Source organism: Oceanicaulis sp. (genome assembly GCF_965284345.1).
GTDB classification, from domain to species: Bacteria; Pseudomonadota; Alphaproteobacteria; order Caulobacterales; family Maricaulaceae; genus Oceanicaulis; species Oceanicaulis alexandrii_A.
The window spans coordinates 1,614,327-1,729,669 of the sequence record NZ_OZ260073.1 but is presented as its reverse complement, the minus strand read 5'-3'; the positions used below and the strand labels follow the sequence as shown (position 1 = coordinate 1,729,669).

91 protein-coding genes, 1 tRNA gene and 1 pseudogene (2 of these 93 cut by a window edge) are annotated in these 115,343 nt (G+C 63.0%); 54 read left to right on the top strand and 39 right to left on the bottom strand.

What is annotated here, in order from left to right:
• The 3 genes from ACQ66J_RS08525 to ACQ66J_RS08515 form a co-directional block, all read left to right on the top strand.
• Window positions 1–1,153, top strand: the 3' portion of a protein-coding gene (locus tag ACQ66J_RS08525) for a SulP family inorganic anion transporter (RefSeq protein ID WP_430431271.1). 584 nt of this gene lie to the left of the window's left edge; the window shows 1,153 of its 1,737 coding nt (coding positions 585–1,737); its start codon lies off the left edge, out of view; it ends in the stop codon at window positions 1,151–1,153.
• Between the two features lie 141 nt (window positions 1,154–1,294).
• Window positions 1,295–3,418: a sugar phosphate nucleotidyltransferase gene (locus tag ACQ66J_RS08520; protein WP_430431270.1), complete on the top strand. Its 2,124-nt coding sequence runs from the start codon at window positions 1,295–1,297 to the stop codon at window positions 3,416–3,418.
• A gap of 10 nt (window positions 3,419–3,428) precedes the next feature.
• A complete protein-coding gene (locus ACQ66J_RS08515) occupies window positions 3,429–4,361 on the top strand; it encodes an ABC transporter substrate-binding protein (RefSeq protein WP_430431269.1) in 933 nt (310 codons plus the stop codon).
• Here the strand turns inward: ACQ66J_RS08515 and ACQ66J_RS08510 are convergent, their stop codons facing one another.
• Window positions 4,362–5,228 (bottom strand): LysR family transcriptional regulator, encoded by an 867-nt coding sequence (locus ACQ66J_RS08510; RefSeq protein ID WP_430431268.1) that lies wholly within the window; start codon window positions 5,226–5,228, stop codon window positions 4,362–4,364. It lies immediately after the preceding gene.
• A gap of 107 nt (window positions 5,229–5,335) precedes the next feature.
• Here ACQ66J_RS08510 and cysG point away from each other — a divergent pair, with 107 nt between their 5' ends.
• The 12 genes from cysG to ACQ66J_RS08450 all read left to right on the top strand — a co-directional run bounded on the left by cysG (window position 5,336) and on the right by ACQ66J_RS08450 (window position 16,816).
• Window positions 5,336–6,736 (top strand): siroheme synthase CysG, encoded by a 1,401-nt coding sequence (gene cysG, locus ACQ66J_RS08505; RefSeq protein ID WP_430431267.1) that lies wholly within the window; start codon window positions 5,336–5,338, stop codon window positions 6,734–6,736.
• Window positions 6,733–7,035, top strand: a complete 303-nt coding sequence (locus ACQ66J_RS08500; protein WP_430431266.1) for a DUF2849 domain-containing protein — start codon at window positions 6,733–6,735, stop codon at window positions 7,033–7,035. The genes cysG and ACQ66J_RS08500 overlap by 4 nt, the downstream gene beginning before the upstream one ends.
• Window positions 7,028–8,659 (top strand): nitrite/sulfite reductase, encoded by a 1,632-nt coding sequence (locus tag ACQ66J_RS08495; RefSeq protein ID WP_430431265.1) that lies wholly within the window; start codon window positions 7,028–7,030, stop codon window positions 8,657–8,659. Before ACQ66J_RS08500 ends, ACQ66J_RS08495 begins: the two co-directional genes overlap by 8 nt.
• Window positions 8,649–9,749, top strand: coding sequence for a phosphoadenylyl-sulfate reductase (locus ACQ66J_RS08490; protein ID WP_430431264.1), 1,101 nt, complete (start codon window positions 8,649–8,651; stop codon window positions 9,747–9,749). The genes ACQ66J_RS08495 and ACQ66J_RS08490 overlap by 11 nt, the downstream gene beginning before the upstream one ends.
• A 25-nt stretch (window positions 9,750–9,774) precedes the next feature.
• Complete coding sequence (locus tag ACQ66J_RS08485) at window positions 9,775–10,782, top strand: cysteine synthase A (protein ID WP_430431263.1); 1,008 nt, start codon at window positions 9,775–9,777, stop codon at window positions 10,780–10,782.
• Window positions 10,783–10,793: 11 nt separating this feature from the next.
• A complete protein-coding gene (locus ACQ66J_RS08480) occupies window positions 10,794–11,609 on the top strand; it encodes a ferredoxin--NADP reductase (protein WP_430431262.1) in 816 nt (271 codons plus the stop codon).
• Between the two features lie 214 nt (window positions 11,610–11,823).
• Entirely contained in the window at window positions 11,824–12,804 is a 981-nt protein-coding gene (locus ACQ66J_RS08475; protein WP_430431261.1) for an NAD-dependent epimerase/dehydratase family protein, read from the top strand.
• A 112-nt stretch (window positions 12,805–12,916) separates the two neighbouring features.
• The gene (locus ACQ66J_RS08470; protein ID WP_375547556.1) at window positions 12,917–13,201 is read left to right on the top strand and encodes a hypothetical protein; all 285 of its coding nucleotides are present in this window, start codon (window positions 12,917–12,919) and stop codon (window positions 13,199–13,201) included.
• 110 nt (window positions 13,202–13,311) lie between these two features.
• Window positions 13,312–14,226, top strand: a complete 915-nt coding sequence (locus ACQ66J_RS08465) for an ABC transporter ATP-binding protein (protein WP_430431260.1) — start codon at window positions 13,312–13,314, stop codon at window positions 14,224–14,226.
• Window positions 14,227–14,230: 4 nt separating this feature from the next.
• Window positions 14,231–14,959, top strand: coding sequence for an ABC transporter permease (locus ACQ66J_RS08460; protein WP_430431259.1), 729 nt, complete (start codon window positions 14,231–14,233; stop codon window positions 14,957–14,959).
• A 79-nt stretch (window positions 14,960–15,038) separates the two neighbouring features.
• Entirely contained in the window at window positions 15,039–16,217 is a 1,179-nt protein-coding gene (locus ACQ66J_RS08455; RefSeq protein WP_430431258.1) for a sensor histidine kinase, read from the top strand.
• Window positions 16,214–16,816, top strand: a complete 603-nt coding sequence (locus ACQ66J_RS08450) for a response regulator transcription factor (protein WP_430431257.1) — start codon at window positions 16,214–16,216, stop codon at window positions 16,814–16,816. Before ACQ66J_RS08455 ends, ACQ66J_RS08450 begins: the two co-directional genes overlap by 4 nt.
• 15 nt (window positions 16,817–16,831) lie before the next feature.
• On the opposite strand, the gene ACQ66J_RS08445 is transcribed toward ACQ66J_RS08450, so the two are convergent.
• Window positions 16,832–21,739: an NAD-glutamate dehydrogenase gene (locus ACQ66J_RS08445; RefSeq protein ID WP_430431256.1), complete on the bottom strand. Its 4,908-nt coding sequence runs from the start codon at window positions 21,737–21,739 to the stop codon at window positions 16,832–16,834.
• A 189-nt stretch (window positions 21,740–21,928) separates the two neighbouring features.
• Between ACQ66J_RS08445 and ACQ66J_RS08440 the strand changes: the two genes are divergently transcribed.
• Window positions 21,929–22,618 (top strand): SDR family oxidoreductase, encoded by a 690-nt coding sequence (locus ACQ66J_RS08440; RefSeq protein WP_430431255.1) that lies wholly within the window; start codon window positions 21,929–21,931, stop codon window positions 22,616–22,618.
• A gap of 777 nt (window positions 22,619–23,395) precedes the next feature.
• Here the strand turns inward: ACQ66J_RS08440 and ACQ66J_RS08435 are convergent.
• Window positions 23,396–23,470: transfer RNA gene (locus ACQ66J_RS08435), tRNA-Gly, on the bottom strand.
• A 141-nt stretch (window positions 23,471–23,611) separates the two neighbouring features.
• Between ACQ66J_RS08435 and ACQ66J_RS08430 the strand changes: the two genes are divergently transcribed.
• From ACQ66J_RS08430 to ACQ66J_RS08410, 5 genes are all read left to right on the top strand, one after another.
• Window positions 23,612–24,133 (top strand): prolyl-tRNA synthetase associated domain-containing protein, encoded by a 522-nt coding sequence (locus tag ACQ66J_RS08430; RefSeq protein ID WP_430431254.1) that lies wholly within the window; start codon window positions 23,612–23,614, stop codon window positions 24,131–24,133.
• A gap of 77 nt (window positions 24,134–24,210) precedes the next feature.
• Window positions 24,211–25,119, top strand: a complete 909-nt coding sequence (gene trxA / locus ACQ66J_RS08425; RefSeq protein WP_430431253.1) for a thioredoxin — start codon at window positions 24,211–24,213, stop codon at window positions 25,117–25,119.
• Window positions 25,120–25,201: 82 nt separating this feature from the next.
• Window positions 25,202–25,840, top strand: coding sequence for an LON peptidase substrate-binding domain-containing protein (locus ACQ66J_RS08420; protein WP_430431252.1), 639 nt, complete (start codon window positions 25,202–25,204; stop codon window positions 25,838–25,840).
• A gap of 34 nt (window positions 25,841–25,874) precedes the next feature.
• Window positions 25,875–26,072: a Trm112 family protein gene (locus ACQ66J_RS08415; RefSeq protein ID WP_107711749.1), complete on the top strand. Its 198-nt coding sequence runs from the start codon at window positions 25,875–25,877 to the stop codon at window positions 26,070–26,072.
• Between the two features lie 3 nt (window positions 26,073–26,075).
• A complete protein-coding gene (locus ACQ66J_RS08410) occupies window positions 26,076–26,432 on the top strand; it encodes a gamma-butyrobetaine hydroxylase-like domain-containing protein (RefSeq protein ID WP_375547567.1) in 357 nt (118 codons plus the stop codon).
• Here the strand turns inward: ACQ66J_RS08410 and ACQ66J_RS08405 are convergent.
• Entirely contained in the window at window positions 26,429–28,165 is a 1,737-nt protein-coding gene (locus ACQ66J_RS08405) for a hypothetical protein (RefSeq protein WP_430431251.1), read from the bottom strand. The two genes, ACQ66J_RS08410 and ACQ66J_RS08405, sit on opposite strands and share 4 nt — an antisense overlap.
• Window positions 28,166–28,310: 145 nt before the next feature.
• Between ACQ66J_RS08405 and ACQ66J_RS08400 the strand changes: the two genes are divergently transcribed.
• From ACQ66J_RS08400 to ACQ66J_RS08385, 4 genes are all read left to right on the top strand, one after another.
• A complete protein-coding gene (locus tag ACQ66J_RS08400) occupies window positions 28,311–29,015 on the top strand; it encodes a response regulator transcription factor (RefSeq protein WP_375547569.1) in 705 nt (234 codons plus the stop codon).
• The gene (locus ACQ66J_RS08395; RefSeq protein WP_430431250.1) at window positions 28,984–30,636 is read left to right on the top strand and encodes a stimulus-sensing domain-containing protein; all 1,653 of its coding nucleotides are present in this window, start codon (window positions 28,984–28,986) and stop codon (window positions 30,634–30,636) included. Before ACQ66J_RS08400 ends, ACQ66J_RS08395 begins: the two co-directional genes overlap by 32 nt.
• A 138-nt stretch (window positions 30,637–30,774) precedes the next feature.
• Window positions 30,775–31,179, top strand: a complete 405-nt coding sequence (locus ACQ66J_RS08390; protein WP_107711753.1) for a PTS sugar transporter subunit IIA — start codon at window positions 30,775–30,777, stop codon at window positions 31,177–31,179.
• Window positions 31,176–31,448, top strand: a complete 273-nt coding sequence (locus ACQ66J_RS08385) for an HPr family phosphocarrier protein (RefSeq protein ID WP_022701092.1) — start codon at window positions 31,176–31,178, stop codon at window positions 31,446–31,448. The genes ACQ66J_RS08390 and ACQ66J_RS08385 overlap by 4 nt, the downstream gene beginning before the upstream one ends.
• A gap of 78 nt (window positions 31,449–31,526) precedes the next feature.
• Here ACQ66J_RS08385 and ACQ66J_RS08380 read toward each other — a convergent pair whose 3' ends face one another.
• Window positions 31,527–33,443: a hypothetical protein gene (locus ACQ66J_RS08380; protein ID WP_430431249.1), complete on the bottom strand. Its 1,917-nt coding sequence runs from the start codon at window positions 33,441–33,443 to the stop codon at window positions 31,527–31,529.
• Window positions 33,444–33,720: 277 nt separating this feature from the next.
• Between ACQ66J_RS08380 and ahcY the strand changes: the two genes are divergently transcribed.
• The 3 genes from ahcY (at window position 33,721) to ACQ66J_RS08365 (ending at window position 38,353) form a co-directional block, all read left to right on the top strand.
• Window positions 33,721–35,139: an adenosylhomocysteinase gene (gene ahcY / locus ACQ66J_RS08375; protein WP_430431248.1), complete on the top strand. Its 1,419-nt coding sequence runs from the start codon at window positions 33,721–33,723 to the stop codon at window positions 35,137–35,139.
• Window positions 35,140–35,249: 110 nt separating this feature from the next.
• Window positions 35,250–35,702 (top strand): energy transducer TonB, encoded by a 453-nt coding sequence (locus ACQ66J_RS08370; protein WP_430431247.1) that lies wholly within the window; start codon window positions 35,250–35,252, stop codon window positions 35,700–35,702.
• A 188-nt stretch (window positions 35,703–35,890) separates the two neighbouring features.
• On the top strand, window positions 35,891–38,353 hold the full coding sequence (locus ACQ66J_RS08365; RefSeq protein WP_430431246.1) for an ATP-binding protein: 2,463 nt from the start codon (window positions 35,891–35,893) through the stop codon (window positions 38,351–38,353).
• Between the two features lie 12 nt (window positions 38,354–38,365).
• Here the strand turns inward: ACQ66J_RS08365 and bioB are convergent, their stop codons facing one another.
• A complete protein-coding gene (gene bioB / locus ACQ66J_RS08360) occupies window positions 38,366–39,367 on the bottom strand; it encodes a biotin synthase BioB (RefSeq protein WP_430431245.1) in 1,002 nt (333 codons plus the stop codon).
• On the opposite strand from bioB, the gene ACQ66J_RS08355 reads away from it, so the two are divergent.
• On the top strand, window positions 39,366–39,809 hold the full coding sequence (locus tag ACQ66J_RS08355) for a VanZ family protein (RefSeq protein WP_430431244.1): 444 nt from the start codon (window positions 39,366–39,368) through the stop codon (window positions 39,807–39,809). The two genes, bioB and ACQ66J_RS08355, sit on opposite strands and share 2 nt — an antisense overlap.
• A gap of 50 nt (window positions 39,810–39,859) precedes the next feature.
• On the opposite strand, the gene ACQ66J_RS08350 is transcribed toward ACQ66J_RS08355, so the two are convergent.
• The 8 genes from ACQ66J_RS08350 to ACQ66J_RS08315 all read right to left on the bottom strand — a co-directional run bounded on the left by ACQ66J_RS08350 (window position 39,860) and on the right by ACQ66J_RS08315 (window position 49,686).
• A complete protein-coding gene (locus ACQ66J_RS08350) occupies window positions 39,860–41,470 on the bottom strand; it encodes an alanine/glycine:cation symporter family protein (protein WP_430431243.1) in 1,611 nt (536 codons plus the stop codon).
• A gap of 118 nt (window positions 41,471–41,588) precedes the next feature.
• Complete coding sequence (locus ACQ66J_RS08345; RefSeq protein WP_430431242.1) at window positions 41,589–42,482, bottom strand: dienelactone hydrolase family protein; 894 nt, start codon at window positions 42,480–42,482, stop codon at window positions 41,589–41,591.
• A 79-nt stretch (window positions 42,483–42,561) separates the two neighbouring features.
• On the bottom strand, window positions 42,562–44,157 hold the full coding sequence (purH, locus tag ACQ66J_RS08340; RefSeq protein WP_430431241.1) for a bifunctional phosphoribosylaminoimidazolecarboxamide formyltransferase/IMP cyclohydrolase: 1,596 nt from the start codon (window positions 44,155–44,157) through the stop codon (window positions 42,562–42,564).
• A 60-nt stretch (window positions 44,158–44,217) separates the two neighbouring features.
• Entirely contained in the window at window positions 44,218–46,167 is a 1,950-nt protein-coding gene (locus ACQ66J_RS08335; RefSeq protein WP_375547580.1) for a polysaccharide biosynthesis protein, read from the bottom strand.
• Between the two features lie 54 nt (window positions 46,168–46,221).
• A complete protein-coding gene (locus ACQ66J_RS08330; protein ID WP_430431240.1) occupies window positions 46,222–47,970 on the bottom strand; it encodes a heparinase II/III family protein in 1,749 nt (582 codons plus the stop codon).
• 7 nt (window positions 47,971–47,977) lie between these two features.
• Complete coding sequence (rpe, locus tag ACQ66J_RS08325) at window positions 47,978–48,640, bottom strand: ribulose-phosphate 3-epimerase (RefSeq protein WP_430431239.1); 663 nt, start codon at window positions 48,638–48,640, stop codon at window positions 47,978–47,980.
• A gap of 138 nt (window positions 48,641–48,778) precedes the next feature.
• A complete protein-coding gene (locus tag ACQ66J_RS08320) occupies window positions 48,779–49,201 on the bottom strand; it encodes a glycine zipper family protein (protein WP_375547583.1) in 423 nt (140 codons plus the stop codon).
• 41 nt (window positions 49,202–49,242) lie between these two features.
• The gene (locus tag ACQ66J_RS08315; RefSeq protein WP_430431238.1) at window positions 49,243–49,686 is read right to left on the bottom strand and encodes a hypothetical protein; all 444 of its coding nucleotides are present in this window, start codon (window positions 49,684–49,686) and stop codon (window positions 49,243–49,245) included.
• Between the two features lie 187 nt (window positions 49,687–49,873).
• Here ACQ66J_RS08315 and ACQ66J_RS08310 point away from each other — a divergent pair, with 187 nt between their 5' ends.
• Window positions 49,874–50,194, top strand: a complete 321-nt coding sequence (locus ACQ66J_RS08310; RefSeq protein WP_273143845.1) for a winged helix-turn-helix transcriptional regulator — start codon at window positions 49,874–49,876, stop codon at window positions 50,192–50,194.
• 7 nt (window positions 50,195–50,201) lie between these two features.
• On the opposite strand, the gene ACQ66J_RS08305 is transcribed toward ACQ66J_RS08310, so the two are convergent.
• From ACQ66J_RS08305 to ACQ66J_RS08270, 8 genes are all read right to left on the bottom strand, one after another.
• Complete coding sequence (locus ACQ66J_RS08305; protein WP_430431237.1) at window positions 50,202–51,230, bottom strand: GlxA family transcriptional regulator; 1,029 nt, start codon at window positions 51,228–51,230, stop codon at window positions 50,202–50,204.
• A 69-nt stretch (window positions 51,231–51,299) separates the two neighbouring features.
• Window positions 51,300–52,742: an amidohydrolase family protein gene (locus ACQ66J_RS08300; RefSeq protein ID WP_430431236.1), complete on the bottom strand. Its 1,443-nt coding sequence runs from the start codon at window positions 52,740–52,742 to the stop codon at window positions 51,300–51,302.
• A 103-nt stretch (window positions 52,743–52,845) separates the two neighbouring features.
• Window positions 52,846–53,712 carry an EamA family transporter gene (locus ACQ66J_RS08295; protein WP_430431235.1) on the bottom strand — a complete coding sequence of 289 codons (867 nt, stop codon included), beginning with the start codon at window positions 53,710–53,712 and terminating at the stop codon, window positions 52,846–52,848.
• 14 nt (window positions 53,713–53,726) lie between these two features.
• The gene (locus ACQ66J_RS08290; RefSeq protein ID WP_430431234.1) at window positions 53,727–54,716 is read right to left on the bottom strand and encodes a cyclase family protein; all 990 of its coding nucleotides are present in this window, start codon (window positions 54,714–54,716) and stop codon (window positions 53,727–53,729) included.
• Between the two features lie 38 nt (window positions 54,717–54,754).
• A complete protein-coding gene (locus tag ACQ66J_RS08285) occupies window positions 54,755–55,354 on the bottom strand; it encodes a flavodoxin family protein (RefSeq protein ID WP_430431233.1) in 600 nt (199 codons plus the stop codon).
• Window positions 55,355–55,457: 103 nt separating this feature from the next.
• Complete coding sequence (locus ACQ66J_RS08280) at window positions 55,458–56,351, bottom strand: LysR family transcriptional regulator (protein ID WP_430431232.1); 894 nt, start codon at window positions 56,349–56,351, stop codon at window positions 55,458–55,460.
• Window positions 56,352–56,417: 66 nt separating this feature from the next.
• Window positions 56,418–56,888: a DUF1772 domain-containing protein gene (locus ACQ66J_RS08275; RefSeq protein WP_430431231.1), complete on the bottom strand. Its 471-nt coding sequence runs from the start codon at window positions 56,886–56,888 to the stop codon at window positions 56,418–56,420.
• A gap of 19 nt (window positions 56,889–56,907) precedes the next feature.
• Window positions 56,908–57,777, bottom strand: coding sequence for an NmrA family NAD(P)-binding protein (locus ACQ66J_RS08270; protein ID WP_430431230.1), 870 nt, complete (start codon window positions 57,775–57,777; stop codon window positions 56,908–56,910).
• A gap of 122 nt (window positions 57,778–57,899) precedes the next feature.
• On the opposite strand from ACQ66J_RS08270, the gene ACQ66J_RS08265 reads away from it, so the two are divergent.
• Window positions 57,900–58,496, top strand: coding sequence for a TetR/AcrR family transcriptional regulator (locus ACQ66J_RS08265; RefSeq protein WP_430431229.1), 597 nt, complete (start codon window positions 57,900–57,902; stop codon window positions 58,494–58,496).
• Window positions 58,493–58,957 (top strand): N-acetyltransferase family protein, encoded by a 465-nt coding sequence (locus ACQ66J_RS08260; RefSeq protein WP_430431228.1) that lies wholly within the window; start codon window positions 58,493–58,495, stop codon window positions 58,955–58,957. The genes ACQ66J_RS08265 and ACQ66J_RS08260 overlap by 4 nt, the downstream gene beginning before the upstream one ends.
• Here the strand turns inward: ACQ66J_RS08260 and ACQ66J_RS08255 are convergent.
• Entirely contained in the window at window positions 58,952–60,316 is a 1,365-nt protein-coding gene (locus ACQ66J_RS08255) for a dicarboxylate/amino acid:cation symporter (protein ID WP_430431227.1), read from the bottom strand. The two genes, ACQ66J_RS08260 and ACQ66J_RS08255, sit on opposite strands and share 6 nt — an antisense overlap.
• Before the next feature lie 90 nt (window positions 60,317–60,406).
• Here ACQ66J_RS08255 and ACQ66J_RS08250 point away from each other — a divergent pair, with 90 nt between their 5' ends.
• Window positions 60,407–62,449 carry an ATP-binding protein gene (locus ACQ66J_RS08250; protein ID WP_430431226.1) on the top strand — a complete coding sequence of 681 codons (2,043 nt, stop codon included), beginning with the start codon at window positions 60,407–60,409 and terminating at the stop codon, window positions 62,447–62,449.
• Here the strand turns inward: ACQ66J_RS08250 and hutG are convergent.
• From hutG to hutI, 4 genes are read right to left on the bottom strand one after another with little or no spacing between them, the layout of a single operon-like run.
• Window positions 62,435–63,358 carry a formimidoylglutamase gene (gene hutG / locus ACQ66J_RS08245; protein WP_430431225.1) on the bottom strand — a complete coding sequence of 308 codons (924 nt, stop codon included), beginning with the start codon at window positions 63,356–63,358 and terminating at the stop codon, window positions 62,435–62,437. The two genes, ACQ66J_RS08250 and hutG, sit on opposite strands and share 15 nt — an antisense overlap.
• A 9-nt stretch (window positions 63,359–63,367) precedes the next feature.
• Complete coding sequence (gene hutU / locus ACQ66J_RS08240; RefSeq protein WP_430431224.1) at window positions 63,368–65,035, bottom strand: urocanate hydratase; 1,668 nt, start codon at window positions 65,033–65,035, stop codon at window positions 63,368–63,370.
• Window positions 65,035–66,564, bottom strand: a complete 1,530-nt coding sequence (hutH, locus tag ACQ66J_RS08235) for a histidine ammonia-lyase (protein WP_430431223.1) — start codon at window positions 66,562–66,564, stop codon at window positions 65,035–65,037. The genes hutU and hutH overlap by 1 nt, the downstream gene beginning before the upstream one ends.
• The gene (gene hutI, locus ACQ66J_RS08230; protein ID WP_430431222.1) at window positions 66,558–67,751 is read right to left on the bottom strand and encodes an imidazolonepropionase; all 1,194 of its coding nucleotides are present in this window, start codon (window positions 67,749–67,751) and stop codon (window positions 66,558–66,560) included. The genes hutH and hutI overlap by 7 nt, the downstream gene beginning before the upstream one ends.
• A gap of 96 nt (window positions 67,752–67,847) precedes the next feature.
• Between hutI and ACQ66J_RS08225 the strand changes: the two genes are divergently transcribed.
• Window positions 67,848–68,540 carry a GntR family transcriptional regulator gene (locus ACQ66J_RS08225; protein ID WP_375547601.1) on the top strand — a complete coding sequence of 231 codons (693 nt, stop codon included), beginning with the start codon at window positions 67,848–67,850 and terminating at the stop codon, window positions 68,538–68,540.
• Window positions 68,541–68,550: 10 nt separating this feature from the next.
• On the opposite strand, the gene ACQ66J_RS08220 is transcribed toward ACQ66J_RS08225, so the two are convergent.
• From ACQ66J_RS08220 to ACQ66J_RS08205, 4 genes are all read right to left on the bottom strand, one after another.
• Window positions 68,551–70,497 carry a BCCT family transporter gene (locus ACQ66J_RS08220; RefSeq protein WP_430431221.1) on the bottom strand — a complete coding sequence of 649 codons (1,947 nt, stop codon included), beginning with the start codon at window positions 70,495–70,497 and terminating at the stop codon, window positions 68,551–68,553.
• A gap of 17 nt (window positions 70,498–70,514) precedes the next feature.
• Window positions 70,515–72,539: a tetratricopeptide repeat-containing sulfotransferase family protein gene (locus tag ACQ66J_RS08215; protein WP_430431220.1), complete on the bottom strand. Its 2,025-nt coding sequence runs from the start codon at window positions 72,537–72,539 to the stop codon at window positions 70,515–70,517.
• A gap of 95 nt (window positions 72,540–72,634) precedes the next feature.
• A complete protein-coding gene (locus ACQ66J_RS08210; protein ID WP_430431219.1) occupies window positions 72,635–75,220 on the bottom strand; it encodes a TonB-dependent receptor in 2,586 nt (861 codons plus the stop codon).
• Between the two features lie 715 nt (window positions 75,221–75,935).
• Window positions 75,936–76,859, bottom strand: coding sequence for a LysR substrate-binding domain-containing protein (locus ACQ66J_RS08205; RefSeq protein ID WP_430431218.1), 924 nt, complete (start codon window positions 76,857–76,859; stop codon window positions 75,936–75,938).
• 85 nt (window positions 76,860–76,944) lie between these two features.
• On the opposite strand from ACQ66J_RS08205, the gene ACQ66J_RS08200 reads away from it, so the two are divergent.
• The 15 genes and pseudogenes from ACQ66J_RS08200 (at window position 76,945) to ACQ66J_RS08130 (ending at window position 97,801) form a co-directional block, all read left to right on the top strand.
• Entirely contained in the window at window positions 76,945–78,963 is a 2,019-nt protein-coding gene (locus ACQ66J_RS08200) for a sulfotransferase (RefSeq protein WP_430431217.1), read from the top strand.
• A gap of 115 nt (window positions 78,964–79,078) precedes the next feature.
• A complete protein-coding gene (locus ACQ66J_RS08195; RefSeq protein WP_430431216.1) occupies window positions 79,079–81,391 on the top strand; it encodes a TonB-dependent receptor in 2,313 nt (770 codons plus the stop codon).
• Between the two features lie 35 nt (window positions 81,392–81,426).
• Window positions 81,427–82,236 (top strand): SDR family oxidoreductase, encoded by an 810-nt coding sequence (locus ACQ66J_RS08190; protein ID WP_375547608.1) that lies wholly within the window; start codon window positions 81,427–81,429, stop codon window positions 82,234–82,236.
• Between the two features lie 7 nt (window positions 82,237–82,243).
• On the top strand, window positions 82,244–83,242 hold the full coding sequence (locus ACQ66J_RS08185) for an NADPH:quinone reductase (protein ID WP_430431215.1): 999 nt from the start codon (window positions 82,244–82,246) through the stop codon (window positions 83,240–83,242).
• Window positions 83,243–83,246: 4 nt separating this feature from the next.
• The gene (locus tag ACQ66J_RS08180) at window positions 83,247–84,782 is read left to right on the top strand and encodes a carboxylesterase/lipase family protein (protein ID WP_430431214.1); all 1,536 of its coding nucleotides are present in this window, start codon (window positions 83,247–83,249) and stop codon (window positions 84,780–84,782) included.
• Window positions 84,779–86,332, top strand: a complete 1,554-nt coding sequence (locus ACQ66J_RS08175) for a BCCT family transporter (RefSeq protein ID WP_430431213.1) — start codon at window positions 84,779–84,781, stop codon at window positions 86,330–86,332. Before ACQ66J_RS08180 ends, ACQ66J_RS08175 begins: the two co-directional genes overlap by 4 nt.
• 25 nt (window positions 86,333–86,357) lie before the next feature.
• Window positions 86,358–87,278 carry a 3-keto-5-aminohexanoate cleavage protein gene (locus ACQ66J_RS08170; RefSeq protein WP_375550175.1) on the top strand — a complete coding sequence of 307 codons (921 nt, stop codon included), beginning with the start codon at window positions 86,358–86,360 and terminating at the stop codon, window positions 87,276–87,278.
• The gene (locus tag ACQ66J_RS08165) at window positions 87,275–87,700 is read left to right on the top strand and encodes an acyl-CoA thioesterase (RefSeq protein WP_375547612.1); all 426 of its coding nucleotides are present in this window, start codon (window positions 87,275–87,277) and stop codon (window positions 87,698–87,700) included. Before ACQ66J_RS08170 ends, ACQ66J_RS08165 begins: the two co-directional genes overlap by 4 nt.
• Window positions 87,701–87,794: 94 nt before the next feature.
• Window positions 87,795–89,081: an MFS transporter gene (locus tag ACQ66J_RS08160; protein WP_430431212.1), complete on the top strand. Its 1,287-nt coding sequence runs from the start codon at window positions 87,795–87,797 to the stop codon at window positions 89,079–89,081.
• A 55-nt stretch (window positions 89,082–89,136) separates the two neighbouring features.
• Window positions 89,137–90,252 carry an efflux RND transporter periplasmic adaptor subunit gene (locus tag ACQ66J_RS08155; RefSeq protein ID WP_430431211.1) on the top strand — a complete coding sequence of 372 codons (1,116 nt, stop codon included), beginning with the start codon at window positions 89,137–89,139 and terminating at the stop codon, window positions 90,250–90,252.
• Window positions 90,249–93,362, top strand: a complete 3,114-nt coding sequence (locus ACQ66J_RS08150; RefSeq protein ID WP_430431210.1) for an efflux RND transporter permease subunit — start codon at window positions 90,249–90,251, stop codon at window positions 93,360–93,362. Before ACQ66J_RS08155 ends, ACQ66J_RS08150 begins: the two co-directional genes overlap by 4 nt.
• Entirely contained in the window at window positions 93,359–94,726 is a 1,368-nt protein-coding gene (locus tag ACQ66J_RS08145; protein ID WP_430431209.1) for an efflux transporter outer membrane subunit, read from the top strand. Before ACQ66J_RS08150 ends, ACQ66J_RS08145 begins: the two co-directional genes overlap by 4 nt.
• A 609-nt stretch (window positions 94,727–95,335) precedes the next feature.
• Window positions 95,336–95,461, top strand: a pseudogene (locus ACQ66J_RS08140) (acetyl-CoA C-acyltransferase); the annotation flags it as partial.
• Between the two features lie 45 nt (window positions 95,462–95,506).
• Window positions 95,507–96,703 (top strand): acyl-CoA dehydrogenase family protein, encoded by a 1,197-nt coding sequence (locus ACQ66J_RS08135; RefSeq protein ID WP_430431208.1) that lies wholly within the window; start codon window positions 95,507–95,509, stop codon window positions 96,701–96,703.
• Between the two features lie 3 nt (window positions 96,704–96,706).
• Entirely contained in the window at window positions 96,707–97,801 is a 1,095-nt protein-coding gene (locus ACQ66J_RS08130) for an acyl-CoA dehydrogenase family protein (protein WP_430431207.1), read from the top strand.
• Between the two features lie 63 nt (window positions 97,802–97,864).
• Here the strand turns inward: ACQ66J_RS08130 and ACQ66J_RS08125 are convergent, their stop codons facing one another.
• Window positions 97,865–99,091 carry a TetR/AcrR family transcriptional regulator gene (locus ACQ66J_RS08125; protein ID WP_430431206.1) on the bottom strand — a complete coding sequence of 409 codons (1,227 nt, stop codon included), beginning with the start codon at window positions 99,089–99,091 and terminating at the stop codon, window positions 97,865–97,867.
• 345 nt (window positions 99,092–99,436) lie between these two features.
• Between ACQ66J_RS08125 and ACQ66J_RS08120 the strand changes: the two genes are divergently transcribed.
• Window positions 99,437–101,479, top strand: a complete 2,043-nt coding sequence (locus ACQ66J_RS08120; protein ID WP_430431205.1) for a 3-hydroxyacyl-CoA dehydrogenase NAD-binding domain-containing protein — start codon at window positions 99,437–99,439, stop codon at window positions 101,477–101,479.
• 15 nt (window positions 101,480–101,494) lie between these two features.
• On the opposite strand, the gene ACQ66J_RS08115 is transcribed toward ACQ66J_RS08120, so the two are convergent.
• On the bottom strand, window positions 101,495–102,976 hold the full coding sequence (locus tag ACQ66J_RS08115) for a spinster family MFS transporter (RefSeq protein WP_430431204.1): 1,482 nt from the start codon (window positions 102,974–102,976) through the stop codon (window positions 101,495–101,497).
• Between the two features lie 230 nt (window positions 102,977–103,206).
• On the opposite strand from ACQ66J_RS08115, the gene ACQ66J_RS08110 reads away from it, so the two are divergent.
• Entirely contained in the window at window positions 103,207–104,565 is a 1,359-nt protein-coding gene (locus ACQ66J_RS08110) for an MBL fold metallo-hydrolase RNA specificity domain-containing protein (RefSeq protein ID WP_430431203.1), read from the top strand.
• A gap of 78 nt (window positions 104,566–104,643) precedes the next feature.
• Here ACQ66J_RS08110 and ACQ66J_RS08105 read toward each other — a convergent pair whose 3' ends face one another.
• A complete protein-coding gene (locus ACQ66J_RS08105) occupies window positions 104,644–105,081 on the bottom strand; it encodes an FKBP-type peptidyl-prolyl cis-trans isomerase (RefSeq protein WP_375547623.1) in 438 nt (145 codons plus the stop codon).
• A 292-nt stretch (window positions 105,082–105,373) separates the two neighbouring features.
• On the opposite strand from ACQ66J_RS08105, the gene ACQ66J_RS08100 reads away from it, so the two are divergent.
• From ACQ66J_RS08100 to ACQ66J_RS08090, 3 genes are read left to right on the top strand one after another with little or no spacing between them, the layout of a single operon-like run.
• On the top strand, window positions 105,374–106,030 hold the full coding sequence (locus ACQ66J_RS08100) for an ABC transporter ATP-binding protein (protein ID WP_430431202.1): 657 nt from the start codon (window positions 105,374–105,376) through the stop codon (window positions 106,028–106,030).
• Complete coding sequence (locus tag ACQ66J_RS08095; RefSeq protein WP_430432244.1) at window positions 106,030–108,441, top strand: FtsX-like permease family protein; 2,412 nt, start codon at window positions 106,030–106,032, stop codon at window positions 108,439–108,441. Before ACQ66J_RS08100 ends, ACQ66J_RS08095 begins: the two co-directional genes overlap by 1 nt.
• A 57-nt stretch (window positions 108,442–108,498) precedes the next feature.
• Window positions 108,499–109,566, top strand: coding sequence for a lipocalin-like domain-containing protein (locus ACQ66J_RS08090; protein ID WP_430432243.1), 1,068 nt, complete (start codon window positions 108,499–108,501; stop codon window positions 109,564–109,566).
• Between the two features lie 45 nt (window positions 109,567–109,611).
• On the opposite strand, the gene ACQ66J_RS08085 is transcribed toward ACQ66J_RS08090, so the two are convergent.
• The 5 genes from ACQ66J_RS08085 to ACQ66J_RS08065 all read right to left on the bottom strand — a co-directional run.
• Window positions 109,612–110,811 (bottom strand): acetyl-CoA C-acyltransferase, encoded by a 1,200-nt coding sequence (locus tag ACQ66J_RS08085; RefSeq protein ID WP_430431201.1) that lies wholly within the window; start codon window positions 110,809–110,811, stop codon window positions 109,612–109,614.
• A 13-nt stretch (window positions 110,812–110,824) separates the two neighbouring features.
• Window positions 110,825–112,051 carry an acetyl-CoA acetyltransferase gene (locus ACQ66J_RS08080; RefSeq protein WP_430431200.1) on the bottom strand — a complete coding sequence of 409 codons (1,227 nt, stop codon included), beginning with the start codon at window positions 112,049–112,051 and terminating at the stop codon, window positions 110,825–110,827.
• Window positions 112,048–113,757 carry a class I adenylate-forming enzyme family protein gene (locus ACQ66J_RS08075; protein ID WP_430431199.1) on the bottom strand — a complete coding sequence of 570 codons (1,710 nt, stop codon included), beginning with the start codon at window positions 113,755–113,757 and terminating at the stop codon, window positions 112,048–112,050. Before ACQ66J_RS08075 ends, ACQ66J_RS08080 begins: the two co-directional genes overlap by 4 nt.
• A gap of 85 nt (window positions 113,758–113,842) precedes the next feature.
• Window positions 113,843–115,330 carry a carotenoid oxygenase family protein gene (locus tag ACQ66J_RS08070; RefSeq protein ID WP_375547633.1) on the bottom strand — a complete coding sequence of 496 codons (1,488 nt, stop codon included), beginning with the start codon at window positions 115,328–115,330 and terminating at the stop codon, window positions 113,843–113,845.
• Window positions 115,311–115,343, bottom strand: partial view of an NAD(P)H-dependent flavin oxidoreductase gene (locus ACQ66J_RS08065; protein ID WP_430431198.1) — the 3' end only. It continues 942 nt past the right edge of the window; 33 of the gene's 975 nt are visible here — the last part of the coding sequence; its start codon lies off the right edge, out of view; the stop codon is at window positions 115,311–115,313. The genes ACQ66J_RS08070 and ACQ66J_RS08065 overlap by 20 nt, the downstream gene beginning before the upstream one ends.

Here is a 115,343-nt window from a genome sequence, read left to right as displayed (position 1 = left end):
CGGGGTGCGCTCAGGCTTGAAGCCTCTACTGACCCGGCTCGGACTGAATACGCGACTGGCCGATTTCATATCCAAGGCCGGGCCTGTGGTGGCGGTGGCCGCGACCACCGCCCTCGCCTGGGGGTTTGATCTGGAAGCGCGCGGCGTCGCGCTGGTGGGCGCCGTGCCCCAGAGCCTGCCGCCCCTGACGGCGCCAGATTTTTCACCGGAGCTGATGCGCGCTCTGTTCATTCCCGCCGTGCTGATCTCGATCATCGGTTTTGTGGAATCGGTCTCTGTGGCCAAAACCCTCGCCGCGAAAAAGCGCCAGCGCATTGATCACGATCAGGAGCTGATCGGATTGGGCGCCGCCAATCTGGGCGCAGCGTTCACCGGCGGGTATCCCGTCACGGGCGGGTTTGCACGGTCAGTGGTCAATTTCGACGCCGGGGCGCAAACGCCCGCCGCCGGGGCCTTCACCGCCATCGGCCTGGCGCTCGCCGCCATCTCGCTGACCCCGCTGATCTATTTCCTACCCAAGGCGACCCTGGCGGCGACCATTATCGTCGCGGTGCTCAGCCTGGTGAACTTCTCGATCCTGAAATCGACCTGGCGCTATTCCACCTCCGATTTCATCGCCGTGTTCGCCACCATCTTGCTGACCTTGTCACTGGGCGTGGAGGTGGGCGTGGCGTCTGGCGTGGTGTTGTCGGTCCTGTTGCACATCACCAAGACCTTCAAACCTCATATCGCTGAAGTGGGACGCGTGCCGGGCACCCAGCATTTTCGCAACATCCATCGCCACAATGTGGAGACCACACCCTCTCTCTTGACGCTGCGCATTGATGAGAGCCTGTACTTCGCCAACGCCAACTTCCTTGAGGACATGATCCTCAACCGGCTCAGCCGAGACGCCAACACGATCCGGGATGTGGTGCTGATGTGCTCGGCGGTGAACGAGGTGGATTATTCGGCGCTGGAGACGCTGGAAACGCTCAACACGCAACTGTCGGAGATGGGTGTTCGCCTACATTTGTCAGAGGTTAAGGGCCCTGTGATGGACAAGCTCAAGGGCACGCATTTTCTCGACAGCCTGACGGGTGAGGTTTTCCTGTCCCAGCACGATGCCTGGGCAGCGCTCAGCGATGACTTATCCGAGCACGAGCCCGACTGAGCGACGGCGCCCTTACACCTGAGCCTGGCTGCAGATGATTGCTGACAAAGCTCTGCAAACAAATGATTGCAAGGCGTGTGTCCAACTGCGATAGCTGGGCTGCGTTCAGGCGCGGGATTGACCATCCGGGGGAGAGCGAACATGACCAAAGTCACGCCCGTCATATTGTGCGGCGGCGGCGGCACTCGTCTTTGGCCCCTGTCCACGCCCCGCACCCCCAAGCAATTCCTGCCTTTGACCGGCCCGCAATCCATGGTCGCGGAAACCCTGGCGCGGGTCAGCAATGACGGCCTGTTCGGCCCGGCCATGGCGATTGGCTCCAGCCGCCACCGTGATGCGTTGCAGCAAGAACTGCCCGGCGTTCGCCTTGTGCTCGAACCCATGGGCCGCAATTCCGCCCCCGCCATCGCCGCGGCGACCTTGCTGGCCGATCCTGACGAAATCCTGCTCATCCTGCCGGCGGACCACCACATCAAGGATGTGGCTGCGTTTCATCGCACCATCCGCAACGCTCAGCCCGCCGCCTGCGAAGGACAGATCGTCACCTTCGGGATCAAGCCTGACTTTCCCGCCACCGGCTATGGCTATATCGAGGCCTTGCCCGCTGACAGCGCCGCCAAGCCCGTGGCGCGCTTCGTTGAGAAGCCTGATGTCGAGACCGCGCGCACCTATATCGAAACCGGGCGCTTTTACTGGAACGCCGGCATCTTCATGTTCACCGCGCGGGTGATGCGCGAGGCGCTGGCCGCTCATGCGCCCGACATTCTGGAAAGCGTGCAGGCCGCCCTGACCGAGGACGGCCAGCTGGATCGCACCGCGTTTTCCAGATGCCGCTCTGAATCCATCGACTATGCGGTCATGGAGACCGCCAACAATATCTCCGTCCTGCCTGTCTCCATGGGGTGGAGCGATGTGGGTGATTTTCGCGCCGTGCACGCCCTGCACGCCGAAGCGAGCCATGACCCGGTGGTGTTGCGCGGCGCCGTGGTGGCGCCCGGCGCCGAGCGGGTGTTCATCCAGTCCTCTGGCCCCAAAGTGGCCGTGCACGGCCTGGACGCCATATCCGTGATCGCCACACGCGACGCCGTGCTAGTGTCGAGCCTGGACGGCGCCGCCGGGATCAAACCGGCCGTGTCCGCCATCCAGACTCTGGGTCAAACCCTTTTGCGCGCCGACCAACGCCAGCGCCTGGGCGATTGGCTGTGGAACACCGTCATGCCGGGCTGGGCCGCGCGGGCGATCGACCCAAAAACCGGCGGCTTTGTTGAAGGCCTCGACATGGCCGGTGAGGCCGCAAGCGGCATGCCTCGTCGCGGACGGGTCGCGCCCCGGCAATTATTCAGCTTCGCACGTGCCAAGCAATTGGGCTGGAACCCTGACGGTTCCGCCGACGCCGTCATCGAAGCGGCCATCGAGTTTCTGAACGGCCCGGCGCGCGCGCCTCAGGGCGGTTGGGCCCATGGCTTTGACGGGCAAGGTCAGATCAATGATCCCCGCCGTGACTTTTACGATCATGCCTTTGTGGCGCTGGCGGGCGCGGAACTGGCCGCTTTGGGCGATGCGCGCGGGCAGGCGCTGGCGGAAGAAGCCTTCGCCCTCATCGACGACTTGTTCGCTGACGACATTTATGGCGGCTGGGTGGATCACGAGACAGGCGGCGGCGGCAAACTGTCCAATCCGCACATGCACCTTCTGGAAGCCAGCCTGCGCTATTACGAAGTCATGGGCGATCAAGCTTCCGCTGACCGCATCCAGACCATCGCCACTCTGTTCGAGCGCTTCATGTTCGCGCCTGAAACCGGCGCTGTTCTCGAGCGTTTCGGTCCGGACTGGACGCGCATTCGCGATGACCGGATCGAACCGGGCCATTGCTATGAATGGATCTATCTGTTGAGCGAGACCGACCGCCTTGTGGGCCGCGATTGCGGCAGCTGGGTGCGCCGGATTCACGCCTTCACTGAAAGCCATGGCATCCGAGACGGCATGGCGCTGAACGTGCTGGGAAATGGCGACGCCGGCTATCGGTTGTGGCCGCAGCTTGAACGCCTCCGCACCTATATCACCCTGGGTTCACCCCAGGCGCCGGTGAAAGCGATGATCGACGAGATTCATGACCGTTTCCTCAACCCAGGCCCCGCCCATGGCTGGGTGGATCGGTTGGATCAGGATTTCGAACCCGCGGTCACACATGTGCCCGCCAGCATGATCTATCATCTGATGACCGGCATCGCGCCCTTCGTCGCACGCCCGACCTCTGACCGTTAGACTCTGCTGAATGCGTATCGCCTCCCTGCTCGCCAGCTCGACCGAGATCGTCGCCGCCCTGGGTCTGACCGAGGATCTGGTCGCGGTCTCCCATTGCTGCGACTGGCCGCCTCAAGTTCAAGACTTGCCGTCCTTGACCAGCGCGCTGTTCGAAGCGCAAACCGCGCGTGAGATTGACGATGCCGTGCGCGCCAAGCTCAAGGGCCAGGACGCAATCTATGCCCTGGACGCGCAAGCGCTGGCCGCGCTCAAGCCAGATCTTGTGATCAGTCAGGCGCTGTGTGATGTCTGCGCGGTCTCGGGCGCCGAGGTCAGCACGGTTCTGAGCCAGCTCAGCCCGCAGCCGACACTCGTCAATCTCGAGCCCTATTCGCTGGGCGACATCCTTGAAACGATTACGATGATCGGTGAGGCGGCCGGGGTGAGTGATCGCGCCACAACCCTTCGAACAAGTCTCCAGGCCCGGATTGATGCTGTCGCCGAGCGTACAAACGCCCTGCCCGGCCCACGGCCGCGCACCGTGCTTCTGGACTGGACCAGCCCGCCTTTCATTGGCGGCCACTGGATGCATGAGCTGATCACGCTGGCGGGTGGCGAGGATGCGGGCAATACCGCTGATCGCCCGAGCTGGACCACCAGCTGGGCGGAGGTTCTGACGCTTAATCCTGAGCGGCTGGTGATTGCGCCCTGCGGCTTCCCCACCTCGCGTACTCTGGAAGACATGGCAGGCGATCCGGACGCCATTACGGCATTGCGCCAGCTGGAGGCTCAGGGCTGTCAGTTGACCGTATTTGACGGCAACCGCCTGTTCAGCCGCTCCAGCCCGCGCATCGTCGACAGCCTGGAAGCGCTGGCCCATTGGCTATGGCCTGACGTTCATCCCGCATCCGATATCGAGCCGGAAATGGGACCCGTTCACCCGCTGTCCGTTCTGGCAAGCTGATCACAGCTCGCCAGCGAGATCCTGACGCGCCGCCGCGCAGGCCTTGAGATGCTGAGCGATGCGCGTTGCCGCGGCGGACGGCGATCGCCCGGCGGCATAGTGAAGGAAATACGCCTGATCGCTGGGCTGGTCCCCATTGGCGAACACTGGCGCCAGACGACCGTCCCGGATGGCGTCATAAGCCAAAGGCTTGCGCCCCAGCACAATCCCCCCACCCTGTTCCGCCAACGCCAGCGCGGTCTGAGACTCGCTGACTTTCAAACGCGCTTGCGCCTCAAGCCCATACCCGCCCCGCACACTCAGCCAGTCCGCCCAGCTCAGCCCGCTACGGCTATCTTCGATCAGCGGCAAGGTTTCGAGCACGCCCAATCCGGCATCCGGCGGCATCAGCCCTGGTCGCGCCAACGGAGTTAGCACGTCATCCATGACACGTTGGGCGCCCGCAGGCGCTGCGGCGACGCTGGAGCGTGTGAAAGTCAGGTCTGCGTCCTCGCCTGACGCCACCAAACGGATCGCGACGTCGACGCCTGGCAAATCCCGGCTGAGCCAGGCGGTCATGATATCGTGATCCGCCGCCAGCGTGAGGGTTGGCGTCGCCTGGGCGGCCCGCAAGGCCGCGCTCGCCTCCCCCATCAGCTCGAACCCGCGCCGTAAAGGCTCCAGCGCCGCCGCTCCGCGCTCGGTCAGAACGAGCTTGCGGCCTTCGCGCTCAAACAAGGGCGCGCCTATCAGCGCTTCCAGCTGGCGCACTTGCTGGCCGACGGCGGCGGGCGTGACGTTCAGTTCTTCCGCGGCGCCGACAAACCCGCCCTGACGGGCGGCGGCTTCAAAAGCGCGCAGGGCGTTGAGAGGAGCGAGACCGGCCACACATCACCATTACAAAGAATTTCTTTCTATATGACGCAAAAATACTGATTTGTAAAAAGCTCTCATGATGGCGACAGTCGGGGCCGATTGATAAGAGGCCTCTGTCTATGGACCAGTTCCTGCCCGCCATCCCCCTTTCCGGCGCCCGTGTGGTGGTGCTGGGTTCCGGCGAACCCGCGCTGAACAAGCTGCGCCTGTTTCGCACGGCGCCGTGCGAGCTGATCTGGTGCACGCTGGGCGTGTCACCGGCCCTGCCGTCGGATCTAAACCCGAACACCCGCATCGACACGCGGGCGCGGCCTCATGACGTCTTCAAGGGCGCCCGGCTTGTCTTCATCGGAGTCGAGGACGAGAAGCGCGCGGTGAAGTTGGCGAATAAAGCTCGCAAGGCCGGCGCCCTCGTCAATGTGGTCGACAATCTGCCGCTGTGCGATTTCTACACCCCCGCCCTGATTGATCGCGGCGCCATCACCATCGCCTTGTCTTCAGGCGGCGCCGGGCCTGTTCTGGTCCGCGATCTGCGCAGCGCGCTGGAAAGCGTGATCGCGCCGGGCGTGGGCCTGCTGGCGCAAACCGCCAAGGGGCTGCGCCAACGCGTTTCAGACGTTTTCCCGAGCGTGGACGCCCGCCGCAAATACTGGGAGCGCGCCTTGCGAGGCCCGGCGGCCCAGCTCGCCGATGCGGGGGATGAAGACGGCGTGCGCCATGCGCTTCTGGACGCCCTGAGAGATGATGCGCCCACCCCCAAAGGCGTGGTGCATCTGGTGGGCGCTGGTCCCGGCGATCCTGAACTTCTCACCGTGAAGGCCGCGCGTCTGATCCGGGACGCCGATGTGATCGTCCATGATCGGCTGGTATCGCCTGAGATCATCGACCGCGCGCGCCGCGACGCCCATCGCATTGATGTGGGCAAGCGCCAGGGCGACCATCCGGTGCCGCAGGAGCGCATTTGCGAAATCCTGATCGAGCAGGCCAGGCTGGGCCGCCGGGTCGTGCGCCTGAAAGGCGGGGACAGCTTCATTTTCGGGCGCGGCGGCGAGGAAGTTGACGCCGTCCGCGGCGCGGGCATCGAAGTCCATGTGACGCCGGGCATCTCCGCGGCCCTGGCCGCAGGCGCGCAAGCGCAGATCCCGCTGACCCATCGCGACGCCGCCCAGGCTGTGACCTTTGTGACGGGACGACCGAAGCTTGGCGGACCCGATCTTGATTACACCGCGCTCGCCGCCGCCACTCACACCCTCGTCGTCTATATGGGCGTCGCGGTGGCCGCGACCTTGTCGCGCCGTCTGGTGGAGGCCGGCCGCTCACCCGCGACGCCTGTGGGGATCATCGAGAACGCCAGCCTGAACACCGAACGCCGGGTTTTCACCACGCTCGACGCGCTGGCGCACACCATCTCGCATGAAAAGCTCAGCGGTCCCGCGGTCCTCGTGATCGGTGACGTGGTCGCCTATGCGCCTGAGCATCTCGCAAGCCTGAGCCAGAAAGCGCTGGAGCACGCCGCATGAAAACCATCACAGCAAACCGCCTCACCGATGGCCGTGTGGTCTATCTCACGCCTGAAAACCACTGGACCGAAAACGCCGATGAGGCCACCCGTCTGAAAGATGATGAGGTCGAAGCCGCGCTTAATGTCGCCCTGCGCGATATCCTGCTCGTGGTCGGCCCCTACGCCATCGACATTGATGCTGAGGTGGACGGCTTTGCGCCAGCAGGCCGCAAGCATGTGCGCGAGACCATTCGCCTGTCCGGCCCCAGCGCGGGCTCCACCAAGCTGGCCTCGAGCACGGGAGGCCAGCTTGTATAAATATGACGAGATTGACCGCGCCGTCCTTGATGCGCGCACCGCAGAGTTTCGCGAGCAGGTTCATGCCCGCCTGTCGGGCGCGCTGAGCGAAGACGAGTTCAAACCGCTGCGCCTGATGAACGGCGTCTATCTGCAGCTGCACGCTTACATGCTGCGGGTCGCCATCCCCTATGGCGTTCTGTCGTCAGAGCAATTGCGCTCGCTCGCCTATGTGGCGCGCACTTATGACCGCGGCTATGGCCATTTCACCACCCGGCAAAACATCCAGTATAACTGGCCCGCTCTGGTCGATATTCCTGACGTGCTCGATCATCTGGCGGGGGTGCAGATGCACGCCATCCAGACCTCGGGCAACACCATCCGCAACACCACCACCGACCCGTTCGCGGGCGCTGCCGCGGATGAAATCGCTGATCCGCGCCCCTGGTGCGAGCTGATCCGGCAATGGTCCACCACTCACCCTGAATTCACCTGGCTGCCGCGCAAGTTCAAGATCGCGGTCACTGGCTCCCCCGAGGATCGCGCCGCCATCGGCGTGCACGATATCGGCTTGCGCCTGGTGCTCAACGAGGCTGGCGAGACAGGCTTTGAAGTGCATGTGGGCGGCGGTCAGGGCCGCACGCCTGTAGTGGCGAAAATCATCCGTGATTTCTTGCCCCAGCGCGAACTGCTCGCCTATCTGACCTCGATCCTGCGCGTTTATAATCTCGAAGGCCGCCGAGACAATATGTACAAGGCGCGCATCAAGATCCTGGTGGACGCCATGGGCCCGGACGCCTTCCGCGAGGCGGTGGAGGCTGAATACGCCGCGAGCCGCGGCCGCGCCCTGACCCTGCCGGTGGAAGAGATCGAGCGCGTCAGCGGATATTTCGCCCCGCCCACTGAAGGCGACGCGCTGACCAACACCCCCACAGGCTCCGCCTTCGCCCGCTGGCGCGCGGTGAATGTGAAGTCGCACAAGGTGAAAAACCGCGCCATCGTGGTCATCCCGCTCAAGGCGCCAGGCGCCACGCCCGGCGACGCCAGCGCGGATCAGATGGACCTGATCGCCGACATCGCCGACCGCTTCGCCCTGAGCGAGATCCGGGTCAGCAAGGAGCAGAATCTGGTTCTGCCCCATGTGGACAAGGCGGCGCTGGGCAGTGTCTTCGCCTTGCTGGACGAAGCCGGGCTCGCCACGCCGAATGCGGGCCGCGCCAGCGACATTGTCGCCTGCCCGGGGCTTGATTACTGCAATCTCGCCAACGCCCGCTCCATTCCTATCGCGCAAGCCATCTCGACCGGTTTGCACGCCGCGGGACTGGATGACGCCACCGGCGATCTGACCATCAAGATTTCAGGCTGCATCAATGCCTGCGGCCATCACCACGTGGCCAATATCGGCCTTCTGGGCGTCGATAAGGCGGGCGTGGAGGTCTATCAGCTGACCCTTGGGGGCGTCGGCGACGGTCAGGCCGCTATCGGCAAGATCCTCGGCCCGGGCCTGTCGGCGGACGACGCCGTCACCGCCGTCATCGCCTGCGTGCGCGTCTATGCCGAGCACGCCCAAGCCCAGGAAACCTTCATCCAGACCCTCAACCGGCTGGGAACAGAACCCTTCAAGGAGGCCGTTTATGGCGCGTGATGCTCTCGCCCGGGTCGAAACCCAACCCGTGGAACTTGCAGGCGACACGTCGCTGGCTGAAGCTCAAACCGTCATTTCAGGCGCCGAGCGCGTCGTGATCCGGTTCCCGAGCTTCAAGGATGGGCGCGGCTTTTCGCTCGCCGCTCTGCTGCGTCGCTCAGGATTTGAGGGCGAGCTGCGGGCAACGGGACCTGTTCTACCCGATCAGGTGGACGATTTGTTGCGGATGGGCTTTGACGCAGTAGATATCGAACGTCCCGACGGCCCGACGCGGAACCGCAATACGGGCGGCGCCCCCTATATCTACCAACCTGACCCCGGCGCTGTGACGGCGCGCCCGACCGCTCTGCACATCCGGGCTTTGGCCGCGCGCAAGGCGCAGGCTGAAGCCCTGGCGCAAGAGTTGGACGGCGCCTCGCCTGAGACCATTCTGACGCGCGCCGCCGAGATTTATGGCGGACGCATGGCCATGCTGTCCTCGTTTGGCGCTGAGGCCGCGCTGGGGCTGGCGCTGGTGGCGCAGATCGCCTCAGGCACGCCGATCCTGTTTCTGGACACCGGCCTGCACTTTCCCCAGACGCTGCGCTATCGCGACCGTCTGGTCGAGCATCTGGGATTGTCCAATCTGCATGTGCTGACGCCCGATGAAGACGAGGTGCGCGCCCAGGACCCTGACGAGACGCTGTATGACCGTGACGGACAGGCCTGTTGTGATCTGCGCAAAGTGCGGCCGCTGGGCCGGGCGCTCGACCCGTATGACGCCCTGATCACGGGCCGCAAGCGCTATCATGGCGGCCAGCGCGGCGACATTCCGGCGGTGGAATTTGACGGCGAGCGGGTGAAGATCAACCCCTTCGCTTTCCTGAGCCCCGAAGCGGTTTCGGCTCGCTACAAGGCGCTCGACCTGCCGCGCCACCCGCTGGCGGAAGACGGTTACGCGTCCATCGGGTGCTGGCCCTGCACCGCGCCCTCTGACGCGCCCGGCTCTCGTGATGGCCGCTGGGCTGGCCAGGACCGCGAAGAGTGCGGCATCTTTGATCCCGTTCGCGCCGAGCGCGCCAAACGCGCCGGCGCCGTCCGCCTGATCTGAGGCGGCTGATCAAAGAGGACCCATCATGACCGCACCGATTGTGGAGCTGATCGGCGACACCCCGCTGATCCGCCTGAAAGCGGCGTCCGACGCCACGGGCTGCGAGATTTTCGGCAAGGCCGAGTTTCTCAACCCCGGCGGCTCGGTGAAGGATCGCACAGCGCTTGGGCTGATCCGCGCGGCGGAAGCGGACGGATCGCTCAGGCCCGGCGGCGTCATCGTCGAAGGCACAGCGGGCAATACCGGCATCGGTCTGGCGCTGGTCGCTGGCGCGCTGGGTTACAAGGCGCTGATCGTGATGCCGCGCGGGCAAAGCGCCGGCAAACGCGAAGCCCTGGTCGCAGCCGGCGCGCAGATCATTGAAGTCGATCCCGCCCCCTATTCCAGCGAGCACCATTTCGTCCATACCTCGCGGCGGATCGCCGCCAGCCTGCCCAATGCTGTCTGGGCGAACCAGTTCGATAATCCTGCCAACAAGGCCTTCCATGCCGCCACCACCGGCCGCGAAATCCTTGAACAGACAGGCGGTCAGGTGGATGGCTTTATTTGCGCCGCCGGCACCGGCGGATCGCTGGCCGGGATCGCACATGCCCTGCGCGCGGCCAAGCCCGACGTGTCAATCGGCCTCGCCGATCCTGCGGGCGGCGCACTCTATTCGTGGTTCACTCAAGGCGAACTGAAATCTGAAGGCGGCTCGATCACCGAAGGCATTGGCGTGGGCCGGATCACCGGCCAACTGGAAGGCCTGGAAGTCGACCACGCCTATCGTATCGAAGACGTTGACTTCCTGCCCCTGCTGTTTGATCTCATCCAGACTGAGGGCTTGTCGCTGGGCGGGTCCGCCGGGGTGAATATCGCGGGCGCGATGAAACTCGCGACAGACCTCGGACCAGGCAAGACCATCGTCACGCTCTTGTGTGATTCCGGCGCGCGCTACGCCGGCAAACTCTTCAACCCTGACTTCCTGCGCGCCCGCGGGCTGCCGGTTCCGCCCTGGACGGAACCGGACGCCAGCGCAAACCTCAGCGCCTGACGGAGACTGATATGCTTGATACCGCCCAAGACGCTGACGTGATTGACCAAGGCGCCTTCTTCGCCTGCAAAGTCACAGAGGTGGAGCATTTCACCGATGATCTGTTTCGCTTTCGCACGGCGCGGCCCGCGACCTTGAGATTCCGGCCAGGCGAGTTCCTGATGATCGGTCTGGAAGGCGACAAGAAACCGGTTCTGCGCGCCTATTCCGTCGCCAGCCCGAGCTGGGACGACACCTTGGAATTTTACTCCATCAAGGTGGAGAACGGCGCGCTGACTTCGCGCCTGCGCCATATCCAGCCCGGAGACCGGGTGCTGGTCGGCCGCAAGCCCACCGGCACGCTGGTGACTGACGCGCTCAAGCCCGGAAAGCGGCTCTATATGCTGTCCACCGGCACCGGCGCCGCACCGTTTGCGAGCCTGATCCGAGAGCCTGGCGTCTATGAGCAGTTTGACGAGGTGGTCTTCACCCATACCTGCCGCACCAGCGCCGAGCTGACTTATTCGCGCGGCCTTGTGGAAGCGCTCAAGAGCGATCCGCTGGTGGGCGAGGCCGCGGCGGGGCGGCTAATCTATTTTGACAGCGTCACCCGCGAGGACGGGCCGCGCACAGGGCGCATCACCACGCTGATCGAGACCGGCGAACTGTTTGAGCGGATCGATCGTCCCGCCCTCAATCCCGAAACGGACCGCGTCATGATCTGCGGCTCCATGGCCATGCTGGACGAGCTCAAAACCATGCTGGAAGCACGCGGCTTTGAAGAAGGCTCGAACGCCAAGCCGGGCGATTTCGTCGTCGAGAAAGCGTTCGCCGGCGAGGGCGTTTAAGCAACGCCTGCGCGCGCAGCGACCAGATATGGACGCTGGGGACGGCTTGGGGCATGGTCGAGCCAGGAATCAGTCGTCTTTTCGAACGGCTGATCATCTCTGCGCAACTTGATCGGCTTCGGTCGTCCAGGTTCTGACCTGACGCAGACGATGAGGTTCATAACGCCGTTCGCGCGCCCCTCGGCGTCCCGCGACGGGGAGGGAGACTGCAGGCATGACCTCGCCTGTGATCGTCACCGGCGCCGCCGGTTTCATTGGCATGCATACGGCGGAGCGTCTGCTGGCGCGTGGTGAAACTGTCATCGGAATTGACGGGTTCAACACTTATTACGACCCCGCCCTGAAAGAGGCGCGCGCTGCCCGGCTGAGCGCGCACAAGGGTTTTGAGCTGGTCCGCGCCGACATTGCAGACCACGACGCGCTCAATGCGCTGGTCGCGCGCTCCGGCGCCAAGCGGATCGTCCATCTCGCCGCCCAGGCCGGAGTCCGGTATTCCATCGACAATCCCTTCGCCTATGAGCGCTCAAACCTCGCCGGACACCTGTCCGTGCTGGAGGCGGCGCGCCATAACGAAGTCGAGCATCTGGTCTACGCCTCATCCAGCTCGGTTTATGGCGACCGGCCCCTGACCGGCGAAGGCTTCAAGGAAAGCGATCCCACCATCTCACCGGTTTCGCTCTATGCCGCGACCAAGCAGTCCTGCGAGCTGATCAGCCAGAGCTACGCCCATCTTTACGGCTTTCCGCAAACGGGCTTGCGGTTTTTCACCGTTTACGGCCCCTGGGGCCGCCCGGACATGGCCTATTACAAATTCACCGAGATGATCGCCCGCGGCGAACCGATCGAGGTCTATGGCCAGGGCCAGATGGCCCGAGATTTCACCTATATTGATGATATCATTGACGGCGTGATCGGCGTTCTGGATGAGCCGCCCACGCGCGGCGCGCACGAAATCTACAATATCGGCGACAGCCAGCCCGTGGGATTGATGGATATGATCGCCTCCCTTGAGGAGGCTCTGGGCATGAGAGCGGACAAAATCATGCGCCCCATGCAACCAGGCGACGTGACAGCCACCTATGCCGACATCAGCCGGCTGAACGCGAAAATCGGCTATAAACCCAAGATCATGCTCACCGAAGGCTTGCAACGGTATGTGGCCTGGTGGCGGTCCTATAAAGGGCGCTCAGCCTAATCTTGCTTAATTAAGCGTTCATGATTTAGAGCTTGTTAATACTTTGTTTACAACGCTGGTTGGGGCTTTGTTCAGCTTTTTCGACTACCTTCGATAATCATGGAGGAACGTCATGCAGGCACACCGCAAGACTGAATCGCACGCCGGACCCGCCCCTGCCGAATCTTCGGAGAGCGTTGTTCAGGGCGTTGTTCCTCCGTTTCCGAAAGCTGATCCGTCTGCGGCTTACGCCATCCCCTCTCCGGCGCACGCCCTGCAGGAACGCCTGGAAACCGCGTTCGCTGACCCCGTGGTTGAAAACCGTTGGAGCCCGCGACGCACCCTCGCTTTTCTGGTCTTCACTTGCGGCGCCTTCTGGGGCGCGATGGTGGGCGGCGCGATCCATCTTTTTGGTTGAGCCCCGAAAAAGGTGACATCTGTCACCTGCGTCGAATGACGCGCGTCACTCCTATCTCTTGCCTTGGCCTGACAGAGTTTGGTTTCAACTGAACCGAGCTGTGAGAGCCTATGACTTCATCCTCTGACATTGCGCCTGTCATACAGGCGAGCGCGCTGACCCGGCGCTATGGCCGCAAGACGGCGCTTGATGCGGTGGACATGAGCGTATCCGGCGCCGGCGTTCTGGCGCTGTTGGGGCCAAACGGCGCCGGCAAGACCACGTTTGTGCAAACCGCGCTTGGCCTGGTTCGCCCCAGCTCGGGCGCCCTGCACGTGTTTGGCGCCAAGCCCGGGGATCACGCCATCAAGACGCGGATCGGCGTTATGATGCAGGACACAGACCTGGCGCACACTCTGACCGGGCGTGAATTGCTAGAGCTGTTCGCCAGCTATTACCCGAACCCGGCGAATCTCGACGCCCTGATCGAGCGCTGCGCGCTGACCGATTTCATCAAGCGGCGCTACGGCCAGCTGTCTGGCGGTCAGAAACGACGCATCCAGTTTGCGCTGTCTCTGGTGGGCCAACCGGACCTGTTGTTTCTGGACGAACCCACCACAGGGCTCGACATCGAGGCCCGCCGCGCCCTGTGGGCCATCGTGCGCGACGTGGCGGCGCAGGGAACCCTGGTGGTGCTGACCACGCATTATCTGGAAGAAGCGGACGCTTTGGCTGACCGGGTGGTTGTTTTGCAAAGCGGACGCATCATCGCTGACGACACGGCGGATGGTCTGCGCACCCGCATGGGCGGCGCGGTGATCAGCTGCGTCACCAGCCTGTCGGATGAGGCGCTCAACGCCTTGCCCGGGCTCATCGCGATGACCCGATCAGGACGAAAGGTCCGCCTGCAAGTGAGCGAGTCGGTCGCCTTCCTCAAAGCGCTGTTGAACGCGGATCCGGCGCTGAGTGATCTCAGCGTCGCTCAACCCACCCTGGAAGACGCCTTCGAAGCGCTGACGGGCCAATCTGAACCAGAGGGAGCCTGATCTGATGGCGAATGCATATCTGGCTGAAATCAAGGCTGAAGTCCTCAAACTCTCGCGCATGCCCGAGTTTGCGATCCCCACGCTGATCCTGCCGGTGATGTTCTTCACCCTGTTTGGCGTGATCATCCCCGGCAGTCGCGACAACGCGCCCTACCTGCTCTCGACCTTTGGCGTCTTTGCGGTGATGGGGCCGGCTCTGTTCGGCTTTGGCGCCGGCGTGGCGCAGGAGCGCGAGCGGGGCTGGCTGACGCTGAAGCGCGCAGTGCCGGCGCCGGCATCCGCTTTGCTGGTGGCGAAAACCACCGCAACCATCCTGATCGCCAGCGTATCGCTGGCTGCGATCTACACCGTGGCCGCGTTCGCCGCCGATGTCAGCCTGCCCCCTGCGGTCTGGCTCGGCCTGTTGCTGGTTCATGTGCTCTCCGCCATTCCCTTTGTCCTGATAGGGCTGGCTTTGGGCTTCGTGTTCGGGGCCAACGCCGCCGTCGCGGTCGCCAACATCCTCTATCTGGGGATGGCGGTGCTTGGGGGTTTGTGGATGCCGGTCAGCATCTTCCCGCGCATCATGGGGCAGATCGCCCAAGTCCTGCCGAGCTTTCACCTCGCTGAAATTGCGCTGGCGATCAGCGGAGCCGCCGGAGACAAAGACATGCTGGGCCATATCCTCGCAACGCTGGTGATCACCGTCATCGCAGCGGGCCTGGCGCTTCTGGCCTGGGCGCGCCAACGCTAAAGACTGGCTCTGAGGAGCGAAGCTGGGCAGGGTGAACCTGATCCGGCTCCGCCGCTTGCTGACAGGAAACGCGTTTATCATGGCGTCAGAACCGACTTGCAAACCCGATAAAGCGTCCGCTGGCGCGGCATCCCGTGATGGACGGCCCAAATGGACGGGCCGCGTGCGCGGCTTGTCTGAAAGCCCGGCCTTCTATCTGATCTATCTGGTTTTCTATTTCACACCCTGGTTTTTCCAGCTGCCGGGTCTGCGCGATGCTCTGATCAGTTTTGCGGCCGTGGGCAGTTTCATTCCTGTCTATTTGTACGCCAATGCCGGCGATCCCTATCGCAATGGCGTCAAACCCCACCGCATTCTACTGGCCGCCGGCTACGCGTCCTTCCTGTCGCTGGCGCTGATCCCTGTGGTCGGGATGAGCGGCAATTTTCATATTTTCGCCATCACCCTTCTGGCCGGTCTGAGACCGCAGAGAACCGCCCTGTTGGTCATGGCCGGCGCGAGCGCCTTCTATCTGTGCGCCTCCTGGCTCCTGGACGTCACGATCTTTGAGATGGTGCTGTCGCAATTCATCGCCGTAATGGCGGGCATGGCGACGCTGGCCGGCTATGAATCGGCCGCACGGGTCTCCACACGCGAGCGCAATCTGCGCATGGAGGCCGAACTGGCGGCGCTGCGTGAACGCGAACGGATTGCACAGGATCTGCACGATCTGTTGGGCCACACGCTGACGACAATCGCCGTCAAATCGGAATTGGCCGCGCGCCTTCTGGATGCTGATGCCGACCGGGCGAAAACCGAGATCATCGAAATCCGCGACGCCGCCCGCATCACCCTCAAGGACGTGCGCGCTGCGGTGGCGGGCATGCATGTCACCACCGTTCATCAAGAACTGGCGCGCGCCCGATCCGCGCTCGCCGCCGCCGAGATCCGGTTAAGCGTCGAGGGCGAGCCGCCCGAACTTGACCAGGCCGCCCATTCCACGCTGGGCCTGGCTTTGCGTGAGGCGATCACCAACATCATTCGCCATTCCGGCGCCCGGAGCGCCCGTATTCGTTTTGCGCCGGAAGGCGCGCTGATCATTGAGGATGACGGCTGTGGCGGCGAGCTTCATGCCGGAACCGGTCTGGACGGCATGCGCCGGCGTATTGAATCTCTGGGAGGAGAGATGGCGATCGAAAGCCGGGAAACAGGCGTGCGCGTCACCCTCAGCCTGCCCCCCGCCAAACCCGGCCAACAGAGCCTGGAGCAAGTCTCATGATTTCCATTGTCATTGCTGAAGACCAGTCGCTGCTGCGGGGCGCGCTGGCCGCCCTTCTGACGCTCGAACCTGATATCGAGCTGCTGGCGCAGGCCCAGGATGGCGAGGAGGCTGTGCGCCTTGTGAAGGACCTCAAACCCGATGTTCTGGTCACCGATATTGAAATGCCGGGCCTGACCGGGATCGAGGCGTCCGAAGCCTTGCGCCAGACGGGCAGCGAGACCCGTGTCCTGATCGTCACGACCTTCGCCCGCCCCGGCTATCTTCAGCGGGCGCTGCAGGCGGGCGTGCTGGGCTATGTGCTCAAAGACGCCCCCAGCGAGGAATTGGCGAACGCCGTGCGCCGGGTGGCGCAGGGTCAACGCGCCATCGCTGCGGAGCTGGCGGAAAGCGCCTGGAGCGCGCCGGTCATGCTGACCGCGCGTGAGCGCGACATTCTCAAACTGGTGGAAGAGGGCAAGTCCAACAAGGAGATCGCCCGCACGCTCAGCCTGTCGCCTGGCACGGTGCGGAACTATCTCGCCGACGCCACTCAAAAGCTGGGAGCAGCCAACCGCATCGAGGCGTTTCAGGTCGCCCGCGAAAACGGTTGGCTCTAACCCTCAGCGCTCTGGCTAGCTCTTGTCCACGGTCGCCGCGAGCTCGCGCAATTGCGTCGAGCAAATCGCGACTTTCGACAGCGTCCAGCCACCCGTAGCGGTGATTTCCTCCAGCGCCCGGTCGGCGCGCGCCACCATCAGCTTCTGGGATTCAGCCCACGCGCTGACGACCTCTGACGCCCAATTCGCATCCGGCGCGCTGAGATCCTTGACCAGATCCGGCCGCTCCGCCTTGGCGTAGGCCATCATGCCCTCGCAGATCGCCTGCTGGCTGCCATACAGATCCTCGATCAGACGACGCATGGCCAAGCGGTCCCAGTGCAGATTGGAGGAGAGCTGATTGCCCGCCGCCCGCAACTGATCAAACAGGAAGCGGGCGCCCACAGCGTGATAGAGCCGCCCTGCCGCCGCCAACGGCCAATCGGCCGACTTGCCCAGATCAATCACATCCGAGGACGAGGTCAGCGGACGCAGCCGCGCCACATCGCGGGCGATATCTTCAGGGGCGCCAGCCGCTACATAAGACTGGAACCGGCTCTCCAATGCTTCGCAATCAAACGGGCTGGCGATCTCGGTCACCAGCGGTTTCAACGCGTCCACGCCAGGCTGATAGGCCGCGATCACGTCCGCAATCGGCAAAGCGTCCTGCCCCAAAGTTCGACGCGACAGCCAATAGGTCTGACGGCGCAGCAGACGGATCACCTCATCATGAAGCGCGATCTGGACTTCGGCCGGGGCCTTGTTGTCCAGCGCATTGATCCGGTCGCTATAATCCTTGAAGCGGAAAATGCTCCGCCCCGCCTCAAACGCGCGCGCGATCGCCGCAATATCCGCGCTGGTGCTTTCGATGGCGCGGTTCACAAAAGTCGGCCCGCCCAGATTGACCATGTCGTTGGCCAGGCGCGTGGCGATAATCTCGCGCTTCAGCCTGTGGCCCTGCATGGCGTCGGAGAATTTCTCCAGCTTGTCAGGGAAGTAGGTCACCAAAGAGCGGTTGAAATGCGCGTCATCGGGTACATCGGATTCCACCAATGCATCAAACAGCGCGATCTTGGCGTAGCTGATCAGGACCGCGATTTCAGGCCGCGTCAGGCCCTGGCCCTGATCCTTGAGCTCACGGATCTGGTCAGGCGCCGGCAGACCTTCAACTTTCCGGTCCAGACGCCCCGCCTGCTCCAGCCGCTCCATCATCCGCTCATGGGCATCCAGGTCTTCAACCGCATGTTCCTTGGCGATGGTGATCGCCAGGGTCTGATCATAGTTGTGCTCCAGCACATGATCGGCGACCGTATCGGTCATGGATTCAAGCAAGGTGTTGCGGTCTTCGAGCTTCATCGAGCCCTCACGCATCATCGGGTTGAGCAAGATCTTGATATTGACCTCATGGTCGGAGCTGTCGACGCCCGCTGAATTGTCCACGAAGTCCGCATTCACCCGACCGCCATTGCGCGCGTATTCAATGCGAGCCGCTTGGGTGACGCCCAGATTGGCGCCCTCGCCGATGACTTTTGTGTTCAGCTCCCTGCCGTCGATGCGCAAGGCGTCATTGGCCTTGTCGCCGACCTGGTAGTTCTGCTCGGAGGACGCCTTGATGTACGTGCCGATGCCGCCGAACCACAACAGCTCCACATCCGCTTTCAGAAGTGCGCGGATCAGATTGGCGGCCGAAGCGGTGTTGCCGGCCAGCCCGGTCAGTTCGCGGATCTCGTCGGACAATTTGATGGATTTGGCCGAACGCGGGAAAATACCGCCGCCCTTGGAGATCAAGGATTTGTCATAGTCCTGCCAGCTTGACCGACCCAGCTCGAACAAGCGCTTGCGCTCTTGCCAGGTTTTCTCGGTATCAGTCGGATTCGGGTCGATAAAGATGTCGCGATGGTCAAACGCGGCGATCAACCGGATTGTTCTGGACAAGAGCATGCCGTTGCCGAACACGTCGCCGGACATGTCGCCCACGCCGATGACGCTGAACGGTTCAGTCTGGATGTCCTTGCCCATTTCACGGAAATGGCGCTGAACGCTGACCCAGCCGCCCCGCGCTGTGATGCCCATTTTCTTGTGGTCATAGCCGGCTGATCCGCCCGAAGCGAAGGCGTCGCCGAGCCAGAAATCATACTCGTCCTGGGCCACGCCATTGGCCATGTCGGAGAAGGTGGCCGTGCCCTTGTCGGCGGCGACGACCAGATACGGGTCCTCGTCATCCCAGCACACCACATTGTCGGGGCGTTTGACAGCGTCGTCGACAAGGTTGTCTGTGATGTCGAGCAGGCCGCGCAAGAAGGTCTTGTACGCTTCCTGGCCTTCCGCCAGCCAGGCGTCGCGATCGCTGCGATCTGGCAATTGCTTGGGATAGAAGCCGCCCTTGGAGCCCACCGGCACAATGACCGCGTTCTTCACCTGCTGGGCCTTCACCAGACCCAACACCTCGGTCCGGAAGTCTTCGCGACGGTCCGACCAGCGCAAGCCGCCGCGCGCGACGGGGCCGAAGCGGATATGCACGCCTTCAACGCGCGGGCTCCAGACGAAAATCTCACGATAAGGCTTGGGATCGGGCAGTTCGCGTACATCCCGGCTGGAAATCTTCATCGAGATCCAGGGCTTGGACCGCCCCTGGTCGTCGGTCTGGAAGAAGTTGGTGCGCAAGACCGCTTCGATCAGGCGCAGCATCCGGCGCAGCGCCCGGTCATGATCAAGACTCTCCACCCGCTCCAGCAGGATGCGGATGGCCTTGCTGACATCCTTGGCGTGGCTTTCGCGGCTCTCACCCCCAAAGTCGAGATCAGGATTGAACTTGGTGTTCACCAGCTCCATAAGGCCGCGCGCAATCTCGGAGTTTTCCGCCAGCGCCTCTTCCTGAATGGACTGTGACGGGTCCAGTCCAGTCTGCTGGCGATACCGCGCCACAGTGCGCAGGAAGGCCGCTTCACGCCAGCTCACACCGATGCCGAGCACCAGCTTGTTAAAGCCGTCATCCTCGGTCCGGCCTTCCAGCACGGCCAGCAGCGCGTCTTCAAACGCCACCGCTTCCGTTTCAACCTTCTCGGCGCTCTCACCGTTCAGCGACGCTTCAAATTCGTGCACCCATACAGCGTCATCACCTGCTTCCGAGTGGCGGTGCACCGAATAGCCCGCCTCGGCCAGCACATGCAGACCCAGATTCTCAAGCACTGGCATGACGCCCGACAGCGCAACCGGCTCGCCGCAGCGATAGAGTTTCACGCGTAGCCGGTCATCCGCGTCGCCCTCGACACGATAGGCGCGCGCGGCGGTCTCCCCGCGCTCTGTCACGCGCTCCATCCGGCCGATATCGGCCAGCGCCTCTTCGGGGTTGAACCGCTCGCGATAGCCGGCGGAATACCCGTCGAGATAGCGTGTCACGGCGCGGCGCAAATCCGCCTCACCTGAAGCGCGCGCCACCTGGTGCAGCTCGTCTTCCCAGGTCCGCGCCAGAGCGGCGATCTCACGGTCCAGTTCGGACGGGTCGGGTTCGGGATGGTTGAACGGATCAAGCCCGATGATGAAGTGCACCCGCGCCAGCGGCGCATCGCCGAACTGCGGATAGAACGCCGACAGGCGTCCATTGAACGCCGCCCGGATGGTTTCGCCCGCCAATTCACGGACTTTCGAATTATAGCGATCACGCGGCACAAACAGCAGGCAGGAGACAAAGCGGTCAAACTGGTCGCGTCGCATGAACAGCTTGGTGCGCGGGCGGTCGTGCAGGTGCAAGATGCCCAGCGAGATATCCAGCAAATCCTGTTCGTCGGTCTGAAACAGCTCGTCGCGCGGATAGTTCTCGACGATGTTCTGCAGCTTTTTCGCCGAGTGCGAGCCCGGCGCTTTGGCCGCCTTGTCGAGCACGCGGCGGACCTTGCGGCGGATCAGCGGCACTTCACGCGCCATCTGGTCATAAGCCTCGGCGGTGAACAGGCCGACAAAGCGCGTTTCGCCCACCACATTGCCGTCGGCGTCATACCGTTTGACGCCGATATAATCCATGTAGACCCGGCGATGCACGCGGCTCTTCATGTTCGCCTTGGCCACGATCACCGGCGACGGCGCGCGCATATAGGCCTCGATCGCCGGGGTCAGCATCATCGGTTCTGCGCTTTTGCGCAGCACCTTGCGGTCGGGATCACGCAGAACGCCGCGCCCGGATTCCGACTTCACTTCCGGCTTGTGCGAGGTCTCGCTGTCAGCGTTGAAATCGAACTGATAGGTGCGGCTGCCCAGAAAGGCGAAATGGTTGTCGCGCAGCCAACGCAGGAAAGCGACGGCTTCTTCTTGTTCTTCCTTGGACGCTGACGTGTTGGCGTTCGTCAGATGGTCGATTGCATCGTCCATCTCCGCGCGCATGTCGTTCCAGTCCTCGACCGCATCGCGCACATCGTCGAGCGTGGCGCGGACGCCCGCTTCCAGACGCTCGCGCACATCGTCGCTGAGCAGGTCGAGATGCACCTGGATCATGGATTCGTTCAGGCAACGACCGCCTGATTGCACCCGCGCGCCGTCTTCACCGCGACGCACCCGCACCACCGGGTGGAACATCGCCATGACGTCCAAGCCCTGGCTTGCGATCTCACCCATCACCGAATCCACCAGGAACGGCCGGTCCTGACCAATCACTTCAAGAATATCGCGATCCAGGCTGCGTCCGTCCGCGCCATGGGCGGTGCGCACACGAATCAGAATCTTGTCCGCGTTGCGCTCTGCGCCATAGCGCCAGAATTCCTCGGCCAGCGAAATCGCATCCTGATCGCTCACGCTCGCCAGGTCATCGGCCAGCGCATCGCCCCAGAGCTGGTCCAGGAAACTGTCTGAATCCGGTCCGTTCTCGCCAAACGCCGCTTCAAACCGGCTGCGTGCGGCCTTTAAAAAGGCCTCTCTGTCATAAGCGTGCCTGACGCTGACCACGGCGTTCATAATCGAGGGCTCCTGAAACGGAAAAGAGGTGGACGGTGGACAATGTTCATCGAAAAAGGCTGAACATATGCTTCGCAGCCTACTCCCGCAGGCGCTGGGTTCAAGCGGTACTGAGCGGCTAGACCTGCAATCATGGCTGTGCTTGATTCCAGGCTAGAAAAACAACAGATTTCCGTATCGGAGACGACCATGCCCCACGCTCTCATCACCGGCGCCAATCGCGGCCTGGGCCTTGAGCATGTCAGCCAACTTCTTAAGCGTGAATGGACCATCAGCGCCGCCGTGCGCGACCCCGAAAGCGCCGATGCGCTCAAGGCGCTTGATCCCGGCGATGGCCGACTGAACATCCTGGCCTATGACGCAAGCGATCTGAACGCCGCCAAGGCGCTCAAGGATCAAGTCAAGGGTCCGATCGACATTCTGTTCGCCAATGCCGGCGTCATGGGGCCGAAAGAACAATCTTTCGGCGAGGCCGCCAATGACGGCTTTCTGGACACGTTTCGCGTCAATACGCTGGCGCCGCTGGCGCTGGCGGAAGCGTTCGCCGATCAGGTGGCCCAAAGCCAGCTCAAGGTGATCGCCCTGCAATCGAGCCGCATGGGCTCCATCGCGGACAATGACAGCGGCGGCCGATACGCCTATCGCGCCTCCAAGGCGGCGCTGAATGCGGTGGGCAAATCGCTCAGCATCGACCTCAAGGACAAGGGTGTCGTCGTGTTGACCCTGCATCCGGGCTGGGTGCGCACCGATATGGGCGGGCCGAACGGCCTTTTGACGCCCACCGAAGCGGTCAGCGCACAGCTTGACCTGATCGCTCGCGCCAATCCGGCGATGAGCGGCCGCTTCTTCCATGTCAGCGGCGAAGATCTGCCCTGGTAGGACGTTCGCTCTTTTTGGACATGAAAAACCCCGCAGCTCGAGGCTGCGGGGTTTTTTTATTTTAAGCGGCGCCGCCGGACGGGGACAGGCATGTCCGGCGGCGCCTGCAGGCCTCATCGGGCAGGCTGGGGGGACGCACTCTGAGGCCTGTAACGCTCACTGACAGGTTTCAGCGAATCTCGTTCATCAAGAGCTGATGTAGAGACCATTGCCCGAAGCGCAAGCGGCGACGAGGCTGACAGTCAGAAAAATTCCAGTTGCGATCACCAGTGATACGGCGCGGGCCATGGTTGAACCTTCTTTCTTTTCTTGTTTTCGGCGTGTGGCCAATTGGCCAAGAACGGCGCGGGGAGGCGATGAAACGCAGTAACGTTCCGGAGCCTTCCGGTTGGGGAGGAGACCGTTGGGCCCCGATCCGTCCTTGGCGTATTCACATATGGGACGCGGCAGCCGCGTTTGCCACACACCTGAGCTCACGCTTGCGTGAAATGTGTCTTTCCACTGGAGAAACACTGTGCGCAGGGATGGGGCGGGGCGGATCAAGCCGTAGGCGGTCCAGAGGGATTGGGTGCCGTTTGACGCCTCGGGGGAAGGCTGACGATTGATCCGCCCCGCAAAGTCCATCCTGATACGCGGTCTGCATCCATCCTTGCTTGGAGGCAAGGACAGCAGACGCAGCCTCAAACGCGTTTCGCCGGCCCACGGGCCGGCGACTGGGGGCTTGTCCGGGCATGATGCCCGGCTGCAGGTACAAGCCTTATGGTCGTCTGAAGAAAATGGAGCGGGCGATGCGATTCGAACGCACGACCCTCACCTTGGCAAGGTGATGCTCTACCCCTGAGCTACGCCCGCTCACTACCTGCGTACAGGGTCCGGCTTGCGCCGAGGCCGGGTATATCGCTTATCGAAGTTCGTTTTGCAAGCCTGTCCTGTACAGCTTTTGCAGTATATGCGCAGCTTGCCTCATCAAACGTGTCCTGTTGAGCTGACGCCATGACCCAAACGCCCCCGCTTCCCGTCCGCCCCGCCACGCGCCACGCCTTGTTTGAGTATCTGGACGCACTCGGCATCCGGCATGAAACACACGAGCATGCGCCCATCTTCACCGTCGATGAAGGCGAAGCCCTCAAGGCCCAAATGCCGGGCGGCCACACGAAAAACCTGTTTCTGAAGGACAAGAAGGGCGCGCTGATCCTGATCTCGGCCCTGCAATCCACCCAAATCGCGCTCAAACAGCTGCACAAGACGCTGGATTGCGGACGGTTATCCTTCGGCAAGGCTGAATTGCTGGAAGAAGCTCTGGGTGTGACGCCGGGCTCCGTAACCGCCTTCGCCTTGATCAATGACCCTGAACACACGGTGCGCTTCGTTCTCGATCAGGCGCTCATGAGTCACGACATCGTCAATTTCCATCCGCTGAAGAACGACGCCACTACCGCCATTCGCTCGAGCGATCTTGTGCGGTTTCTCACAGCGCTGGGCCGCGTTCCGGAAATTGTGACCTTGGAGGAGTGAGTGGATGCGCTTGCATCGCGGCGCTGGAGCGGCCACCTAAGAGAAAACATTTTCGCTCCCTGCAGGAGACTCCAGTCATGGAAAATTTTGGAACGAACAGTCATCAAGCGCCCGCTGGCGCGGACCTGATCAAGGACGGCGCCGATCAGACCTTCATGACCGATGTGATCGAACCGTCCAAGGACGTGCCGGTTCTGGTGGATTTCTGGGCGCCCTGGTGTGGACCGTGCCGTCAGCTGGGACCGACGATCGAACGCGCCGTCAGCAAGGCAGGCGGCAAGGTGAAACTCGTCAAGGTCAATATCGACGAGAATCCCGGCATTGCGGGCCAATTACGCATCCAGTCCATTCCCGCCGTCATCGCCTTCAAGGATGGTCAGCCGGTCGACGGGTTCATGGGCGCCCTCCCCGAAAGCCAGGTTAATGACTTCATCAACCGCATGACGGGCGAAGTGTCCGAAGAAGAAGTGACCGCCCTTGTGGAGCGCGCGCAGGAGGCTCTGGACCAAGGCGATCTGGGCGGCGCGGCGCAAGACTTCGCCACCGCCCTTCAGATGGACAAGGAAAACGCCGAAGCCCTCGCCGGCATGGCGCGCGTGCATCTGGCGGGCGGCGATCCGGTTCAGGCCAAGGCCATTTTGGACAATGCCCCCGAAACGCTGAAATCCGCCCCCGCCATCGCCGCCGTGCGCGCCTCCATGGAGCTCGCCGGCGAAGCTCAGGACGCGCCAGAGGTCAGCGAGGCTGAAGCAGCGGTTCAGCGCACGCCCGACGCCGGGACCTGGCACGCTCTGGGCCGCGCGCGTCTGGGCGCAGGCGACATGGACGGCGCAGCGGAGGCGCTTCTTGAGTCGATTGCGATGGATCGCGACTATGATGACGCCGCCGCGCGTCAATTATTGCTGCGCGTGTTTGAATCCGCTGGCGCCGGGTCCGAGCTGGCCAAGAACGGCCGCCGCCGTCTCTCATCCATCCTGTTTTCCTGAACCCATCTCGGGGCTGCAGCGCTCGACTGCGGTCCCGATCGGGCTATCTGGGTAAACTCGACAGCATGAAGAGCGACCTTCCATGTCCCAGATCATCAATCCGCCGAGCGAGATCAAACTCTTCCCCATTCGCGGCTGCATCCTGCCGCCGGGGGAGCATCTGCCGCTGAACGTCTTCGAGCCGCGTTATCTGAACATGGTCGATGACGCCCTGGCGGGCGACAGTTTCATCGGCGTCATCCAGCCTTCGCCAAGCGGCCCGTCCGACAAGCCCGCTCTTGAAAAGGTCGGCGGCGCAGGACGCATCGTCAGTCATCAGGAAACTTCCGACGGGCGCTATTTGATGGTGCTGGAAGGCGTGATGCGCTTCGCTGTGGATGAAGAGCTGGATGTGCGCAAACCCTATCGCGTCGCGCGCGCCGATTACCGTCCCTTCACTCAAGACCTGGTCGAAGCCCATCTCACGCCGATGATCGAAGTGGCGGGCCTTCTGGATCGGCTTCACGCCTATTTCAACCTGGTCGGGATCGAAACCGACTGGCCGGCGCTGGAACAGGCGCCGTTGTCTCTGGTGATCAACAAAACGGCCATGGCGGCGCCCTTTGATCCTGCCGCCAAGCAACGCCTGCTGGAAGCAAGTTCCATCCCCCAGCGGGCCGAACTGCTCGATAATCTGATGCAGGACAGCCTCAGCCAAGCCTCAAGCGGCTCGGCAGGCTAGACGCCCGCCAGAGGCCCGCGTAAGAAGTTGTGCCATGAGTGATGTGAAATCTGAACATGCCGTTCTGGATCCCAAATTGCTGGAGATCCTGGTTTGCCCGGTCAGCCGCGGCCCGCTCGAGTATGATCGCGAGGCCAATGAGCTGGTCTCAAAACAGGCCCGCCTCGCCTATCCGATCCGCGAAGGCGTGCCGATCATGTTGCCTGAAGAAGCCCGCAATCTGGACGATTGATCCATGAGTGATCGCCCCTGGCCGACCCGTCTCAGCTTCAAAGCCTCAGACAGCGTGCTGGACATCGCATATGACGATGGGGCGCGCTACGTCATCCCGTTCGAACTGCTACGCGTGGAAAGCCCGTCCGCTGAAGTGCAAGGGCACAGCCCCGATCAGAAGAAGCTGGTGCCTGGTAAGTCAAATGTCCGGGTCACAGCCGCCGATACGGTGGGCCGCTATGCTGTGCGGCTAAGCTTTGACGACGGCCATGACAGCGGCATTTTCTCCTGGGACTATCTGCGCGAGTTAGGCGAGAACAGCGACGCATTGCTGAGCGCCTATAAAGACCGGCTGAAAACAGCAGGCCTGGCGCGCTAGGCGGCTGTGCCCTCTTCAGGCGCGCCCTGTTCGGGAGCACATTGGGTTTCAGGCGGCGCCAGCTGCGCCAGCAATTGCTGCACCGCCAGCATTTTCTGTTCTCCGCCCGGCGACGCCGCCGCGACCCGACCCTCATCGCTTTCCATCATGCGCACTGCACGCGCTTGTGCATCGTACCGGCACCGCCCTTCGGGCAGCACCCCTGTGGCTGCGAGCTTGAGCAGCGCCGCCGCCCGGTCGAGCACTGGGGCGTTCGATCCCGCCACCCGGTCCATGACTTTTGTCGCGTCCAGAATCGCCAGTCCCAGCGTATCAAACGCCTCAACCAGTTCGCGCTTGTCCGCTTTGGGAAAGCCGCCCTTCATGGCGCGCGCCTGAAGATGGGTCACTTGTGACAGGCGTTCGAGCGGCTGGCCCGCGCCGCGCAGGAAGAAATTGACGGTGGTGTTCGCCTGAACCTTGCCGCGGATATAGCTGGCGAGCTTCTTCTTGTTCTCCTCGCCCACCAGATGGTCTTCCATCGCGAACAGGCGCTCGATCTGGTCCACCGGCGTATGGGCGCCCGACAGAGCTTCCTCGATGGCGTCTGGCTGCAACAACCGCGCCGATCGGTGGGTGAAGGCGTCCACAAGCGCATCGGGATTGAGATTGAGGTTTTGCCCGGCCGAAACGATCAAGCGTTGGGCGAGCTTCCGGGCCAGCTCGATCTCCGCCATCACCGAGCGCGGGCGGAACCGCTTGGGCGCGCGCAGTTTTTCCAGAATTTGCTGAGCCAGTTCATCATGCGCAGCCGGCAAAGACGATTGCTTGATCTGGCTGGCGAGCCTGCGCGCTGTGTCCGGCGCCCGGCTGAGATCGGGACTGTCAGGCGCGCCTTCGTAAATCCCTGTGAGGCGCAAAACTTCGTCGCCCAGATCCACCGTATCGCCCAGAACCCGGCGCAGGGCGGAATCAAAGGACAGGATTTCAGCCATGAAGGCGTCCGTATGCGTCGCCGCCAGTGCGCGCGCCTGCTCGTCTTCTGGCAGGTCGTCATGCATGTCGAGCAAACGCCGGACTTTCTCGCCCATGTCGTAGGATTGAGACAGTTGATCCGCGATGGCGCGGCGCATCTGTTTTTCCGGCGCAGACTTTCCGGCCACCAGGCTGGCGGTTTCCGCAAAAGATTTGCCGCGAGGCGGCTTGCCGCCCGCCTTGGCTTCCTTGCGAGATTGCTCGATACCGCGCTGGACCAGTTCGGTGATCAGACGCACATAGGCGTGCACCGAGGCATCGCTGTTCTGCGCCCGCGCGATCGCCACTTTTTGAATAGCGTGCTGCAAGTCCGTATCAGACCCGTCCAGCTGTTCGATAAGGTCAGGCCGATGCAGCAACTCCATCGGGCAGACCTGGGAGCGCTCAAGCCAGTCTGACAAGGCCCGGCGCAATGTGTCGCGCGCCGCAGGCCCTGATAGGTCATCCGGCGTCAGACATGGAATGCTCGCTTCGGCGGGTTTCTCTTCGCCCGCATATTTTTCCGGGCCGACTTCAAAAATCGATCCGCCCCGAAAGCCGCCCGATTCCGCATCCCAGACCTCGCGCACGACACGGATCGACCCGCTGGAATGGTTGGTTTGCAGCTTCTTGGCCAGCCCCATGGCCGCATTACGATCCTTCAGCGCCTCGACCAAGGTCCAGGACGCTTTCACGTTTTTCTTCAGAAAGACCTCGTAATGGACGTCTTCGTGCGCCATTTCCGCCTCATTCCCCAGCAGTTTCGGACAGTAATGCACTACCGGCCTTAACCCTAGGTAACCATGTCTTTGCTTGATCTTGCGCAACAAATAGTATGAAGCGCTATAGACATCGGTTTGACCGAGAGAAGACAGGATACGAACGATGGCGACCATCGCCCTTGTGGACGACGACGAAAACATCCTCACCTCCGTTTCCATGTTTCTGGAGAACGAGGGTTATGACGTGCGCACTTTCACGGACGGCGCCGAGGCGCTGCCGCATCTAACTGAAACGCCGCCCGATCTGGCGATCTTCGACATCAAGATGCCGCGCATGGATGGTCTGGAGCTACTGCGCCGCGTGCGTCAGTCCTCCAACCTGCCCGTGATATTCCTGACGTCCAAGGATGGCGAGTTCGATGAAGCGCTGGGTCTTGACCTGGGCGCGGACGATTACATCGCCAAACCCTTCTCCCACCAGCTGTTGGCGCGCCGGATCAAGGCCGTGCTGCGCCGCGCCCAGGCTGACCCGGCGGGCTCGGCGGACGGTGAGACCGGAGAGCATAAGGTGATTGAGCGCGGTCAATTGCTGCTCGATCCCAATCGGCACACCTGCACCTGGGCCGGAAAGCCGGTGCGTCTGACGGTGACGGAATTTCTGATCCTGCATGCGCTGGCCAATCGTCCGGGCTTCGTGAAAAGCCGCGACAGTCTGATGGATGCGGCCTATGACGATCAGGTCTATGTGGACGATCGCACCATCGACAGCCACATCAAGCGCATCCGCAAGAAGTTCCGCGACGTGGACGACACATTCGACAGCATCGAGACCCTGTATGGCGTCGGCTACCGTTATAAGGAGGCTTAAGGTCGCGCGCCGCGCCGCCCTGCGCCTCTCAGCCCAGCTCAAACCGCTCCTGCTGTCGCGCCTGGGCGCCACCATCATCCTGACCAATCTGGTGGCGCTCAGCGTTGTGATCGGCGGCATGTTCGCCATCACCGAAAACAGGCGCGGCCTGGTGGACGCCAAGGTGGATTCGCTCTCCGCCCAAGCTGAAATCATCGCCAACATCATCACCGAGACCGCAGTCTACGGCGATGCGCCCGGCCCGGAAATGGACCGCGATGCGGCGCGCGAAGTGCTCCGGCGCTTGTCAGGTCTCTATGTGCCGGACGAAACGCGCGCCCTCTTGCATGCGCCCGGACCCGTCAGGATTGCGGATTCAGACCTGATCGCCGGAGATGTGGATCAAATCGAGCTGCCGCCGCTTGACGACCAGCCCGACACCCCGATCTCGAAACTGCAGGACCTATCCCGCGGGCTCATGGAACGGATCGGCCAGCTCTTTCTCTCGGCTCAGGATCGCGAAGCGCTGGATCGCACTCTGGCCGATGAGGTGCGCGAGGCCTTCCAGACTGGCGAGGCGCAATCGGGCGTGCGCCGCGATCCTGATGGCGGGCGCGTGGTGTCGGTGACCATTCCCATCCAGCTTATTCAGGCGGTCGTCGGCACCGTCACCTATGAATCCTACGACCTGGACGCTCTGATCGCCCAAGAGCGCGCCGCCATTCTGCCCTATGTGCTGGTGGCGGCGGCCGTGTCCCTGGTGATGGCGCTGGTGCTGACCATACAGATCGCCTGGCCTGTGCGGCGCCTGGCGGAGGCGGCGCGCGAAGTGCGTCTGGCCGGCGGACGGCGCGTGCCGCTGCCTGACATGAAAGGCCGCCGCGATGAAATCGGGGATATGGGGCGCGCGTTCACCCAGATGACCAATGCGCTCTATGACCGGCTGGACGCGATCGAAGCCTTCGCAGCGGATGTCTCGCATGAAATCAAAAACCCGCTGACCTCGATCCGCTCCGCCTCCGAAATCCTGCCGCTCGCCAAGGATGACGCCAAACGCGCCCGGCTGATCGACGTGATCCAGCACGATGTGAAACGTCTCGACCGGCTGATCACTGACATTTCCAACGCGTCACGACTGGACGCCGAGCTGGCGCGGGAAGATCTCGAGACGATTGATCTCGTGGTCTTGCTCAATGATCTCGCCAGCTTGCAGAACGATCCGGACGCCGATGCGCCGCGCGTGAGCGTCAGTCACGATAATGAACGACACTGGGTGCGCGGGCATGAACATCCGCTCAGCCGCGTCTTCATCAATCTGATCGAAAACGCCGTCACGTTCTCACCCGCCCAGAGCGTCGTGAAAATCACCATCGAGCGCGGTCCGGGGCAAACCCATCAGGTTCGGGTCGAGGATGACGGCCCTGGCATTCCCGAAGACAATCATGAAGCCATTTTTGATCGGTTCTACACCCAGCGCCCCAAAGGCGCGGCCTTTGGGGCCCATTCCGGGCTGGGCCTCGCCATCGCTCGGCAGATCGTCACCGCGCATGGCGGACAGATCGAAGCTGCAAACCGGCTCGATGATCAGGGCACGGTTCTGGGCGCCTGTTTCACGGTGACCCTGCCCGCCTATATTCGATAAGCATGTGTGGCGCGAAAACGGCGCCTGTCATCCACGTGCAGCCCACTGTTGCACGCACGTCGCACAGGGCTTTCGCCCAACGCAAAACCGGGTTTACATGGGCGGGGTATATTTACGTCTGAGGACCAGTCTCACACCATGATCGGCATTGTCGTCGTCACTCACGGCCGTCTCGCTGACGAACTTGTCGCCGCCACTGAACATGTGGTCGGCCCGCTTGAAGCCTGCAGCGCCATATCCATCGGTCCCGATGATGATATGGAGCGCCGCCGCGATGACATCCGCGAAGCGGTGGAGAAAGCGGATCAGGGCGATGGCGTGATCATCCTCACCGACATGTTTGGCGGCACGCCGTCAAACCTCTCCATCTCGCTCCTGGAAAAGGGACGGGTCGAAGTCATCGCCGGCGCCAATCTGCCCATGCTGATCAAGCTGGCCGAGGCGCGCTCCCGGCTGGGCATGAACGCGCTCGCGGAAAGCGCCAGTGAAGCGGGCAAACGCTATATCGCCGTCGCCTCCCAGATCCTGGACGGCGCGGCGTGACCACAGAGCGTACGGTCACGATTTGCAATCAACGTGGCCTGCATGCGCGCGCCTCCGCCAAATTCGTCGCTGAAGCCGCCCGCTATGACGCCGATATCAGCGTTTCGCGCGACCATGAACAGGTGAGCGCGGATTCCATCATGGAATTGCTGATGCTCGCCGCCGGGCCGGGCGTACAAATCACCATCAAGGCCGACGGGGATGACGCCGCAGAGGCGGTCGACGCGCTCAGCGCTCTGGTCGAATGCGGCTTTGACGAAAACGACTAGGTCGATCATGCCCGCATGAAAAACGCCGCCGGGATTTTCCGGCGGCGTTATTGTGTATGGGTCAGAGGCTGCGCCCAATCAGGCGTCTTCATCCTCTTGCGACCGGCTCGGGGCGGGCGGCGCCGGCGGCGCGGGCGGCACGACCGGATTGGAAAACAACGACAGCACCCGGGTGGTCAGCGGCTCGCTTGGACGCAGCTCGCGCGTTTCGCGTGTGGTGGGCTGCGCGGGCGCAAGTCCGTCGCCTTCGCTGTCTTCAGCCGAAGGCATGGGCGGCGGCGAAGGCAACACAATGGCGCGCGCGGCATAGCGCGGATCATTTTTCATCCGCTCGGCTTCTTCAGCCTCCAGCCCGGCGAGCTCAGGCTCAGCGTCCGGCGCGTCACCGGCTTCATCGACGGCGGGGGCTTCTGCGGAGACTGACAGCGCAGGTTCGACGTCTTCAGCCGCCTGAGTGGTTACGGCGTCAGCCTCAGCATCATTGTCGCTGGGCGTTTCAAGTTCGGCTTCGACGTCATCCGCTTCTTCTGGCGCAGCATCGCCTGTTTCTGCGTCCGGCTTCCCAACGGCGACAGAAGCATCGGCAGTGGCGTCGACAGCGATCTCTTGGTCGACCGTTCCCGCCTCTTCTTCGGTGGGCGTCTCAGCCTCCACAAGTGCGGGGGCGGTCTCATCCTGATCCGAGCTGATGGCTTCAGCCTCGGCTTCGGCGGGACCTTCAGGGTCAGCGACGCCTTCAGCCTCGACCTCAGCGCCTACGGAGACGGTCGAGACGTCCTCCACGCTTTCGCCGTTAGCATCCTGCTCAGACGGCTCTGAAGGCGCCGCGGCTTCTGCGTCTGTTGGCGTTTCCTCGACAGGCAATACGTCAGCCGACGCGTCCGCTTCGGCGACGGCGATATCCGTGTCATCAGACAGATCCGCCGCCGCCTCGTCAGCCGTCTCCATTTGGGGGTCGTCAGCTTGGGTTTCGTCAGTCTGGAGTTCGTCAGTCTGGGTCTCGTCAGGGCTTTCGCTGAGCGCGGCGCTGACCGGCGCCGCGACGGCCGCCATCGACGCAACATCTTCAGTCGTCTCTTCGGCGGTGTCTTCTAGCGTGTCAGCTTCAGTGTCAGGTGCATCGGTGCGCGCGATGGTCTCCTCAGGCGCATGACGCTGGAGGTGATCAGCGAGCAGGGCGATGCGTCGTTCCAGACGCGCTGCATCGCGAATACGATTGATCAGCCCGCCGACAACAAAGATCACAGCAGAGAGACCATAAGCGATGACGGCGTAGCCCGGCGCGTCGGTGACGCCGCCAAGCCCCAATGCGGCGGCGGCGACCAATCCCACAAACAAGGGCGCCCACAGCAAACGCCAGGACCGCGTCGCGAACACCACCAGCGCGGCCAGGCCGGACAGGGCGTAAAAGACAATCTGATCCGCTTGCTCCGCCATGGATGGGACGCTTTGCGCAATCAATGCGCTGACCGGGCTGACAGTTTGCGAAAAGCTCCAATTGCCCAGATCGGGCAAAGCGCTGAGCGCCAGAGCGAAAATGTTGAAGGACGGCGCAGCGCCGAACAGGGACGGGTCCACTTCGACGAGGAAGGTGCGCAGATACGGCCACACCATCACCAGAGAGGCGAGCGCGAACAGAAGAACGGTGAGGAACCAGTTGACGTTGCGGGCGACGCCGGCGCGCGACAGCATTGCGCTGGCGCCGGGATGGGTGCGCGACCAGCCCTGACGGGTGTGATTGACCACGGCCACAGGCCGGGACCGGCGGGACGGTCCCGTCTGCATGCGCAGGACAGAGGCCTGGTCGCCGGCTTCGAGCGCGAAATCACGGTCCATCACGCGCACGGTATGCTTGGCGCCGTCATAATCGGTCAGGCTGTGCTCATCGGCGCGCGCGCGCGGATCCGCCCCGCTCACCTCGCCGGCGGCGGCGTAGAAATCCAGCGTCTTGCGTCCAAAATCCTGGCTTGCATAAGCGGTAGGCAAGTTCGCCATTTCAACAGTCCCCTCAGTCCGTCGCTCAGGTCCGCCGCCCCTCGGCGTCTCCTGCGGCCATGCCGCAAGAGCCCATATCACAGGTCCCGAGCAAAAATCTTACCACAAAGTTTATACAGATTTAGGACCTTTTTAAGAAGTGACGCGTTTTTCCACCCATTCACGATGAGTACGACAGATGGTTTGCCCGTTTTGGGACGCGTGTTAAGAGGTGCGCTGTCTCATATGGAACCATCAGGCTCTGACCTGATCGAAGTCAAAAACAAGGCCCCTTCCCATGACCCTGCTCAATGCCGCCAACACTGGCGACGACCGCTATGTCAAAGACCTTTCGCTGGCTCGCTGGGGCCGGCTGGAAATTGAGATGGCCGAAATTGAAATGCCTGGCCTGATGGCCCTGCGCGAAGAGTACAAAGGCAAAAAGCCTTTGGCGGGCGCGCGCATCGCAGGGTCGCTGCACATGACGATCCAGACCGCGGTGCTGATTGAAACTCTGGTCGAGCTGGGCGCAGATGTGCGCTGGGCGTCGTGCAACATCTTCTCCACCCAGGACCACGCCGCCGCCGCCATCGCCGAGCGCGGCATTCCGGTCTTCGCCTATAAGGGCGAAACGCTGGAAGAATACTGGGAATACGCCGACGCCATCTTCCATTGGCCGAACGGCGAAACCGCCAACATGATTCTCGATGATGGCGGCGACGCCACCATGTATCTCCAGCTGGGCGAGAAAGCGGAAGCGGACCCGAACTTCCTGGGCGAGCCGAAGTCTGAAGAGGAATCCTTCCTGTTCCAGACCATCCGCAACCGCATCAAGCTGTCGCCGGGCTGGTTCGCCAAAGCCAAGGCCGCCATCAAGGGCGTGTCTGAAGAGACCACCACCGGCGTGATGCGCCTGTACCAACTCGCCAAGAAAGGCGAGCTGGCCTTCCCTGCGATCAACGTCAACGACTCCGTGACCAAGTCCAAGTTCGACAACCGGTATGGCTGCCGTGAAAGCCTGGTGGACGCAATCCGCCGCGGCACCGATTTGATGATGGCCGGCAAGACCGCCGTCGTTTGCGGGTATGGCGATGTGGGCAAAGGCTCCGCTGAATCCCTGCGCAATGCCGGCGCCCGCGTCTCGGTCACCGAGATTGACCCGATCTGCGCCCTGCAAGCGTCCATGGACGGCTTCGCCGTGGTGCGTCTGGAAGACGTGATCGAAGATATCGACATCGTCGTCACCGCCACCGGCAACAAGGACGTCGTCACCGTCGACCATATGCGCACCATGAAGCACATGGCGATCGTGTGTAATATCGGTCACTTCGACAATGAGATTCAGGTCGAGGCGCTGAAGAACTTCCAATGGACCAACGTCAAGCCGCAGGTCGATCTGGTTGAATTCCCCGACGGCAACAAGATCATCCTGCTGTCCGAAGGCCGCCTGGTGAATCTGGGCAACGCCAACGGCCACCCCAGCTTCGTGATGTCCGCCAGCTTCACCAACCAGGTGCTGGCCCAGATCGAGCTGTGGACCCGCGGCGATCAGTACGAGAACCAGGTCTACATCCTGCCCAAGCATCTCGATGAAAAAGTCGCTGCCCTGCACCTTGAAAAGCTGGGCGCCAATCTCAGCGAGCTCTCCACCGAGCAGGCCGAGTATATCGGCGTCGAGCAGCAAGGCCCGTTCAAGGCCGAGCACTATCGCTACTAGGCGCTAGAGTCTCACAGTCGACTGAATCTGAAACCCCGCCGGAGCGATCCGGCGGGGTTTTTCACGCCTGCGTCTTGCCCTTCCCGCCGTCCCGTCACACTGTGCGCGGCATGCGCCAAATCTTGCCTCCGATCTGTCTCGCCTTGCCGCTTGTGCTGGCCGCCTGCGTCTCTCCCGAAGCGCTGAACCCGATCGCTGATCCACGGTCCCAGCCCTTCATCGCCACCTCCGACATGCCGGTTCCGCCCAATGTGGAGCGGGCTGCGAGCTCGGATCAGTGCGCGGGCGAGCCCTTGCGCGCCATCGACGCCAACCTGCCCGACTATCCGGCGCGGGGCTGGTCACGCGGGCTGCAAGGCTGGTCGATTGTGCAGTTTGACGTGGCGCAAGCGGGCGAGACCGAAAACGTCACTGTCGCGCGCGGCGTGCCCGGCGGCAGCTTTGACCGCGAAGCCCGACGCGCGGTGGAGGCCTGGCGGTTTGCGCCCCTTAGCGAGGGCGCGCATTTGGTCGGATGCGTGGTCTTGTTTGAATTCACCCAAGGCGAAGTGCGGATTCGCTGAATCAGAATAGTTTAGCAAACGCTGAATTTTAAGCCTTTATTGACCTTGTCCACAACGCAACCCTTACAAAGCCCGTTCGGGATTCCACCCCCCATCGCGTCTCAATTCACCTTCCGGTAAGATGTGATTCGCACGTGTGCGCGTTTTCAGCGGGATGGCGCACCAGGCAATTGGGGATATGGCGCGACATGACCGCAGCCGAACCGGTACAACTGGCCACTCTCATCGTCACAGGCGGCTCGGTCGCCTTCGCCTTGGCGTCCTCGGTCTGGGCCTACAGGCTGACCGCCGGCGCCCGCAAGGCCCGCAAGCTCTGGCGCGACCGAATCCTGGCCGCAGAAGACCGCGCTGAACGCAATGACAGCCTGTTCGCCGCCCATCCCGGCGTCGTGGTGGTCTGGGACGGTGCGCCGAAAGCTGACGCCGAGCACTGGTCCGCGCCCAGGCTTTATGGCTCGCCCGCGGCGCTCGCCTCTTTGCTGCAATTTGCAGAGCTGAGCCAGTCTGGCGGTCCGAACGGCCAGATCGCCACCGATATCCTCGACAGTATTTCCGAGTTCACCGCTCGCACGGCCAATGGCGACACGACGAGCTTCCGCGATCGCGCCCGCGCCCTGATGAGCGACGGCGCGCCGTTCTCGTTGACCATCTCCGGCCCGTCTGGACGGCAAATCCAGGTCGATGGCCGCCCCGCCGGGCGCCAACTGGTGATCTGGCTGACCGACACCGCCTTGCGTCAGGCCGAAAACGCCGCGCAGAGCGCGGACGCAACAGGTCATGATGATCCTATCGGCTTCATGGACATGATGGGCCGCAATCCGGTTCCGGCCTGGCGTCTGGATGAAAAAGGCCGGCTGACCTGGGTGAACGCCGCTTATGTCAAAGCGGTTGAGGCCAGGGATGTGGCCGAAGTGATCGAGCGGCAGATGCTGTTAGAGCCCAGCCTGGGCGATCAGGCGCGTGATGTGCTCAACGCCGTCGAAACCCGCACCAGCGCCCGCGGCGTGGTGCTGGCGGGACAGCGCCGGGTGATGTCGGTGACCAGCTATCCTGTGCAAGGCGGCGTCGCAGGCTTCGCCGTGGACGTGACCGATGGCGAAGAGGCGAAAGCGGCGCTGAACCGGTTCCGCGAAGCACACGATCTGACGCTGAACCATATGACCGAGGCGGTCGCGATCTTTGACCGCGCCAAGAAGCTGGTCTTTTACAATCAGGCCTTCAGCCAGATGTTCAATGTGGAAGAAGCCTTCCTCAATGACCGCCCGGCGCATGGCGTGTTGCTGGACCGCTTGCGCGAGAAACGCCGTCTGCCCGAACAAGCCGATTACAGCCAATGGCGCACCGCCGAGCTGGCGCGCTATGAAGCCGCGCCGGGCTCGGAAGCTGAACCGGACGAGCTATGGGCGTTGCCTGATGGCCGCACCCTGCGCGTGGCGCGCCAGCGTCACCCGATGGGCGGTCTGCTGGTGATCTTTGAAGACATGACCGACCAGCTGTCGCTGCAGGCGCGCTACAACACGCAAATCAAGGTGCAACGCGCCACGCTGGACAAGCTGCATGAAGCGGTCGCGGTGTTCGGGTCTGACGGGCGTCTGAAACTACGCAACGCCGCCTTTGAAACGCTGTGGAAGCTCGACCCCGATACGCTGGACGGCGTGCATTTTGATGATGTGGTCACCGCCTGCCAGCCGCTTTACGACAATGGCGAGGCCTGGGGGCAGCTCAAAGCCCGCATCACCGATCCCAGCCCGGAATCGCGCAAGGCGATGACCGGCGAAATCCGCCGCGCCGACCAGTCTGTGCTGACCTGGCTGACACGGCCGCTGCCCGACGGCGCGACCGTGATCGCCTGGGACGACATCACCGACAGCCGCCGCATTGAATCCGCCTTGCGTGACCGCGCCGAAGCGCTGGAAGCGTCAGAGCGCATCAAGACCGAGTTCGTCGAACATGTGAGCTATCAGCTGCGCACGCCGCTGACCACGATCCATGGCTATGCCGATCTTCTCGCGGGCGGTTTCGCGGGCGATCTGTCAGATCGTCAGAAAGAGCATATGGGCGCGATCCAGACCGCGTCTGGCCAGCTGGGTAAGCTGATCGACGATATTCTGGACATCGCCGCCATTGACGCCGGCCAGCTGGAGCTGGAGCTGGGCGATGTGAATCTGCACGCCCTGGCCGAGGAATCCTCTGAGCTGATCGCTTCGCGCGCCGAACATTCGGGCATCAAGCTGTCGCTGAACGCCGACGAGGACGGATCGCTTGTCCGCGCGGACGCCAAACGCCTCAAACAGGTCTTCTACAACCTGCTGACCAACGCCATGGATCACGTCAATCCCGGCGGCGCGGTGGAAGTGGGCGCAGACGTCACCGGCGAGGATGTCTCCATCTGGGTCGCCGATGACGGCGTCGGCATCGCGCCTGACCGTCAGGCGAAGATCTTTGAGCGCTTTGAACGCGGTGATGGCGGCGGCGCAGGCCTGGGGTTGGCGTTGGTCAACGACATTATCCGCCTGCATGGGGGTTGGGTGGAGCTGGAAAGCGAGCCGGGCGAAGGCACACGCGTAACGTGCCATTTGCCCCGCATCACCAGCTCTCAATCCGCCCCCGAGCTGGACCTCCCCGGCAGTCATTCGCTGAGCGCAGAATAACCCGGGCGGGCGTCAGGCGCCCGCGCTCGCAAGCTCTGTTTGATCGGCTTTCAGGCCCAGATCAGACAACAGGGACGCATCCGTGTTCTCGTCCGGGTTCGGCGTGGTCAGCAGTTCATCGCCGACGAAAATCGACCCGGCGCCTGCCAGGAAGCACAGCGCCTGAAGCTCGCGTGACATGGTCTCGCGGCCTGCAGACAGACGCACCACGCTCTTGGGCATGATCAGGCGCGCCGTGGCGATGGCGCGGACGAAATCGAGCCCGTCCAGCGGTTGAGAGCCCGATAGCGGCGTCCCGTCCACATCCACCAAATGATTGACCGGCACGCTTTCAGGGTGAACCGGCAAGCTCGCCAGCTCCGCCAGAAGCCCGATCCGGTCCTCCTTGCTTTCGCCCATGCCGATAATGCCGCCGCAGCACGTCTTCATGCCCGCCGCGCGCACTTTCGACAGGGTGTCGATCCGGTCGTCCCAGGTGCGGGTGGTGATGATCTGCTTGTAGTATTCCGGCGAGGTGTCGAGATTGTGATTGTAGTAATCGAGCCCTGCTGCCGCCAGGCGCTCCGCCTGTCCGTCGCCCAGCATCCCGAGCGTCATGCAGGTCTCAAGCCCCATCGCTTTCACGCGGCGGATCATGTCGTGGATTTTCGGCTCGTCACGCTCTTTCAGCTCGCGCCAGGCGGCGCCCATGCAAAACCGGGTGGCGCCTTGATCTTTGGCCTCTTGCGCCTTTTTCTCGACCTCTTCGGGATCCATCAACTTGGACGCCTTAAGACCGGTGTCAAAATGGGCGGACTGATTGCAATAGCCGCAATCTTCCGCGCAGCCGCCGGTCTTGATCGACAGCAGGCGTGATTTCTGGACCGTATTTGGGCGATGGCCCTGGCGGTGCAGGCTTTGCGCGGCGAAGATCAGATCATTAAACGGCGCGTCATGGATGGCGGCGACCTCGGCGCGGGTCCAGTCATGACGCGGGACGGCCAATTGGTCGAGATCATTGAGAAGTTGGGACATGAGCGCCTCTGGACCTGTACAAAACGACGGCGACGGTAAGAAGCGGGGGGGCGCGCGGCAAGTCGCCAATCTCAGTCCGGGTGTGCGCCGCAGCGTTTTCGGAGCCGCGTGTCTGGCCGTCTTCACGATCGCCCTGCTGCCGGGGGAGCCAGGAGAACCGAGCCTGATCGGCTGGGACAAGCTGTCCCATATCATGGCCTTCATCGTTCTGACCGTGCTCTTGTTTGCAGCATGGCCGGCTATGACGCGCCGGACCGGCGCCCTTGGCTTGCTGACCTACGGCCTGGCGATCGAGCTGGGACAGAGCCTGACCGGCTGGGGCCGTACAGCGTCTCTGGCGGACCTCGTCGCCGATCTGATCGGAATCCTCATCGGACTGCTGGCGGCTGAGGCCCTGCAGCAGGCCTATGCCCGCGTTCTGCAAACCATCGCCCGATCATAAAAAAACCCCCGGCGCCGGACGCCGGGGGTTTTCTCAGTAGGTCAGGCGGATTATTCGCCCGGCTTGTTGTCAGGCTCGACCATTGACGGGTTGGAGCCCTGCCCTTCTTCGTCAGCCTTCTTGGTGTAGGCGATCACCACGCCAGACAGCAGCAATATGGCGATCAGGTTGGGCGCCGCCATGGCGGCGTTGGCGATGCCGCCGAACTTCCAGATGAAGTCCACCTGCTGCAGCGCGCCAAAGAACACCATCACCACCCACATCAGGCGGAACGGCTTGGTCGCCCAGTCACCGACCAGATAGGTCAGCGCCTGCTCGGCATAGTAGGACCAGCCCAGAATGGTGGTGAACGCGAACATTGTGAGGCAAACCGCGATCAGTATGCCGCCGAACGGAATGGCGCTTTCGCGGAACACGGCGGTCGTCACTTCAGACGCTTCCAGCTGAGATTGCCAAGCGAAGCCCACCGTATCGCCCCCGTTCGGATAAGCGCCCTGGACCACCAGGATCACCAGCGCCGTCATGGTACAGATCACAATGGTGTCGATGAACGTCCCCAGCATGGCGATTTCGCCCTGCCGCACTGGGGAATTGGTTTGCGAGGCGGCGTGAGCGATCGCCGTGGAGCCCTGACCCGCCTCATTGGAGAACAGCCCCCGCTCCACGCCGAACCGCAGCGCAATCATGATAGACGACCCCACAAAGCCGCCCGTGGCGGCAGTGCCGGTGAAGGCGTCCGTGAAGATCAAGCCGATCGCGCCTGGAAGCGCCGGGGCGTTGAGCGCCAGAATAAACATAGCGCTGATCAGATAAACCACCGCCATGAACGGCACGACCTTGCCGGCGAACGAGCCGATGGACTTGATGCCGCCGATGATCACGATGAACACCAGAATGGCCAGGATGAGGCCCGGCACCCAGTTGGCGATCATCACGGTGAAGGATTCCGCCGGCAGCTCGAAGGTCTGCCCTGAACGTTCCACGGACACAAGGCCGCCATTGGCCAGTGCATCCTGAACCGAGCAGGCCGAGGAATAGGCGTTGACGAACGCGCCGCCGATTTCCACCGCGCTGCGGCCCACCGAGATCTGGCAGGGGATGGAGTCAGAAAACGGCGCGGACGCCTCAGTCATCGCCTGGGTGATCGAGTTGGACTGGATCATGTTGCCGGTCGCGACAGCAGAAAACAGCGTTCCGACCGCAAACAAAACCGCCAGGAAGCCCCAAGGCTTACCCAGTCCGTTCTTGATGTAATACATCGGGCCGCCATGAACGCGGCCGTCCGGGTGGGTTTCGCGATAGCGCACCGCAAGGCTGGATTCAGCATAGGCCGCGGCCATGCCGACCAGCGCCGTGATCCACATCCAGAACACGGCCCCCGGGCCGCCCAGAGAGATCGCCGTCGCCACGCCGGCGAGATTGCCTGTACCTACCTGGCCGGACAGGGCCGTCGACAGAGCCTGCCACGGGGTGATGTCACCCGCGCCGCCGCCGCCCTTACGGCCGGCCCACAACTCGCCGAAGGCCGGGAAAAGCCGCCGCAGCGGCCGCAGCCGCAAACGGATCATGAAATACAGGCCGGTGCCGAGAAGGAGCAGGATCATCGGCCCGCCCCAAATCGCCGCGCTGACCTGGTCAACTAGCGCGTAAAACTGTTCCATTGGTGTCGCTCCCCGAACACAAAGTCGCCGCAGACATTAACGGGATGAGCGCGAAATCAAAGCGTTCCTTCAGCAATGACGGGTTACATGACCGTCATATTCTGAAGAATTGTGGATTTCAGGACGCGGTTTTTCGCGTGTCAGGGCTCTGTTCCAGCCGTCGGGACAGAAAATCCAGAAATCGTCCCTCGGTCTCTTGAGTCGCCTGGGCGTCATATCGCAACGTGGAGTCCGGATGATGATCCGGCTCATCGAAGGCGTGCGTCACCCCGCCCAGAACCGACCAGCTGACGGGGGCGCCGTGTTGCCTGGCGCGCATGAAGACGACCGAGGCGTCCGCCTCGCTGGCCATGGAATCACGTTCCACCAGCACCGCTTCCACTGGAATGGTATTCAGCCAGTCGTTGCGCACCGCCAGCGACGGCCCGCTGACATAAGGGTAAAACAGAAAGACGCCAGCCACGCCCGCAAACGGATGTTCCGGCGCATCCGCCAATCCATCGGGTTGGCGCTTCATCTGCGCCAGCGTCAGCGCGTCCAGAAGCGTCCAGCCGCCATGGCTCCACCCCGCCAGCGCCAGATGCTGCGGGTCGATCTTTTGATCGTGGCGCACAAGCTCCAGCGCGGCGTAGACATCAGCCGCCCGTTCACGGCCCCAGAGCTTGTGCCCTGTGCACACCTGGGCCAGCGCCTCTTCATAGGAGATGTTTCGGGCGCGAAGGCTGTCCACAATCACCGCCGCCACGCCGGACTTCACCGCCAGCGCGGCGTAATTCTCGGTGACCTGACGCACGCCGCCGCAGCCATGAAACAACAAGACGGCTGGAAACGGGCCGTCGCCCGGCGGATAGGACACCCGCACATATGGCTCGAGAAAGGCGACATGATCGGCGAAGGGCTTGCGCGCCAGATGCTGGCCGCGCAAGCGCCGATACAAAGACCAGGCGATGTGCAGCGCAAACGCCAGAACACCGGCGCCGACGACGGCCAGAACCCAGATCAGCTTGTCCATGAAGGCTCGCCCCTGATGATCATGATACAAGACCTAAGACCATCAGGGACGAACGCCAAGATCACAGCGTCAATCGCGTTTAATGACGGAAGTGACGCATGCCGGTGAAGACCATCGCCAGACCGGCTTCATCCGCCGCCGCGATCACTTCTTCATCCCGCACCGACCCGCCCGGCTGGATGATGCAGCGCGCGCCAGCCTTGGCCGCCTCCAGCAAACCATCAGGGAAGGGGAAGAAGGCGTCTGAGGCGCACGCGGAGTCAGCCGTGCGCGGTGCGTCCCAGCCATTTTCCTTGGCGGCGTCCTCGGCCTTGCGGGCGGCGAGGCGCACCGCTTCCACGCGAGACGTCTGGCCCATGCCGACGCCTGCGGTCGTGCCGCCTTTTGCGAAGACGATAGCGTTGGACTTCACGTGTTTGACCACGCGCCAGGCGAACAGCATGTCCGCCAGCTCTTCTTCGGTGGGCGCGCGTTTGGTGACCACTTTCAGGTCTTGAGCCAACACATGGCCGGTATCACGCTCCTGCACCAACAGGCCGCCGGCCACCGCTTTGGTCGTCCAGCCCGGCTGGGTGGGATCAGCCAGGGCGCCCGTCAGAAGCACGCGCACATTTTTCTTGGAGGACAGGATATCCAGCGCCGCTTCATCCGCATCCGGCGCGATCACGACCTCGGTGAAGATCTTGGTGATCGCATCAGCCGTCTTGGCGTCCAGCGTACGGTTGAAAGCGGCGATGCCGCCAAACGCAGAAATCGGATCGCCTGCGAACGCGCGCTCATAAGCGGTCGCCAGATCGTCCGCCGCCGCTGCGCCGCACGGATTGGCGTGCTTGATGATCACCGCTGCGGCGCGCTCTTCGGGATCAAACTCGCTGACCAGCTCGAACGCCGCATCAGCATCGGCGAGATTGTTGTAAGATAGCGCCTTGCCCTGAATCTGGCGCGCGGACACAACGCCGGGACGCTGCTCCGGCGCCTGATACAGCGCCGCATCCTGGTGCGGGTTTTCGCCATAACGCAGTTTTTCAAGCCGCGGTCCGCCAATGGTGAACCAGCTATGGGCGGGTTTTTCCACTTCCGGCTCGAACCGCGCGGCGATCGCGCTGTCATAAGCGGCGGTGCGGGCGAACGCCTTGCCCGCCAGATGCCGGCGCATCGCCAGCGTGGTCTGGCCGTGATGTTCAGCCATTACTTCGAGCACCTTGTCGAGATCGCGCATATCGGTGCAGACCGCCACATGATGGTGGTTCTTGGCGGCTGCGCGGATCATCGCCGGGCCCCCCACATCGATCTTCTGGATGCAGGCGTCGATATCGGCGCCGGAGCGTGCGGTTTCTTCAAACGGGTAAAGATTGACCACCAGAAGATCGATTTGAGGAATGCCATGCTCGGCCATCGCCGCCAGATCATCCTCATTGTCCCGGCGCGCCAGCAGCCCGCCATGAATGCGCGGGTGCAGGGTTTTCACCCGGCCATCCATCATTTCTGGATATTGGGTGACGCTGGAGACGTCACGCGCGTCCAGGCCAGCATCGCGCAGCGCCTGCAAGGTGCCGCCCGTCGACAAAAGCTCGACCCCGGCGTCAGCCAGCTTGGCGGCGCGCTCGGCGAGACCGGTCTTGTCGGAAACAGAAATCAGAGCCCGCTTGAGCGGGGCGAGGCCAGAAGCATCCATGGAAACGTCCTCCCATTCGGCGCTCTTCAATCTACGCCAGCAACGAAGACGGCCCCATTATCACGCGTCACGCGCGGCGGGAAGCGTCTGACTGATCGCCGCGACACCCTCGGGCCAGCCGGCTTCGATCACCAGATTAAGCCGGTTTCGCACCTGATCGTCATCACGGCGTTGCGCCGCGGCGATCAATTGCTCCAGGGCTGAGTCCACGCGAGTCAGATCCAGATTCGGCGTTTCTATGCGCATCACCCCTGGCGGTCCGGCCGGCGACACGCTCTCAAAGGCGTGGGTCAGCGCTTCGTGCAGCTTTTCACCGGGGCGCAAGCCGGTGAAGACGATCTTCACATCGCGCTCAGGCTCCAGCCCGCGCAACCTGATCAATTGCCGCGCCAATCGTGAAATCAGCACCGGTTCGCCCATATCCAGCAAAAAGATATCGCCGCCCGACAATCCGACCGCGCCCGCCTGGGCGCCAGCTTCCAGAACCAGGCCTGCGGCTTCTTCAACGGTCATGAAATACCGTGTGGTGTCGCTGTCGGTGACCGTGACCGGACCGCCTTCGGCGATCTGGCGCTCAAACAAAGGCACTACCGAGCCCGCCGATCCCAGCACATTGCCAAACCGCACGGAGGCGAGCTTCATGGGCTCGACCTTGTCGGCGGCGGCGGCCAGATACAGCTCCACCGCGCGCTTGCTGGCGCCCATGATCGAGCTGGGGTCCACCGCCTTGTCGGTCGAGATCGAGACCACGGCCTCCACCTCCGCTTCGGCGGCGGATTCCACCACGTTGCGGGTGCCCATCAGATTGGTGCGGACGGTCTCAGAGACATTGCCCTCCATCAAAGGCACATGCTTGAGCGCAGCGGCGTGCAGCACCACTTCGGGGCGCTCCTCGGCCATCAACACATCAAGGCCTTTGCGGTCCTTGATGTCGCCCAGAACCGAGCGCCAGCTGGGAGCGTCCTTCATGGTCTGCAAGACCATATCGATTTCGTAGAGATTGGGTTCGGCGGAATCGAGCAAGATCAGACGCTCCGGCCCCAGAGCCGCCGCCTGCCGAACCAGTTCGGACCCGATCGTTCCCCCCGCACCGGTGACCAGAACCCGTTTGCCCGCAATCAATCGCCGCGCGCCATCGCGCGACAGCGCGCGCGGCGGACGGGCCAGAAGGTCTGACGCCTCAACCGAGGTGAACCCCCGCGCGCCATTGCCGCCTCGGGCGCGGCTCAACTGAACACCCGTGCGTCCTGCGACGCGCGCCACTTCATTGACCAAGGTCGCATCAGGCATCGGATCAGCCAGCACGATGCGCACCGCGCCATCGCCCGCCAGGCGCTTCACCCGCAACACTGCACGCGTCAGCTTGTCAGGCCCGCCTTCGATTGGAATTCCGTACAGCGCCCGACCGCCCGCTTGGCCTTCGGTCTCCACAAGCGCGCGAAACCGGAAGCTCGGACCGGATGCGCGCCGCAGATGCGCCTTGAGAACATCCGCCAAATGCTCGCGGGCGCCGACAAGCACCGCCATGGGCGCGCTTTCATCGCCGCGCTGGACCAGCGACCGCAAATCGCCCGAACGCCAGGCCGCCGCCGCCACCCGCGGCGCGACCAGCAAAAAGACCAATAAGGGCGCGGACAGCGCGAAGGTCGAGCGCGGAAAATCCTCCAGCCGGTTCATCACGAAGAAGACGGGCAAGAAGATCAGGTGTGACAGCAGGACCGCCTGAATGATCGGCAACAGGTCCGGCATGGACATATGACGCCACAGCCCCCTGTGCACGCCGAGCCCCAGGAACACGGCGGCGCTGATCGGGGCGAACACGGCCGTCGCCAAGTATTCCAGCGCGCCCGGCGGTTCATTGTACTGAGAAAAGTGATACCGGATGACGAGGCTGGCGAACATGGCGCCCGCCGCCGCCAGCGTATCATAGAGCAGCACCAGGCTGGTGGTCAGCGCCACGCCCTTCATGGCGGACGGCGACTGAACCGCCTCTTCGGGTTTATCGCTCATATCGCCGGCTCCCCCCTCCGACAGCGAATTCGATCCGTGATCCGCCCGTCATGTTTAACCCGCCGCCCCCACGCGACCCAAACGCTGAAACGCCCATCTGACCCGGTTGGGAGGGCGCTCGCCGCCGCCATACGGCTCGGCCTCGCCCGAAACGACAAGCTGAGTCGAACGTTCGGGCTTCCCCCCGGCCGCCAGGTAGACGGACCGCTCCAGACGCACCGGGCCGCCATCGGTCCGGAACCGCCATCCATCACCATTACCCGCAACCAGAAGTGCGCTCAAGGAATCCCTTGAAAGTGACGCGCGAACGCTGGGATGCAGATGAAAGCGGATGGAGAAGCGATAGCGCAGTTCGGGATTGTCCGGCGCCCCGTCCTCGACAGGTCTGAACAGGCTGTCCTCACCGCGCAGATCTCCGCCGTCGGACGCCAGGAACAGCCGTCGACGCAACGACAATCCGAACTCGCGCCGATAGCCTTCATGGCTGGCTTCCAGCCAGACGCCCAAATCTTCTTCATTCCGCCGGGCTTTCACCGGCTCCGGTCCCGAAGCGACGCGCGGCCCCAAAAGTGATCGCCGCCAGCCTTGCGACAGAAGCCGCGTCGAGGAGGTTTCTTCCAGCGTCAGCACTGAATGCGCCGCCGTTGCGCGCACCGCTTCACGCCAGGTGCGCGGCTGATCCTCAGACCAGCCGCAATTGACCACAAGCCGACCACCCGGCGCGGCGAACTCAAACGCCAGCGCGCTCGCGTGCACATCAGCGGAGTGCGGCCCTGTGGGCGGACCCGCAGAATCCATGATCAATACGGCGCCGCCGGCTTGCACGCGGTTAAACCCGCTGTGCGGCGCTACATTGAAGCCGCGCCCCTCGCCGCCGCCCACATGCTTGAGCGCGGTTTCAATGGCTCGGGAATCGCCTTCGTCGCCGCCATGAAACACAGACAATCCACCGCCCGGCAAACGGCAAAACCGGATGAAGGCCGCCGCCCGGTCCATGGCGCGATTGACTTCATCGGACAAAGCGACGCTGCGCGCGTCCGCGGCCTGATCCAGCACGACAAGGGCGATCAGAACATCCGCAGTGACCCGCGGATTGCGGCTGGCGTGACCGCCATCAGGCAAGAGTTGCGCGGCCAGTTCATGATCCAGCGCCGCTTGCGCCCGCGCTTGCAGCCCCGCCGGCATATCCAGCGTCAGCACGGCCAGCCGCAAAGTGATCGCCGCAAAGAGCCGCGCTTTGTCCTGCGGCATCAAGGATAGACAGCGCGATAGCCGCAATGTCTGGCGAACCGCGGATTTGAGCCGTTTGGGCGTGTGCGCGTCGTCTGTGGAGAAGAGCGTGTCGCTCACCATCATCCAGGCCCACAAACGCCCTTCCAGAATATGCGGCTCCCAGCTGAACCAGTTCCACTTGCCAAAGCGTGTCAGCCAGTCATCGGCCAGCCGGCGCGCCATCAGCGGCGCTTCCGGGTCCTCGACCGCCAAAAGGTCAGCGAGCCAATCAAAACGGTGCAGGCTTTCTGCGAAGCGTTTGGAGGGCGCTGTGCGATCCCAGACAGAGTCCTGTTCAGGGATTTCCACGATCTCGCCAGCCAGGGCGAAACGGCCGCCCAGCAAAGCCGCGCCATAGGCCTTATCGCCTTTGACGAACACTCGGGGGGGCTTGCTCAAACTCTCAGGCGCTCGCTGGTTCTGCGTCAGCATGCGGTAGGGCGGCGCTGCATTGAGAAGATCTGACAGCTCCCGACGACCGCGCAACGCCAGGGCGGCGGCGAGTTCGCGGGTCTTGGCCTGGCGTTTCATCAAAGCCTCATGCGCCCCGCAAGGCGGCGATGTTCTGGGCGTAGGCGTCCGGGCCGCCTTTAAACACCGCCGACCCGGCGACCAGCGCGTCCGCACCGGCGGCCAGGCATTGCTGCGCCGTTTGCGGGTTCACCCCGCCATCCACCTCAATCATCGTGTCCAGGCCGCGACGATCAATGGTCTTTCGAAGCGTGTCGATCTTGCGCAGCTGGGAGCTGAGAAAGCTCTGCCCGCCAAAACCGGGATTGACGCTCATGATCAAGACCAGATCGAGCTCGTCCAGCACAAAGTCGATGCAATCCAGTGACGTGCCGGGGTTGAGCGCAGCCCCTGCTTTCACACCGTGGGTCTTGATCGATTGGACGGTGCGGTGAAAATGCGGTCCCGCTTCGGGATGCGCCGTGATCATGTCCGCCCCGGCGTCGACGAAATCGGCGATGTAGGCGTCCACCGGCGAGATCATCAAATGCACGTCGAAGGGCTTTTCAGACCAGGGCCGCAGGGCTTTCACCACCGCCGGGCCAATGGTCAGGTTCGGCACGAAATGCCCATCCATCACATCAATATGGATCCAGTCGGCGCCAGCGGCGTCAACGGTTTTGACTTCCTCCCCAAGGCGGGCGAAATCAGCCGAGAGAATCGAAGGGGAAATAATCGCGGAATGGGCCATGCTGATTGCGTATCAGCGGCCCGCTGGATGAGCAAGATGCGCCGTCCGTTTTCCCCGCGCTTGCGGCAGTTTGGTCTATCTGACGAGACAGCTCTGGAAGACGAGATCCCATCCCGCCCTCCAGAGCCGCTGCGGGTGTTACCCGATGGCGCGATGCCCGCGCAGACGCAAGCAATCCACAACCATCTGGCGGCGTTCGTCGCGCGTTTCGAGCGCCCCGCTCATCCCGCCGACGGCTGCACCCACAAGGGCGCCCGCCAAGGCGCCTTCGGTATCGGTGACATCGTCATCAGCAAGTCCGGCAAGCGCGCCGATCCCTGCGCCAATGGCCATATCGGTTCGCGTATCCGCGTTCATCAAGGCGCGTTCACGGGCCAGGGCCTGACAGGCCTGCAGATCCGCCTGGTAAGCGACCGAGCGGGGGCCATCCACAACCGGCGCGTAATCCGCGCCGCCGCCCGCACAGGCTCCCAGCGCCAGCGCCGCAACGCCCCCCGCCAACAGGGCGCACCCGCCCCGCAACGCGCACAAAGCCGTGCGCGCAGTCAAACTGCGTTTCATTCTGTCTCTCCTGAAGCATGGCCCCCTGTCGGGCCGGGTTGTTAAGCGGCGTCCGCGTTGGACATCCGCCCTCTGATGACAAGCACCACCACCGCGAAGGCGGGTAATGCGTCAAAACTCTCAACAAGGCTGATCGCCTGATGCAGCGCCGTTTCGGCCTGCGCCCATCCATGATGCACATGGACCCCAAGCAGGGTGAGATACGCCGCTGCAACACACAGGCTCAGCACCACCGCCCACCCCTGTCTGCAAATCAGCCCCGTGCCGGACGCCGCCGCCAGCAATGTGGCGACCAGCAAGAACGGCACGAAACCAGTCGCCCAGACTCCCTCGAGATAGGTGTAATCTCGCAGCACCAGCGGCCCTCCAGGGATCATCATCGCCAGGGTCAGGGTCAAAAACAGCAAGGCGAACCCTGCAGCCCTCAAGGCGGCTGCGCCCTTGGGCAATATCGGGACGATCGTCCTGACGATACTGTGCGCCATCTCGGCGTCTCCTGTAGTCTCCGCCCTCCCGGTTTTCCGGTGTTCAGGCGGAAGGGTTGACCAACCAGTTCAGGGAGAGCCCCCTGAAAGCTCGCCCTTCAGATTCGGGCGCCCGCTGCTACGTATTGTGTAGCAATATTTATCGCTACGCATTCCGTAGCGCAAGTGACCCTTTCGAGGTAAAATTGTGGCGAAACTGACTGAAACCTCGCGGCCCGTCCTGGCCCTGTTTGATGTGCTGGGTCAGAAATGGGTGCTGCGCATTATCTGGGAGCTGCGCAACGGCCCGCTGACCTTTCGCGAGCTGCGCGCCCAGTGCGATGAGATTTCGCCCACCGTGCTCAATCAGCGTCTGGCGCTTTTGAAAGACACGCTGCTGCTGGAAAGCACGGACGAAGGCTACAAACCCACCGCGCTCCTTGAAGAGCTGGGGCCGGTTTTGTACGCCTTGCGTGACTGGTCCAACAGCTGGGCGGAAATCCGCGTCGCGCACGGCCATGAGCTGTGACCTCATCTTACGCGTCCGCTCCCGCGCGGTTCGGGCGGAAGCGCTCCCGGTAGGACCGCACGGTCACCCCCAGATGCTTGTGAAACGCCCGGCGCATACGCTCGGCGGCGCCAAAGCCTGATTTGAGCGCAATGACGTCAATCGTGTCGTCAGACTGCTCGAGCCGCACCCGCGCATCCTGAAGGCGGGCCTGCTCCACATAAGCGGCGGGCGTCTCCCCCGTCTCACGCTTGAACTTGCGCGCGAAGCTGCGCTCGGACATGCAGGCCAATGTGGCGAGCTCGGCCACGTTCAGCTCATCGGTAAGATTTGAGAGGATGTGCTCAAGCGTACGGTTGATCGGGCCGTCATCAACCTGCTGAGCGACCAGCTGAGCGCTGAACTGCGCCTGACCGCCCGGACGCATCATGTACATGACGTTATAGCGCGCCACCTTGAGCGCCATGTCGTGCCCCCAGTCCGCTTCGACAAGCGCCAGGGCCAGATCCATGCCCGACGTCACCCCGGCCGAGGTCCAGTATTTGCCGTCGCGCACATAGATCGCATCCGCGTCCAGCTCGACCTCGGGATAGCGTTTCGCCATCACGGGGCACCACCACCAATGGGTTGAGGCGCGCTTGCCGTCCAGACGCCCCAGCTCCGCCAGGATGAAAGCGCCGGTGCAGATCGAAATCACGCGCGCGGCCTGCTGATCCGCCCAGGCCACAAATTCCATCAACCGTCGATCCTTGAGCGCGGCCTGGGTTCCATGTCCGCCGGCGATCATCAGGACATCAATGGGCAAACCACTGGCGCGCGCCTGCTCGAAGGTCATATCGGGGACCAGAGACAGGCCCGATGTGGTCCGGATCGGACTTGTCTCAGAAGCGACCAGGGTCAGCTCATACCCGCCCACGCCGCCATCCCGGAACAGTTTGACCCCGGAGAGCACCTCCATGGGACCGGTGATGTCCAGCACATGGGCGTCGGGATAAGCGACCATCACCACATGAAGGAGCGGCGTATCAGCGAGCGGGGGGTGAGCGGCGCGTGTCATGGGCTGATAGTGCGCCGGGAACGCGGAATTCGGAAAGCCTGCAAACACGCAGATTCCGCCAAACCGCTCCTATTGCCGGCCCAGCAAGATCGGCAGGACGTTCAAAACGCTGCGCAAGAGCGAGCCCTTGCCCGCAGCACGCTCCAGATCGTCAAGATCGGCGCGATCAAGCCAGACCCCGTTCACCATGACAGCGTCGGGGAACTCGACCACGGACACGTCACTGAGCGGGTCGCCGCTGACCAGCACCAGGTCAGCGCGCAATCCCGGCGCGATCCGGCCGCGATCGGTCAGCCCCAGAACCTGTGCGCCATTGGCGGTCGCGGTCTGCAGCGCCGCATGCGGGCTCAACCCCGACATCACCAGCAATTCAAGTTCACGCGTCATCGACCGGCCTGGAAGATTGGTGAAGATGCCCGCATCGGTGCCAGCGATGAGCGTCACGCCCGCGTCATGCATCATATCGGTGGCCTGACGATAGAACTGACGCCGCGCTTCTTCGCGAACGGCCGGGTCCTGACGCGCCCAATACGCGTACACATCCGCATCGATGCGCACATAGAGCGGGTTAAGGGTCTCCACCCCAGGACGCTCCAGATAGGCGCCGCCGGTTTCCGCCACCCGCACCAGATTGTCGTGGGCGATCAAGGTGGGCGTCACGACAACGCCGGCTTGGGCCATCTCGCCCGCCAGAACCTCCATGCGGTCCGCGTTCAGACGGTCGCGCAGGCCGTGCCAGACGATGGATTCGGTATGCTCAATGGTCAGAAACCCGTCATCGAGCACGCTCGTGAAAGGGATCAGAAAATCGCGCTCCAGAGGAATGCCCGGCTCGCGCACACCTTCGGGCGTATGGCCCGACACCGTCAGCCCCAGAGCGCGCGCTTCCTCCAGAATCCCCAAATAAGCGTCTTCGGTCAGGTTTGAATACACTTTCAGATGCCGGTAGCCCTGCTGGTGCTGGCGACGGACTGCGGCGCGCGCCTCCTCACCGGTCATCACCAGAACATGGTTCTGCTGGGCGTTCGGGCCGGGCGAGTTCAAAATCGGCCCAGTGGTCAGAAGCGTCGGCCCCAGAAGGGCGCCGTCCTCGATCCTGTCCGCCCAGCGCAAATGAACCGGCAGGCCGGCGACATTGCGCACGCTAGTGACGCCATGGGCGAGATACCCGGCCAGCTCCGGCATATCCCAGACATGCACATGGGCGTCGATCAGCCCGGGCAACAGGGTGCGGCCCGCGGCGTCAATGCGCTCAGCGCCTTCAAGGCGCGGATCGCCATCCAGAGCGCTATGAGGCGCGCGGTCAGCGATGACGCCGTCGATCACCAGAATATCCTGAGCCTCAAGCGCGTCAGGCTCGCCAGCGACCATGGAGACAAGACGCGCATTTTCAATGAGGATGGCGGGCGCCGGCTCACGGCCCGACATCTCAGCCGGCCAACGAAACGCGATCACCCAGATCAGTCCGGCGAGAACGCCCAGACCAACCAGCACCCCGAAGACAATCCGCATCTCGCTCTCCCGCCTGATACCCGACCAGTCTGGAGCGCAGGCGCGTGAAACGATAGTTCAGATTCGGACATTCTTGCTGAAAGCTCCGCCGAACGCGCCGGGCCTAGTCGCTCAATCGCGCGCGCAAGGGCGCAGACCGCCCTCCGGCCCAAACCCCGCCCAGCACCAGAGCCACGCCCGCCATCTGAACCAGGCTGAGGCTTTGGCCCAGGAGCACCCAACCGATCAGCACCGCCGTGAGAGGGCTGAGAAAGCCGAGCGTGGACACCGCAGCAGGATCAAGACGCTGAACGCCGCGAAACCATAGACCATAGGTCAGCGCCGCTCCGATGAGGCCAAGCCAGAGCAAGCCCGCAATCGCTTCACGATCAAGGGGCGGCAATGGCGGCTCAAGGAACCAAGCGAACGGCAGAAGCAGCATCCCCCCGGCAGCCAGTTGCCAGGCGGTGAAGGTCAGGAGCGGGGTGTCGCGCCGCCATTTCCGGCTCAATACTGTGCCTGTCGCCATCGACACTGCGCCGCCTAGCCCCGCGGCGACGCCGAGAGGATCAAGACCGGCGGCTGGCCCCAGGACCAGGCACGCCACGCCCAGCACGCCCGTGATCCCGCCCATCACCGCCAGACGCCGCACCGGCTGGTCCAGCACCACCCGCGCCAGTCCAATGACGATCAGCGCCTGTAGCGAGCCCATTGTCGCCGCCACGCCGCCGGGCAAGCGATAGGCGGCGACGAACAAGCAGGCCCAGAAAATGGCGAAATTGACCGCCCCCAGCACCGCCGCCTCGCCCCATTGCCGCCCGACCGGCAACCGGCGCAGGGCGACCAGCAACAGCAGACCGGCGGGCAAAGCGCGCAAGACGGCCAGGGTCAGAGGATAGCCCGCGGGCAGCATCTCGGTGGTGACGATATAGGTCGTCCCCCAGACCATGGGCGCGAGCCCGGTCAGGGTCAGGTCAAACAGGCGTGGCATGACGGGCTCCTCCCCTAGCGCAGCGGGAAGGCGAGCGGGCGCATCGGCGCGGCGTCAGCCCCGCGCAGGCGCAAACCACCGCCAATAAAGGCGAACTCATAGACCTGATCGCGCGCCAACGCTTCCAGGAACACGAGCTCGAGGATCGGCGCGCCTTGTTGCGCCAGCAGATAGGTATGCACCGGCACATAATTGGCCGGGTCCTCACTGGGGAACGCTTCAAAGCTGAGATTGTCGGCGCCGACGACCATGGCCCCGGCCTCCTCAATCAGGAAGCGGGCGGCCTCCATGCCAAGCCCGGGCGGGTTCTGCATGTATGCTTGGGCGTCTTCATATACCTGCATGCGGCCGGTGCGGATCAGAACCACATCGCCGTCCGCCAAAGTCACGTTCTGAGCGGCCAATGCGCCGACCAGCTCGCCCCGGCTGATCCGGTGACCGTCAGCAAGCTGATCAACCTCAAGAAACGCCGGCAGGTCAATCAACACGCCGCGCGCCACGATGGGCGGCAACGCCTCAGCTCCACCCACACGCCAGCCGCGATCGCCAAGATGCTCTTCAGCCGTGAAGCCGTTCCACACTTGCGCGTTCAGTCCGAAATGGACCAGGGCGTCGATATGGGTGCCGGTATGGGTGTACATCGACACCACCGCGCCCGTGTAGCTGACATGGTCGTTCATGGCGTGGCCCACCCCCAGCGGGTCATCCACGCCCGTACCGTGCGGGGTGTGGGTCATCCAGATCCGGTAGTGCGGGTCGCCGGCGGCCTGCCAGCTGGGCATGCCGATGAAATACTCCACAGACAGATCATAGGGCGCCGCGCCCGAGATCCGGCCCAGAATGGCGGCCTGGCTGGTCGGCGTCATCAGGTTGAGCCGTCCGATCTCATCGTCTGCCCCCCAAGGGCTCACGCCGACTTCAGGGAGGTCCGATTGCGCAGATGCAACGGCGCACAAGACTGCGGATAAAGCAGCGCCGATCAGCGCCGATGACAGGCGTGTCATAGTATTCTCCGTAAACTGAATAATTGAATGCAACCGCCTCAGGCAGGCTCTGCGATCTTCGCGCGACCTACGGCCATACGCTGCGCCAGCTCTGCGACGCGGGCGCCGAGCCTGGCCGCGGTCTCGCGATCCGCGGCGGGCGGGGCGAGATCCGGTCCTTGGTCATTATTGGCCTGGGCCATGGCGCCCAGCGATCCGCCGATACGATTGAGATCGTCCACACTGGCGGTCGAACTGTTATTGCCGGGCAACTGGTTGAGGCTCACCCACAACATGCCGTGCTGGGCCGCCAGCGTAGCGAGCTGGCTGAGCGTGGCGAACTTGTCGCCCGCTTGCGAACTGGAGACGGTGAAACCCGCCGCCAGCTTGTCCGCCCAACCCCGCGCCAGCCAGATGGCGGAGGTCTGGTCCATGAAGGTTTTAAACGGCCCCGAGACCGCGCCCATATAGGTTGGCGAGCCAAAAATGATCGCGTCTGAAGCCGCGAGCACAGCCCAGCGCTCAGCGTTCATGTCAGTGACGTCGATCAGCTCGGCCCGCGCGCCAGACTGGCGCTCAACCCCTTGAGCGACGGCCTCCGCGAGAACGCGGGTATGGCCGTAGCCGGTGTGATAGGCGATGGCGATTTGCGTGCGCATGGCGCTCTCCCGTGTGATAACGGGTCGAATCTTACTGATCGCCAAAAGTGAAATAATTAGGGATTCTGTTGATTCATATTTCACGTTTCGTGAAATATGAATCTCAGGCCTGCAGTGTCCTGAAATGCTCGACCAGGAAGTCGAGGAAGACCCTCACCTTGCGAGAGACCTCGCGCTGTTCAGGATAGACGGCGTATAGCGCCTGCGCTTCACCGCGCCACCCCGGCACAGCGTCGACCAGGGCGCCGGATGCAATCTCCTCACGCACATAAACATTGGGCAGAAGTGCAAGACCCAGCCCTTGCATCGCAGCGGACTTGAGCGCGATCGAATTGTTGATGCGCAGTCTTGGCTTGACCGAGACAGCTTGCATGCCGTCGGCGCTGAACAGCGGCCAGGTTTCCGGCGCGTCTGACCCGGCAAAAACCAAAGCGTCATGCGCGCTCAGATCCTGAGGTGATGCAGGATGCCCCCGAGCTTCCAGATAGCTCGGCGCCGCACAGACAATCCTGTCGAGATCGAGCAATTTGCGCGCTTTCAGGCTGGAATCCTGCAATAATCCTCCTCGGATCGCCAGATCGAACCCTCCGCTCACCAGGTCTACAACTTCGTCGCTCATATGCAGGTCGAGCAAAATGTCCGTGTACTGACGACAGAAGTCTGGCAAGGCGTCAGACAGGGTCGTTAATCCCATCGACATTGGCGCTGACACTTTCAGCCGCCCGCGCGGGCTCGTGGCTTCGGCGCGCACCTGCTCGTCAGCTTCCGCCAGCGCATCCAGCACAGCGCAAGCCTGCTGATAATAGGCCGCGCCCGAATCGGTAAGGTTCAGAGAGCGGGTGGTGCGCACGATCAACTGCACGCCTAGCCGGGCTTCGAGATCTTTGACCGCCTTGCTGACCGCAGCGTTTGAGACGCCCAGATCCCGCGCAGCCGCGCTGAAGCCGTTACATTCGACCACCCGCCGGAAAACCTCCAGCGTCAGTAAACGGTCCATGGCTCCGCCCCTGCTAGATGCGCCTCAATCGTGAGCCTGGATGATCGCCCATACTTGATGATGCACTCAAGTCAGCATCGTCAAAGCCGTCAAGAAGGCGGCAAAGCTCAATGTCGTCCCCAGGGTGCGGATATGGTTCCAGGCGGTCCAGACGCGCTGATAACGTTGCCAGACATCTTCCGCACCGCCACTGGCTTCAAGCGCCTTGTTCATCGGCACATTCGCCAAAAGCGTAATGCCGAAGACCAGCACGGCGTAAACGCCCACGCCCAGACCGATAAGCCAACGAACAGCTGTCGGCGCCGCATCCGGCGCCCACCAGGCAAGCCCGGCCGCAAACGGGATGATGAGGAAAAAGCTGGTCAGAAAGACTGATCGCAACACCGTCCGGTTCAGACCGATCATGCCAGCCGCGCCGGCGCCGGGCGCGGCCTGAGACAGGCCGCGCATGATGAAATCTGAAAACGCCAGGAACACGCCAGCGGTCAGGCCTGTCGCCAGAACCAGCCCCGCGAGCAAGATACCATACACAGTCATCTCCACCTCCAGCATCGCTCTAGACCTGCTCCGCCGCCAACCAGACACCGCGGGCGGCGGTCTTGCGGGCGTAAGTTTCGAAATCCGTGGCGGGGCGACCCAGCGCCCGCTGCACACCGTCGCTGACATGCGCGTTGCGGCCGTCAAAGACCGTGGTGAACAAGTAATCCATCAACCACACCACATCTGACGGCGCTCCGGCTGCTTTTGCACCGTCCAGAAAGGCCCCATGAGGGATCTCAACGAAGTCTATGGTCCGGCCCGTGGCGTCTGACAGAGCTGCGGCCACATCCTTGAACGTCATCAAGCGAGGACCCGTGACCTCATAGATCTCGCCGTCATGGCCAGGCTGGGTCAGAGCCGCAACCGCCACCTCGGCGATATCATCGGCGTCCACGAAGGGCTCAGGCGTATCGCCAGCGGGCAGTGTGAGTTGACCGGCGCGCACCATGTCGACGAATGCGCCTTCAGAGAAATTCTGATTGAACCAGCTGGCGCGCACCACGCTCGCTTCCAGCCCGCTATTGAGCACGATCCGCTCACACGCCTGCGCTTCAGCTTCCCCGCGGCCCGACAACAGAACCAGGCGTTGCACGCCCTGCTTCGCCGCGGCGTCCACAAACCGCGTGATCGTCGAGACGGCGCCGGGGACCGCCAGATCCGGCGCATAAGCGATGTAGACCGCCTTCACCCCGTCCAGCGCCTCAGGCCAAGTGTCAGGCTGGTTCCAGTCAAAGGGAATGTCCGCCCGCCGCGAGCCCAGACGGATGGGGTGGCCCTGCGCGGCCAGCACTTGCGCCACGCGGGCGCCGGTCTTGCCGGTCGCGCCCGTGACCAGAATGGGAGAGGTGCGCGTGAACGCACGGCGGACTGCGTTGAAAATAGCCATGTCATGCTCCTGGCGTCACTTGACGCGATGTAAACTTTACACTGCGTCAAGTAGGCGTCTCTTGACACGATGTCAAGCGCAATCAAATGTGCCCCAATCTTTCAGCTGACGGAGTCGCCGCAATGGCCGACGCACCGGACACCCGCACAAAAATCCTGGACGCCTGTCACACGCTGCTCATCAGCGATGACGGCGGCTCGACCCGGATGAGCGACATCGCCAAAGCCGCCGGGCTCAGCCGACAGGCGGTGTATCTGCACTTCAAAACGCGGGCGGAGCTTTTGATCGCCCTGACGCGCCACATTGACGAGGTGGAGGATGTGGCGGCCCGGCTGGCGCCCAGCCGCGCCGCCAAATCCGGCCTTGAAAGGCTGGACGCCTATATCGAGGCCTGGGGCGGATACATCCCGGTCATTTATCCCGTGGGACGCGCTCTGATGGCGATGGCCCCCGGCGATGAGGCGGCGGACCTGGCCTGGACTGATCGCATGACCGCCATGCGTCAGGGCTGCGACGCGGCGATCAACGCCCTCGCAGCAGATGGCGATCTGCGCCCCGAACTGAACGCCCAAACGGCGGCGGAGCTGCTTTGGGCTTTGTTGTCCGTACGTAATTGGGAAGCGCTGACTCAAAGCTGCGGCTGGCCGCAAGCGAAGTATCTGCATCACATGAAAGCGCTGACCCGCAGCTATCTGTGTTCACAGGAGGCCGCATCATGACGTCTGATGCTCTCACCTTTCGTCGCGCCAGACGCGACGATCTCGAAGCGATCATCGCTCTGCTCGCCGATGATGACCTTGGGCAGAGCCGAGAGCGTGTCAGCACACCCACTGATCCGGCCTATCTGTCCGCGTTTGACGCCATCCAGTCCGATCCCAACCAGCTCCTCGCCATACTGGAAGACGATGCGGGCGTGGCGGGATGCCTGCAGATCAGTTTCATCCCAGGTCTATCGCGCCTGGGGATGTGGCGCGGTCAGATCGAAAGCGTTCGCATCGCCCGGCGACGACGGGGCGACGGGCTGGGCCGCACCATGATTGAGTGGGCGATCGAGCAATGCCGCATCAAACACTGCGGACTGGTGCAACTGACCTCTGACAAGACGCGCACAGACGCTTTGAGGTTTTACGAAAGCTTGGGCTTCGTTAGCAGCCATGAAGGGCTGAAGCTCGCTCTATGACGCGGACGCATTCGTTCGCGCAGGTTCAGGCAACGGATCTTCTTTCACATCCTCAAGCCAGCGGTCCATCACCACGCAGGCGGTGAGATCGCCAGTGACGTTCACCGCCGTCCGGCACATGTCGAGAATGCGGTCCACACCCAGCAAGATCGCTACGCCCGCAGCCGGGATGCCCATGCCTTGCAGGATGGTGGCGAGGATGATGATGCCCACGCCCGGTGTCGACGGGCTGCCGATGCTGGCGCCCACCACGGTGATCACCAGCAGCGCGAACTGCGCGACGCTAAGGTCCACGCCGAACAGCTGGGCGATGAACAGGGCCGCCACCACCTGATAAAGCGCCGTGCCGTCCATATTCACAGTCGCGCCCAGCGGAATGACGAAGCGCGCGATCGGCGGCGAAACCTTGAGCCTGTCTTCGGCGACCCGCAGTGAGAGCGGCATGGTCGCCGCCGAGCTGGAGGTCGAGAACGCCAAAAGCTGCGCATCGACGATCTTGCCAGCGAACGCAAATGGAATGCGGCGTCCCAGCACCAGCACGATCACAAGATAGCAGGCGAGCAAGGCGGCGAGCCCGATCAGAACCGAGACGATATAGGCCGACAAGCCGATCAAGGCGTCGAATCCGGCCCGGATGACGAAATCAGAGATCAAGCCCAGTACGGCGATGGGCGCCAGGCGCATGGCCCAGCCGATGATCTTCATCGCCACTTCCTGAACGGTCTGCAGCAGGCGGCTGAGCGGTTCGGACCGGTCCGGCCCGATGATCGACATCGCTACGCCAATGAACAAGGCGTAGACCACGATCTGCAGCATGTTGCCGGTCAGCATGGCGTTATCAATGTTGGCGGGCACCAGATTGGCGATCTGTGCGGGCGCCGACATCAATTCGGAAGGCGCCTCCAGAAGCGCCTCGCCAGTCCCGCCTGCTTCGGTCATCGCGGCGTCTGAAAAGCGCTCACCGTCAATATATCGGCCTGGCTTGATCAAAGTCGCTACGGCGGCGCCCAACATCACAGCAAGGGTGGTCGTGCCGACAAAATACGGCGCGATGCGAAATCCCACCTTGCGCAGAAACGCCGGATCTCCCGCCGATGTCAGGCCCAGAATGATCGAGCTGATGATCAGCGGGATGACCACCATCTGGATGACGTTGAGGAAGATCTGACCCGGCAGGCGCAGCCATTCCGCCAGATGCTCCGCCGCTGCGGGCTCCAGCGAGAGCGGTCCTTCAGTCTGCGGCGAGAGCAGCAATCCGACGCCGACGCCCATGACCATGGCCACAAGAATCTGCGCCCACAGGCGCGATTCGATCAGGCCTCGGATATCGCGCACCCGCAAATTGCGCCGAACATTCATGAGCGACCCTCTAACTCCCCTTCTTCATTAGCGGGTTCCGTCGCGTGCGCCTAGCAGGTCCCGCCTCGCAATCTGGACATGACTTCTCGCATGATCATCGCTCGCGTTCACACCGTCTCACACGAATGCTTAGGAACGCTTTTACCTATTCCACCTCAAGCTGTGGCTCACCCGTGCAGGATGAAGTTGATGGACCTGAACAGACTGATCGAACATGCACCGGGATTGATAGGGACAGCCTCGCTTGATGGCCATTTCGTCTCTCTCAACCCCCGTTGGTCTGAAGTTCTGGGCTATGACCACGCTGACCTTGAAGGCCTGAGCTTTCTCGACTTTGTGCATCCTGAGGATATCGCTGACACCTTGCTGGCCGTTCAAGCCCTGGCAAGCGGCCAAGCCGTCTGTCACTTCGTCAATCGCTATCGCCGCTCAGATGGGGGCTACACCTCGATTGAGTGGCATTCGTCATTGGGTGAAGATTCGCTGATCTATTTCTTTGCCTTTGAAGTCAACGAACGCGTTGAAATTCAAGAAGAACTTCAAAATTCTCGGGACCGTCTGGCGCAGGTGGCCGAGATCGCCGGCATTGGCGGCTGGGAAGTCGACCTGCAGGCGATGTGCGCGCGTTGGGATGATCAGACCTGCCGAATCCACGACGTGGAGCCCGGCTTCACGCCTGCGCTTGAAGACGCCATCAATTTCTATGCCCCCGAAGCGCGTGACATGGTCGCCGAGGTCGTTCAGCGAGGCATTGATCAAGGGACTGGCTGGGACTTTGAAGCCCCGTTGATCACCGCAAAGGGGCGACGCATCTGGGTGCGCGCCAGCGGAATCGCTTATCAAGAAGATGGCGTGACGATCAAACTGGCTGGCGTGTTCCAGGATATTACCGAAACCAAGAAACACGCCCTGATGCTGGAACAAGCGCTCAAGCGCGCAGAGGATTTGCAGGCTAAGGCGGAAAGCGCCAGCAAGGCCGCCGACGCCGCCAATCAGGCCAAATCCCGGTTCCTCGCCAATATGAGCCATGAAATCCGCACACCGCTGAACGGTATGCTGGGGATGAGCCAGCTGCTCAAGCGCAGCCCTGAACTTCAAGGCGTGCAGCGCAAGCATGTCGAAATCTTGCAAGAATCCGGTCAGATCCTGAAAGTGTTGATCGACGACATCCTCGATATTTCAAGGATTGAAGCGGGTGAGTTGGGACTGGAGCAAACCCTCTTCCAGCTTGATGAACTCATTCTGACCACAGCCTCCATAACTGAACTATCGGCCGCCCAGAAGGGACTCACGTTCAATCTAGACTGGACCAAAGAGCCTTCTGTCATGCGACTGGGCGACGCGAAAAGACTGCAGCAGGTTCTGATCAACCTGCTGGGCAACGCCATCAAGTTCACCGACTCCGGTGAAGTGTCATTGAGCGTGAGAAGCGGTCCTGGTGATCAGATGAGATTCGAAGTCTGCGACACAGGACCGGGTCTGGCGGCTGAGGAACACGAGCACATTTTCCGCAGATTCAGTCAGGTGGATGAATCTGAGTGCAAACGCCATGATGGCGTTGGTCTCGGTCTCGCGATCAGTAAAGAGCTTGTGGAGCTGGCTGGGGGGTCCATCGGTGTTACGTCCCGGCCCGGCGAAGGCGCGGCGTTCTGGTTCGAATGGCCGCTGCCTCAGGCGAGCCAATCCAATCGGAGAGCCAAAGTGCGCACGCCCCGCCCCTTGACGCACGCTACGATTTCATCGGGTCCGCCCCTCAAAATCCTGATCGCCGAGGACAAGCTGAGCAATTACGAAGTCCTCAAAGCGGCGCTGGAACAAGACGGCTACAGCATTGAACGGGCGCATTCTGGCCTGGAAGCAATAGAAAAAACAAAACTTTGGCAACCCGACTTGATCATGATGGACATCCATATGCCGCTCATGTCGGGGGATGAAGCCATCGAGACAATCTGGCTCCAATCCGGGCGAAAAAGCCCCGCGGTCATTGCTGTCACAGCCGACGCCACCGCGCGCACGTGCAAGCGCGTTCAGGATCTGGGCGTGTCGCATATTTTTTTGAAGCCATACGACATTCAAGAGATCACGCAAACTGCAAGGCTCGTGCTTCACACGCAACGCTCACACGCTCATTAACAAGCGGCGCGCCAATAAAGCGGCGGTCTTCGCCGTCACCCCGTCCTGATCATAAGCGGGGCAAAGCTCCACCAGATCGGCAAGCGCCAGACGGTCGCCCGCTCTTTCGAGGACAAAGCCCACAATCTGTTCAATCGTCGCCAGCGGCACGCCCCGCGCCGCGGGCGCGCTGACGCCCGGCGCCTGACAATGGCTGAGCACATCAATATCTATCGTCAGATACACCCGATCATTACGCGCGATCAGCTCGGATATGGCTCTATTCGCCGCCAGCGGATCCGCGATCAGATCATGATCCCGCACCAGCCCGACGCCCCAGTCTTGCGCGCGCTTGAACAAAGCCTGGGTATTCGCCTCTTGCGCATAGCCCACGCACAGATAGTCAAACCGTTCAGGATCAAGCGCCCGGATTTGTGCGAAGGGCGTTCCGGACGAGCCGCCCGCTTCGCCCGGTAAACGCAGATCCAGATGAGCGTCCAGATTGAGAATGCCGATCCGCGCGTCTCGATAGCGCTTGCGCAAGCCCTGATAGGACGCGAAGGCGGTTTCATGCCCGCCGCCTAAGACCACCAGCCGGTCATGAAGGCTGAGCGCGTCAGCGATCGCGTTGGCGAGGGTGTCTTGCCCCGCTTCCAGCGCATCACCCGTCACCACCACATCGCCGAGGTCTGAGAACGCCAGGGCGTTCTGAGGCGCTGCGAGATTCGCAAGCGCCTGCCTGAGGGCGGCAGGGCCGTCCTTGGCGCCGACCCGTCCCTTGTTGCGCTTCACGCCTGCGTCACATGCAAACCCGATGACGGCGCGCTTGGCGTCCGGTGTCACAAGCTGATGCAGACGGATCGCATCGGATCCGTCCTCAGGGTCCAACCGACCCGTCCACTCTGGCGCTTGGGTGCGGGTGACGCTCATGCAACGCTCCTAAAGGATGCCGGGCAGGTTGAGCCCGGTCTCACGCGCGCAGTCGAGGGCGATCTCGTATCCGGCGTCGGCATGCCGCATCACGCCGGTGGCCGGGTCGTTCCACAACACATTGGCGATGCGCGTATCCGCGGCTTCAGTGCCATCACAGCAGATCACCATGCCCGAATGCTGGGAGAAGCCCATGCCGACCCCGCCGCCATGATGCAGGCTGACCCAGGTCGCGCCGCTGGCGGTGTTCAAAAGCGCATTGAGAAGCGGCCAGTCCGACACGGCGTCAGACCCGTCTTTCATGGCTTCGGTCTCGCGGTTCGGCGAAGCGACAGAGCCGGAATCGAGATGATCTCTTCCAATCACCACCGGCGCTTTCAGCTCGCCGGTGCGCACCATCTCATTGAAGGCGAGGCCCAGACGATGACGCTGGCCTAGACCGACCCAGCAGATGCGTGCGGGCAGCCCCTGAAAGTTGATGCGCTCGCGCGCCATATCGAGCCATTGGTGCAAGTGCGGATCATCAGGGATCAGCGCCTTCACCTTGGCGTCGGTCTTGTAGATATCTTCCGGATCGCCTGAGAGCGCCGCCCAGCGGAAAGGCCCCACGCCGCGACAGAAGAGCGGGCGGATATAGGCGGGCACGAAACCGGGGAAATCAAAAGCGTCCGCAACGCCCGCTTCGAGCGCAACCTGGCGGATATTGTTGCCGTAATCGAGCGTCGGCACGCCATCGGCGTGAAACGCCAGCATGGCCTCCACATGAGTTTTCATGCTGGCGCGGGCGGCCGCTTCGACGCGCTTTGGATCGCGTTCGCGCGCCTCGCGCCAGTCCGCCACGCTCCACCCCGCCGGCAGATAGCCGTTCAGCGGATCATGAGCGCTGGTCTGATCGGTCAGCATGTCCGGGCGCACGCCGCGCGCATAGAGCTCGGGCACGAGTTCGGCGGCGTTGCCCAGAAGGCCGACGGACTTGGCCTCCCCCGCCTTGGTCCAACGCTCGATCATCTGAAGCGCCTCGTCCACAGAGGTCGCCTTTTCGTCCACATAGCCCGTGCGCAGACGGAAATCGATGCGAGTCTCATCGCACTCGATCGCCAGGCAGCACGCCCCCGCCATCACCGCCGCCAAGGGTTGGGCGCCGCCCATCCCGCCAAGACCGGCGGTCAGAATCCAGCGGCCCGTGAGGTCGCCGTCATAGTGCTGGCGGCCCGCTTCCACGAAGGTTTCGTACGTCCCCTGAACAATCCCCTGGGTGCCGATATAAATCCACGAGCCCGCCGTCATCTGGCCGTACATGGCCAGCCCCTTTTTATCGAGTTCGTTGAAATGGTCCCAGTTGGCCCAGTGCGGCACCAGGTTGGAGTTGGCGATCAGCACGCGCGGCGCGTTCTCATGGGTGCGGAACACGCCGACCGGCTTGCCCGACTGGACCAGCAAGGTCTCGTCATCCTCAAGCGCTTTAAGGCTCTCGACGATCTTGTCAAAGCTGTTCCAGTCCCGCGCCGCCCGGCCAATGCCGCCATAGACCACAAGTTCGTCGGGATTCTCGGCCACGTCCGGATGCAGATTGTTCATCAGCATACGGAGCGGAGCTTCGGTCAGCCAGGACTTGGCGTTGAGTTCGGTCCCCATGGGGGGGCGGATTTCACGGGCGTTCTGGCGGCGATCGGTCATCACACACTCTCCAGGTCTGAGGGCGTCACCCCGGCGGCGTCGAGGATCGCCATGCCGCGCACCAGGCGCGCCGAGGCTTCAAGATCCGGGGCGAGATAACGGTCCTGCAACAACGGACGAATGTCAGCGTTGAACACATCAAGCACCGCGCAGAGCGGCGCGCTGGTGTTTAACGGCGCGCGAAAGCGCACGCCCTCAGCCGCGCAGAACAGCTCGATGCCCAGAATATGGAAAAGGTTCGCCGTCATCCGCATCAGGCGCCGCGCGCCATGGGCGGCCATGCTCACATGATCCTCCTGATTGGCGGAGGTCGGTGTTGAATCCGTCGAGCAGGGATTGGCGAGATGCTTGTTCTCGCTCATCAGCGCCGCGCTGGTCACTTCCGCGATCATCAGCCCCGAATTAAGCCCCGGATCGGCGGCGAGGAAGGGCGGCAGGTCAAAGCTAAGCGTGGGGTCCACTAGAAGCGCGATGCGCCGCTGGGCGATGGCGCCGATTTCCGACACGGCGAGCGCGATCATGTCGGCCGCAAACGCCACCGGCTCGGCGTGGAAGTTACCGCCCGACACGATGACGCCCTCATCGGCGAGCACCAGCGGGTTGTCGGTGGCGGCGTTCGCTTCACGCTCCAGCATGCGCGCGGCGTTATCCAGCATGTCCATCGCCGCGCCCACCACCTGGGGCTGACAGCGCATGCAGTAAGGGTCCTGAACGCGTGGATCATCGGTGCGGTGGGACTGGCGGATCTCGCTGTCCTCGAGCAGCTCGCGCATCACGCGCGCGGCTGCGATCTGGCCGGGATGGCCGCGCAGGGCGTGGATTTCTTCCAGCAGGGGCGCGGTCGAGGCCATGGCCGCATCCATGCTGAGCGCGCAGGTCACCAGCGCCGTTCTTGCCGCATGGCGCGCTTCAAACAGGCCCGCGAGCGCATAGGCGGTCGAAAACTGGGTGCCGTTGATCAGCGCCAGCCCTTCCTTGGGACCCAGCACCACCGGACTCAGCCCGGCTTGCTCAAGCGCATCAGCGCCGGACAGCACCTGACCCTGAAAGCGCGCTTCGCCCTCCCCGATCATCACGGCGGCCATATGGGCGAGCGGGGCGAGATCGCCCGACGCGCCGACCGAGCCTTGCGCGGGCACGACCGGCATGATGCCCTTTTCCAGCATGGCTTCGATCAGATCGACGATGTCTTCACGCACGCCAGACGCGCCACGACCGAGCGAGATGAGCTTCAGGCTCATCATCAGGCGGACAACGGCTTCAGGCGTCTCTTCGCCCACGCCGCAGCAATGCGACAGGATCAGATTGCGCTGCAGCGCGGCGGTGTCTTCAGGCGCAATGCGGATGGAGGCGAGCTTGCCGAATCCCGTGTTGACGCCATAGACGGCCTCGGACCCGCGGGCTGCGGCTTCGACCTGCCGAGCCGAGCGGCGCACGCCGTCACGCGCGGCGGGGTCCAAGCGGATCTCTCCGCCCTTGCGCCAGATATGCTCAAGCGTGTTGAGCGTTACGGAACCGGGCGTCAGCACAGATCGCCTCCCAGATAACGAGCATGAAGCGGGGCGTCGCCCATGCGGTAAGTGAGTTCTGCCGGATCGGTGACGTCCCAGACCGCGACATCAGCGAGATAGCCCTCCGCCAGTCGGCCCAGCCGATCCTGGCCCAGAGCCCGGGCGGCGTTCACCGTCACCCCCCGCAAGGCTTCTTCCGGGGTAAGGCCAAAAAGCGTCGCCGCCATGTTCATCGCCAGCAGCAGCGAGGTCATGGGAGACGAGCCGGGATTTGAGTCGGTGGAAACCGCCAGGGGCACGCCCGCCCGCCGGAATGAATCGATCGGCGGCTTCTGGATCTCTTTGAGAAAGTAGAACGCGCCGGGCAGCATGACGGCGACGCTGCCCGCCTGAGCCAGCGCTCGTACCTCCTCATCGCGGACATATTCAAGATGCTCGACGGATTTCGCGCCAAAGCGGGCCGCCAGCGCGGCGCCGCCCTGATCCGACAATTGCTCGGCATGCAGCTTCACCGGCAGGCCCAGCTCGACCGCCACATCAAAGACCCGCGCGATCTGGGCGGGATTGAAGGCGATGGACTCAACGAACCCGTCCACCATGTCGACGAGGCCTTCGGCGGCGGCCTCCCTGAGCGTGGGGATGCAGACCGTATCGATATAAGCGTCCGCCTCCATACCCTCGGGAATGGCGTGGGCGCCCAGAAAGCTTGTCACCACCCGCACCGCGCGCAGCTGCCCCAGACGGCGCGCCACGCGCAGCTGTTTGAGCTCTGTGTCCCGGTCCAGACCATAGCCCGACTTGATCTCTACGGTGGTGACGCCGTCCGCGATCAAGCGATCCAACCGGAGCAGCGCCTGTTCGATCAACGCCTCTTCGCTGGCCTTGCGGGTGGCCGCTACGGTGGAGACGATGCCGCCGCCGGCTTTGGCGATGTCGGCATAGCTGGCGCCCGACTGGCGCATTTCAAACTCGTGCGCCCGGCTGCCGCCATACACCAGATGCGTATGGCAATCGATCAGGCCCGGCGTCACCAGGCGCCCCCCCAGTGAAACCGGCGTCAGATCGGCATACCGGTCAGGCAGGTCAGAGCGCGCGCCGCTGAACGCGATCGCGTCGCCCTCCAACACCAGAACGCCCGCCTCTATGCGCCCATACGGGGTTGGAGCGTCAAAGCCGGCCAGCACAAGATCGGTGAGAAGTTTCATGGAACGCCTCTCTGAGTTTCGAATATGTCTATACATATAAAAACTGCTGATCAAGCTAGGCTTTGCTCTTCAGCCGAGCGTGCTTAAAACAGCGTCATGCACCCTTATGAAACCATCCGCACCGAGATGTTGCGCCGGATCAACGACCAGACCTGGCCGGCGGGTCACACCTTGCCCCGGGAAGATGATCTGGCAGAGGAATTCGGCGTCGCGCGCGGCACAATCCGCCGGGCGTTGTCGAGCCTGTCTGAGGCCGGCCTGATCGAGCGAAAGCGCCGGGCCGGCACGCGCGTCGTGGACCGGCGCGGACACAGCTCGACCCTGACCATCCCCATCGTACGTCATGAGATCGAAGCCCGCGGCGCAGTTTACGGCTATCAGCGCATTTGTATGGATGACGGCGCGTCATCGCCGCTGGACCAGGCCTTGTTCAAGGGCGCGCCGCTGCGCCATATCCGCTGCCTGCATCTCAGCGATGGCGAGCCGTTCCAGCTTGAAGATCGCTTTATCAATCTCGACACGGTGCCTGAAGCGGCGGAGGCGCCCTTTGAGACGGTCAGCCCCAATGAATGGCTGGTCCAGCGCGCGCCCTATTCCTTCATCCGAACCGCGTTGCGCGCCGAGCTGGCGCACCCCATCGATCAGGCCCATCTGGGCTTGCCCGCCACCGATCCAGTCTTCGTGATCGAACGGCAGACACGGTTCAGGGATGCGCCCTTGACCTCGGTCAGGTTATCGCATGCGGCGTCCGCGTTTCAGATCGTCACCGAATCCGGCGATCTGGTCTGATCCAGCAGCCCTAGTTCACATTCACCAGATGGTGGATCCATTGGCGATGGCGCTCATAATGGCGGATCACGTCGCGAATGACCTGCATTTTGGAATAGCCATAGATGCAGTAGTGCTGACCGCCCTCGGTGAGGAAGACCTCGCCGCGTGAGTTTTGCTGGCTCGGGCTGGCGCCTGGCGCCGGCGCCTCGTTATAGCTCTTCAACTCAACGCCATAGATGAAATCAGGCTGATCGCCATGCTGGATCGTCAGCCAGACGCGATCCTGGTCCTCGCTCCACTCCATCCGGGCGCTCAATCCCTGATGCTCCATTTCGGGGATCACCTCCTGAAAAGCGGGCTCCACGGACTCCTTCATCCAGGCGCGGACATCATCAGGTTTGGGCGTAGAGAACATCAGCTTCAGCCGGGTCCGCCAAGGCACGGCGGCGCCTTCCACAGGCAATTGCGGCGCAGTCTTTACGCCAGCTCGGCGCGCCGTCTCCATCGACCAAGCCCGCATCAATCCAATGAAAGCCAGGAAGATCACAAAGGTGAAGGGCAGAGCCGCCGCGATCGTCGCCGATTGCAGGGCCGCCAGTCCGCCCGTCAACAGCAACACCGCCGCTACGACACCTTCGAGCACCGCCCAGAAGAAACGCTGCCAGAGCGGCGGGGTCAAATCCCCCCCTGACGCCAGGGTGGCCTTCACCAGCGAGCCGGAATCCGATGAGGTGACGAAGAAAGTGGTGACCAGAATGATCGCCAGAACCGAAGTGATGGCGCTGAAGGGCAAGCTCTCCAGGAAGGTGAACAGAACCAAGGGCGTATCGCCGTCCCGCACCAGTTGCAACAAGGGTTCGGCCGTGCCGCCCACCGCCTGCAGAAGGGCCGTATTGCCGTAAATCGTCATCCACAAGAAGGTGAACAGGGTCGGGCCGAACAGAACGCCCAGAATGAATTCCCGGATGGTCCGCCCGCGTGAGATGCGCGCGATGAACATGCCCACGAACGGCGACCAGGAAATCCACCACCCCCAGTAAAACAGCGTCCAGTCATTCACCCACACGCCGTCGCCATAGGCGTCGACATTGAAGGTCAGAAGCGCCAGCTGATCGACATAATCGCCGATGTTCTGAACATAGGCGCCGATCAGGAACAGGGTCGGCCCCGCGATGAAGACGAAGATCATCAAGCCAATGGCGAGAAACAAGTTCAACTCGCTGAGCCGTTTGATGCCCGCATCCAGCCCCGCCAGCACGGACGTGGTGGCCAGCGCCGTGATCAGCACGATCAGACCGACCTGGACTGGCGGCGAAATCGGCAAGCCGAACAGCGAATTCAAACCGGCGTTGATCTGGCTGACGCCATAGCCCAGCGATGTCGCGACGCCGAACAACGTGCCCAGGATCGCCACCACATCCACGGCATGCCCGATGGGACCGTAAATCCGCTCCCCGATCAGCGGGTAGAGCGCGGAGCGAATAGTCAGCGGCAGGTTATGGCGAAAAGCGAAATAGGCCAGGCTCAGCCCCACGATGGCGTAAACCGCCCAGGCATGGACGCCCCAGTGAAAGAAGGTCAGGACCATCGCCTGCTCAGCCGCAGCGACCGTTTCGGGATCGCCATTGGGCGGCGTGACGAAATGGGTCAGCGGTTCAGCGACCGCGAAGAACATCAGGCCGATGCCCATGCCCGCCGAGAACAGCATCGCGAACCAGCCCAGAAACCCGTATTCGGGTTCTGAATCGTCTGGCCCCAGCTTGATCCGCCCCCAATCAGACAGCGCCACGATGACGGCGGCGACCAGGAATATGCCCACCCCGACCGAATACACCCACCCCGCATTCACGGTGATGAGCGTGCGCAGATCCCCAAAGAGCGCTTCCGCCTGGTCCCCCGCCAGCACGGCATAAGCGACGCCGGCGAAGATCAGAACAGCGGCCGGAATGAAGACGGCGGGTTCAAACTTTTTCATAAGCAGACGGTCTCTCGTTAGGAGCGGACGGCGATTTCAATCGAGGAATCCCTGCGCCAGTCGTCACAGACAGGGCCGAGCGCCTCGCGCAGCGGGTCAAGCCAGGCGTCATACGCCTTCCACTGCTCAAGGCCTTTGGTGTTGATGGGCTGGCGCACCTGCTCGGAGCTGGCGGTGCGCACTTCGCGTTTGGTTTTGTGAAAGTCCACGCAAGCCTGCTCGAACGGCAGGTCGCAATAGTCGAGGATCCGGCGCACCTGACTGTCCAGATCGCTGACCACATCCTCGTGGATCACCCGCAGGACCTGACCCGGCATCACCGCGTCCCAATGATCCATCAGCTCCACATAGCCGCGATAATACGCGCCGATTTCTTCGAGCCCGTAGGTAAACTCCTGGCCTTCGGCGAACAATTGCTTGAAGCCCGACATGCAGCACGCCATGGGATGACGGCGCGCGTCGATGATCTTCGCTTGGGGCAAAATTTTCTTGATCAGTCCCACATGGCGGAAATTGTTGGGCATCTTGTCGGTGAAGAACGCCGCGCCCTTGCGGTGAATGGCGGTTTCATCGAGATAGCGCCGCCCAAGCTTGACCAGCTGATCTTCGTCCAGCTCTGACAGGATGCGCGGATACCGCGTCTTGTCGCTGGCGCGATCACGGCCACGCAGACCATGGCTGATCGAGATAATGTTAGGCAGCTCCAGCGTGCCGTCCACCTGACTATGCGACGCCAGAATCTGTTCAAGCAGCGTCGAGCCGGCACGCGGCAAACCCACGATGAAAATGGGGTCGGGCGCCGGGTCACCCTTGGGCGCATCAGCGCTGAAGAGCGCGGGCGTGCAAAACTGCTTTTGCGCGTCGAACTCCACCCTGATCTGTTCAGTGGTGTAGCGCGTCTGGCGGGTTTTGAGCGCATTGCCGCGTTGATAATGCTCAAACGCCGCTTCAAACTCGCCCTCATCCTCAAACGCTTTGCCCAGCGCGAAATTGAGATTGATCCGGGTCTGAAGCGTCTGGCCGGGCCGCGCGTCTTCGCGCTGCATGACAGCGCGCTCATCGGCGGAAAATCGATAGGTTTTCAGATTGGCGAGGCCATACCAGGCATCGCCATGAGCCGGGTCGGACGCGCAAGCCGCCTGATAGGACTGGATCGCCGGCTCGGACCGGCCCCAGGTTTTCAAGGCGTGGCCGCGCGAGGTCAGGGTCGACGGATCACCCGGCGCGCGCTCCAGAACCTCATCAAACAAGGCGACGGCCTGCTCATAATCGCCGGTTTGCATGCGCTCGATGGCGAGCTGGGAGGCGAAGACCGGGTTCGCCGGGTCGCGCTCATACAGCGCTTGCGCCTCGCCCAGCGCCTTTTCGAACTTTTGCCGTTTGCGCAGGATACGAATGTAATCAACCCGTAGATCGGCGTTGTCAGGTTCGAACGACACCGCGCTTTCCAGCAGGAATTCCGCATCTTCCAGAACCCCGAGGCGCGAGCCGATCTCGGCCAGAAGCCGCATGCCGGCCACGTCCTTGGGATGCTTCGTGAGCCAGGACCGGCACAGGCTTTCCGCTTTCAGCAGCCGGTTTTCATGCAGATGGTGCATGGCCGCCTGAAGCGCGGGCGGCAAAGTCTTGATCTGTTGGGCTTGAACGCGCGCCATGCGGGCTTCGTCGCCATGGCCGCTGGCGTCCAGAATGTCAGCTTGCGCGGTCCAGGCGGCATGCAAAGCCGGGTTGGCGCGCACCGCCGCGCGGTAACAGGCCAGCGCACGGTCTCCATCGCCCTCATCGCGATGCAGATGCCCCTCTTCCTGCAACCCACGCCCGAAATCAGGAGCGACCCGCATCAAATGGTCCAGCGTGGCGCGCGCAGCATCGGTCTGTTTCAGATAACGCTGGCAGACCGCCGCCATGTAAAGCGCGTCCACCATGTCAGGATCTGATTGCAACACCGGCTGCAACGCTGAGAGCGCCGTATCGAACGCGCCGGTCCGCATCTGCGTTTCAGCGGCGCGCAAGGCTGGTGAGTGCGGGTCGTCAGTGGACATCACGTCTCCATAAAACACGATGGGCGCCCCATGCCAAATGGGACGCCGCATACGTGAGAACGCCCGGCCTGGAAAACAGGCCGGGCGTCAGAGCCTTAGTAGGAAATGCCGAAGCGGATCCCGTAGGTCCGCGGACGCATCACGGTGACGCGTTCACGGTCATTGATGTAGTTGTTGGCGAGCTCAGCATTTTCGTTGGTCACATTGTCCACGAAAAGCTCAGCGCTCCAGGTTTCAGACGTCAGACCTGTGCGCAGGCCAAGCGTCGTATAGCCTTCAACATCCGCCGCATTGATCTCGATGATGTCCGAACGGCTATCGCTCGAATAGATCACCTGACCTTGCACGTGGGCGGTCCAGCTGTTTTCAAGGTCCCACTCGTAACGCGCACGAGCATTCAGCTGCAGGTTGGGCGCGTAGGCCAGCTCTTCGCCCACGACCACATCATTGGTCGGCACGAGCACTTCGGTGATCTCGCTGTCGAGGATCGAGAAGGCGCTAGAGACCGTCAGGCCCGGCACATCCGCCGGCGCCCAGGTCACATCGCCTTCCAGGCCCATGATCTCTGCATCCGCCGCATTGTCCGAGAAGAACAGATTGACGATGGAAGGGTCGAAAATGGTCGTCTGCAGGTCCTCGATTTCGACGAAAAAGGCGCTGCCGTTAAACCGGACCTGATCATCGAACAGGTCGAGTTTCCAACCCAGCTCGTAATTGGTCAGCTCGTCAGAATCGATGGCGAACGGCACGGTGTAGCCGTTCGGCCCAGGCGCGCCGCCCGGACGGTTCAGCAGACCCGGACGGAAGCCTTCCGAATAGGTCGCATAGAACAGCATGCCCGCAGCCGGCGTCCAGGTGCCGGTCAGCTTGAAGATCGAGCCGTCCGTAGCCGCAACGTCTGGCGCACGCGCCGCGTTGAAGATTTGCTGGGCCTGAGCCTGGCTGAGCGCCGGGTCGATCGCCAGAATGTCAGCGATGGACTGGGTGTCGTTATAGGTGATGTGACGGCTGGTGTCGCAGGTGCCGCGGAAGGTGTATTCGCCGTCGCCGTTATACAGATCGGAAATGTCGGTGCCGAACGCATTGGCGTCCGTCCCGCCGGAGTTGCAGAACGACGCGTTCGCGCTGCCGGCCAGATCCACTTCAATATCGTAATAGCGTGCGCCCGCCGTGATGGCGAACACGCCCGGGACCAGGTCATAGCTGACCTCGCCGAACAGACCCATCTGCTCATCGGTGCGCTTGACGTCGTTGCGGAAGATCACGGGCTCCGGGAAAGGCCCCGGATCAGAGGTGAAGCCGGTCTGGAACGGGAAGTTCGGCGCGAAGGGACCAAACGGATCCGCATCAACGCTGCCGAAATAGGTGAAGTCGTTACGCTCTTGCACTTCGGTGCTGGAATAGAACCCGCCCGCCGTGACACGCCAGCGCTGGTCCTGCGGCGTGTTGAAGCGCAATTCATGGCTTTCAACCTGGGTGTTCGTGGTGGAGGCCACGACCGATTCCGGGCTGTAGCAAGTGCCCGACGGCGCAGCCGCGCCCGGATAGCTCACAGAGCCTTCACAGGTGTAGTACGGGAAGTACTGACCCACGAACATGTACTCGGTGTAGTCGATGATCTGTTCAGAATCACGGTCCGTGAAGGCGCCAGTATAGACCACGTCCAGCATGGCCAGACGACCTTCGAGGGTCCAGGACGCGTTGACGAAATCATCTTCGAGGAACTCATCATTATAACGCTGAACGTCATAGTCTTCGAGTTCGGGATCCTGGAAGAAGACACCATCTGTATCGAGTTGCTGGCTCATCGCTGACACGGTGAGACGCCAGTCAGGATTGAACTCGTAGCGGCCCGAAACCCGGAAGCCCGCATAGGTGGTGTCGTTGAAATCATCTTCAACGAGCGCAGAATTGTTCGCGTCGATGAAGGTCACGGCCGACAGATCGGCGCCGGCCTGGAAGCCGCCGCGATTGGCGTTCACGGGCACACCGTTGGAACGCACCGTGCCGGACGGACGGAAGCGGGCAGACTCAGACGTGTTCACCGTGCCGGCGACATTGTCGATATAGCCGCCCTGATGATCCCAGAAGCCCACCAGGCGGAGCGCAAACTTGTCGCTCACCGGCACGTTGACCATGACGTCGGTGGAATAGCTGGCTTCACCACCCTCGGTGAAGGACAGGCCGAAATTGGCGGCCGCTTCATAAACACCCAGCAAAGGCTTGTTGGTGATCATGCGAACGGTGCCGGCCTGAGAGGAGGCGCCGAACAGCGTGCCTTGCGGACCGGGCAGCACTTCCACGCGCTCAAGGTCCACGGCGTACACGTCGAGATTTCGGCCCGGCTGCGCCAGCGGCTGCTCGTCGAGATAGAAGGCCACGTTCGGCGCAAGACCGGCCACGCCCGCTGTCGTCAGGTTCGGCGTGGTCGAAGCGACGCCGCGGATGTAAATCGTGTTCTGCCCGGGGCCGCTGCCGCCGGCGGTGACGCCAGGCAGCTGAACCAGATAATCGGCGAAGACGTCCACATCGAGTTCAGCCAGATCATTTGCGCCGATCGCGGAGACGGCGACAGGGATGCTCTGGGAATCCTGTTCGGTCTTGGTTGCGGTGACGACGATGCGATCGACCTGCGCGCTGGCCATGCCGCCCATGGCGACGCCCATGGCGGCGGACAACATGGTGCTCGCGAGAACTCGTTTTTTTGAGACTCATCTTTTAGCGCTCTCCAATTGATTATGATGATGCCGATCTAGACAAACCGTGAGGCGCTGACCAGAATTACTTTCAACCGTAAGCTTTCGACGTCTTAGTAAGCCGTCTGAGCGACAATTGTTTATGATTTTTAACGAAAATAATTCAATTACTTGACCTCAAAGTTGCTAAATAACAACACAACTCCAAAGTTCCCATCGTGCGCAACTGCGAAGCCGCAGCCTTGGCGATCGCTTCCAATTGAAAGCTTCTTGATGCGCCATCCATGAGCCCGCTCCTTGAAGGATGCAGCATGCCCCATCGCCGCTCCATGTCCCTGGCCACCGCGCTTGTGATCGTTTCAGCCGTGCTGGCGGGGTGTATGTCTACGCCTCACGCGCAAAGGGGCATGTCTGCGAATGAGCCTTTCCCCGAAAGTGTGAACGCCTTTGATGACGGCTTTCCTGATGCTGGCGCACCCTGTCGTCGTCTGGGGGAGTCCCCCGCCACTTCCACATATCTCGATCACACGCGAATACTGGCGGGATGCCTGTCTCGATCTGACGCCGAGGCTCTGGGGGGCCAGATCGTGGGACGAGTGGACGGCGTATGGCTGATCTCAATCCCGAAGCAGCCCTGATTAGCACGCTTGAAAACGCCCGTGGTGATGCCCGGTAGCGCTCATTGTCGGGCGCCCGCACCTTAATCGCCTGAGAGCACGCGTGCATGCACGGTTGGATCCTGGCCCAGCTCATCAATCAGCCAACGTTCGAATGCGGCGACTTTCTCCAGCCCGCGCTTGGCGTACGGCGTCGCGAAATACCAGTTCCCCGGCAAGGCGGTGCGCCGATCCGGGAACAGCTCTATCAACGCGCCGCTTTCAAGTTCAGCTTCTGCGAAGGGCTCGATCGCCAGCGCGACGCCCATTCCGCCAACCGCCGCGTTCAAAGCCAGATCATAACTATCAAAAAGGCCTTCGCCGGCCGGACTGACCCCTGACAGGCCGGTCGCGGTCAACCAGGTCGACCAATCGTCAGCAGACGGATAAACTTGCAGCAAGGGATGGTCACGCAGATCTGACGGTTCCGAGATGGGACCGAACCGTTTGACGTAATCAGGGCTCGCCACCGGAAACACCTGGGAATTGAACATGGGCCGATAGGCGACTTGAGGGTCTTGCGGGTGCCCGATCATGATGCAGGCGTCCACGGCATCCACATTGAAATCCACATCGCTTTGCGAGGTCACAAGGCGGATGGGTTTCTGTCCGGTCGCCCGGCCGTATTTCGCCAGACGCGGCACAAGCCAGCGAATGGCGAAGGTGGAATATGTCTGCAACGTCAGACAATTGCCGGTGTCAGACAACAGGTCTTCGGTCGCTTCCTGTATGCGTTCGATTCCGCGCATCACACCAAACGCGTAACGCTCCCCCTGCGCGGTCAGGACCACGCCATTGCGGTCGCGCTGCATGAGTCGGCAATTGAGCTCGTTCTCAAGACGGCGAATCTGGTGGCTGATCGCTGAGGGCGACACATTCAGCTCTGCCGCGGCCGCCTTGAAGCTGCGCAGGCGCACCACGGCCTCAAAGGCGCGAAGAGAAGCGAGGGGCGGCAAGCGTCGCTGCATGAATAAACGTCTGACTGGCTTGAAAAACGAACAGATAGTCGTGCTTGATGGGTATTCGCGTCAAACACAAACATCGGAGCCTTTCATGACTGCAGCCCGCTCACGCCCGCGGCCGACCCTGGCTGGACGAAGCGGTCGCACCTTGGCGTCCTGGGTGGAGCGTGAACCGCAGGCAGCGCTCGCGGCGGCGCAATCAGAGCGCCAGACGGCGCCGGACAACCTGCTGGCGATGCATGTGGAAGTGGAGGCGACGCGCCGAATGGGCGACCCAAAGCGGGCGCTGGAGCTGGCGGATGCGGCTCTGGGCCGACACATCGGGCATCCCGCGCTGACGCTCGAGGCGGCGCGGGCCCTGGCGGAGCTGGGACGTCTTGCAGACGCCATCACGCGCGTCGAAGCCCTGACGAACGCCGTACCGGGCTTTGCGCCGGGATGGCGTACGCTGGCTGAACTGCGCGACAAGGCGGGCGACACAGCCGGGGCGATGGACGCCGCACGGCGCCAGGCGGAGGCCAGCGCACGCCCGCCTGAATTGATCGAAGCCGCAGAACTTATCCAGGCGGGCAAGCTGGGACGCGCCGAACACATTCTGCGCAGCTTCGTGAAAGCGCACCCGACCGATGTGTCCGGCATTCGCCTGCTTGCGGACGTCGCCCTGCGGCTGGGCGTGCTGGAAGACGCCAAACGCTTGCTGGAACGTGCGCTGGAGCTGGCGCCGGACTTTCACATGGCGCGGCATGATTACGCCAATTGCCTGATCAAACTGCAAAAATTTGAGGAAGCTGAGCATGAGCTGGCCGTTCTCGCCCAAGCGGAACCCGATCATCCCGGTCATAGAGTGCTTTTGGCGCTGCTCCGCGTCCGAACCGGCCGCCATGAAGACGCCTGCGAGATCTATGCGCGCATCCTGACCGACAATCCGCATCAGGCCCGCATTCAAATGAGCTATGGCCATGCGCTGAAAACCATTGGCCGACGCGACGACGCCATCAAGGCTTACCGCGCCGCGATCAAGGCGGAGCCGACGCTGGGCGAGGCGTATTGGAGCCTCGCCAATCTGAAAACCGTCACCTTCGACGACACGGACATCGCGCGTATGCGCGACGCGCTCTCTCACGATGAGATCAATGTCCAAGATCGCTATCATCTGCAGTTCGCGCTTGGCAAAGCGCTGGAAGACTACAGTGAATTCCCCGACGCCTTCAAAGCCTACGAGGCCGGGAACGCCCTGCGCCGGAAAACCGTGCTGTATGACGCCGACCGAACACGGGCTGAAACCGATCGCGTGACGCAGTTCTTCACAGCGCAGTTTTTCGAGGCGCGCAAGGATTGGGGCGATCCGTCGCCTGACCCCATTTTCATTCTGGGCCTGCCGCGCTCCGGCTCGACTTTGCTTGAACAGATACTCGCCAGCCATCCCGAGATTGACGGCACGTTCGAGCTGCCCGACATCATTTCCATCGCACGCCGCCTGTCGGGCAAGAAACATCGAACCGATGAGTCCGTCTATCCCGGCATTCTTGAAACGCTGAGCCCCGACGAAGTACGTGCGCTAGGGACTGAATATCTGGACCGCACGGCGACGCATCGGCAGGGCGCGCCGTATTTCATCGATAAAATGCCCAATAACTGCATGCATGTGGGCCTGATCCGGCTGATCCTGCCCAACGCGAAGATTATCGATGCGCGCCGGCATCCCCTCGCCTGCGGGTTTTCGAACTTCAAGCAACTGTTCGCCCGCGGGCAGAACTTCAGTTATGATCTGAAGGACATAGGCCAGTATTACTCAGACTATTTGCGGGTGATGCGAGCCTTCGACACAGCGCAACCTGGGGCGGCCTTACGGGTGATCTACGAAGATCTGGTCGCGGATTTCGAACCTAATGTGCGCCGCCTGCTCGCCTATGTCGGCGTCGACTTTCATCCAGATTGCGTGAACTTTCACTCAACAGATCGCGCTGTGCGCACCGCGAGTTCCGAGCAAGTCCGGCAACCCATTTACCAAAGCGGAACAACACAATGGCTGAATTTTGAGGACCAGCTCGGCCCCTTGAAGACCACGCTGAAATCCGAGCTGACCCCCCAAAGACACTGGGATAGATGAATTTAATTCACCTATACGCGAGATTTTTCGGGTCGTCGGCCAGACCCTCCCTCCCTTAAGGTCTGAGAGAAATGCGCATGAAATGACGCATCGTTAGATCGAGGGAGGACGCACAATGGCAGGTTCTGAAACGGCCCTGAACCCGCGCGCCAAGGGCGTGCGCGCTAAATGGTTGATGACCACCACATGCGCAGCTGCGCTGGGTCTGCCGGGGGTCGCGCTGGCCCAGACGACCACTGAGTCTGACGCCGCGCCACGCCGGATCGAAGTGATCACGGTTACGGCTCAAAAGCGCGAGGAGAGCCTTCAGGACGTCGCTTTGAGCGTTCAGGTCCTCGACAACACCTTCCTTGATCAGCAACAGATCACCGACTTCGAAGAATACGCCCAGCTCCTGCCCAGCGTCTCCTTCAACGCCGTCGGACCGGGCTCGGCCCAGATCTATATCCGCGGCGTGTCTGACGGCGGCGACGGCAACGCCTCGGGCTCCCAGCCCAGCGTGGGGCTTTACCTCGACGATCAGCCCGTCACCGCCATCGGCCGCAATCTCGACGTTCACATCTACGACGTGTCGCGCATCGAAGTGCTCGGCGGCCCGCAAGGCACATTGTACGGCGCGAATTCACAGGCCGGCACCCTGCGCATCATCACCAATGCGCCGGACCGCAGCGGTTTTGAAGCAGGCTATGATCTGTCCACGGAAAGCGTCAGCGAAGGCGGCGTGGGATATTCCGCCGAGGGCTTCGTCAATCTGCCGCTCGGCGACCGCGCCGCGCTGCGCCTGGTCGGCTGGCATGACCAGTCCGCAGGCTATATCGACAATGTTCCCGCCACGCAGACGTTCTCGCGGTCCGGGATCACTGTGGACAACGCGGCGTATGCGGAGGAGGACTTCAATGAAGAAACCACGTCCGGCGCCCGCGCCGCGCTGCAGATCGATCTCGACGACAACTGGACCCTGACCGCCCGCGCCCTGCATCAGACGCAGGAAACCGAAGGGGTCTGGGATCATGACCCTGAAGATGTGGGCGATCTGGAAGTCGCGCGGTTCTTCAATGACCGGTCCGAAGACACCTTCACTCAGGTCGGTGCGACTATCGAAGGCAATATCGGCGGTGTGGACCTGACCTATTCGGGCTCGTATCTCGATCGCGAAGTCGAGTATGACAATGATTATTCCGCCTATGCGGAATATTCGTCCTTCATCGACTATTACACCTGTTATTACGCTTATGATTCAGCAGCAGGCGCGTATGATTTCTATGCCTGCGAAGACCCGCGAATCCAGTTTCAGGACCGCAGCCAGTACACCCGCGACAGCCATGAATTCCGCCTCGCGACACCCCAGCAAAACCGGTTGCGGTTGATCGCGGGCGTCTTCTACCAGCGCGCCGAGCATGATTTCGACTTCGACTGGAACATTCCGACCATCAAGCCCGGCATGGCGGTGGACGGCGGCACGGCCTATTTCACCACCAATCAGGTGCGCGAAGACACGGAAGCCGCCCTCTTTGGCGAATTGTCTTACGATCTGACCGACACGGTCACCGCCACATTGGGCGGACGCGTGTTTGACACCGAAAGCTCGATCCAGGGCTTTGTCGGCACCGTCTTCACCGCCAATCCTGAAGTGGATGTGGAGCAGTCTGAATCGGGCAGCCTGTACAAATTCAATCTGACCTGGCAGCCCAGCGCGGACCGCCTGTTCTACGCAACCATCTCTGAGGGCTTCCGGCCGGGCGGGGTCAACCGGGCCTCGACGTCCAATATCCCCGGCACTTACGATTCCGACCTGATCACCAATTACGAGTTCGGGTGGAAGACGACGCTGGCGGATGGAATCCTGCGCTTTAACGGCTCGGCCTTCTTGATGGATTGGGAAGATGTCCAGTTCACCCGCTTTGATCCGTCTGAATCCCCGCTGGGACTGACCCAGAACGCGGGTCAGGCGCAAGTGCTCGGCCTTGAAGCGGATGTAAGCTGGCTGGCGACGGACGCTCTGACCCTGACGGGGGCGGTGACGCTTTTGCAGGCGGAGTTGAGTGAAGACTTCAGCCAGAACATCAACGCGGCGACGCCCGATGCGCCCGACGGTACGGAGCTGCCATACATTCCATCCGTGAAGGGCTATCTGAACGCGCGCTACGAATTCGCCTGGCGCGACTTTGACGCGTTCTGGAACGTACGCGGATCCTATGTCGGCAAATCCTACAATGACCTGTTCATAGCCTCGCGGTCCGAGCAGGAGGCTTACGCCTTGCTGAACCTGTCGGCGGGCCTGAGCCGGTCGAACTGGACCGTCACCGCCTATGTGCGCAACGCCACTGATGAACGCGCCGAGCTCTATCGCAACGCGACAGATTTTGACAGCCGCATCACGACCAACCAGCCGCGCACCTTCGGGCTCAGCCTGTCCCAGCGGTTCTAGTGCTTGGCTCTGACGAGCCATAAGAAGGATCGACAATGACCCAAGACATACCGGCGGCGCCCCAGGGCGCCGCCGCACCGGTCGCCCTTGTCACAGCGGGCGCCTCTGGCGTCGGGCGCGCCATCGCCAAGGCCTATTATGATGCAGGCTGGGCGGTTCATGTGTGCGATGTGGACGAACGGGCGCTGACGGATTTTCTTGAAGCCTATCCCGGCAGCGGCGCCCGGCGTGCGGATGTGTCAGACCCCGCAGCCGCCGAGTGCGTCGTCAAGGAAGTCCTGGCGTCCTATGGTCGTCTGGACGCTCTGGTGAACAATGCCGGGATCGCAGGTCCCACAGGCCCTGTTGAAGACCTTGATGCAGACAGCTTTCGCCAGTGCCTGGACGTCAATCTCGTGGGCGCTTTCAACTTCATCAAACACGCCGCGCGCGCGATGAAGGAGGCGGGATCAGGATCGATCATCAACATCGCCTCCAACGCCGCCCTGTTCGGCTTTCCCTACCGCACGCCTTATGCCGCGTCCAAATGGGCGTTGATCGGGTTGACCAAAACCCTGGCCATGGAGCTGGGGCCGTACGGCGTTCGCGTGAACGCCATCTGTCCCGGCTCTGTCGAAGGGCCTCGCATCGAAGGCGTCATCGTGCGGGAAGCCGCCAGCCGCGGGGTAAGCCCCGACGCGGTGCGTCGCACCTATGAGGGCCAATCCTCGATGCAGACTTTCGTTCGCGCCGAAGACGTCGCCAATATGTGCACATTCCTGAGTTCCAAAGGCGGCGAACGCATTTCGGGTCAGTCCATCGCAGTCGATGGGCACACCGAATCCCTGTCCTTCCCGGTCAAATGAGGCGGCCATGAAAGCCATTTATTTCGAAGCGTTCGGCGAGCCTGAAGACACGCTTGTTCTGGGCGACAAGCCACGCGCCGAACCCGGCCCCGGCGAAGTGCGTATCAAGATCGCCACCAGCGGCGTGAACCCGTCTGACGTCAAGAAACGTCGCGGTTCGTTCCCGAACCTGCTCGATGACGGCTATGTCATTCCCCACAGCGACGGCGCAGGCGTCATTGATGCAGTGGGAGAGGGCGTCGACCCGTCGCGCCTCGGCGAAAAAGTCTGGCTCTATCAGGCCCAGTACGGTCGCCGCTTCGGCACCGCCGCTGACTATGTGGTGATCGAGCAAGCGCGTGCGCCGGCTCTGCCGGACGGCATCAGTTTCGAGGTCGGGGCCATCTACGGCATACCCGTGATGACGGCCCATCGCTGCGTGTTCGCCGAGGGCGACCCGAACGGCAAACTCATCCTCGTGACCGGCGGGGCTGGCCGGGTCGGCCATTACGCCATTCAATGGGCCGCTCGCGCCGGCGCGACCGTGATCGCCACCGCCAGCAATCTGGAAGACGAAAAAGCCTGCCGGGAAGCCGGCGCCGCCCATGTGGTCAACCATCGTCAGGACGGCTGGGGCGCTGAAGTCCTGAAAGCCACAGGCGGACGCAAGGTGGATCAGGTCGTCGAGGTCGAGTTCGGCGCCAATCTGGGTGAAGTGCTCGAGTGCATCCGCATCGGCGGCGCGATCTGCACTTATTCCTCCGCCCAGGACATGACCCCCACCCTGCCGTTTTACCGCATGATGTTCATGGATCTCACCGTGCGCATGATCATTGTCTACGCCATGCCGGAAGACGCCAAATCTCAGGCCATTCAAGATATCGCCCAACTAGAATCCGACCCTGAAGGCGGACTACTCCATCGGATCGCAGAAACCTATCCGCTGGCTGACTGCGCCGCCGCCCATGCAGCGGTGGAGGCTGGCGACCGCCGTGGCGCCGTCATCATCAACGTGCAGGAGGTCTGATCGATTGAAGGTTCGAAGTCTCATCACCGGGGCGGCCAGCGCCCTGCTGGCCCTGGTCGGCTGCAAGGAGCAGGCGCCGGAGCCCCCGCGTGTGGAGACCCAGTCAGGCCCGCTGATCGGCCTGGCCTTTGACCGTCACCGCGATGGCGGGGTGTTCAAGGGCGTGCCCTTCGCCGCCCCGCCTGTGGGCGATCTGCGCTGGACAGCGCCTCCCCCCGTCGAGGCGTGGAGCGGGGAGCGCCCGGCCCAATCCTTCGCTCCCGCCTGCATGCAGAGCCGGTCCAATGTCGATTGGTACGCCGATATCGCGGAAAGCTTCGGCCAGCCAAGAGATCGCGCCCCCGAGCCGCTAAGCGTGAGCGAGGACTGCCTCTATCTCAACATCTGGACGCCTGACCTCGACCCGGACGCAAACGCGCCGGTCATGGTCTACATCCACGGCGGCAGTTATACCGGCGGCTGGTCCTACGAACCCGATTACCATGGTGATGTCTTCACCGATCAAGGCGTAGTCCTGGTCTCCATCGCCTATCGTCTGGGCGCCTTCGGCTATCTTGCGCCCGATACGCCGGGCGCCACGCCGAACGCCGGATTGCTTGACCAGATCGCGGCGCTTGAATGGGTGCAGGCCAATATCAGCGCATTTGGCGGCGACCCGGGCCAGGTGACGATTTTCGGCGAAAGCGCCGGAGCCGCAGCGGTCGGCGCGTTATTGGCGTCCCCGGCCGCAGACGGCCTGTTTCATCGCGCCATCAGCCAGAGCGGCGGGTTTGAGTTTGCCGCAGACCGCCCAGCCGGGAGCGCCCACGCAGCTTATGACCGTCTGGCGGAAGCGCTTGATGGCGATCCGCTGGGCGCCTCCGCCGAAGACATCCTGAAAACGACGGGCGAAGTGCTGCCTGACTATGACTTCGGTCCGGTTTACGGCCCCTCAGAGCTGCCCCGCTCGCCCGGAGACGCGCTCCGGCAGGGCGCGCTGAATGCGGTCCCCCTGATCATCGGGACGAACCGGGACGAATGGCGCATGTATGTGGACGCTGACCGGCTGGACGAAACGCTCGACGACTGGCGAGAACAGGTAGGAGACGCCGTCGTCCAGGCGCTGATCACCGAAGAGGGATCGGAACTGGGCGCGATCGACCGGCTGGAGACGGCGCAATGGATGCGGTGTCCGGGTCAGGCGTTCGCCCGCGGGGTCTCCGCTCAGGGCGCCCCGGTCTATCTTTACCGGTTCGAGCGTGTTCGGGATGGAGCGGACGATGACTTGCGCGCCTATCACGGCGCCGAGCTCCCTTATGTTTTCAATACCCATGACGATTGGCTTCCGACGAACACGATCGACCGTGTGCTCAGCGCGTTGATGAATGAAAGCTGGGCGCGGTTCGCGCGCACTGGCGATCCGAACCCCGTGACAGAAACGACGACCTGGCCTGAATATTCAGCAACAGGCGCACTGCTGATCTGGGATGAAACACTCACCGAAGGTGCACCGCTGGACAGGGCTTTATGCCCGCGTCTCGGCTGGGAGGATGCACAATGACACAACGCGTACGCACGGACTGGATCGCCTTCAGCGTCAGCGCCGGAATAGTCGGACTGGTCTGTCTGGGCCTGGTCCTGGATCCGGACGCCGGCGCTGTGTTGCTGCCGCAGATTTACGGCTTCGTCGCGGAAACGATCGGCCCGCTCTATCTTATTCTGGGCATGATCCTGATCGTGTTTCTGGTCTGGCTGGCGCTGAGCCGGTTTGGAACCGTGCGCCTGGGCGGCGCTGACGCGCCCGAGGAATTCAACACGCTGGGCTGGGCGTCCATGCTGTTTTGCGCCGGGATCGGCGCGGGACTGATGTACTGGGCCGGGATCGAATGGGCCTATTATTTCCAGACGCCGCCCTTCGGATTGCCGCCCGGCACGCCTGAAGCGATTGAATGGGCGTCCGCCTATGGCCTGTTTCACTGGGGGCCGTCCGCCTGGGCGTTCTACTGCCTGCCCACCCTCGCCATCGGGTACGCCTATCATAATCGCGGCATTCCTTATCTCAGGCTCAGCACGGGCTGCGCGGGGACGCCCGGCTTTGGCGCGCACCAACCTCTGGGACGATTGGTGGACACCATCTTCATGGTCAGCCTGCTCGGCGGCGCCGGCACATCGCTGGGATTTTCAACCCCGATGATCGCTGCGCTCGCCGCCCGGATCCTGGGCGTCCAAGCCAGCTTCGGGCTGGAGGTCGCAACCCTCGTGGTCACCATGGTGCTGTTCGCGCTCAGCGCCGCTGCAGGCCTGCGCAAGGGCATTCAGCGGCTCAGCGATCTGAATGTCGGACTGATCTTCGCCTTTCTGGCGCTTGTCTTCATCGCCGGTCCCACGGGCCTGTTCATCGAAGCCGGCGTGACCGGCTACGGGCTGGTCGCGCAGAACTTCATCCGCCTGAACAGCTGGGCCGAGCCCTTTGGCGATACGGGCTTCGTGATCGACTGGACGATCTTCTACTGGGCCTGGTGGATCGCCTACGGCCCTGTGGTGGGCCTGTTCGTGGCGCGCATTTCACGCGGCCGGACCATCCGTCAGGTGATTTTCGGCATGATCGGCTATGGCAGTCTGGGCGCCGGATTGTTCTTTGTGATCCTTGGCAATTACGGGCTGAACCTGCAGCTGACTGGCGCGGTGGACGTGGTCGAGCGCCTGAATTCGGATGGCGGAGCCCAGGCGATCGTGGCCATCATGGACGCCTTGCCGCTGGATGTGTGGGCGATGGGATTGTTCGCCGTCGCCGCCGTGGTGTTCTCCGCCACCACCTATGACAGCGCCTCCTACATTCTCGCCTCGAGCGCGACCCGGTCCTTGCCGTCAGGCCAGGACCCCGCGCTCTGGCAACGCCTGTTCTGGGCCGCAATGCTGGGCGCCTTGCCGATCACGCTGTTGTTCGTCGGTGGACTGCGCGTTGTTCAGACCGCCGCGCTGATCGCGTCCGCCCCGGTCGTCCTGATCGGTCTGGTGATGGCGCGATCGCTGATGGCCCAACTGATTGAAGACCAGCCTCCCCAGGGGAAAGACCGTTCTGACGATCCCCACCCGCAACCTTTGGAGTGATTTATTGACCGTTCAAGATCAAAAGCTGAACCGCAATGTGATCCTGACGTGCGCCGTGACAGGCTCGGGCGAGACGGCCGGCAAAACCCCGCATGTGCCCGTAACGCCCGAAGAGATCGCCAAGGCGTCCATCGAGGCCGCAAAAGCCGGCGCCGCGATCGCCCATATTCACGTGCGCGATCCGCAAACCGGTGCGCCCAGCCGCGATCCGGAATTGTTCAAGGAAGTCGTCGACCGCATTCGCGAGCACGACACCGATGTCATCATCAACCTCACCACCGGCATGGGCGGAGATTTGTTCCTGGGGCCTGATGACGACCCCACGAATTTTGACCGCAAGGACACCGATTGCGTCGGCCAGGTCGAACGCATGGAGCATGTGGAGATGCTCCTGCCGGAGATCTGCTCGCTTGATTGCGGCTCGTTCAATTACAACGTCCCCAATTATGTCTACGTCTCCTCCATCGGCATGTTGCGCATCGGCGCCGAGCGGCTTCAAAAGATCGGCGTCAAACCCGAGCTGGAGGTCTTTGATCTGGGCCATATCTGGTTCGCCAAGCAGATGATGGCGGAAGGACTTCTCGAACAGCCGCCGCTGTTCCAGCTTTGCATGGGCGTGAAATGGGGCGCAGAGGGCCTGACCCGCAACATGCAGACCATGGTCGATAACCTGCCTGAAGGCGCCAACTGGGCCGCATTCGGTCTGGGCGCCAATGAAATGCCGATGGCGGCGCAGGCGGCCCTGATGGGCGGTCATGTGCGCGTGGGCCTCGAGGACAATCTCTATCTGGCCAAAGGCAAGCCAGCGACAAACGCGCAGCTGGTCGACCGCGCCCGCTCCATCGTGGAAATGATGGGCGCCAGCATCCAGACGCCTGAAGAGGCGCGCAAGACGCTGGGCCTGCGCAAGCTTGAAGAGATGAAAAAGCTGCGGGCGGCGGCATGATCGCCCCGTTCCGCGCCGTCGCGCATCCCTGGCTTTGCGACGTGATGGGGCATCTGACGACCCGCTATTACATGGCGATGTTTGATGACGCCTCCTATCACGCTCTGAACGCCGTGTTCGGCTGGTCCGGATCAGACGCCGAAGCGACCGGGACCGGGTTTGTCGATGTGCGTCATGAGCTCGATTATGAAGCCGAGGTGCGCGCTGGCGACCTGTTGGAGATCAATGCCCGTCTCGAACGGCTTGGCGGCAAATCCGTCACCCTGGTCTATGACATGATGATCATCGGCCGGGATGAACGGGCCGCGCGGATGACCGCCGTCTCGGTCTGTTTCGACACCCAGGCGCGCAAAGCAGTCGGCCTGCCCGCAGACTGGCGCGCAAAAGCCGAACGCCTCCTTCAAGACAACGCGCAAGACTAAACGACGCGCGTCAGTCTCAGCCCGGCTGCAAGAAAGATTGACGCTGACCCGCGGTCTCAGGCACACGCGAAAGCGTATGGCGAAGGAGCCGCACATGACGGATCTACAACAGACCGGGGAGCGCAGCCTGCTGGGCGCTGTGGTTCAGCTCTGGGCGCTCTTGCTGGGGATCGCGCTGCTTCTAGCCGGCAATGGCTTGCAAGGCACGCTCCTGGGCGTAGTGGCCGAGGATTCTGGCTTTTCCGCCACCCTGACGGGCTTGGTGATGACCAGCTATTTCGCTGGCTTTTTCGCCGGGTCCGCCAGCGCTGAACGCCTGATCGCCAAGGTCGGCCATGTGCGCACCTTCGCCGCCCTGGCTTCAATCGGCTCCATCGCGATCCTTGTGCATGGCCTGTTGATCGATCCCATCGTCTGGTCCGGCATGCGCTTTCTGACCGGATTCAGCTTCGCAGGTCTTTATGTGGTGGCCGAAAGCTGGCTGAACCGCGAAAGCTCAAACACCTATCGCGGGGCGTTGCTGGCGATCTACATGATCATCACCCATGGCAGCCTCGCCATCGGGCAAGGGCTGATGAACACCGCGCCCACAGCCAGCCTGACGCTCTACGTGCTGTCCTCCATCATCATTTCGGGCGCGCTGGTGCCCATCCTGCTCAGCTCGGCGCCCCAGCCGCACTACATTCTGGAGGTCGAGCGCCTGACCCTGCGCAAGCTGTTCGCGATTTCTCCGCTCGGACTGACGGGCAGTTTTTGCGCCGGCGTGGCCAACGGCATCATTCTGGGCATGGGCGCGGTCTATGCGCGCCGCATCGGGCTGGAGGTCAGCGGCGTCTCGCTGTTCATCGCCGCGACCCTGGTGGGCGGCGCGGCCCTGCAATGGCCCATCGGGCGCCTGTCTGACGCCGTCGACCGCCGTGTGATCATCGGCGCCGTCGCGGCTGCAGCCGCCGTCGCTGCGGCGTTGCTGCCCATAGCGGCTGAAATGGGCCTGGTCGCACTGACCATAACCGGATTCTTCGCCGGCGGGCTGACCATGACGCTCTATCCGCTCTCCATGGCCCACACACACGACTGGCTTGAGGCTGATCAAATGACGGCGGCGTCGAGCGCCCTGGTCATGGTGTACGGCGCCGGCGCGGTGATGGGGCCCATCGGCACAGGCGTTCTCATGGGGCTGATCGGCCCCAGCGGCTTCGCTTTTTACCTCATCGGATTGTGTCTGCTGCTGTCCGCCATCGCGGTCTATCGGATCACGCGCCGTGACGCGCCCGACGCCACCGAGGATTACCTGCTGGCGCCCGCCGCCATGGTCGGCGGCGAGTATTGGGCGGAAACCGCCGTGGAGGAAGCCGCAGACGCCGAGAGCGATCCCGCCTGAGGCGCGATACTCTGGATATGTGATCCGGTCGGCGCCGGACTGCGTAGACCGGGGCATGTTTAAACGCTTGATGGTCTGTCTCGCGGCGACTTTTGTCGTCTCTGCCTGCTCGCAGGAGCCCTCTCCGGAGCCCGGTCAATCGGGTGCGGTAGAGGCGCCCAGAAGCGTCGGCGTGATCGCCGAAGAGGTGACCATAGAGCGAGAAGCCGAGCGCATCGAAGTGCTGGGCACCGCTCGCGCCCGCGCGAACGCCACGATTTACCCTGAAACCGCCGGACAGGTGGAAGCGGTCGCTTTCTCCGCGGGCGAATGGGTGGAGGGCGGCGCGCCGCTTGTCCGTCTGGAAGCAGACCAGGAACGTCTGGAAGTGCGTCTGTCCGAGGTCGCTGTCCGGGAAGCCGAGCAGCTTCTGGCCCGCTATCGGCGCATTGAAAACACGGGCGCCGTATCCGACAGCCAGATCGACGAAGCCGAAACCGCGCTGGATGCGGCGCGCATCGAACTCGAACAGGCGCGCATCGCCCTGGCTCGCCGCACGGTCCGGGCACCGTTTTCAGGCTATCTGGGCCTGACCGATATTGACGCCGGCGCGCGCATCACGACCAGCACCGCCCTCACAGAGCTGGATGATCGGTCAGTCCTGTATGTGGATTTCGACCCGTCAGAACAGGTGTTCAGCCGCATCACCGTCGGCGACAGCGTGCAGGCGACGCCCTTCGCCGGCCCCGAACAATCCTATTCCGCCCGCATCATCAATGTGGACAGCCGGATTGATCCGACCTCGCGCACCTTCACCGTCCGCGCCGAAATCAATAACCAGGCTGACGCCCTGCGCCCGGGCATGAGCTTTCGGGTCGGTTTCGAGCTTTTGTCCAACGCCCGTCCGGTCGTGCCCGAAGCCGCAATCAGCTGGGGCAGTGACGGCGCTTACGTCTGGCTGGTTCGACAAGGCCGCGCGCAACGCGAAGCCGTCACGCTGGTCCAGCGCCGGCAGGGCCGAGTTTTGGTCAGTGGAAACATTTCGGCCGGCGAGCTCGTGGTCGCCGAAGGGGTGCAGCGCATGCGTGAAGGCGCCGCTGTTGAACTGCTCGATATTCGGCGTCAGGCCGACAGCGAGGCACGCACCACAGCGGGCGCCGTCATGGCGCCCGAAAACGGGCTGGCGCAATGAAGACGCCCGTATCAGATCTCCCCGCCCTCGCCGTCAAGCGCCCCATCCTGGCGGTGGTTCTCAATCTAATGATCGTCATCGCCGGTCTGGCCGCCCTGCTGGGCGTTGAGGTGCGTGAACTGCCCGATGTGGACAGGCCGCGCGTTACGATCAGCGCCTCTTTCCCCGGCGCTGCGCCAGAAACCGTCGACGCCGAAGTGACCAGCGTTCTCGAGGGCGCGGCCGCGCGCGTGTCCGGCGTTCGTGAAATTCGCTCCTCCAGTGAAGAGAACTCGGCGCGAATCCGGGTTGAATTCAACCCGGGCGTCGACCTGGATTCGGCGGCGTCCGATCTGCGTGAAGCGGTTAGCCGCGTCAGCCGCAGCCTGCCTGACCGGGTCGAACAGGTGACGGTGATCAAGGCGGACAACGACGCTGAACCCATCCTGAGCCTGGCGATCTTGAGCGATGTCTATGACGAGCAGGAGCTGACGCGCCTGGTTGAGAACGACATCGTGCCCGAAATCACCGCCGTGGACGGGGTGGCCGCCGTCAACCTGTTCGGAACCCGCGAACGCCAGCTACGCGTGGTGATCGATCCGATCCGTCTCAGCCGGTTCGGCCTGACGGTCGGCGATGTGGCGGACGCCCTCCGACAAGCGCCGTTTGACGTGCCGGTGGGCAGTTTTCGTTCTGAAGACCAGCAATTGATCGTCCGGGCGGAAGCGACCGCCGCAACCCCCGAACGGGTCAAGGACGTCATCATTGACGGCCAGACACGCGTCGGCGATGTGGCGGAAGCCTTTTTCGCGCCCGCCGACGCTTCAAGTTTCACCCGTCTGAATGGCCGCAACATCATCGGCATGGGCGTGGTCCGGCAAGCCCGGTCCAACACCATCAATATTTCAGATGCGGTGCAGGCGCGGGTCGAGCAACTCAACGACCGCTTTGACGATCTGGACATTCAGGTCACCTCCGACGATGCGCAGTTCATCCGCATTTCGGTTCAGGAAGTCATGCTCACCCTCGCGCTGACGGTTCTGATCGTGGTCAGCGTCATCTGGCTGTTCTTGGGGAAATTCCGAGCGACCCTGATCCCGTCCGCCGCCATTCCAGCCGCCCTGATCGGCGCGATCGCCGGGCTGTGGGTGTTCGGGTTCTCGATCAACCTGCTGACGCTGCTGGCTCTGGTTCTGGCCACCGGTCTGATCGTGGACGACGCCATCGTGGTGCTTGAGAACATCCATCGCCTTCAGTCCAAAGGGATGGGACGGCGCGCCGCGGCGGTCATCGGCACACGTCAGGTCTATTTCCCCGTGGTCGCTACCACGGCGGTTCTGGTCGCGGTGTTTGTCCCCATCTCGTTTTTGCCATCGACCGCCGGACGCCTGTTCCGCGAATTTGGCTTTTTGCTGGCGCTGGCGGTCATCATTTCATCCTTCGTGGCGCTGACGATCGTTCCGGCTTTCGCGGCGCGGCTGAATCTGACCGCCAACGACGACACGCGCGGGCCCCTTCGCCGGGTCGGCGGTTATCTCGACCGCACCTATGGCGTCGCGATCCGTGGCGCACTGAACCATCCCTGGATCACCGTCGGGGTCTGCGCCCTGGCGGGAGTCGGCGCCTGTTTCGCCGCCTTGGCGCTTGATCGAGAGCTGACCCCGCAGGAAGACCGCGGCGTCATCTATGTCTGGGCTGGCGGGCCGGACGGGGTAGGCCTAGATTACATGGATCGCCAGACCGACGCCATCGAAGCGGTGCTTCAGCCTTATGTGGATGATGGCACGATCCAGTCGCTGTTCACTGTGGTGGGCCGCTGGGACCCCAACCGGGTCTTCATCACAGCGCCGCTCGCCCCTTGGGAAGAGCGTGACATCAGCCAGCAGGAGCTGGTCGAGGCCCTGCGCGGTCCTTTGTCTGAAATCCCCGGCGTGCGCGCCAGCCCGTTCGGACGCGGCAGCCTGAATGTAGGCGGCGGCCAGCGCAGCGGCATCGAAGTGGCGCTGACCGGTGGCGACTACCTTGAAATCTTCGAGGCGGCCCGGGCGCTGGCGGACGCGATCAACGCCCGGTCCGACAGTCTTGAAAACCCTGATATCAGTTATGAGCCGACCCAGCCCCAGCTCTCCATCCAGATCGACCGCCGCCGAGCGGCGGATCTGGGGGTGCCGCTGAGCGAGCTGGCGGTGACCCTGCGCGCCATGGTGGACGGCGATAATCTCGTCGATCTCAATGTGGACGACCAAGCCATTCCGATCATCCTGGAGAGCGAAAGCGGCGCGGTGCGCGATCCCTCCGATCTTCGCAATCTGTATGTCCGCGCCAATACGGGTGATCTCATCCCGCTGTCCGCGCTGACGACGATTGTCGAAGAAGGCGTCGCCGCCGAGCTTGATCGCACTGAACAGCGCCGCGCCATTGAGCTGGAAGCGGACATTGTCGGCGGCGCGACGATCGCCGAGGCTGTCGATGAAATGCGGCGTCTGGGCGACGAGACCCTGCCCTCAGACATTGAGATGCTGTTTGCAGGCGAGGCGGAAACGCTGAACCAGGCCACCCGGGAACTGGCGCTGACCTATGGCTTTGCGCTCATCATCGTTTTTCTGGTGCTGGCGGCCCAGTTTGAAAGCCTGACCGGCCCCATCGTGATCCTGATCACAGTGCCGTTCGCTCTGGCCGCCGCGGTCTATGCGCTGTTCTTCACCGGCACGTCGCTGAACATCTTCTCCCAGATCGGGCTGGTCATGCTGATCGGACTGATGGCGAAAAACGGCATTCTGGTGGTGGAGTTCGCCGACCAGCTGCGCGCCGAAGGCAAATCCGTGCGCGCCGCGATCGAGGAAGCGGCGACCCTGCGCTTGCGCCCCATCGCCATGACGCTGATCTCAACCGTGCTCGGCGCCCTGCCGCTGATCCTTGCGACCGGAGCAGGCGCGGAAGCGCGCGCCTCCATCGGCTGGACGGTGTTCGGCGGGCTGGGTCTGGCCGCCGCCTTCACCCTGTTTCTGACGCCGGTGGTTTATCTGGGGCTGGCGCGCTTTGGTACGCCGCGCATCGCCGCCGAACAGCGTCTGGCCGAAGAACTCGACACGGCTGAAAAGGCCGGGATCGAGCCGGGGCCGGCGGAATGATACTGACCCAAAAGCTGTCCCCCGCCTTGCTGACGCTCCTGCTCGCAAGTTGCGCCGTCGGCCCGGACTATGTGGCCCCACAAACGCCCGAACCCGCCCAATACAGCCGCATGCTTGAGCGCGAGCCCGCCCGTCCGCTTGAAAACGCCTGGTGGACCGGCTTTTCAGAGCCGGAACTCGACGCGCTTGTTGAAACTGCTCTCACCCGCAATCTCGACATTCGCCAGAGCGCGGAACGCCTGGTCGCCGCCGAGGCGCTGGCCGGTGCGGCGCGATCAGATTTCTTTCCCACGCTCGACGCCAGCGCAGACGCCAACCTGCGCACATCCGGGCGGGATACCGCATCTGCCGGGCTGAGCTTCAGCCAGATCGTGGATGTGAACGGGCGGTTGCGCCGCACGGAGGAACGCGCCCGCGCCACTGTCTTGGCCACGCGCTTCGAGCTCGCGGACATCCAGCGTCTGACCGCCGCCACAGCGGTGTCGCTTTGTGTGGACGCCCGCCGCGCCCAGGCGCGACTGACGCTTCTGGACACCTCGCTCGAGCTGCAACAACGCACGCTCGATATCGTAGAACGACGCGCCGAGGCAGGCCTGTCCGCCGATCTCGACGTCCGCCGGGCGACCGCCGATCTGGCGCGCACCCGCGCCCAGCGCGGCGCCTTGCAACTCCAGGACGCCCGGGCGCGCAACGCGCTGGCGGTGCTTCTGGGACAGGCTCCAGGAGGTGTGCTGGACGCACTGAGCGCGCGCACGGACGCCCCCAGTGACGCGCTGGGCCTGTCTTATGACGCCGCCATACCCGTGGGCGTTCCCGCCGATCTGCTGCGCCAGCGCCCTGATTTGCGCGCCGCCGAGGCGCGATTGATCGCGGCGACCGCAGACATCGGCGTGCAGCAGGCGGACCTCTATCCAGCCTTGCGCTTGCCCGGCGCTGTAACCGCCGACCTGTCAGATGGTCCGGGGGACGCCATCGCCGCCAGCCTGTCTGCGGTTCTGGACGTGCCGTTATTTGATTTTGGCCGCCGTCAGGCCGAGGTCGACGCGTCACAAGCGCGTGCGGCGGAGGCGGCTCTGGCCTATCAGCAGGCGGTGCTGGGCGCGCTGGAAGAGGTGGAGACCGGTCTGGTGGCTATTGAAAGCGTCGAGGCGAGGCTCACGGATCTGGAGATCGCGGTCACCGAGAGCGAGCGTGCTTATGACCAGCTCAATGCGCTCTATCGCGAAGGCCTGGCCAGCTTCATCGACGTTCTGGACGCCCAGCGCACCCTGATCGGCAGCCGCGAGGCGCTGGTGGACAGCGAAGCGGATCTGGCGGACGCGATCATCGCCCTCAATCTCGCCTTGGCCTCGCCCACGGCCTGACGTCGCTTCTGTTCATGGTTGGGTCTGGCGCACGGCGAAGTCGATCAGCCTCCCATGGCCACATGCATGTCCACAAAGGGCAGGCCCCGTCTTCCTGCTCCTCACCACATCCCCCACCAGCACGCTGATGCGTGAAGGTCTGAGCAACGAAGACAACACAGCTCGCCCGCGTCCTCATCACTCTAGGGACTTGGTTCCCACACGCGGCCCTTCCAGAGATTTTGTTATATGAGTATGCGTCAACACGGTTGATGGCAGTGACAAGGTCGACCATAAAGAGAGCTATATTGGCCCTTGTACGGGACTGCGGCACAGGGCTCTTGAAAAAATAGAAAGACTGGTATGGCATTGCAGGACGCGCCCTGACGCTCGGAAAGGACCGCCATGACTAGTGAAGCCGTCATCGTCTCCACCGCCCGCACGCCCATCGGCAAAGCCCATCGCGGCGCCTTCAACGCCACGGCGCTAGACCGGGCCGGGATTGATCCTGACCGGATCGACGATGAAGGCGTGCCTCCTGGAACGCCCCTTAAGGCGGTCTTGGCGCTGAAGCCTGTGTGGAGCGGCGGCGCGACCGCGGCGGACGGCGCATACGTCACAACCGGCGACGCCAGCCAGATCGTTTATTGCCGCGACCGGCTGGGAATTGATCCCGAGACGCTTAATGTCAACGCAGGCGCCATCGCCGTCGGGCATCCGTTCGGCATGACCGGGTCACGCCTGGTGGGCGCGGCCGGGCTGTTTGAACGGGTCGACCAATAATAGCGGGAGGAGACCTCAATGGATCTCGATTTTACCGAAAAAGACGAAGCCTTCCGCGAGGAAGTGCGCGCATTTCTCAAGGACAAGCTGCCGGCGCGGCTGTCTGACAAGGTGCGCCAGGGTCAGCACCTGAGCAAGGCGGACATGGAGGAATGGCACGCCATCCTCAATGATCGCGGCTGGCTGGCCCCGCACTGGCCTGAAGAGCGCGGCGGCACCAATTGGAGCGTGGTGCAAAGTTTCATCTTCGAGACTGAAACCGCCCTGGCGCATGCCCCGCGCATCGTGCCGTTCGGCGTCTCCATGCTGGGCCCGGTGTTGAACAAGTTCGGCACCGAAGAACAGAAAAACTACTGGCTGCCCCGCATTCTGGACGGGTCCGACTGGTGGTGTCAGGGCTATTCCGAGCCGGGCGCCGGTTCCGATCTCGCCTCGCTGAAGACCTCGGCGGTGCGTGAAGGCGATCATTATATCGTCAACGGGCAGAAGACCTGGACCACGCTGGCCCAATACGCGAACAAGATTTTCTGCCTGGTGCGCACCAGCAAGGACGGCAAGAAGCAAGAAGGCATCTCCTTCCTGCTGATTGACATGGACACGCCCGGCCTGGAAGTGCGCCCGATCAAGCTTCTGGACGGCGACCACGAGGTCAACGAGGTCTGGTTCTCTGATGTGAAGGTTCCTGTCGAGAATCTGGTCGGCGAAGAGAACAAGGGCTGGACCTGCGCGAAATACCTTTTGAGCTATGAGCGCACCAATATCGCCGGCGTCGGCTCCTCCATGGCCGCGTTCGAGCGGCTGAAAGAAGTCGCACGGACCACCCGTCGCGGCGACGCCGCTTTGATGGAAGACCCACTGTTCGCCGCCCGCATGGCCGAGATCGAGATTGATCTGGAAAACATGCGCACCACCAATCTGCGCGTGCTCGACAGCGTGGGCCGCGGCCAGACGCCGATGGCGGAATCCTCCATGCTGAAAATTCGCGGCACAGAGATCCGCCAGAAAATCACGGCCCTGATGCGCCGCGCCGCCGGGCGTTACGCCCAGCCTTTCCTCGAAGAGGCTATGGAAAGCGGTTTCAATGGCGAGCCGGTCGGCCCGGACTGGGCGGCGCCGGTGGCCTCGCAATACTTCAACTATCGCAAGCTTTCGATCTTTGGCGGCTCCAATGAGGTGCAGCGCGAGATCATCGGCAAATCGATGATGGGGCTCTAGGACATGGATTTTTCCTTGGGTGACGATCGCCGCATGATGGCGGATTCGCTGTCACGGTATTTCTCCGACACGCTGGACTGGGAGGCGCGTCAGGCGGCCGCCCACAGCGAAGACGGCTTCAGCCGTCAGATGTGGTCCGGCCTCACGGAACTGGGCGTGCTGGGGATGTTGTTTTCAGAAGAAGCGGGCGGCTATGGCGGCTCGGCCTTTGACGCAGGCGCGGTGTTTTCAGAAGTCGGCAAGGCGCTCGCCACCGGACCCTTCCTGGCGACATTGATGGCGGGCAAGGTGCTGGAAGCCGCAGGCGAGGCGGACACGCTGGGCGAGGTGATCGCCGGATCTCGTCTGCTGTCTTTCGCTGACGAACCCGCCATAAACGCCGACGGAAGCGTGGTCGCCCCGGTCCGTGCGACCCAGGACGGCGAGAGCTGGCGACTGAGCGGCACGAAGGGCGTCGTTGAGTATCTGGGCGCGGCGGATCTGATTGTCGTGACCGCCGAAACCGAGGCTGGCCCCTCCACCTTCCTCGTGGACTCCGATGCGGACGGCCTCAAGCGCCGGTCCTATCGGCTTGTGGACGGCGGCGCGGCCGGCGAGTTGACGCTCGACAACACGCCCGCGCGTCTGATCGGTGACGCAGGCGGCGCCCAACAGGCCCTCGACGCGGCCCGCGCCATTGGCCTTGTGGCCACGGTCTGGGAAGCGGTGGCGATCATGGAAGTCCTGCGCGACGCCACGATTGACTATCTGGGCACCCGTAAGCAGTTCGGCGTGCCCATCGGCGCGTTCCAGGCGCTCAAGCACCGCATGACCACCGTCGCGCTTGAGATCGAACAGGCGCGTTCGTCCGCCATCAACGCCGCAGCGCACTTCGACAAAGAGCCCGCAGTGCGCGACCGCTTCGGCTCGGCGGCGAAATACACCATCGGCAAGGTGGGCGCACTCACCGCGGAAGAGGCCATCCAGATGCATGGCGGCATCGGCATGTCGTGGGAGATGCCGCTTTCGCATTTCGCCAAGCGTCTGATCATGCTCGACCATGTGCTCGGCGATGAGGACGCGCATATGGCGCGTTACCTCAAGCTCGCCGCGTCCTGAAGGCACGACCGTCGGCGGCTCAGTCGAGCACGCCGGCGGTCAGGCTCTCAAACCGTCTGGTTGTCAGAGGTCCTGGATGATCCCGCGCGTGATTATCGAGGCGTAGGTCTCGATTGCAACGTCTGGAGATTGGTCGGCGGCCCAACGGCGCATCTCAAACGCAGTGTTCAGCGTCGCTATTACCATTTGGGCGGCGATCAAGGGATCTATCGCCTTGATGGAGCCTTCGGTGATGCCGTCAATCAGCACCCCGGCATACCTGCGGGCCATACGGTTTGAGCGCTCTATGACGCCCGCGCGCACATCTGGCGGCAGGGCGTAAAGCGCCGTTGTGCGTAATAACGGAGAATCGCCATGAAGCTGCAGATCGAGCAAGGACGCCACTGAGGCGCAGAGCTTGGTATGGTGATCGCCCTCGATCCGCTCCGCCGCGCGCTGCGCCAGCGACACCCGTGCATAGCTCAGATCAAAACAGGCCAGCACCAGATCATCCTTGCTCTGCAAATGATGATAGAAACTGCCCTTGGTGACGGAGAGTTCGGCGGCGATCCTGTCTACCGACGCGCCGCGATACCCCCATTCATTAATGGTGATGGCGGCGGATTTGAGGAAGGCGACATTCATCTCGCCCAAGCCCTCAAGGGTCTCGGGCTGGTTCACCGTCAGCGCGACCGGATCCCAGCAGCGCCCCTTGGCAGATACGCCATAGGCGAGAACTTCGCTGAAGCGGCGGGCGACGCGTTCAAAATCTCCCAGCGAATAGCGCCGTAACCAGGCCTGGGCCCAGAACAGGTTTTCCAGAAACACATGAGTTTGCGCCGTGGCGAGCGTCTTGCGCGCGGGTTCATCCCGATCAAAAAAAGTGCGCACCCGGCGAAACAGGGCGATGTATGTGCCGCTCAGTTGCGAGCGCAGAGGCTCTTCCAGGCTGCGAATGTGAGAGAGGTTCGCCACCGGCGCCGCATCGCCGGAACGGATCGCCGCAAACAGCTCCAACACCGACCAGACCATGCAATGCAGCTTGTCATAAGGGTCGCGCTCAAGCGCAGCGCGCTCAACAATGTCGGAATAGCGCTGGATCGCGTCCGACAGGATCGCTTCGGCCAGCAAATCCTTGCGCTTGAAGTAATAGGTGATGCTTGTGGTGTTGAGATCGATGGCGTGCGCCACCTTGGTCAGGGTCATGCCCTTGAAGCCCAGCTCGTTCATCAGCTCGGTCGCGGCAGAGACTATCTGGTCGCGCTTGCGATCAAAACGGCTGGCGGCGGCTGGGGAAGCGATCTCAGTCATTCCGACAGTTTATAGCGCGTCTTGCGCAAGGTCACCGCTCTGGCCCCCTTCACGTTCAGGCGGGGCGGCGCCGGACCGCCTCAGCCGCCATTGATCTCACGCACGTCTAATTCGAAAAGAGACCCCGGCTCGCACAAGCGCCGCCTCGCTTCACTCACAGACAGGACCGGCCAAGCATTTCCGCCCATCATCCACCTCCCTTTTCTTGTATGTATTGTTTTCGTCACGCGATCCGAACCCGGTGGGCCCGGCCATCAAACCCTCTCACGGGGCAAGTCTTGACCCTGTATCGCAGGCAATAGAAAACCGGGTATGAGACTGCGCGGGGGAAAAGGAGGGGCGACAATGAGCGTGAACACACAGATCACTGACGGCGTGCTGGTTGTGACGTCCGACAACCCGCCGGTGAACGCCCTGTCGCACGCCGTACGCTCTGGCCTGCTGGCCGCAATCGAAACCGCGCGAACCGACCCGGCCGTCAAAGCCGTGGTGATCGCCTGCGACGGCCGCACCTTCCACGCCGGCGCGGACATCACCGAATTTGGAAAACCGCCGCAAGCGCCGTCGCTGCCGGACTTGATCGAACAGATCGAGGCGCTGGATAAACCCGTGGTCGCCGCGCTTCACGGCACCACCCTCGGCGGCGGGTTGGAGGTCGCACTTGGCGCGCACTACCGCATCGCCGCTGCGGGGTCGAAACTGGGCCTGCCGGAGGTGAAGCTGGGACTTCTGCCCGGCGCTGGCGGCACCCAGCGCCTGCCTCGCCTTGTCGGGGTCGAAGCCGCGCTTGGCATGATCGCCAAAGGCGATCCGATCAGTGCTGAAACAGCCCAAGACCTGGGTCTGGTGGACAAACTGGCCGCGCCGGACGCATTGCGCGATAGCGCCATCGCCCTTGCGCAAGAGATGATCGGCCAGCCGATCCCGCGCACGGGCGCTCGCACTGACAAGCTCTCCACAGACCGGGACGCGTTTGACGCGTTCGCCAAAGCCAATGCCCGGCGCTTCCGGGGCCTTGAAGCGCCGCAGGCCTGCATCGAGGCCGTGAAGGCCGCGACCGAAACATCGCTGGAAGAGGGGCTGAAGACAGAGCGCGCCCTGTTCGCCCAGCTGATGACCGGGGACCAGTCCGCCGCCCTGCGCCATCTGTTCTTTGCTGAACGCGCCGCCGCCAAGATTGATGACGTCCCCAAGGACACGCCGCGCATCCCGGTCACGAAGGTCGGCGTTATCGGCGGCGGCACCATGGGCGGCGGCATCACCATGAATTTTCTGTCCGCCGGCATCCCGGTGACCCTGGTGGAGCGAGAACAAGATGCGCTCGACCGCGGCGTGGCGACCATCCGCAAAAACTACGAGGCCAGCGCCGCCAAGGGGCGACTTACCGAGCAGCAGGTCGAGCAAGCCATGGCGCTGTTGACGCCGACGCTGGAGATGGAAGCGCTGTCAGACTGCGATCTCGTGATCGAGGCGGTGTTCGAACTGATGAAGATCAAGAAAGAGGTCTTCAGCCGCCTCGATTCCATCGTCAAACCAGGCGCGATCCTCGCCACCAATACGAGCTATCTGAACGTCGACGAGATCGCCGCCACGACCAGCCGGCCTGAATTGGTCGTCGGTCTCCACTTCTTCTCGCCCGCGAACATCATGAAGCTTCTGGAGATTGTGCGGGGCGCGAAAACCTCTGACGCCGTGCTGGCGACCGCCATGGATTTGTCGCGCAAGACCGGCAAGGTCGCAGTCGTCTCGGGCGTGTGTGACGGCTTCATCGGCAATCGCATGCTCGCCCAGCGCCATGCCGAGGCCAACAGCCTGATCCTGGAAGGCGCCAAGCCCTGGGATGTGGACCGGGTGCTGGTGGAGTTCGGCCTGCCCATGGGACCCTTCCAGATGGCGGATCTGGCCGGTCTCGACATTGGTTGGGATCCGGACACAACCGCCTCGTCCACCGTGCGCGAGATCCTGTGCGAGGAAGGGCGGCGCGGACAGAAGACCCAGGCCGGTTTCTATGATTACGACGCCCATCGCCGCGGCGTTCCCTCCGCCTATGTGGACGCGGTGATCGCGCAGTTCGCCGAAAAAGCTGGTTATGCTCGACGCGAGATCACAGACCAGGAAATCCTTGAGCGCCTGCTCTACCCGATGGTGAATGAGGGCGCGAAAATCCTGGACGAAGGCATCGCCCAGCGCGCCTCCGACATCGACGTGGTCTGGGTGTATGGCTATGGCTGGCCCAGCTATCGCGGCGGCCCGATGTTCTGGGCTGACCAGATCGGGGCCAGGACGGTGCTCGAGGGGCTGGAGCGGCATGCCGAACGACTGGCCAAAGGCTTTGAGATCAGCGCGCGTCTGCGTCAGACGGCGGAAACGGGCGGCGCTTTCAACTAGCGCCGCCCGCGCGCCTCAGGCCACCAGATCCTGCTTGAGCTTGCGCGCGCACAGCACGAAGAAACCCGCCGCGACCACATAGATCAGGGCGATGGTGACCATGGAGTATTCCGTGCTCGCCGCATTTGCCTGCACGCAGAAGTCATAAAGCGCGTCAGGCGCTCCGGTGGCGGCTTCTCCGGCCAGTCGGGCGGCGTTTGCAGCCGTTTGCGCGGCGTCGCACGCCGCCCGGTCCACGGCAAAGCCCAGATCCGCCGTGGCGCGCATCCGGACGAACCAGAAATCACTCACCACGCCGGCGAACAGCGGGCCCAGGCCATAGCCCAGCAAGTTCACCACGAACAGCAAGATCGCGGTGGCCGTCGCACGTACCCGCGTGCTCACAACGCCTTGGCCAATCGTGTATTGCGCAGCGAGATAGCCGTATTTGATAAAGCCGCCCAGAGACAGGGCGAGCACGCACAGCCAAGCGATCTCGGTCGTGAAGGCGACCAGATAAAACGGCACGGACAAAGCCAGCCCGCCTGCAGCGAGCCAAGCGATCGCTGCGGCGTTCTTTTTCTGAAGGCGTGTCGCCAGCCACCCCAACGCGAACGTGCCGATGGCGCTGGCCAACGCAGCGGGCGCGTTGAAGTACACCGCCGCCTGCCCTGTGGTCAGCTCAAAGCTACGCACCACGTAAAGCGTCAGAAAGCTCGAAATGCCATAGCCGCAAAACGCGGCGACCGTCGCTCCGGCCGTCATCGTCCAGTAGGACGGCTTGGCCAGTAGCTCTTTCATCGCCGCGCCGAAATCGGCTTTCTCCGGACGCGGCGCGTTCGGCGGATCGGTATAGCCACGCGGCGGCTCCTTGATGGTCAGCCACAACACTGCGCCGATGGCGATGCCCGGCAGCCCCAGGATGAAAAAGGCGGCGCGCCATCCGAATGCATCGGTGACCGGGCCGCCGATCAGGCTGGCGAGCATGGAGCCGAGCGTCACGCCCATGGCGTAATAGCCCAGCGCTGAAGATCGGTTTTGTGGAGCGTAATAATCGGCCAGCAAGGAATTGGCGGGCGGCGTGCAGCCCGCTTCACCCAGCCCGACGCCGATGCGGAACAGCAAGAGCAACCAGAACCCGCCGATGACGAAGCCGAAGATCGTCACATCCATGGCGAGACCGCACATCGCCGTCATGAGCGACCAGAAGGCCACAGACACGGCGATGATGATCACACGGTTCTTGCGTTCCGCCAGCCGGGCGATGGGAATGCCCGCCAGCGTGTAGAGCATGGCGAAGCCAAACCCCGTGAGCAGGCCGAACCCGGTATCGTCGATCCCGAGCTCCGCCTTGATCGGCGCCGCCGCAACCGCCAGCAAGCCCCGGTCGACGAAATTCAGGATGTAGACCACAAGCAAGGCGTTCAGGACATAAAAGCGATACCGCGGCGTACCGTAATTTCGACCCGCCTCACCTGCATTGCCGTCAACGGCTGCGCCACCTGCAATATTCGCCATGCAACCCCCTGTATGCGCTCGTTATCGTGTGGCGCTTTTATGGTTGATGACCATACCGTAGTTTTTGAGCCTTGGCGTGCAAGCGCGCCCAGGGGAACTCTGCGTGCAGACCTGACGCCGCCTAAGGCAGGGATGAGGCAAGACGCGCTCTCATGTGTGGCGAGCCTCTTAAGCTTCGCTGATAAATTCAGCACCTACCGGCCGCATTTCAAACAGCCTATACAGGATGCATGCTGACACTGACCTGTCTTGGCGGCGCCGGAACCGTCACCGGCTCCAAACATTTACTGACCCATCAGGGACGGCGGATCTTGATTGATTGCGGCCTGTTTCAGGGTTTGAAGAATTTGCGCGAGCTGAACTGGGCCCCGCTGCCCCTTGATCCGTCCAGTATCGACGCCGTCGTGCTCACCCACGCCCATCTGGACCATTGCGGGTATCTGCCGCGCCTGATCGCAGACGGTTTTGAAGGGCCGGTCTTCGCCACACCCGCGACGTGCGACGTCGCCGAGCTGATCTTGCGCGACTCCGGTTATCTGCAGGAGAAAGACGCCGAATACGCCAACCGGAAGGGCTTCACCCGACATTCGCCCGCCTTGCCGCTGTATGATCTTGAGCAAGCCGAGCAATCGCTGGGTCATTTCACCCCGACCGCGTTTGGCCATGTCACGACCTTGCCGGGCGGCGCAAAACTGGTGTTTCGCCGCGCGGGCCACATTCTCGGCGCAGCCACGGCCGAGATTGAGTGGGGCGGTCGACGCATCGTGTTTTCAGGGGATCTGGGGCGCTATGGCGACGGCATGATGGTCGATCCGGAACCCGTGGAACGCGCAGACTATGTCGTGATTGAATCCACCTATGGCGATCGCCTGCACACGCCGGGGGACCCGATCGAGCAACTGGGCGACATCATTGAGCGCACCATAAAGCGTGGCGGCAACGTGCTGATTCCATCCTTCGCCGTGGGGCGGGCGCAGTTGCTGCTGTATTATCTGTGGCGCTTGAAGCAGGCGGGGCGTCTGAACTCGGTTCCGATCTATCTCGACAGCCCGATGGCGATCGACGCGACCGGGCTGCTGCACGCCCATATCGACGATCACCGCCTGGACCGCGACAGTTGCCGGAACATGTGCGCCATCGCCGAGTATACGCGCAGCGTCGACCAGTCGAAGGCCGTCACGGCGAGCCCCTACCCCAAGGTCGTGATCTCTGCGAGCGGCATGGCGACGGGCGGGCGTGTGCTGCATCACCTCAAAGCCCTCGGCGGGGATCCTCGCAATACGATTCTCTTCGCCGGTTACCAGGCCGCCGGCACCCGAGGACGCGCCCTTTTAAATGGCAAGCGCGAGGTGAAAATTCACGGCAAGTGGATCGCGATCGAGGCGGAGATCGCTGACCTGTCACAGCTCTCCGCCCATGCCGATAGTGATGAGCTGATACGCTGGCTGTCCGGCTTCAAGACCGCGCCACAAGACGTGTTCGTCGTTCACGGAGAACCTGAATCCTCTGACGCGCTTCGCGTACGCATCAAGCGTGAGCTTGGCTGGGACGCCCGAGCGCCGCGGCAAGACCAAGTCTTTGAGCTGTAGTCGATACACAGGCTGGCGCATCAACGCTCAGGCATGACGGCGTTGGCGATCATGACCGCCAACGCCGTAGTCTCGACCTCAGGCCGCAGACTTGATCTCGACCAGTTTCAGGTCGAAATGCAGGTCTTCACCGGACAATGGGTGATTACCGTCGGCGGTCACCGTCTCGGCGCCGACTTCGGTAATGGTGAGATTCACCGTCGAGCCGTCAGGCTGGGCCGCCGTCAGGGTCATGCCCGGCTCGGGCGTATTATCGCCCGACAATTGCGCCCGCGGAATTTCGACGATCAAGTCTTCGCGGCGCGGACCGAACGCGTCGGCGACGCCGACGGTGACAGATTCTTCTTTGCCGACTTCCATGCCGTCCAGAACGGCTTCGACGGCCGGGAAGATCTCGGCGCCGCCGATGGTCAGGGCGGCGGGATCATTGTCTTCTGTCTTTCCGACGACCCGGCCGTCCGTGGTGCGAACGACGTAATTCACCAGGACGGTGTCGCCCTTTTTTGCTGTCTGCATGGTAGAACCCTTTTTGAGGGTGAACAGGACAGACGCATCAGCGAACTGCGCGACCGGCAGCTGCATGCACGCCTACGGCCTGTTGTGGTCGCAATCTGTGCGCTCAAAGTCAAATCGTGCGGTCAGACCAGCATCGAGCCAGCATGGCCTTAATCGCCCAGCCATGCATCATATGAAGGGAGCGTACGCTCGGTGGACAGGGTTTGCTCATTGAACCCATGACTTCGCCTGGATCGTCCGTGCCCGGCGAACGAAGCAGCCTATATGGTGGAGAGCAAGATTTGGAGCGCCCATGCTGGTTCAGCTTGAGAATCTGGAAAAAGCCTATGGCGATGGCGCGGATCGCCAGCACGTGCTGCGCGGCGTCAGCCTGGAGCTTGATCGCGGCGAGAGCCTGGCGATCACGGGCGAGTCCGGCTCGGGCAAAAGCACGCTTCTGCACCTGATCGGTCTGCTGGATGCGCCGGACGCCGGCCAGATCATCCTGGACGGAGACATCGTCTCGACCCTGAACGATACGGGCCGGGCCCAGCGCCGCCGCGAGCAGATCGGGCTTGTCTTCCAGCAATTCAATCTGGCGCCCTCCCTGACCGTCGCCAGCAATATCGCGTTGCAGGCCCGGCTCGCCCGCCGTTTCGACCCCGCCTGGATCGCCAGTCTTGTCGAGCGTCTGGGCCTGTCAGACTTCCAGGCGCGATATCCCGAACAGTTATCGGGCGGCCAGCAACAACGCGTCGCCGTCGCGCGCGCCCTGGCGGCCAAACCTGTGCTCGTGCTGGCGGACGAACCCACCGGCAATCTCGATGAAGAGACCAGCGCCCGCGTGCTGACGCTGATGCTTGAGCTCTGCGCAGACGCCGGCACGGCGATGATCATGGCCACCCACTCCCTGCAGGCGGCGGGTCAAACGTCGCGCCGCGTTCACCTGTCGCGGGGGCGGCTGACGTGATCGGAACAGTTTTGCTGACGCTGGTGTCGCACTGGCGGCGCAAGCCCGGCCAGCTGGCGACCTTGCTGATCGGGCTGAGCCTCGCCACTGCGCTCTGGACCAGCGTTCAGGCGATCAACGCCGAAGCACGCGCGAGCTACGACCAGGCCAGCGCAACGTTGGGCGGCGGCGCGCTGATCGTGCTCACGGCCCAGAACGGCCCTCTCCCGCTCGAGACCTGGGTCAAGCTGCGCCGGGACGGCTGGGCCGCCACCCCGGTCATCGAAGGGATTCTGAGCGTCGAAGAGACGGCGCTGACGCTTCGGGGCGTGGAGCCGTTAAGCGCTGCGGGCCGGCAAGACACGCCTATCAGCGGCGGGGGCGCGATCGGGCTTGAGTTTCTGACAAGGCCGGGGGTTTTGCTGACCGCTCCGGAAACTGCCCGCCAGCTTGAGGCGTCCGGGCTCGACCTGCCGCCTATCGCCGCGCGCGCCGAAATCGCACGCGGCGAGATCATCACAGACATCGCCGTGGCGGCGCGGCTTCTGAGGCGCGGCGATCAGATCGACGCCGTGCTGATTGATCCGGCCGCGCGCCCCGGACAGACGCCCTTGACCGTGCTGGCGCCCGAGCTGAACAGCGCCACACAAGCCTCGACCGGCGAGGTCTCTCGCCTGACCGGTAGTTTTCACCTCAACCTCACCGCCTTCGGCCTGTTATCCTTCGCCGTGGGATTGTTCATCGTCTACGCGGCGATCGGGCTGAGTTTCGAGCAACGGCGCGCCATGCTGAGAACGCTGCGCGCGCTTGGCGCGCCGGTCTCCACCCTGATCGCCGCCCTTTTGATCGAGGTTCTGGTCTTCGCGCTGATCGCCGGCGCCGTCGGCGTGGCGCTGGGCTATGGCGTGGCGAGCGCGCTCTTGCCCGACGTGGCCGCCACCCTGCGCGGTCTGTATGGCGCCAGCGTGCCCGGAGCGCTGACGATCCGTCCCGAATGGTGGCTCTCGGGCTTCGCCATCGCTGTGATCGGCGCCTTGGCGGCGACGACGCAATCGCTTGTCAAAGCCGCGCGCCTGCCCTTGCTGGCGTCCGGGCAACCGCGCGCCTGGGCCCTGGCCTCCGCCCGGACCTACCAAATACAGGCGCTGGGCGCGGGCGCATGTTTCGCAGCCGCCGCGCTCCTGCCGACCATCGCATCCGGGGTGGTGGCGGGGTTCGCATTGATGGCGGGCTTGCTGTTCGGAGCAGCGCTCTTGCTACCTCCCGCCCTGGCGTTGGCGCTCACCGGCGCCCAGCGGCTGATCCGCGGACCGGTGGCGGAGTGGTTCATCGCCGACACGCGCCAGCAATTGCCGGGACTTTCGATGGCCTTGATGGCGCTCATGCTGGCTCTGGCGGCGAATATCGGCGTCGGCACCATGGTGTCGAGCTTTCGTCTGACGTTCGAGGGCTGGCTCGACCAGCGCCTGGCGGCGGAGCTGTATGTCACCACACGCGACGACGCCCAGTCCGAGGCGGTTCGCACGTTTCTGGAGGCGCGCAGCGATGCGGTGCTGCCGATCTGGAGCGCCGACGCCGCCATAGAGGACCAGCCCGGCGAAGTGTTCGGCGTGGTCGATCACGCCACCTATCGGGACCATTGGCCGCTCTTGCTGTCTGCGCCCGACGCCTGGGATGCAGTGATGACGGGCGAGGGGGTGCTGCTCAACGAGCAAAGCTGGCGCCGGTTGGGGCTTGAGTTGGGCGAGCCGGTGCGCGTTGGCGACGGCCCGGCTATGCCGCTGGCCGGAGTGTATACCGATTACGGTAACCCCAACGCCCAGGCGATCATCGCTCTGGACCGGTTGACGGCGCGCTTTGGCGATACGGTTTCGCGCCTGCGTTACGGCGTCCGGATCGCCCCCGATCAGGCGAACGCGCTGAGCGAGGATCTGTTGGCCAGATTTGACCTGCCCGCCAACGGCGTCATCGACCAGGCGAGCGTGAAACGCTTCTCCCTGTCGGTGTTCGAGCGCACCTTCGCCATCACCGCCGCGCTCAATGTGCTGACGCTGTCGGTCGCGGCGTTCGCCATGTTCGCCAGTCTGACCACGCTGGCCGCTATGCGCCTGCCCCAGCTGGCCCCGCTCTGGGCGCTGGGGCTGACGCGCACCCGGCTCGCCCAGCTTGAGCTGTTGCGGGCGCTGGTGCTGGCGCTGCTGACCTTTCTGATCGCCCTGCCCACCGGGCTGGTTCTGGCCTGGGCGCTGCTGGCGGTGGTCAATGTGGAAGCGTTCGGCTGGCGGCTTCCCATGCATTTGTTCGCGGGCGATTGGCTGCGGTTGGCGGGGCTCGCGGCGCTGGCCGCCCTTCTGGCCGCCGCCTGGCCGGCGCGGGCGCTGGCGACCCGGTCGCCGCGCGCTTTTTTGCAAACCTTCACCCAGGAGCGCTGAGCCATGATGCGACACCTCGCCACCACCCTGACGCTCATCGCCGCCCTAGCAACCACGATGGCCAACCCGGCGTCCGGCCAGGGCTTCGCGGGTCTGGGCGCCGCATCAGACGCATTCGCGGCGCCGGAACCCGGCCGATCGTTTGACTTTCCAGCCGATCACGGACCGCACCCCGACTACAGGATCGAGTGGTGGTATCTGACCGCCGTGCTCGAAGACGAGAGCGGCACGCAATATGGCGCGCAATGGACGCTGTTTCGCACCGCGCTGGCGCCGCTTGAAGGCGAAGGCTGGGAGTCGCCGCAGCTGTGGATGGGCCATGCCGCCCTCACCACGCCCGACACGCATCATCATGCCGAACGCCTGGCGCGCGGCGGTTTGGGCGTCGCCGGCGTCGAGAGCGCCCCTTTCCGCGCCCATATCGATGAATGGGCCATGCAAAGCGCCCCTGACCGGCTGGCACCCGGAGCGGATGCGCTGTCTGCGCTCGATCTGAGCGCACGCGGCGAGGATTTCTCCTATGCGCTGGAGCTGGATGCAAACGGCCCGCTGGTGTTTCACGGCGAGGCGGGTTTTTCGGTTAAATCCGCCAGTGGTCAGGCGAGTTACTATTACTCCCAACCCTTTTACGACGTCCGAGGCACGCTGCAGCTGCCGCAAGGCGAGGTCACAGTCACCGGTCAGGCCTGGCTGGATCGCGAATACGCGTCCCAGCCCCTGGCGGAAACCCAGACAGGCTGGGACTGGGTCTCTTTGCACCTGGACACGGGTGAGAAACTCATGGGGTTTCAGCTGCGACAGACTGATGGCGCGGTCTACACTTCGGCCAGCTGGATCACGCCAGACGGCGCGCTCACCGCGTTTGAGGACGGCGCCCTGACCCTGACCGCGCTTGAAACGGCGCGCGTGCGCGGGCGAGACATACCCGTGCGCTGGCGCGTGCAGCTGCCCGCGCGTGGACTGGACGTGGAGATTGAAGCTGTCAACGGGCAAAGCTGGATGCCGACCGTATTCCCATACTGGGAAGGGCCGGTTTCGATCACGGGAAGTCACAGCGGCCGCGGCTATCTGGAGATGACCGGATACGAACCCGAAAAGCCGCTCACGACTCCCCGAGAAGACTAGCGGCGCCGCCAGACAAAAGCGGACCCGTCTACGACAGTCGGCGGATCAAAGCCGTTCTATCGCCATCGCCGCGCCGACGCCGGACCCTCCATGGGTGACGACCAGGCCCAGCGCACCATCCTGACGAGCAAGCCCAGAGAGCGCGGTTGCCGCCAGGATCGCTCCGGACGCCCCCATGGGATGGCCCATGGCCAGATGCCCGCCCTCGGGATTGACCCGATCCATATCCGGCGCGTAGTCGCGCTCGAATTTGAGCGGCGGGGCGGCGAAAGCCTCCATGAACTCGATCCTGTCAAAATCAGAGAGCGACAAACGGGCTTGCTTGATCACGGCGTCCAGAGCGTCAAAGCCGGATGTGAGCTGCAGCACCGGATCCCCGGTCGCCTCGCTGATTGCAAGAATTCGCGCTTTGGGCTTCAGGCCCGCAGCCTCTCCCGCCGCCTTCGAGCCTAGCAGTGCGAGCGCGGCGCCGTCGCAAGGCGGCGGACAGTTGGCGGCCGAGTGGACATGGCGGATCTCCGACACGTCAGGCAGGTTTTCCAGTATCAGGGCGTCAAAGCCTGTCGCGCCAAGGCCTGTGAAGGCTGGCTCCATCCTCGCAAGCGTTTCAACGGTGGTGCCCGGCCGCACCGGCTCGTCATGATCGAGCACCCCTCCATCACTTGCTACGGGCACAATTTCCTCCAGACCGCCGCGATCGAACGCAGCGGCGGCGCGTTGGTGGGAACGGGCCGTGACTGTGTCGAGATCGGCCTTCTCGAAGCCTTCGCGCGTCGCCATCAGGTCGGCCGAGAGCGCCACGGGGACATAGCGCAGAGCGCGTGCAGTCTCGGGGTCGGAATAGTAAAAAGCCTTATCGCCCATAAACGGCACCCGGCTCATCATCTCGACCCCGCCGGCCAGGCGCAGCCGATCATCGCTCGCCCCTCGCGCCTCGTCGGCCGCGATCCGTATTGCGGTCAGACCGGAGACGCAGAAATTGTTGATCGTCAGAGCGCGCATGCTGGCCGGCAAACCGGCGTGCAGGCGAGAAACGAGCGCGAGGTGACCGCCCTGCGCGCCGACCTGTCCGACGCTGCCAAGCACAAGCGAGGCCGCGCGCGCAACTTCATCACGCCCGTTGCGCGCGCCCAGAGCGTCGATCAGTTTTCCCACAAGCGCATGTGGCGTGTGGCTGGCCAGGGCGCCTGTGTCCTTGGCCTTGCCACGCGGCGTGCGTACGGCGTCGTAAAGATAAATGTCCAAGCGTGGCGCTCCGTTAAGTTCCGATGATGAGACAGGCGCTCGCGGTGGTCGAACCGCCGACATTGAAGGTCGCCACCGTGCGCGCGCCGTCCACCTGCATGTCCCCGGCCGCGCCGCGCGTCTGAAGCGCCGCATCCAGCGCCATGCGCACGCCGGTCGCCCCAACTGGATGGCCGAGCCCGATCAGCCCCCCAGAGGGATTGAAAGGCAGCGCCCCGCCGGGTGCGACGGCGCCGTCTTCGATCGCTTTCCAGGCCTCGCCGGGCGCGGCGAGTCCGAAATGCTCAATCGCCATGTATTCGGTGACCGAAAAACAGTCATGGGTCTCGACGGCGTCAAGCTCGGACGGGCCTGACAAGCCCGCCCGCCCATAGGCGTCGGCGATCGCCTTCCTGACCCAGGGGAACATATAGCCCTCGCCCCCGGCGCTCTCTTCGAGTTTGGACGATAACAAGAGCGGAGCAGTCGTGTGGCCCCAGCCCTTTATCCGCGGCAGATCCCCAAGGGAGAGCCCCCGTGCCGAAGCATACTCGCGCGCGACGTCTTCCGAGGCGAGAAAGACCACCGCCGCCCCGTCGGTAACCTGGCCGCAATCAGACTTACGCATGCGGCCTTCGATGACGGGATTGGCCTCATCATCCTGGGAGAAGCTGTCCGGCCCGAAGGCCCAGTCGCGGGTCTGGGCGTTGGGATTCTTTTTTGCGTTGTCGAAATTGATCCGCGAGATCTCGGCGAGATGCGCGGGGTCGAGCCCGTATCGCTGGTCGTATTCTTCGGCGAGATCAGAGAACATGGCCGGCCAAAGATAGCGCGCGCCTTGGGCTTCGCGCCCGGCCCAGGCCGCCGCGCCCAGATTTTCCGCCGCGACCTGGCCTAGCACATTGCGCATCAGCTCAACACCGATCACCGCAGCCAGGCCGTACCGCCCCGCCTCGATATCGGCGCTGGCCGCAAAGATCGCCATGGATCCCGACGCGCAGGCCGCTTCGTGCCGACTGGTGGGCAGGCCGGAGAAGGCCGGATGGATATGCGCCGCCATTCCGCCCAGCAGCCCCTGCCCGCAGAACAGCTCGGCAGCAAAATTGCCGATATGAATGACCTCGACCGCTTCAGCGTCGAGACGAGCCTCATCGAGCGCCCGCAAAGTGGTCTCGCTCATCAGCTCGAACAGGCCCTTATTGTCGCGGGTCCAGTTCTTCGCAAAATCGCTCTGCGCGCCGCCGAGAATATAGACGCTCATGCGGGTTCCGCCTCCGCCATTTCCCGGAGTTTCCAGCGCAGAACCTTGTTCATGGCGTTGCGCGGCAGAGCATCGACGAGCACGAGTTTCTCGGGAAGCTTATATTTGGCGATGTCCTTGGCGGTGAGCCAGTCGATCACCTCTTCAAGGCTTACGGTCTCACCCTCCTTGGCGACCGCCGCGACCCAGATGCGCTCACCCATGACATCGTCAGGCATGCCGAACACCGCGGCCTCGACAATCTTGGGATGGCCGTCGAGCAAGGTGTCGAGTTCTGCGGCGGATATATTGACCCCGCCCCGGATGATGATGTCCTTGGCGCGCCCTTTGAAGACTAGAAAATTCTCGTCTTCCGGAGCGATCATGAACAGGTCTCCAGTACGGAAATAGCCCTCAGAATCAAAGACCTCGTCGCGCGCCTCGCCCGTATCGCCATAATAGCCTTCAAACACCGCCGGCCCTTTGACCAGCAACTCGCCCTCCTCGCTGGGCTGCTCGACCGGTTTTCCTGTCACCAGCGAGACCAGCTTGGTCTGCAAGCGCTCATGCATGCGGTTTGAGAAATCCGCGCCGGGATGGCCGAAGCGCGGGAACCAGCTGGCCCGTCTGGCCGGCTCCGGGGCTTCCCGGGGGCCTGACGCCAGCGACACGCCCTCGTTCGAGCCGAACAGGTTGACGATCTCCACACCGCGATCTTTCCAGCCCGCAACCATAAACTCCGATAGCGGGGCCGAACCCGACCCGATCACGCGCAGCTTGGACAGGTCGAACCGGTCCAGGAGATCGCCTTGCTTAAGCAAGAGGGTCAGCACCGCTGGCGGCGCAATAGTGGCGGTGATCTCCTCCTCGGCAAGCTGGCTTAAAAACACAGGCAGCTCGAAGGGGTGGTGAAGAACCAGCACGCCCCCGCTCAAAAGCCAGCTGGCGAACATGCCTCCGATAGCGGCCATATTGGTCAGCGGGAACGGGTTGAGCAGACGCTCGCCCGGCTCGATCGCCATGGCGTCAAAGGTCGCCGGCGCGATGGCGAGCCAGTGGTTATGAGACCGCGGCACGCCTTTGGGCGTCCCGGTCGTGCCTGACGTCCAGGCGATGGTGAAGGCGTCGTTCGCCTCTCCCTCTTGCTGTGAGGCGGGGCCGAACACGCCCAGCGGTCCCTTTCGCAGAGAGACGGACGCCGCCTCGGCGCTCAAGTCCACGAGACCATCCGCCCCTGCATCCGGCCCGATGGCGAACACGATCACGCCGGCGCCTGCAACGTCGCGGCACGCTTTGGCGAGATGGCGGTCCTTGAACCGGCTTGCGGCGATCACGGCCTTGGGATTGACCGCCTTGATCACGTATCCCAGCTCATAGCCCGCGTATTGCACCGGCAGCGGCGAGACGACGACGCCGATTTTCGCCGCAGCGAGATACACAGCGACCGCCTCGACAATGTTGGGGCATTGCATGACCACGACGTCGGAACGCCGCAGCCCCGCCCGCGCGAAGACGGCGGCGTAGCGTTCGGTCAGGTCGGACAGCTGTCGCCAATCAAACCGTTTGGGGCCATCCCCGAGAAAGGTCTCGCGATCCGGCGGATCCACGGTCGCCGGGGCGCCGGGACGCGCCTTCGCCACACGCGTGAAAAGGTCATAGAACGTCTCCCGCCCCCACCATCCCTTCCGGGTATAGGCGGCGATCTTCTTGGCCGACGCGAGCTTCATCGCTGTCGTCTCCTCCCCTGTTCACACAAAAGCCGCGCGGTCTTTTTTGGTCTATCGCCAGCCGCGCGGCCGTCTTCGCGGGTCGTCAGACCCAGCCCATCTCCGATCCCGGCACCCAGGTGGAGTGAAAACCCGCCGGCACGCGCACGGGCAGTTTGACCCGGGCGACGGGCCCGGCCTCGATATCAGAGGCGTCGATGACCTGGATTTCCGAGCGGCCCTCGGCTTCGTTGGACACGAAGCTGACGAGATAGCCGTCATCCTCCTCGCCTGATCCGTTCAGGCGCGGGGCGAACGGGCTCTCCGAACCGTACCAGCCCTCTTCAAAGCGCAGGCTCTGCGATCGCCCGGTGCGGGTGTCGTATTTGATCAGGCCGTCAAACACCATGGTTTCACGATCGGTCGGGATCGAGACATGGTAGGAATAGCGCGACGGCACGCCCTGAACGTCCATATTGATGGTCGGGAATTCCGCATTGCGGTCGTCGAGCCATTCTTCCTTGGTCTCGCCGGTCTTCAGATTGAACTTCCAGCGATGGAATCGCGCTTTGAGCAGCAAGAAGGCCATCATCCGCGCATACTGGCCCCGGCCTGGCTGACTGTCCGGACACGGATCCGTGACCCGGCACCCTTCCATGATCAGCCAGTCGCCGTCCTCATAGGCGTTGGTGACGTGATAAATGTATCCCGGTTCAGCCTCGAACCAGCGCACATCCTCAGCCGAGCCATAGCGCGGGATCACCGCGAAGCGCGACGGAATGTCCTCGTAGAACGTCACCTTGTGCAGTCCGCGCGTCTTGAGAAGTTCAGGATCCCAGAACAGCGGCAGGTCGTGCAAGATGGCGTAGTTCTTCGACAGCGCCATGTCGTGGGGCAGGCGCGGACCAGGCACGTCGATTTCCACCGTGCTCATCCGCCCGTCCGGGCTGACCACGTGATAGGTCATGTAAGGCGGCTTGGTGTTGTAATCGAAGAAGAACATCTCTCCCGTCGCCGGGTCGGTCTTGGCGTGAGCCGACACCTGACGCTGGAGCTGACCGCCGAAGGTCTGCGGCCCAAGCGTTTCGCCGGTGGCCGGGTCGATGCGCACCGGAACGCCCGCCTGGTACCAGAGGGCTAGCACCTCGCCATTATGAACGATGAGATCGGTGTTCGCGCTGTCCTTCAGCCAACCGTCAGACCCCGCGCCGGGAGGCGCGTCCGGGTTCGGATGCCCCATATAACCGGGCCATTGTTCGCGCCCGGCTGCAGCGTTGAGCTTGAAATGGTCAGTTTTTACAAAGCGCGAGCGATAACTCGCCTGGCCGTCCTTGAACGCGACGGTGTGCACCATGCCATCGCCGTCAAACCAGTGATGCTTGGATGCAGGAGGATAGACCTGATTGGGGCCGTTGCGCATGTAAGCGCCGCACAAATCGGTCGGAATCTCACCGATCACCTCCAGATCTTCGGCCGTCGTCTCAGCCCTTACGGGTGCGTAAAGCCCCCGCAAATATGGATTTTCAACATCGGAGAGCCAAGTGGGAGCGTCGCGCTCCAGACGCAGAGGATCGCTAAGGCGTGGGGCGTTCATAAGCTTGTCTCCT

What these genes read in the sequence shown, in the direction of transcription:
- ACQ66J_RS08105 (WP_375547623.1), bottom strand. Translation starts at nt 105,081, where the DNA reads ATGCAGACAGCAAAAAAGGGCGACACCGTCCTGGTGAATTACGTCGTT.
- ACQ66J_RS08415 (WP_107711749.1), top strand. Translation starts at nt 25,875, where the DNA reads ATGAGTGATGTGAAATCTGAACATGCCGTTCTGGATCCCAAATTGCTG.
- ACQ66J_RS08345 (WP_430431242.1), bottom strand. Translation starts at nt 42,482, where the DNA reads ATGGACAAGCTGATCTGGGTTCTGGCCGTCGTCGGCGCCGGTGTTCTG.
- ACQ66J_RS08460 (WP_430431259.1), top strand. Translation starts at nt 14,231, where the DNA reads ATGGCGAATGCATATCTGGCTGAAATCAAGGCTGAAGTCCTCAAACTC.
- ACQ66J_RS08405 (WP_430431251.1), bottom strand. Translation starts at nt 28,165, where the DNA reads ATGGCGCACGAAGACGTCCATTACGAGGTCTTTCTGAAGAAAAACGTG.
- ACQ66J_RS08300 (WP_430431236.1), bottom strand. Translation starts at nt 52,742, where the DNA reads ATGCGGATTGTCTTCGGGGTGCTGGTTGGTCTGGGCGTTCTCGCCGGA.
- ACQ66J_RS08090 (WP_430432243.1), top strand. Translation starts at nt 108,499, where the DNA reads ATGGCCAACCCGGCGTCCGGCCAGGGCTTCGCGGGTCTGGGCGCCGCA.
- hutI (WP_430431222.1), bottom strand. Translation starts at nt 67,751, where the DNA reads ATGAAACTTCTCACCGATCTTGTGCTGGCCGGCTTTGACGCTCCAACC.
- ACQ66J_RS08350 (WP_430431243.1), bottom strand. Translation starts at nt 41,470, where the DNA reads ATGGAACAGTTTTACGCGCTAGTTGACCAGGTCAGCGCGGCGATTTGG.
- ACQ66J_RS08185 (WP_430431215.1), top strand. Translation starts at nt 82,244, where the DNA reads ATGAAAGCCATTTATTTCGAAGCGTTCGGCGAGCCTGAAGACACGCTT.
- ACQ66J_RS08400 (WP_375547569.1), top strand. Translation starts at nt 28,311, where the DNA reads ATGGCGACCATCGCCCTTGTGGACGACGACGAAAACATCCTCACCTCC.
- ACQ66J_RS08195 (WP_430431216.1), top strand. Translation starts at nt 79,079, where the DNA reads ATGGCAGGTTCTGAAACGGCCCTGAACCCGCGCGCCAAGGGCGTGCGC.
- ACQ66J_RS08210 (WP_430431219.1), bottom strand. Translation starts at nt 75,220, where the DNA reads ATGTTGTCCGCCGCCATGGGCGTCGCCATGGGCGGCATGGCCAGCGCG.
- ACQ66J_RS08200 (WP_430431217.1), top strand. Translation starts at nt 76,945, where the DNA reads ATGACTGCAGCCCGCTCACGCCCGCGGCCGACCCTGGCTGGACGAAGC.
- ACQ66J_RS08370 (WP_430431247.1), top strand. Translation starts at nt 35,250, where the DNA reads ATGCGCCAAATCTTGCCTCCGATCTGTCTCGCCTTGCCGCTTGTGCTG.
- ACQ66J_RS08175 (WP_430431213.1), top strand. Translation starts at nt 84,779, where the DNA reads ATGACACAACGCGTACGCACGGACTGGATCGCCTTCAGCGTCAGCGCC.
- ACQ66J_RS08295 (WP_430431235.1), bottom strand. Translation starts at nt 53,712, where the DNA reads ATGCCACGCCTGTTTGACCTGACCCTGACCGGGCTCGCGCCCATGGTC.
- ACQ66J_RS08275 (WP_430431231.1), bottom strand. Translation starts at nt 56,888, where the DNA reads ATGACTGTGTATGGTATCTTGCTCGCGGGGCTGGTTCTGGCGACAGGC.
- ACQ66J_RS08390 (WP_107711753.1), top strand. Translation starts at nt 30,775, where the DNA reads ATGATCGGCATTGTCGTCGTCACTCACGGCCGTCTCGCTGACGAACTT.
- purH (WP_430431241.1), bottom strand. Translation starts at nt 44,157, where the DNA reads ATGGATGCTTCTGGCCTCGCCCCGCTCAAGCGGGCTCTGATTTCTGTT.
- ACQ66J_RS08255 (WP_430431227.1), bottom strand. Translation starts at nt 60,316, where the DNA reads ATGAATGTTCGGCGCAATTTGCGGGTGCGCGATATCCGAGGCCTGATC.
- ACQ66J_RS08075 (WP_430431199.1), bottom strand. Translation starts at nt 113,757, where the DNA reads ATGAAGCTCGCGTCGGCCAAGAAGATCGCCGCCTATACCCGGAAGGGA.
- ACQ66J_RS08070 (WP_375547633.1), bottom strand. Translation starts at nt 115,330, where the DNA reads ATGAACGCCCCACGCCTTAGCGATCCTCTGCGTCTGGAGCGCGACGCT.
- ACQ66J_RS08250 (WP_430431226.1), top strand. Translation starts at nt 60,407, where the DNA reads ATGATCATCGCTCGCGTTCACACCGTCTCACACGAATGCTTAGGAACG.
- ACQ66J_RS08515 (WP_430431269.1), top strand. Translation starts at nt 3,429, where the DNA reads ATGCGTATCGCCTCCCTGCTCGCCAGCTCGACCGAGATCGTCGCCGCC.
- hutU (WP_430431224.1), bottom strand. Translation starts at nt 65,035, where the DNA reads ATGACCGATCGCCGCCAGAACGCCCGTGAAATCCGCCCCCCCATGGGG.
- ACQ66J_RS08470 (WP_375547556.1), top strand. Translation starts at nt 12,917, where the DNA reads ATGCAGGCACACCGCAAGACTGAATCGCACGCCGGACCCGCCCCTGCC.
- ACQ66J_RS08215 (WP_430431220.1), bottom strand. Translation starts at nt 72,539, where the DNA reads ATGTCCACTGACGACCCGCACTCACCAGCCTTGCGCGCCGCTGAAACG.
- ACQ66J_RS08270 (WP_430431230.1), bottom strand. Translation starts at nt 57,777, where the DNA reads ATGGCTATTTTCAACGCAGTCCGCCGTGCGTTCACGCGCACCTCTCCC.
- ACQ66J_RS08410 (WP_375547567.1), top strand. Translation starts at nt 26,076, where the DNA reads ATGAGTGATCGCCCCTGGCCGACCCGTCTCAGCTTCAAAGCCTCAGAC.
- ACQ66J_RS08485 (WP_430431263.1), top strand. Translation starts at nt 9,775, where the DNA reads ATGACCGCACCGATTGTGGAGCTGATCGGCGACACCCCGCTGATCCGC.
- ACQ66J_RS08475 (WP_430431261.1), top strand. Translation starts at nt 11,824, where the DNA reads ATGACCTCGCCTGTGATCGTCACCGGCGCCGCCGGTTTCATTGGCATG.
- rpe (WP_430431239.1), bottom strand. Translation starts at nt 48,640, where the DNA reads ATGGCCCATTCCGCGATTATTTCCCCTTCGATTCTCTCGGCTGATTTC.
- ACQ66J_RS08110 (WP_430431203.1), top strand. Translation starts at nt 103,207, where the DNA reads ATGCTGACACTGACCTGTCTTGGCGGCGCCGGAACCGTCACCGGCTCC.
- ACQ66J_RS08305 (WP_430431237.1), bottom strand. Translation starts at nt 51,230, where the DNA reads ATGACACGCGCCGCTCACCCCCCGCTCGCTGATACGCCGCTCCTTCAT.
- ACQ66J_RS08320 (WP_375547583.1), bottom strand. Translation starts at nt 49,201, where the DNA reads ATGAAACGCAGTTTGACTGCGCGCACGGCTTTGTGCGCGTTGCGGGGC.
- ACQ66J_RS08260 (WP_430431228.1), top strand. Translation starts at nt 58,493, where the DNA reads ATGACGTCTGATGCTCTCACCTTTCGTCGCGCCAGACGCGACGATCTC.
- ACQ66J_RS08190 (WP_375547608.1), top strand. Translation starts at nt 81,427, where the DNA reads ATGACCCAAGACATACCGGCGGCGCCCCAGGGCGCCGCCGCACCGGTC.
- ACQ66J_RS08155 (WP_430431211.1), top strand. Translation starts at nt 89,137, where the DNA reads ATGTTTAAACGCTTGATGGTCTGTCTCGCGGCGACTTTTGTCGTCTCT.
- ACQ66J_RS08455 (WP_430431258.1), top strand. Translation starts at nt 15,039, where the DNA reads ATGGCGTCAGAACCGACTTGCAAACCCGATAAAGCGTCCGCTGGCGCG.
- ACQ66J_RS08380 (WP_430431249.1), bottom strand. Translation starts at nt 33,443, where the DNA reads ATGGCGAACTTGCCTACCGCTTATGCAAGCCAGGATTTTGGACGCAAG.
- ACQ66J_RS08135 (WP_430431208.1), top strand. Translation starts at nt 95,507, where the DNA reads ATGGATCTCGATTTTACCGAAAAAGACGAAGCCTTCCGCGAGGAAGTG.
- ACQ66J_RS08480 (WP_430431262.1), top strand. Translation starts at nt 10,794, where the DNA reads ATGCTTGATACCGCCCAAGACGCTGACGTGATTGACCAAGGCGCCTTC.
- ACQ66J_RS08450 (WP_430431257.1), top strand. Translation starts at nt 16,214, where the DNA reads ATGATTTCCATTGTCATTGCTGAAGACCAGTCGCTGCTGCGGGGCGCG.
- ACQ66J_RS08490 (WP_430431264.1), top strand. Translation starts at nt 8,649, where the DNA reads ATGGCGCGTGATGCTCTCGCCCGGGTCGAAACCCAACCCGTGGAACTT.
- ACQ66J_RS08115 (WP_430431204.1), bottom strand. Translation starts at nt 102,976, where the DNA reads ATGGCGAATATTGCAGGTGGCGCAGCCGTTGACGGCAATGCAGGTGAG.
- ACQ66J_RS08500 (WP_430431266.1), top strand. Translation starts at nt 6,733, where the DNA reads ATGAAAACCATCACAGCAAACCGCCTCACCGATGGCCGTGTGGTCTAT.
- ACQ66J_RS08120 (WP_430431205.1), top strand. Translation starts at nt 99,437, where the DNA reads ATGAGCGTGAACACACAGATCACTGACGGCGTGCTGGTTGTGACGTCC.
- ACQ66J_RS08315 (WP_430431238.1), bottom strand. Translation starts at nt 49,686, where the DNA reads ATGGCGCACAGTATCGTCAGGACGATCGTCCCGATATTGCCCAAGGGC.
- ACQ66J_RS08465 (WP_430431260.1), top strand. Translation starts at nt 13,312, where the DNA reads ATGACTTCATCCTCTGACATTGCGCCTGTCATACAGGCGAGCGCGCTG.
- ACQ66J_RS08355 (WP_430431244.1), top strand. Translation starts at nt 39,366, where the DNA reads ATGAGCGCCTCTGGACCTGTACAAAACGACGGCGACGGTAAGAAGCGG.
- ACQ66J_RS08440 (WP_430431255.1), top strand. Translation starts at nt 21,929, where the DNA reads ATGCCCCACGCTCTCATCACCGGCGCCAATCGCGGCCTGGGCCTTGAG.
- ACQ66J_RS08335 (WP_375547580.1), bottom strand. Translation starts at nt 46,167, where the DNA reads ATGAGCGATAAACCCGAAGAGGCGGTTCAGTCGCCGTCCGCCATGAAG.
- ACQ66J_RS08285 (WP_430431233.1), bottom strand. Translation starts at nt 55,354, where the DNA reads ATGCGCACGCAAATCGCCATCGCCTATCACACCGGCTACGGCCATACC.
- ACQ66J_RS08145 (WP_430431209.1), top strand. Translation starts at nt 93,359, where the DNA reads ATGATACTGACCCAAAAGCTGTCCCCCGCCTTGCTGACGCTCCTGCTC.
- ACQ66J_RS08150 (WP_430431210.1), top strand. Translation starts at nt 90,249, where the DNA reads ATGAAGACGCCCGTATCAGATCTCCCCGCCCTCGCCGTCAAGCGCCCC.
- ACQ66J_RS08395 (WP_430431250.1), top strand. Translation starts at nt 28,984, where the DNA reads ATGGCGTCGGCTACCGTTATAAGGAGGCTTAAGGTCGCGCGCCGCGCC.
- ACQ66J_RS08080 (WP_430431200.1), bottom strand. Translation starts at nt 112,051, where the DNA reads ATGAGCGTCTATATTCTCGGCGGCGCGCAGAGCGATTTTGCGAAGAAC.
- ACQ66J_RS08365 (WP_430431246.1), top strand. Translation starts at nt 35,891, where the DNA reads ATGACCGCAGCCGAACCGGTACAACTGGCCACTCTCATCGTCACAGGC.
- ACQ66J_RS08165 (WP_375547612.1), top strand. Translation starts at nt 87,275, where the DNA reads ATGATCGCCCCGTTCCGCGCCGTCGCGCATCCCTGGCTTTGCGACGTG.
- ACQ66J_RS08280 (WP_430431232.1), bottom strand. Translation starts at nt 56,351, where the DNA reads ATGGACCGTTTACTGACGCTGGAGGTTTTCCGGCGGGTGGTCGAATGT.
- hutG (WP_430431225.1), bottom strand. Translation starts at nt 63,358, where the DNA reads ATGAGCGTCACCCGCACCCAAGCGCCAGAGTGGACGGGTCGGTTGGAC.
- ACQ66J_RS08125 (WP_430431206.1), bottom strand. Translation starts at nt 99,091, where the DNA reads ATGACTGAGATCGCTTCCCCAGCCGCCGCCAGCCGTTTTGATCGCAAG.
- ACQ66J_RS08205 (WP_430431218.1), bottom strand. Translation starts at nt 76,859, where the DNA reads ATGCAGCGACGCTTGCCGCCCCTCGCTTCTCTTCGCGCCTTTGAGGCC.
- ACQ66J_RS08520 (WP_430431270.1), top strand. Translation starts at nt 1,295, where the DNA reads ATGACCAAAGTCACGCCCGTCATATTGTGCGGCGGCGGCGGCACTCGT.
- ACQ66J_RS08160 (WP_430431212.1), top strand. Translation starts at nt 87,795, where the DNA reads ATGACGGATCTACAACAGACCGGGGAGCGCAGCCTGCTGGGCGCTGTG.
- ACQ66J_RS08130 (WP_430431207.1), top strand. Translation starts at nt 96,707, where the DNA reads ATGGATTTTTCCTTGGGTGACGATCGCCGCATGATGGCGGATTCGCTG.
- ACQ66J_RS08100 (WP_430431202.1), top strand. Translation starts at nt 105,374, where the DNA reads ATGCTGGTTCAGCTTGAGAATCTGGAAAAAGCCTATGGCGATGGCGCG.
- ACQ66J_RS08420 (WP_430431252.1), top strand. Translation starts at nt 25,202, where the DNA reads ATGTCCCAGATCATCAATCCGCCGAGCGAGATCAAACTCTTCCCCATT.
- bioB (WP_430431245.1), bottom strand. Translation starts at nt 39,367, where the DNA reads ATGTCCCAACTTCTCAATGATCTCGACCAATTGGCCGTCCCGCGTCAT.
- ACQ66J_RS08330 (WP_430431240.1), bottom strand. Translation starts at nt 47,970, where the DNA reads ATGAAACGCCAGGCCAAGACCCGCGAACTCGCCGCCGCCCTGGCGTTG.
- ACQ66J_RS08225 (WP_375547601.1), top strand. Translation starts at nt 67,848, where the DNA reads ATGCACCCTTATGAAACCATCCGCACCGAGATGTTGCGCCGGATCAAC.
- ahcY (WP_430431248.1), top strand. Translation starts at nt 33,721, where the DNA reads ATGACCCTGCTCAATGCCGCCAACACTGGCGACGACCGCTATGTCAAA.
- trxA (WP_430431253.1), top strand. Translation starts at nt 24,211, where the DNA reads ATGGAAAATTTTGGAACGAACAGTCATCAAGCGCCCGCTGGCGCGGAC.
- ACQ66J_RS08445 (WP_430431256.1), bottom strand. Translation starts at nt 21,739, where the DNA reads ATGAACGCCGTGGTCAGCGTCAGGCACGCTTATGACAGAGAGGCCTTT.
- ACQ66J_RS08290 (WP_430431234.1), bottom strand. Translation starts at nt 54,716, where the DNA reads ATGACACGCCTGTCATCGGCGCTGATCGGCGCTGCTTTATCCGCAGTC.
- ACQ66J_RS08265 (WP_430431229.1), top strand. Translation starts at nt 57,900, where the DNA reads ATGGCCGACGCACCGGACACCCGCACAAAAATCCTGGACGCCTGTCAC.
- ACQ66J_RS08220 (WP_430431221.1), bottom strand. Translation starts at nt 70,497, where the DNA reads ATGAAAAAGTTTGAACCCGCCGTCTTCATTCCGGCCGCTGTTCTGATC.
- ACQ66J_RS08430 (WP_430431254.1), top strand. Translation starts at nt 23,612, where the DNA reads ATGACCCAAACGCCCCCGCTTCCCGTCCGCCCCGCCACGCGCCACGCC.
- cysG (WP_430431267.1), top strand. Translation starts at nt 5,336, where the DNA reads ATGGACCAGTTCCTGCCCGCCATCCCCCTTTCCGGCGCCCGTGTGGTG.